This window comes from Streptomyces sp. NPDC048370 (assembly GCF_043200825.1).
Taxonomy (GTDB): Bacteria; Actinomycetota; Actinomycetes; order Streptomycetales; family Streptomycetaceae; genus Streptomyces.
The window spans coordinates 57,672-169,145 of sequence record NZ_JBICYI010000007.1; the positions used below are offsets into that span (position 1 = coordinate 57,672).

Sequence of the window (111,474 nt, forward strand, 5' to 3'; positions counted from 1 at the left end):
GCAACGGCGCCCAGCGTCTCGTACTCGATGACGGTCCGGCTGGAGGTTCCCGCCAGCGGAACCGCGGTCTCCCAGCTCACCACGGCGGTGGAGTCCCACGGCGGTTCCGTCACCGGCCTCGACGTGACCGCCTCCGGCCACGAGAAGCTCCGGATCGACGTCACCATCGCCGCGACCTCGACCGCGCACGCCGACGAGATCGTCGCGCAGCTGCGCACCATCGAGGGCGTCACCCTCGGCAAGGTCTCGGACCGTACGTTCCTGATGCACCTCGGCGGCAAGATCGAGATGGCGTCCAAGCACCCCATCCGCAACCGTGACGACCTCTCCATGATCTACACCCCGGGCGTGGCCCGCGTGTGCATGGCGATCGCCGAGAACCCCGAGGACGCCCGTCGCCTCACCATCAAGCGCAACTCCGTCGCAGTCGTGACGGACGGCTCCGCCGTCCTCGGCCTCGGCAACATCGGCCCCAAGGCCGCCCTGCCCGTCATGGAGGGCAAGGCGGCCCTCTTCAAGCGCTTCGCCGGCATCGACGCCTGGCCGATCTGCCTGGACACCCAGGACACCGACGCCATCGTCGAGATCGTCAAGGCGATCGCCCCCGGCTTCGCGGGCATCAACCTGGAGGACATCTCCGCCCCCCGCTGCTTCGAGATCGAGGCCCGGCTGCGCGAGGCCCTCGACATCCCGGTCTTCCACGACGACCAGCACGGCACCGCGATCGTCGTCCTCGCCGCCCTCACCAACGCGCTGCGCGTCGTCGGCAAGAGTGTCGGAGACGTACGGGTCGTCATGTCCGGCGCGGGCGCCGCCGGTACGGCCATCCTGAAGCTGCTCATCGCCGCGGGCGTCAAGCACGCCGTCGTCGCCGACATCCACGGCGTCGTCCACGCCGGCCGCGAGGACCTCGTCGAGGCCGCCCCCGGCACCCCGCTGCGCTGGATCGCCGACAACACCAACCCCGAGGGCGTCACCGGCACCCTCAAGGAGGCCGTGGTCGGCGCGGACGTCTTCATCGGCGTCTCGGCCCCGAACCTGCTCGGCGCGGACGACGTCGCCGCCATGGCGGACGACGCGATCGTGTTCGCGCTCGCGAATCCGGACCCCGAGGTCGACCCTGCGATCGCCCGTCAGACGGCCGCCGTCGTCGCCACGGGACGCTCGGACTTCCCCAACCAGATCAACAACGTGCTGGTCTTCCCGGGTGTCTTCCGCGGCCTCCTCGACGCGCAGTCCCGCACGGTCAACACGGAGATGATGCTCGCGGCCGCCGCCGCGCTCGCCGACGTCGTCACCGAGGGCGAGCTGAACCCGAACTACATCATCCCCTCGGTCTTCAACGACAAGGTCGCCCCCGCGGTGGCGGGCGCCGTGCGCACGGCGGCGAAGGCCGCGGGCGCGGGTGCCGACAACGGGACGAACGGGCTCTGACGGAGCCCCGTCCGGAGGGCTCCGAGGGACCCGTCCGGAGGGCTCCGAGGGAGCCCTCCAGGGGCCGCGTGGGGCGGCGGTGGGGCCGACCGGCCCCATGTCCGCCCCGCACACGGCGCGTCGCGGGTCGCCTCGCCCCAAACCCGCCTTTAGGGTGGCCCTTCGGCTCCAAAGAGTTTCCGCGGAGTCGACGGAACGTCACCATGCCAGTGGCCGTGGCGCTTTTCGTGTGACCCCAGAGGGTGCCGGATTGGCGTTCCCGCCGCTGGTGGGGGCAGGATGCCTATTCGGGCGCGAGGGTCTGTCAGCAGACCCGGGTCCGGGGACTGTCCGAGGGCCCTGGCAGCATCGGCATCGATCTCACGCCTCACAGGCAAGAAGAACACGGGAGTAACAACATGAACCGCAGTGAGCTGGTGGCCGCCCTGGCCGACCGCGCCGAGGTGACCCGCAAGGACGCCGACGCCGTGCTGGCCGCTCTCGCCGAGACCGTCGGCGAGGTCGTCGCCAAGGGCGACGAGAAGGTCACCATCCCCGGCTTCCTGACCTTCGAGCGCACCCACCGTGCCGCTCGCACCGCTCGTAACCCGCAGACCGGCGACCCGATCAACATCCCGGCCGGCTACAGCGTGAAGGTCTCCGCGGGCTCGAAGCTCAAGGAAGCCGCCAAGGGCAAGTAAGGCGCCGAGGGCCTGGAAGCGGGCCTGAAGCGACGGAAGGGCGGCCACCCTGTCAGGGGGTGGCCGCCCTTCCGTTTGCCCGTGTGCGGGCGCGCTGCGTCTGTTTCACGACGAAACCCCCGGGCCCCGGTGAGGGGGCGCCGGGGGTTTCGGCGAAATCGGGGTGTGTGCTGCGCCGGGTCAGACGAGCGCGCTGCCCGGGAGCTCGACCTTCGCGCCCAGCTCGACGAGCTTCTCCATGAAGTTCTCGTAGCCGCGGTTGATCAGGTCGATGCCGTGGACCCGGGACGTGCCCTGGGCCGCGAGTGCCGCGATCAGGTACGAGAAGCCGCCGCGCAGGTCCGGGATGACCAGATCGGCGCCCTGGAGCTTCGTCGGGCCCGACACGACCGCCGAGTGCAGGAAGTTGCGCTGGCCGAAGCGGCAGTCCGAGCCGCCCAGGCACTCGCGGTACAGCTGGATGTGCGCACCCATCTGGTTCAGCGCGGAGGTGAAGCCGAGCCGCGACTCGTACACCGTCTCGTGGACGATGGAGAGGCCCGCGGCCTGCGTCAGCGCCACCACCAGCGGCTGCTGCCAGTCGGTCTGGAAACCGGGGTGCACGTCCGTCTCCAGGTGGATCGCGTTGAGCGAGCCGCCCGGGTGCCAGAAGCGGATGCCCTCGTCGTCGATCTCGAAGGCGCCACCCACCTTCCGGTACGTGTTGAGGAAGGTCATCATCGACCGCTGCTGCGCGCCGCGGACGTAGATGTTGCCCTCGGTCGCCAGCGCCGCGGACGCCCAGGAGGCCGCCTCCAGACGGTCCGGGAGCGCGCGGTGGTTGTAACCGTCGAGACGGTCCACACCGGTGATCCGGATCGTCCGGTCCGTGTCCATGGAGATGATCGCGCCCATTTTCTGCAGGACGCAGATCAGGTCCTCGATCTCCGGCTCCACGGCCGCGTTGGAAAGCTCGGTGACGCCCTCCGCCAGGACGGCCGTCAGCAGCACCTGCTCGGTCGAGCCGACCGAGGGGTACGGCAGCCGGATCTTGGTGCCGCGCAGCCGCTGCGGGGCCTCCAGGTACTGGCCGTCGGCCCGCTTCTCGATGGTCGCGCCGAACTGGCGCAGCACGTCGAAGTGGAAGTCGATCGGCCGGCCGCCGATGTCGCAGCCGCCCAGGCCCGGGATGAAGGCGTGGCCGAGGCGGTGCAGCAGCGGACCGCAGAAGAGGATCGGGATGCGCGACGAACCGGCGTGGGCATCGATGTCGGCCACGTTGGCGGACTCGACGTGCGTCGGGTCGAGGACCAGCTCGCCCGGCTCCTCGCCGGGGCGGACGGTCACTCCGTGCAGCTGGAGGAGTCCGCGGACCACGCGGACGTCACGGATGTCGGGCACATTGCGCAGCCGGCTCGGCCCGCTACCGAGCAGGGCGGCGACCATCGCCTTGGGCACGAGGTTCTTCGCGCCGCGGACGCGGATCTCGCCCTCAAGCGGGGTTCCGCCGTGGACAAGCAGTACATCGTCTGTGCCGGTCATGAATCTCGCGTTCCGGAGAGGTCGGGCAGGGGGCCAGGGAAAAGGGTAAGGCTCGCAGACCCCCCGCCCGGAAGCCCGAGGGGGCCCCACAGATGTAATGAATTCGGCACAACACCCTCTGTTCATGTGATCTTGCGGAGCGTTACCGTCCGTTTGTGTCCGTACGAGACCTCCGCGGCCGCTCTGAACTGCGCGGCTCGCCGGTCTGTCCACACTCCTTCCTTCGGCCCCCGCGAACCCGGAAGATGCGGGATCATGTGTCGCATGACCGAGGTGTCCTCGCTCACAGGACGGCTGCTCGTCGCCACCCCCGCACTGGCCGACCCCAACTTCGACCGCGCGGTGGTGCTCCTCCTCGACCACGACGACGAGGGCTCCCTCGGCGTGGTCCTGAACCGGCCGACCCCCGTCACGGTCGGCGACATCCTCGCCCCGTGGGCCGAGCTCGCGGGCGAACCGGGTGTGGTCTTCCAGGGCGGCCCCGTCTCCCTCGACGCGGCGCTCGGCGTGGCGGTGATCCCCGGCGACGAGGGCCCGCTCGGCTGGCGCCGGGTCTTCGGCGCGATCGGCCTGGTCGACCTGGAGACCCCGCCGGAGCTCCTCGGACCGGCCCTCGGCTCCCTCCGTATCTTCGCCGGCTACGCGGGCTGGGGCCCGGGCCAACTGGAGACGGAACTGGGCGACGGAGCCTGGTACGTGGTCGAGTCCGAACCCGGCGACGTCTCCTCCCCCCGCCCGGAATCCCTCTGGCGCGAGGTCCTGCGCCGCCAACGCAGCGACCTCGCGATGGTGGCGACGTACCCGGACGACCCTTCGCTCAACTGACCCGTCCGGTCTTCAGTACCCTTGGTGCCTATGAGCACTCTCGAGCCCGAGCGCGGGGCAGGTACGGGAACCCTCGTCGAGCCGACGCCGCAGGTGTCCCACGGTGACGGCGACCACGAGCGCTACGCCCACTACGTCCAGAAGGACAAGATCATGGCGAGCGCCCTCGACGGCACTCCCGTGGTGGCGCTGTGCGGCAAGGTCTGGGTTCCGGGGCGCGACCCCAAGAAGTACCCGGTCTGCCCCATGTGCAAGGAGATCTACGAATCCATGGGCGCCGGTGGCGGCGACAAGGACAAGGGCAAGGGCGGCAAGGACAAGAAGTAGGACGGTCCTGGGAGGCGGTCCTCCGCGGTCCTCCGGGACGGGTCTCGCTGTCGGGGCGGCCCCCGGTGCGCGCACTTCGGTGCGTGTGCCGGGGGCCGTTCGCGTGTCCGGGGGTCAGGGGCGGTGCGTTGCACGGGGTGCGTCGGCCGGTCACAGAGTGGTTGAGACCACTTGTCCGGGAGTTGGTCCGCCCCTAACCTCACGCGTGTTGTGCAGCACGAAACGCCCGTTGCGTATGTTGCAACACCTTCGGAGGGGATCCGTCATGAAGCTTCCTGCCCTCCCCCAAGCTCTCGGCTTCGCTCGAGCAGGGGGGACCCCCATCGCCGCCACCGTCACCGCCCTCGTCCTCGCCGGCCTCACCGCCACCGCCTGCGCCCCGCAGACCTCCGACGGCAAGGCCGCGACCGACGAGAAGAGCGGCACCCTGCGCGTCTGGCTCTTCCAGGAGGTCGACAACGCGCCCAAGAAGAAGGTCGTCGACGGCGCCATAGCCGCCTTCGAGAAGCGGAACCAGGGCGCGAAGGTGGAGGTCGAGTACATCCCCGTCGAGACCCGCGCCCAGCGCGTCAAGGCCGCCTTCAACGACCCGAAGTCCGCGCCCGACCTCATCGAGTACGGCAACACCGACACCGCCGGCTACGTGAAGGACGGCGGACTCGCCGACATCAGCGCCGAGTTCGGCGCCTGGGACGAGGCCAAGGACACCGACGCCACCGCCAAGGCCTCCGTCACCGTCGAAGGCAAGATCTACGGCGCGCCCCTCTTCGTCGGCGTCCGCGCGCTCTACTACCGCACCGACGTCTTCAAGGACCTCGGCCTCTCCGCCCCCAAGACCCAGGCCGAGCTGATCGCGACCGCGAAGAAGGTCCACAAGGCCAAGCCCGAGCTGTACGGCCTCGCCGTCGGCGGCGCCTACACCTACGGCGCCATGCCGTTCATCTGGGCCAACGGCGGCGAACTCGCCACCCAGAACGGCACGTCGTACACCTCCGCCATCAACAGCGAGGCCGCCCGCACGGGCATCACCGCCTACACCTCCCTCTTCGGCGACGACAACTGCCCGGCCGCCAAGTGCGCCCAGATGGGCGGCAACGCCACCGTCACCGCCTTCGCCTCCGGCAAGGCCGCCATGGCCATCGGCGGCGACTTCAGCCACGCCGCCGTCGAAGCCGGCGCCGTCAAGGGCAAGTACGCCGTCGTCCCGCTGCCCGGCCTGACCCCCGGCTCCATCGCCCCCGCCTTCGCGGGCGGCAACAACGTCGGCCTGTTGAAGAGCAGTTCGCACCGCACCCTCGCCGTCGACCTGATGAAGTCCCTCACCGGCAAGGAGACGCAAGGCAAGCTCTTCGACGCGATGGGCTTCCTGCCGACCTACACCGATGTCCGGGCGCGGGCGGCGCAGAAGGAGCCCTTCGTGAAGCCCTTCATCGACACGCTCGCCGCCGGCGCCAAGTTCGTCCCCGCGTCCCCCGGCTGGGGCCAGATCGACGCCTCGCTGGTCCTGCCGACGATGTTCCAGGAGATCGTCAGCGGCCGTAAGGACGTGAAGGCGGCCTCCGACGACGCCGCGAAGAAGATGGACGCGGCGTTCGCGGCCGCGGGCTGACCGGCATGACCCTGACCACCGCCACGAAGAACCGGGGGCCGGCGCCCGCCGTCCCCCGGCCCCGCCGCCCCCGGCGCCCCCGAGGTCCCCGGGGCCGCGCGGGCTGGACGCCCTGGCTCTATCTGCTCCCCGCCCTCGTCGTCCTCGGCGGGCTCCTCGTCTACCCCATCTACCAACTCGGGCTCATCTCCTTCCTGGAGTACACCCAGGCCCAGGTCAGCGGCGGCGAGCCCACCTCCTTCCAGGGCTTCGGCAACTACGCCACCCTCTTCGCCGACCCGCAGTTCTGGCAGGTCCTCCTCGCCACCGTCCTCTTCGCCGCCGCCTGCGTCGTCACCACCCTCGCCGTGGGCTGCGCGCTCGCGGTGCTCCTGACCCGCGTACGGGCCGTGCCCCGCCTCGCGCTCATGCTGGCCGCGCTCGGCGCCTGGGCCACCCCCGCCGTCACAGGCTCCACGGTCTGGGTCTTCCTCTTCGACCCCGACTTCGGCCCCGTCAACCGGCTGCTCGGGCTCGGCGACTTCTCCTGGACGTACGGGCGCTACAGCGCCTTCGCCCTGGTCCTCTTCGAGGTCGTCTGGTGCTCGTTCCCGTTCGTGATGGTCACCGTCTACGCGGGCATCAAGGCCATCCCCGGCGAGGTCCTGGAGGCCGCCGCCCTCGACGGCGCCTCGCAGTGGCGGATCTGGCGCTCGGTCACGGCACCGATGCTCCGGCCGATCCTGGTCGTCGTCACGATCCAGTCGATCATCTGGGACTTCAAGGTCTTCACCCAGATCTACGTGATGACCAACGGCGGTGGCATCGCCGGGCAGAACCTCGTCCTCAACGTGTACGCGTACCAGAAGGCCTTCGCCTCCTCCCAGTACAGCCTGGGCTCGGCGATCGGCGTCGTCATGCTGCTGATCCTGCTCGCGGTGACGCTGGTGTACCTCCGTCTGCTGCGTCGCCAGGGAGAAGAACTGTGAGCACCCTTCGCATCCGGCGGCCCGGGCGCCTCGCCGCCGAGGCCACCGCCCTCCTCGTCGCCGCCGCGGTCGCCTTCCCGCTGTACTGGATGGTCCTCTCGGCCTTCAAACCGGCCGGCGAGATCCAGTCGACCGAGCCGCGGCCGTGGACCCTCTCGCCGTCCCTCGACTCCTTCCGGCGCGTCTTCGAACAGCAGGACTTCGGGCGGTACTTCCTCAACTCGCTGATCGTCGCCTGCACGGTGGTCCTCGCCTCCGCGCTCATCGCCTTCCTCGCGGCGACGGCGGTCACCCGCTTCCGTTTCCGCTTCCGGACGACGCTCCTGATCATGTTCCTCGTCGCCCAGATGGTGCCGATCGAGGCGCTGACCATCCCGCTGTTCTTCCTGATGCGGGACGTCGGCCAGCTCAACACGCTGGGCTCGCTGATCCTGCCGCACATCGCCTTCTCGCTGCCGTTCGCGATCTGGATGCTGCGCGGCTTCGTCAAGGCGGTGCCGGAGGCGCTGGAAGAGCAGGCCGCGATCGACGGCGCGAGCCGCACCCGCTTCCTGTGGCAGATCCTCTTCCCGCTGGTCTTCCCCGGGCTCGTGGCGACCAGCGTCTTCTCGTTCATCTCGACCTGGAACGACTTCCTGTTCGCGAAGTCGTTCCTCATCAGCGACACCTCGCAGTCCACCCTCCCGATGGCGCTGCTCGTCTTCTTCAAGCCGGACGAGAACGACTGGGGAGGCATCATGGCCGGATCGACCGTGATGACGATCCCGGTGCTCGTCTTCTTCGTACTCGTACAGCGCCGTCTGGTCTCCGGGCTGGGCGGGGCGGTGAAGGACTGACGTCATGACCGACAAGGACCTCATTCCCGCGCCCTCGAACGTCGAGAGCCCCGACTCGGGCGATTTCCTTCTGAGTTTCCGTACGGCCCTCGTCGCCGGGCCCGGCACCGAGTCCACCGAGCGCTGGCTGCGCGCCACCCTCGGCGCCGCGTTCGGCCTGTCGCTGCCGCCCGCGCCGCAGGGCGCGGGCAACAGCCTGTCCCTGCGCGTCGACGACACCCTCGGACCGGAGGCGTACCGGCTCACCGTGCGCGCGGACAGCGCGGACAGCGGGGGCAGCGGGGGCAGCGGGGACAGCGGGGTCGAGATCGTGGGCGGCGATCCGGCCGGTGTCTTCTGGGGCGCGCAGACGCTACGTCAGCTCCTCGGCCCCGACGCCTTCCGCAAGGCCCCCCGCCCCGGCGCCGTCGCGGCCGTGACCGCCCAGGTCGTCACCGACGCCCCCCGCTTCCGGTGGCGCGGGCTCATGCTCGACGTGTCGCGGCACTTCATGCCGAAGGACGACGTCCTGCGGCAGCTCGACCTCATCGCCGCGCACAAGCTCAACGTCTTCCACTTCCACCTCACCGACGACCAGGGCTGGCGCGTCGAGATCAGGCGCCACCCGCGCCTCACCGAGGTCGGCGCCTGGCGGGCCCGTACGAAGTGGGGGCACCGGGCCTCGCCGCTCTGGAACGAGACGCCGCACGGCGGGTTCTACACCCAGGACGACATCCGCGAGATCGTCGCGTACGCCGCCGAGCGGCACATCACCGTCGTCCCCGAGATCGACATCCCGGGCCACTCGCAGGCCGCCATCGCCGCCTACCCGGAGCTCGGCAACACCGACGTCGTCGACACGAGCGCCCTCACCGTCTGGGACACCTGGGGCGTCAACCCGAACGTCCTCGCCCCCACCGACACCACCCTCCGCTTCTACGAGGGCGTCTTCGAGGAGATCCTCGACCTCTTCCCGTCCACCTTCGTCCACGTCGGCGGCGACGAGTGCCCCAAGGACCAGTGGAAGCAGTCCCCGACGGCCCAGGCCCGCATCAAGGAGCTGGGCCTCGCCGACGAGCACGAGCTCCAGGCCTGGTTCATCCGCCACTTCGACCGCTGGCTCGCCGACCGGGGCCGCCGCCTCATCGGCTGGGACGAGATCCTGGAGGGCGGCCTCGCGCCCGGTGCCGCCGTCTCCTCCTGGCGGGGGTACGCGGGCGGGATCACCGCCGCGGAGGCGGGCCATGACGTCGTCATGTGCCCCGAGCAGCAGGTGTACCTGGACCACCGTCAGGCGCCGGGCGAGGACGAGCCGATGCCCATCGGCTTCGTCAGGACCCTGGAGGACGTCTACCGCTTCGAGCCCGTCCCGCCCGGCCTGAGCCCCGAGGCCGCCGCCCATGTCCTGGGCACCCAGGCCAACGTGTGGACCGAGGTCATGGAGAACCGCTCCCGCGTCGACTACCAGGTCTTCCCGCGCCTCGCCGCCTTCGCCGAGGTCGCCTGGTCCGCCCTCCCCGAGCCGGGGGAGCGGGACTTCGCCGCGTTCGAGCGCCGGATGGCCGCCCACTACCGGCGCCTGGACGCCCTCGGCGTCGACTACCGGCCGCCCGCCGGACCGCACCCGTGGCAGCGGCGTCCGGGAGTCCTTGGCAGGCCCATCGAGGGGGCGCCCCCGAACGTGTGAGGCACCTCGCGTCCCCACGTCACCCAAGAGCGGCAAAACGGAAGTTACCGTCTCCGGGTGGGGCTTCCTGGACGGAACCGTCCTTCGCGGACCCTCGCGTCGGACGGCTCGGAAGATGTGCCAGAGTTGCCACGTCCGGCCTGTGAGCACGTACGGTACGGCCACACAGGCGCGAAAGCCGGGGACGAGTCGGGGACCGCCGGGGACACCGGGAAGGGGCAGCGGGTTGACCACGCACGCACCACAGACGGCGCAGTCCGTGACGCTGCCGGCCTCGCTCGACGAGGCCGTGGCGGCGCTCACCGCCATGCCCGCCGCCGTACCGGTCGCGGGCGGCACGGACCTGATGGCCGCCGTCAACAAGGGCCAGCTCAGGCCGGCCGGACTCGTCGGCCTCGGCCGGATCAACGAGATCCGCGGCTGGCAGTACCAGGACGGCCACGCCCTCCTCGGCGCCGGTCTCACCCACGCCCGGATGGGCCGCCCCGACTTCGCGGCCCTCATCCCCGCCCTCGCGGCCGCCGCGCGCGCCGCGGGGCCGCCCCAGATCCGTAACGCGGGCACCCTCGGGGGCAACGTCGTCACCGCGGCGCCCACGGGCGACTCGCTGCCCGTCCTGGCGGCCCTGGAGGCCGACCTCGTCGTCATGGGCCCGCTCGGCACCCGCGAGATCCCCGTCTCCCATCTCCTGGCGGGCCGCGACCTGCTGGCCCCCGGCGAGCTGGTCGCGTTCGTCCGCGTACCCCTCCTGCACGCTCCGCAGGTCTTCCTCAAGGCCACGGGACGCACGGGCCCGGCCCGCGCAGCCGCCTCCGTCGCGGTCGTCCTCGACCCGGCGCGGCGGGGAGTGCGCTGCGCCGTCGGCGCGATCGCCCCGATGCCGCTGCGGCCCCTGGAGGCCGAGCACTGGATCGCCTCGCTGGTGGACTGGGACGGCGACCGGGGGCTCGCCCCCGAGGCGCTGACGGCCTTCGGCGAGTACGTGGCGGCGGCCTGCATCCCGGACCCGCCGGGCGAGGAGCAGCTGCCACCGGCCGTACTGCACCTGCGGCGCACGGTCGCCGCGCTGGCTCGACGGGCACTGGGGAGGGCGCTGTCGTGAGCAACGAACCGAACGCGAACGCGAGCGGGGGCGGCTGGGAGCCGATCCCGCTGAGCGAGGGGTACGACGGCGACGCCACGGCCTTCGTCCACCTGCCGCCGGAGTTCATGCTCGACGGCGTCCCGCTGGAGGCGCCGGGCCACGGTTACGTACCGCCGATGATCGTGCCGCTGACGCCGCTCACCCCGGCCGCCGGTACGGACCCGGCGGCGACGGGCCAGTGGGTCGTGCAGACGCCGACGGCCGCGGAGCAGTCGGCCGAGCACCCGGTGGAACAGTCGGCGGAGCACGACCCGCACGCGACGGGCGAGTGGACCTTCGCGGACGCCGTCGAGCCCGACCCGCACGCGACCGGTCAGTGGAACTTCGCAGGGACGACGGAGTCGGCCGACCCCGCGGCGACCGGGCAGTGGACGATCCCGGTGGTCACGGAGGGCGCCGACGCGTCCGACGACTCGGGCGAGTACACGACCTCGATGCTGGCGCAGTACGCGAGCAGCGCCCCTGCGACCCTGCCGGGCGGCGCGCCGGCGCCCTGGGCGGTCCAGGAACCGACGGCGGAGGCGGTCCAGGAGCAGGAGCCGGACCACGGGCCTGAGCAGGGGCCGGTGGCCGAGGCGGCGGAGTCCGGTGAGCCGGTCTCGTCGGTCCCGCAGGCGCCGTCCGCGCTTGACGCGCTCTCGGCCTCGCCGGAGTACGCCACGCCGGAGGCCGAGGCTCCCGAGGAGGCCCCCGAGGCCCAGGCCCCTGAGGCTCAGGCCCCCGAGGAGGCCCTCGACGCTCCCGCCTCCACGGGCAGCAGCGCGGACAGTGACGAGCATCCGCACATCTCGTACCTCCTGCGTGTGAACGGCGCCGACCGTCCCGTGACGGACTCCTGGATCGGTGAGTCGCTGCTCTACGTCCTGCGGGAGCGGCTCGGTCTGGCCGGCGCCAAGGACGGCTGCTCGCAGGGCGAGTGCGGCGCGTGCAACGTCCAGGTCGACGGCCGGCTCGTCGCCTCCTGCCTGGTGCCGGCTGCGACGGCGGCCGGCAGTGAGGTGCGTACGGTCGAGGGCCTGGCCACCGACGGCGAACCGTCGGACGTGCAGCGGGCCCTGGCCCGGTGCGGGGCCGTCCAGTGCGGCTACTGCGTACCGGGCATGGCCATGACCGTCCACGACCTGCTCGAAGGCAACCACGCTCCGACCGAGCTGGAGACCCGGCAGGCGCTCTGCGGCAACCTCTGCCGGTGCTCGGGCTACCGGGGCGTGCTCGACGCCGTGCGCGAGGTCGTCGCCGAGCGCGAGGCGCAGACGGCCGCGTCGGCCGACGAGGCGCGCATCCCGCACCAGATTCCGCACCCGCACGACGGAGGCATGGCGTGAGCAGCGACGCGACCACCGCCACCACCACCCCCACGGCGCTCGACACCCTGGAACCGGAGCCCGCGGCCCACGGCCTCGGCACCTCCCTCCCGTCGGCCGACGCGCGGGCGAAGGCCGAGGGCACCTTCCCGTACGCCTCCGACCTCTGGGCCGAGGGCCTGCTGTGGGCGGCGATCCTGCGCTCGCCGCACCCGCACGCCCGGATCGTGTCGATCGACACGAGCGCGGCGGCGGACATGCCGGGCGTACGGGCCGTGGTGACCCACGCCGACGTGCCGGGGGAGGCGACGTACGGCAGGACGGTCGCCGACCGGCCGGTCTTCGCCTCCGACCTGGTCCGCCACCACGGTGAGGCGATCGCGGCCGTGGCCGCGGACCACCCGGACACGGCGCGGCTCGCGGCGGCGGCGATCGCGGTCGAGTACGAGCTCCTGGACCCGGTCACGGACCCCGAGAAGGCGTTCGCGGCCGAGGCGTTGCACCCCGACGGCAACCTGATCCGCCACATCCCGCTGCGGTTCGGGGACGCGGAGGCGACGGGCGAGGTCGTGGTCGAGGGCCTGTACCGGATCGGCCGCCAGGACCCGGCCCCCATCGGCGCGGAGGCCGGCCTCGCCGTGCCGCGCCCCGACGGCGGGGTCGAGATCTACACGGCCTCCACCGACCCGCACACCGACCGGGACCTGGCGGCGGCCTGCTTCGGCCTGTCGCCCGACCAGGTCAAGGTCGTCGTGACGGGAGTTCCGGGGGCGACGGGCGACCGTGAGGACCCGGGCTTCCAGATTCCCCTGGGCCTCCTCGCCCTCCGCACGGGCTGCCCGGTCAAGCTCACCGCGACGCGCGAGGAGTCCTTCCTCGGCCACGCCCACCGCCACCCGACGCTGCTGCGCTACCGCCACCACGCGGACGCGGAGGGCCGGTTGGTGAAGGTGGAGGCGCAGATCCTGCTGGACGCGGGCGCGTACGCGGACGCCTCGTCGGAGTCGCTGGCGGCGGCGGTGTCCTTCGCCTGCGGCCCGTACGTCGTGCCGCACGCCTTCATCGAGGGCTGGGCGGTCCGTACGAACAACCCGCCGTCCGGCCATGTGCGAGGCGAGGGCGCGATGCAGGTGTGCGCGGCGTACGAGGCGCAGATGGACAAGCTGGCGGCGAAGCTGGGCGTGGACCCGGTGGACGTACGGCTGCGCAACGTCCTGGCGACGGGGGACATCCTCCCGACGGGCCAGACCGTGACCTGCCCGGCCCCGGTGGCCGAACTCCTGTCCGCGGTCCGCGACTTCCCCCTTCCGTCCCTCCCGATGGACACCCCGGAGGAGGACTGGCTGCTCCCCGGCGGACCGGAGGGCGCGGGCGAACCGGGCGCGGTGCGCCGGGGCGTGGGCTACGCGGTCGGCATGGTCCACATGCTCGGCGCGGAGGGCGCGGACGAGGTCTCGACGGCGACGGTGAAGGTCCAGGACGGCGTGGCGACGGTCATCTGCGCGGCCGTCGACACGGGTTCGGGCTTCGCGACGCTCGCGCGGCAGATCGTCCAGGAGACGCTGGGCCTCGAAGAGGTCCACGTCGCCTCGGTGGACACGGACCAGCCGCCGGCGGGCCCGGCGACGCACGGCCGCCACACGTGGGTCTCGGGCGGGGCGGTGGAACGCGCGGCGAAAATGGTCCGCACGCAGCTGCTCCAGCCCTTGGCCCACAAGTTCGGCATGTCGACGGAGCTGCTCCAGATCACGGACGGCAAGATCACGTCGTACGACGGCGTCCTGTCGACCACGGTCACGGAGGCGATGGACGGCAAGGAGCTCTGGGCCACGGCCCAGTGCCGCCCCCACCCGACGGAGCCCCTGGACGAATCGGGCCAGGGCGACGCGTTCGTGGGCCTCGCCTTCTGCGCGATCCGCGCGGTGGTGGACGTCGACATCGAGCTCGGCTCGGTACGGGTGGTCGAGATGGCGGTGGCCCAGGACGTGGGCCGCATCCTCAACCCGGCCCAGCTGACGGCCCGTATCGAAGCCGGCGTGACCCAGGGCGTCGGCGCGGCCCTCACGGAGAACCTCCGCACGACCCGCGGCCTCCTCCGCCACCCGGACCTGACGGGCTACGCCCTCCCGACGTCCCTGGACGCCCCGGACATCCGCCTCGTGAAACTCGTCGAGGAACGCGACGTGGTGGCCCCCTTCGGCGCGAAGGCCGCGAGCGCGGTCCCGGTCGTCACCTCCCCGGCAGCCGTGGCCGCAGCGGTCCGCGCGGCCACGGGCCGCCCGATCAACCGCCTCCCGATTCGACCGCAGGCGGCGGTGGGGGCACCGACGGCGTGACGGTGTTGACGGCGTGACGGTGCTGATGCCGTGACGCCGTGACGCCGTGACGGGCGTGGCGCTGCGACGCCGTAACGGGTGTGACGCCGTGACGGCGCGACCTGGATTGGCGACCGGAGTGCCGGCGAGATCTGGCGGCCCCCGACCTGGCCGACGCCGCCGCGCGCAGGGTGGCCGGCCAGTTGGGCTGCCAGGACCCCCGGCTCACGGAGAGCACGCCGTCGAGGAGTGGAAGGTCCTGAAGCGGCGGGGTGTGCGGGGCCGCTCCGAAGAGCGGGCGCGGATGCGGTCGTGAAGATCGCTTGGAGACCGTGGCGGGAATTGAACCCGCGTAACTCGCTTTGCAGGCGAGCCCCTCAACCACTCGGGCACACGGTCGTGTTGGTGATGAGTACGACCGTAGGTGGGGTCGTCGGGGGGCTCAAGGGTTTCCGGGGGCGTGCAACACGACTGCCATGTCGCGTTCACGGTCGTACGTCCAAGGGACCAGGACGGACCCGACCTCGGACAGGGGTCATCCGGCGGTATGCCTCTTACCCTGGGAGCATGAGCGCCCTCGAACCCCGCGACGCAGACGTCGCGCCCGCCACCGCCGTCCCCTCCCCGGGCGGCGGCTCCGTGCTCGACCGGGAGCACCGGGCGCTCAGCATTGGGATCGTCTCCGTCGTCCTGCTCATCGCCTTCGAGGCGACCGCCGTCGGGACCGCCATGCCCGTCGCGGCGCGCGAGCTGAACGGCATCCCGTTGTACGCCTTCGCCTTCTCCGCGTACTTCACCACCAGCCTCTTCGCCATGGTCCTGTCCGGGCAATGGTCCGACCGCGGCGGGCCCCTCGCCCCGCTCACCGCCGGCATCACCTCCTTCGCCGCCGGGCTGCTGCTCTCCGGGACCGCCGGCACCATGTGGCTCTTCATCCTCGGGAGGGCCGTGCAGGGGCTCGGCGGAGGGCTGGTGATCGTCGCCTTGTACGTCGTGGTGAGCCGGGCGTACGCCGAGCACCTCCGGCCCGCGATCATGGCCGCCTTCGCCGCGAGCTGGGTCGTCCCCTCCATAGTCGGGCCCCTCGCCTCGGGGACGATCACCGAGCACCTGGGCTGGCGGTGGGTCTTCGTGGGGATCCCCGTGCTCGTGGTCCTCCCCCTCGCCCTCGCCCTTCCGGCCATACGTCGTACCGCCTCCGGGCCCGCCGACCCCGCCGCGCCCCTCCCGCCGTACGACCGGCGGCGCATCCGGCTCGCGCTCGGCATCTCGGCCGGCGCCGGGCTCCTCCAGTACGCCGGTCAGGAGCTGCGCTGGCTCTCGCTGCTTCCGGCCGTGGCGGGCGTGGCGCTGCTCGTGCCCGCCGTGCTCGGGCTGCTGCCGCGCGGCACCTACCGGGCCGCCCGCGGCCTGCCGTCCGTCGTCCTGTTGCGGGGCATCGCGGCGGGTTCGTTCATCGCCGCCGAGTCCTTCGTACCGCTCATGCTCGTCACCCAGCGCGGGCTGAGCCCCACGCTCGCCGGCCTCTCGCTCGCGGCCGGCGGCGGGACATGGGCGCTCGGCTCCTGGCTCCAGTCCCGGCCGTGGACGGAGCCGTACCGGGAGCGGCTCGTCGTCTTCGGGATGCTGCTCGTCGCGGCCGCGATCGCCGGCGCGCCGAGCGTCCTGATCGAGGCCGTCCCGGCGTGGATCGTCGCCGTCGCGTGGGCCTTCGGGTGCCTGGGCATGGGCCTGGTGATCTCCTCGACGAGCGTCCTGCTCCTGAAGCTCTCGGCGCCGGACGAGGCGGGCGCGAACTCGGCGGCCCTGCAGATCTCCGACGGCCTGTCGAACGTGCTGCTCCTCGCGGCGGGCGGCGCGGCGTTCGCCGCCCTCGGCGGGGGCGCGGTCGGACACGCCGCCACGACCGCGTCCGCCTCCGGCTCCCACCCCGCCGCCTTCGCCGCCGTCTTCCTGCCGATGGCGGGGGTGGCGCTGGTGGGGGCGTGGGTCGCCACGCGGCTGCGGGCTGGGCCTCGGGCCACCTGACCGAAGCCTCGCCGCGGCGGAGAGGGGAGCCATCGGGGGCGCACGAGGTGCCGTGGCGGGCTGCGCGAGGCGACGCGAGGGGCTGCGCGAGGCTGCGCGTGGGCTGCGCCCGACGACTGCGGGGGCTGCGCGGAGCGACGCGCCGGGCCGCGCGAGGCGACGCGTCGGCCGCACGCGGCGACGTGACCTGAGTCGCACCCGCGTCGCCCGCGGGGCGTTCGTACGAGGTTCCGGGCGGGCCGCCGGTAAGGTGGCCCGGTTGTCATATCTGGACGAGCGTCGAACCGGAGACCGTGACTACCACCGCCACCTCCTCCCATCACCTCTCTCCCGCCTTCCCCGGTCGGGCCCCCTGGGGCACCGCCAACAAGCTGCGAGCCTGGCAGCAGGGCGCCATGGAGAAGTACATCCAGGAGCAGCCCCGCGACTTCCTCGCGGTCGCGACGCCCGGCGCCGGAAAGACCACCTTCGCGCTGACCCTCGCGTCCTGGCTGCTGCACCACCACGTCGTGCAGCAGGTCACCGTCGTCGCCCCCACCGAGCACCTGAAGAAGCAGTGGGCGGCGGCCGCCGCGCGGATAGGGATCAAGCTCGACCCCGACTACAGCGCCGGGCCGCTCAGCAAGGAGTACCACGGCGTCGCGATCACCTACGCCGGTGTCGGCGTGCGGCCCATGCTCCACCGCAACCGCTGCGAGCAGCGCAAGACCCTCGTCATCCTCGACGAGATCCACCACGCCGGTGACTCCAAGTCCTGGGGCGAGGCCTGCCTGGAGGCCTTCGACCCGGCGACCCGGCGCCTCGCCCTGACCGGTACGCCCTTCAGGTCCGACACCAACCCCATCCCCTTCGTCACGTACGAGGAGGGGAACGACGGCATCCGGCGGTCCTCCGCCGACTACACCTACGGCTACGGCAACGCCCTGGGTGACGGGGTCGTCCGGCCCGTCATTTTTCTTTCCTACAGCGGCAACATGCGGTGGCGCACCAAGGCCGGCGACGAGATCGCCGCCCGCCTCGGCGAGCCCATGACCAAGGACGCCATCTCCCAGGCCTGGCGCACCGCCCTCGACCCGCGCGGCGATTGGATGCCGAACGTCCTGCGCGCCGCCGACCAGCGCCTCACCGAGGTCCGTAAGGGCATCCCCGACGCCGGCGGGCTCGTCATCGCCTCCGACCAGGACTCCGCCCGCGCCTACGCCAAGCTGATCCGCGAGATCACCGGCACCAAGGCCACGGTCGTCCTCTCCGACGAGGCCGCCGCCTCCAAGCGGATCGACGAGTTCAGCGAGAACAACGAACGCTGGATGGTCGCCGTCCGCATGGTGTCCGAGGGCGTCGACGTTCCTCGTCTCGCCGTCGGTGTCTATGCCACGACCATCTCGACACCGCTCTTCTTCGCCCAGGCCGTCGGACGTTTCGTACGTTCGCGCAGGCGCGGCGAGACCGCCTCCGTGTTCCTTCCCACCATCCCCAACCTCCTCGGCTTCGCCAACGAGATGGAGGTCGAGCGCGACCACGTCCTCGACAAGCCGAAGAAGGACGGCGAGGAGGACCCGTACGCCGAGTCCGAGAAGGAGATGGCGGAGGCCGAGAAGCAGCAGGACGAGGACACCGGCGAACAGGACACGCTGCCCTTCGAGGCGCTGGAGTCCGACGCCGTCTTCGACCGCGTGCTCTACGACGGCGCCGAGTTCGGCATGCAGGCCCACCCGGGCAGCGAGGAGGAGCAGGACTACCTCGGCATCCCCGGGCTCCTCGAACCCGACCAGGTCCAGCTCCTCCTCCAGAAGCGCCAGGCCCGCCAGATCGCCCACAGCCGCAAGAAGCCGGACACGGAGGCGGACCTGCTGGAGCTTCCTGCCGAGCGGCGGCCCGTCGTTTCGCACAAGGAGCTGCTGGAGCTGAGGAAGCAGCTCAACACCATGGTCGGCGCGTACGTCCACCAGAGCGGCAAGCCCCACGGCGTCATCCACACCGAGCTCCGCCGGGTCTGCGGCGGGCCTCCGAGCGCCGAGGCCACGGCCGGGCAGCTCCGCGAGCGGATCAAGAAGGTGCAGGAGTGGGCGACGCGGATGCGGTGAGCCGTACGTAGACGGACGGGAGCCGGGGACGGGGGCCGAGCGTCGGCGTCGCCGTCGCGTACGCGTAGCCCGTCCCGTGCTCGTACCCGTACCTCCGTACCAGTCCCTCCTGGCCCCGCCCTTGTGCCAACCCAGCCCCCTCCCACTGGCCTGATTCGTACGGACGACAAAGCCGATCTTGTCCGTAGAACCGCCCCGACCGGCCGACTTACGCCCTGAACCGTCCTTATCGGTGCGCATGCGCCCGGATTCTGGACGAGGTCTTCCGCTGAGCGGAGTGGCTCGCTACTGTCCCCGCAAATGCAATCGCCCCGTGGCAGCGCCGCCGCGGAGCGCAGCCGGTGCGCATGGCCTGCCGGCGGCCTCTGACGTGCGTCGCCGCGGGACCGGCGCCGCAGCTCTCGTTTGAAGGTCCGCCGTCACTCACTCCGAAGGAGAGGGCGTCGTGACCGCGGAAACCTCCCAGACGCTCGACCGGGGCCTCAGGGTCCTCAAGCTGCTCGCCGACACCGACCACGGCCTGACCGTCACCGAGTTGTCCAACCGACTCGGGGTCAACAGGACCGTCGTCTACCGTCTGCTCGCCACACTCGAACAGCACGCGCTCGTCCGACGGGACCTCGGCGGTCGCGCCCGGGTCGGCCTCGGCGTGCTGCGGCTGGGCCGTCAGGTCCATCCGCTCGTACGCGAGGCAGCGCTGCCCGCGCTGCGTTCGCTGGCCGAGGACATAGGCGCCACCGCCCATCTGACCCTCGTCGACGGGGCGGAGGCGCTGGCGGTCGCCGTCGTCGAGCCGACCTGGACGGACTACCACGTGGCCTACCGGGCCGGCTTCCGTCACCCGCTCGACCGGGGCGCGGCGGGCCGCGCCATCCTCGCGGCCCGGCAGGGCAGTCTCATCGAGCCCGGGTTCACGCTGACCCACGGCGAGCTCGAGGCGGGCGCGAGCGGTGCGGCGGCGCCGCTGGTCGGCATCACCGGCATCGAGGGCAGCGTGGGCGTCGTCATGCTCGCGGACGCGGTACCGGAGCGGGTCGGCCCGAGGGTCGTCGACGCGGCACGGGAAGTCGCCGACGCGTTGCGCTGACCCGACGGCGCCTTTGCGGGGCTGCCGCGGACCGGCGAGCGTCAGCCGCCGTCGCCCACCAGCAGTGCTCCCAGCGCCGTCCGTCGGTGTTCCACCGCCCGGCCCGCCCGCGCCGTCGTGATCAGGCCCGCCCCGCGCAGGGCCGACGCGTGGGCCGAGGCCGTCGCGTTGCTGACGCCCAGGCGGCGGGCCAGGGTCGTCGTCGTGTGGGCGTCGGTGAGGGCGCGGAGGAGCTCAAGGCGGGTGCGGCCGAGGACCGTCGCCAGGGACTCGTCCGTGCCGGGCGCCACGTCCGGTGTGAGCGGGAGGCCGGGCCCGGCCGCGTACGTCACCACCACCGGTCGGTCCGGCAGGTCCTGGACCAGCGGCCGGCCCGTCCAGTGGAAGGTCGGCAGCAGGACGAGGCCGCGGCCGGCGAGCGTGATCTCCCGCGTACCCGCAGTACCCGCCGCACCCGGCGTCGCCCACTCCCAGGCGCCCTCGCGCAGCCGTGTGCCGGGGACCAGGAGCGGCAGGGCCGTGCCGACGCCGTGTTCGGCGACCGTCAGGGCGTACCGCGTGAACTCCGCCCGGTGCAGGTCCTGCACCAGCGGCCACACCGGTGCCACGACCGTCTCGAAGGCCGCCCGCTGGGCGCGGCGCAGCACCCGCCGGGCGCCCGTCCCGCCCGCGTGGAGCTCGCGGATCCACTGTGGGGACGGGCGGGCCCCGTAGACCCGCTCCAGCTCGGAGCGCACCAGCTCCGGCCGTGCCGCCTCCACCAGGTCGAGGCCCTCCGTCAGCGTCTCGCCGAGGACGTCGAGGAACAGCGGGGGGTCGCCCGCAGGGACGAGATCCGCGAGGGGCGTCACGGCGTCCGGCAGGGACCGCGTCACCCGCCGCCGCCAGCGGCCGAAGAGCAGCTCGTCGCCGCCGCCGAACATCATCATGAAGGCCGCGTTCAGCTCCGGCACCGGGGACGGCCGGGCGGCGAACCGCACCCGGGCGAAGTCCTCCGCCGCGAAACGGATCCGGATCACCGCACAAGCCTTTCGGTCGGGGCCTCAACCTTCGCCCGACGCGACCCGCCGACGCCAGCCTCTTCCCATGACATCCCACACCGCCTCTGCCGGAACCGCCTCGACCCGCACCGCATCTGCCGGCTCCGCATCGACCGCCGCCACCCCGTCCCCCCACCCGACCCGACGGACCGTCACCCGCGCCGGTCTCTTCGCCGCCGCCTTGGCCCTCACCCCGACCACCGCCCGGGCCGCGGCCGCCGCCACCCCGCGTGACCTCGTCCTCCGGCTGCCCGCGCCCACCGGCCCGTACCGGATCGGTGCCACCACCCTCCACCTGGTCGACCCCTCCCGCAACGACCCCTGGGAGCCGGCGATCGGGGTACGGGAGGTCATGGTCACCGTCCTCCACCCCGCCCGTACCGTCCGCGGCTATCCGCGCGCGCCGCAGCTGACCCCGGGCGAGGCCGGGCTCTTCACCTTCCTCGCGCCCGCCGTCCACGGACTGCCCGCGGCCGGTGTGGACTGGGCGGCCACCCTCACGCACACCCACCCGGGCGCCCCCGTCGCCCCCGGACCCTGGCCCGTACTGCTCTACAGCCCCGGCGGCGGCGAGGCCCGCACCATGGGCACCCTGCTCGCCGAGGAGCTGGCCAGCCACGGCTGGGTCGTCGTCACCGTCGATCACCCGGGGGACGCGAGCCAGGTGGAGTTCCCCGGTGCGCGGCCGGGGCGCGACACGGTGCGCCGGACGGTCTTCGTCGGGCCGCCCGACGCCGAGCAGTTCCGCACCATGATCGACACCCGGCTCGCCGACATCCGCTTCGTCCTCGACCGGCTCGAAGCCCTGGAAGAGCCCCTCGGGCGCGCCCTCGACCTCGGGCGGGTCGGGATCTACGGGCACTCCGCCGGCGGCACCGCCGCCGCGCAGACCCTGTACGACGACCGACGGATCGCCGCCGCCGTGAACCTGGAGGGCCATCTGGACCAGGTGGACGGGACGCTCTTCCCCGTGGCCCGGTACGGCGTCGACCGGCCGCTGCTCCTGCTCGGCACCGACGGCTTCCGTGACGCCCGGCTCGACCGCTCCTGGGGTGCGATGCTCGCCCACCCCGGAGGCCGGACCCGCCGGCGGCAGCTCGACCACGCGGACCACTTGGTGTTCACCGACTACGCCGCCCTGGTCCCGCAGCTCCAGGCGGCCGGGCTCACGACCGCCGCCGACCGGGTCCGGCTCGTCGGCGCGATCGAGCCGGAGGCGGCCGTGCGCGCGGTGCGCCGCCAGGTGCGGTCGTTCTTCGGCCGCCCCGGTCACTTCAGTCACCCCGGCCACCCCGGCCGCCCCGGTCAACAGGGTCACCCTGGTCGCCCCAGTCACCCCGGTCGCTTCGGTCCCCGTCTGCCGGTCGTGGGCGACCAGTAGATTGGGGGCGTGCTCACCAGTCTCACGCGCAACCGTGCGCTCGCGCTCTGCGCCCTGCCCGTCGCCGCGCTCTTCGCCGTCGTCGGGCTCGCGCCGTTGCCGTTCGCCATCGCCTCGCCCGGTACGACCGCCGATGTGCTGGGTGCCGTCGACGGGCGTCCGGTGATCACGATCAGCGGGGCGCCCGTCCAGAAGACGGAGGGCAAGCTCCTGATGACCACCATCGTGGCCACCGGGCCGAGCGTGGACAACGACTTCGGGGACATCGCCGACGCCTGGTTCCGTACCGACCAGGCCGTGCTGCCGCGCGACTCCGTCTACCCTCCCGGCAAGTCCGACGCCGAGGTCCAGAAGCACAACCTCGGGCAGATGAAGGAGTCGCAGGACGCCGCCACCCTGGCCGCCCTCGGCTATCTGAAGCTCGACCCGAAGGACGTGAAGGTGACGCTCCACCTCGCCGACATCGGCGGGCCCAGCGCCGGCTTCATGTTCTCCCTCGGGATCGTCGACAAGCTCGACGGCGACGCCCCGGGTGCGGATGGTGGCATCACCGGCGGGCGGACCATCGCCGGTACGGGCACCATCGAGCCGGACGGTACGGTCGGCGCCGTCGGCGGGGTCTCCCTGAAGACCCAGGCCGCCGCGCGCGACGGGGCGAGCGTCTTCCTCGTACCGGAGGCCGAGTGCTCCGACGCGCGGGCCGAGCTGCCGAAGGGGTTGCGGCTGATCCCGGTCACCACGCTCAGCGGCGCGGTGGACTCGCTCCGGGCGCTGGAGCAGGGACAGGACGCGAAGGTTCCGAGCTGCTGACCGGCTCGGCCCGGGCGGAGGCCTCCATCGTGCGCCAGGACGGGAAGACCATCGGGGCGAGCGTGGCCAGGAAGTAGACCCCGCCGAACGCGAGCAGCGCCGCCGTCAGGCCCGTCCCTTCGACCAACTGCCCGGCGGCGAGGCCGCCCAGCGGGGTGGCCAGCAGGACACCGGCCGTGGACACCCCGGCGACCCGGGTGCGCAGCTCGTCGGGGACGACCTCGTACTTCACCGTGGTCAGGATCGGGTTGAGCACCCCCGCCCCGAACCCGCCCGCCGCCATGACGACGAGCAGCGGCGCCGTGGTGTCGGTGAGGGCGGCCATGACGTACGGCGGCGCGCCGCAGAGCAGGAAGCCACCGGCGAGGACCGCCCGGCGCGGGAAGCGGTGCCCCACCGCCCCGTACGCGAGTGCCCCGAGCAGCGCGCAGCCGCCGAAGACGGAGACCAGCAGGCCGAGCGCGGCCGGGCCCCCGAGGTTCTCCCGGGCGTGGACCGGCAGCAGGACCGAACTCCAGCCCTGGCTCAGGCCGTTGGTGACCATCACCAGCAGGATGATGCCGAGGATCAGGCGGGAGCGGAGGACGAAGGTGTAGCCCTCGCGGAGTTCGGCGCGGTAGGCGGAGAGGGAGAACGGGGCCGGGTCCCGGCTGGGCGCGGCGGCGGGCAGGCCCCGCAGGCCGACGAGGACCAGCAGGGCGGAGAGCCCGAAAGTGCCGGCGTCCAGGAGCAGGACGGTGTCCGCGCCGAGGACCGCGACGAGGACGCCGGCGAGGGCGGCGCCGGTCATCCTGGCCCCCCGGGACACCGCGTCGAAGAGGCTCGCGGCCCGGGCGAGCGGCGTCCCGGCGAGGCGGGCGAGGTCGGGGATCAGGACGGAGCGCGCGGTCTCCCCGGGCGCGTGGAAGAGGCCGGTCACCGCCATCAGCGCGCACAGCATCCAGAACTCCAGCAGGCCGGCGCGGTGCAGGAGCGGGATCGCGGCCAGCGCGAGCGCGCAGACGAGGTCGGAGGCGACGCTGATCCGCCGGCGCCCGATCCGGTCGATGACCGGGCCGCCGACGATCGCGGAGACGACGACGGGCGCGGCCGCGCAGAACGCGACCAGGCCCGCCTTGCCGGGGCTGCCCGTGGTGTCGAGCGCGAACCACGGGACCCCGATGAGGGTGAGCGAATTGCCGGTGACGGAGATGGCGTTGGCGGCCAGAACGGTGGCCAGCGGCGCGCGGTCCGGGGATACGTGCTCGCCCGGTGCGCGGTCCGGCGGTATGCCCTCCTTCGGCCCGCTCACGCGGCGAGGGTGACCGGGCGGGCGGTGGTGGGCTTGCCGGGGACGGCGAGTCGCAGGCCCAACTCGACCAGGGCCCAGCCGAGTTGGGTACGGACCGGGGTGCGGGGGGCGGGGTGCGTCTCGGTGTCGGCGGCGGCGCGGTGGAGTTCGGCGGCCCGGAGGTCGTGGAGCAGGAGGTGGACGTCGGCGTGCATGGCGTGGTGATCCCTTCCGGCTGTCGTGCGTGCGCGTGGTCGCGGTCGGTGTCAGTCCTCGGATTGCGGGAACGCGTGCAGGTGGACGCGTACGCGACGGGCGTCCGGCTCCTGCGAGGTGGCGGAGTCCCGGTAGCTCTCGATGAGTTCGTGGAGCTTCTCGTTGAGCTCGCGCAGCCCCGAGGGCGGCAGCCGCAGCGTGAAGTCGCTCATGTCGGAGGCGCCGAGCCAGCTCTCGTCCCAGTCGTGCCGGGTGCCGAGGTAGGTGTTCAGCTCCTGGGTGTGGATGGTCGCGATCTCGTGCAGATAGACCGCCACGGCGCCCTGTACCTCGGGGTCCCGGTTCCGGTACAGCGACTCGTCGAACGTCGTGCCCTGCTGGGCCGACTTCCACCACCGCTCCCTGCCCTTGCCCCGGGTCGGGTCGTCCTCGACGAAGCCGTGGGCGGCCAGCTGGCGCAGGTGGTAGCTGGTCGCGCCGCTGGACTCGCCAAGCCGCTCGGCCAGTTGGGAGGCGGTGGCGGGCCCGTGACGGCGCAGGGAGCGCAGCAGCTGGATGCGCAGGGGGTGGGCGAGCCCCCGCAGCGAGCGCGGGTCGAGCGAACGACTCACAGGCTTCTCGGGCTGGGGCTCGGGCTGGGGTCCTGCGTGGGGCTGCGGCTGGTGCTCGGGCTCGGGCATGGCCTCAGCGTAGGCATGCAAAGAAGTGGTTGCAAGGATTTTTTGCAACCACTTCTTTGGAACTCGCTCGCGGCGACGCGGGTACGCGCTACTCCGCCCCGTCCTCCGCCGCCTGCTCCACCAGCGGGATGATCCGCAACGGCACGGGGTTCTCCATCACGATCGCCGTCGACGCCCGTACGATCCCCTCGAAGCCGACGACCCGGTCGATGACCCGCTGGAGGTCGGCGTTGGAGCGGGCGACAAGGCGGCAGAGCATGTCGCCGTGGCCGGTCGTCGTGTGCAGTTCGAGCACCTCGGGCACGGTCGCCAGGTGCCCCCGTACGTCCGCCCCCTGCCCCTGCTTGATCTCCAGCGTCGCGAACGCCGTCACCGGATACCCCAGCGCCGCCGGGTCCACCTGCGGGCCGAAACCGCGGATCACCCCGTTCGCCTGGAGGCGGTCCAGGCGCGCCTGCACGGTGCCGCGCGCGACCCCGAGCCGGCGCGAGGCCTCCAGGACCCCGATCCTCGGCTCCCGTGCCAGGAGCACGATCAGTCGGCCGTCCAGATGATCGATCGCCACAGCCCTCTCCCCATGGTCATCCTGTACAAGTCTTCCGGCCATACTGGCCCGCTGCTGTACACATTGCCCAGTGGCTCGGCGAACTATTGCGCAGCTTGCCGATCGGCGGGACTCTGCCGCTATGACTGAGACCATCGATCACACCCCTTCCACGGCGCGGCAGGCCGATCCCTTCCCCGTGAAGGGAATGGACGCGGTCGTCTTCGCCGTCGGCAATGCCAAGCAGGCCGCGCACTACTACTCCACGGCCTTCGGCATGAAGCTCGTCGCCTACTCCGGACCGGAGAACGGCAGCCGCGAGACCGCCAGTTACGTCCTGACGAACGGCGCCGCCCGCTTCGTGTTCACCTCCGTCATCAAGGCCTCCACCGACCGGGGCCGCTTCCTCGCCGACCACGTCGCCGAGCACGGTGACGGCGTCGTCGACCTGGCGATCGAGGTGCCCGACGCCCGCGCCGCGTACGCCTACGCCGTCGAGCACGGCGCCACCGGCCTGACCGAGCCGCACGAGGTCAAGGACGAGAACGGCACCGTCGTCCTCGCAGCCATCGCCACGTACGGCAAGACCCGCCACACCCTCGTCGAGCGCTCCGGCTACGACGGCCCGTACCTGCCGGGCTTCGTCGCCGCCGCCCCGATCGTCGAGCCGCCGGCCAAGCGCACCTTCCAGGCCATCGACCACTGCGTCGGCAACGTCGAGCTCGGCAAGATGAACGACTGGGTCGGCTTCTACAACAAGGTCATGGGCTTCACGAACATGAAGGAGTTCGTGGGCGACGACATCGCGACCGAGTACTCGGCCCTGATGTCCAAGGTCGTCGCGGACGGCACCCTGAAGGTGAAGTTCCCGATCAACGAGCCGGCGATCGCGAAGAAGAAGTCGCAGATCGACGAGTACCTCGAGTTCTACGGCGGCGCGGGCGTCCAGCACATCGCCCTGGCCACCAACGACATCGTCGCGACCGTCCGCTCCATGCGCGCGGCGGGCGTCGCGTTCCTCGACACCCCGGACTCCTACTACGACACCCTCGGCGAGTGGGCCGGCGAGACGCGGGTGCCCGTCGAGACCCTGCGCGAGCTGAAGATCCTCGTCGACCGCGACGAGGACGGCTACCTGCTGCAGATCTTCACCAAGCCGGTCCAGGACCGCCCGACCGTCTTCTTCGAGATGATCGAGCGTCACGGCTCCATGGGCTTCGGCAAGGGCAACTTCAAGGCCCTCTTCGAAGCGATCGAGCGCGAGCAGGAGAAGCGCGGCAACCTGTAGTTCGGACGTACGCCGAACGAGGAGGCCCGGGGCGAGCGCCCCGGGCCTCCTCGTTCGGCTATCCGGCCTGGGCGGGTGGAGAGGCCTCCGCCGGGGGCGCCTTCGCAGCCGGCGGTGCCTTCTCCGCTCCCGGTGCCTTCTCCGTCTTCCCCGGCGCCTTCTCCGGACCCGCCGGGCCCGTCGCCGGCGCGCGCTCAGGCCGTAGGTCGATCGGTAGTTCGGCCGGGGGGTCGCCCAGGGTCGTCACCGCCTCGCGGGCCTTCGGGGCCAGCAGGGGCGAGAAGTGCGGGTTGATCCGCAGCGCCTCCGCCAGGTGTCGGCGGGCCGGACCGAAGGCCTCCACGGCACGCTCGATCTCGCCCCGGTGGTACGAGAAGAGCGCGCTGCGCAGCCCCTCGTCCGTCGCCTTCTTCGCGTACTCCAGCGCCTCCTTCGGCTCCCCGGCCCGGAACAGCGCCCACCCCAGCGCGTCCGCCACCTGCACCGACCGGTGCCCGCGCGCCCACTCCGCCTTCAGCCGCCGCACCGCCGCCGCCGGGTCGCCGTGGTCCGCCTCGAAGAGGCCGAGGACGACCTCCGCGCCCACCCACGTCCGCGTCCGCAGCAGCTCGTACTGGCTCTTCGCGTCCCCGTCCAGGCCCAGCGACTCGTAGAGCTCGCCCGCCTCCAGGACGTACTCAGGGCGCGGCAGCCGGGCGAGCGCCGCCCGGTAGCCGACCACCGCCTCCTCCGTGCGGCCGAGCGCCGCGAGCGCCCGCGCCCGCCCGGCCAACGACGGGCCGTGGTCCGGTACGAGACGCAGCGCCGTGCCGTAGTGCGCCTCCGCCTCCGCCGGCTCGCCCCGCTCCCACGCCAGGTCCCCGAGCCGCGCGACCGCCGCCGCCTTGTCCGCGCCGGACTCGGCCTGCGCGACCGCGTCGTCCGCCGCCGCCGAGGCGTCCTCGCGCCAGCCCCGGTTGCGGTACATCTGCGCGGACCGCGCGCTCACCGCCGCCCCCGAGTGCAGCTCCTCCAGGGCGGACAGGGCCTTCTGCGCGGCCTTGTAGTCGCCGAGCCCGTTGTACGCGTCGATCAGCACCGGGTACGCCGACCAGCGCTTCGGGTCCTCCTTGCGGACCGCCTCGCCCCAGGTCCTGGCCGTCCGCCAGTCGCCCCGCGCGTTCGCCAGGGCGCCGAGCCCCAGCTGCGCGTCGAGGTTCCCGCGCGTGGCGGGCCGTATCTCGAGCGAGCGCTTCAGGGCGCGCTCGGCCCGCGGGTAGTAGGTCGCGTCGGCGAGCCGCGCACCCCGCTCCGCGTACGCCGACCCCAGCACGGCCCATGAGGCCTCGTCCGCCGGATGGTCCTTCAGCCACTTCTCGCGGTCACCGATCAGCGCGGCCAGGTCGGGCAGGGAGGCCTGCGCCCCCGCGTTCGCCGCGAGCACCGCCCGGTCCGCGGGGCCCGGCGGCCGCGGCGGCCCCTGGCCGAACAGACCGGGGGCGAGATCGGGGGCGTAGAGCAGTGCCGTCGCCGCGAGCACCGCGCCCACCCCGGCGGCCAGGACCGACCGCGACACGTTCTCCGTCTTCATGCCGCTCACTGTGCGCCCGCGCACGCCCTGTACGAAGAGCACACGAAGGGCCACGACGGCGGGTTCACACCGATGGCCCCGGGTGCCACGCTGGACGCATGGACGATCTTCTGACGAGGCTCCACGCGGACCTGCGTTCGGGCCTTCCCGCCGAGGCGCTGATCACCGACCCGGACGTCACCGCCTCCTACGCGAACGACATGGCGAGCTTCTGCGCGGCCGGCACCCCCGCGGTCGTCGTGCTCCCGCGCACCGTCGAGCAGGTCCAGCACGTCATGCGCACGGCGACCGCGCTGCGTGTCCCGGTCGTCCCGCAGGGCGCGCGCACCGGCCTGTCAGGCGCCGCGAACGCCTCCGACGGCTGCATCGTGCTGTCCCTGGTCAAGATGGACCGGATCCTGGAGATCAACCCGGTCGACCGGATCGCCGTCGTCGAACCGGGCGTCGTCAACGCCGTCCTCTCCCGGGCCGTCGACGAACACGGCCTCTCTTACCCGCCGGACCCCTCCAGCTGGGAGATGTGCACCATCGGCGGCAACATCGGCACCGCGTCCGGCGGTCTGTGCTGCGTGAAGTACGGGGTGACGGCGGAGTACGTCCTCGGTCTGGACGTCGTCCTCGCCGACGGCCGGCTGCTCTCCACCGGCCGGCGCACCGCCAAGGGCGTCGCCGGATATGACCTGACCAGGCTCTTCGTCGGCTCGGAGGGCAGTCTCGGCATCGTCGTCGGGGCGACCCTCGCGCTGCGGCCGCGACCGCCCCAGCAGCTCGCGCTGGCCGCCGAGTTCCCCTCTTCGGCGGCCGCCTGCGAGGCCGTCTGCGCGATCATGGAGCGCGGCCATACGCCGTCCCTGCTGGAGCTGATGGACGGCACCACCATCCGCGCCGTCAACAAGCTGGCGAACATGGGGCTGCCCACCACCACGGAGGCGCTGCTCCTGTGCGCCTTCGACACCCCGGACCCGGCTGCCGATCTGGCCGCCGTCGGGGAGCTGTGCGTGGCGGCCGGGGCCACCCAGGTCGTACCGGCCGAGGACGCCGCCGAGTCCGAACTGCTCCTCCAAGCCCGTCGGTTGTCGCTCACCGCGCTCGAGACGGTCAAGCCCGCGACGATGATCGACGACGTGTGCGTACCGCGCACCAAGCTCGCGGCGATGCTCGACGGCACGGCCGCCATCGCCGCCAAGTACGACCTGACCATCGGCGTCTGCGCGCACGCGGGCGACGGCAACACCCATCCCGTCGTCTGCTTCGACCACGCGGACGAGGACGAGTCGCGGCGGGCGCGGGAGTCCTTCGACGAGATCATGGCGCTCGGCCTGGAGCTGGGCGGCACGATCACCGGCGAGCACGGTGTGGGGACTTTGAAGAAGGAGTGGCTGGCGCGGGAGTTGGGGCCGGTGGGGGTGGAGATGCAGCGGGGCATCAAGCGGACCTTCGACCCGCTCGGGATCCTGAACCCCGGGAAGCTCTTCTGACGGCGAAGCCCCCGAGTGCGTAGGACTTCCCCTCAGGATCAAGCTCAGGCTCGGGCGCATGTTCATACGTCACCGTCCTGCGACTCGTCCGACGGCCACGGGTCGCGCAGCCACAGGTCGTCGGCGACGGAGGTGGTGGCGAGCAGTTCGGCCAGGCCGTCGTCGATGCCGAGCTGCTCGGACTCGGTGCCCGGCGGGACGGCGCGCAGGGTCCGCTCCAGCCAGGCGGACACCTGCGCGGAGGGCGCCTCCAGGAGCGCGTCGCCGTCGGGGGAGGAGAGCGCCATCAGGACGACGTTGCGGCCGTCGACCTTCGTGGGCCAGATCCGGACGTCGCCGTGCCCGCAGGCCCGGAAGACGCCCTCGACGAGCAGTTCGCGGGCGAAGGTCCAGTCGACCGGGTACTCCGAGCCGATGTGGAAGGTGATGTGGACGGCGTACGGGTCGTCCGTACGGTAGGCGAGGCGGGCCGGGACGGGGATGGAACGCTCGGGGGAGAGCACCAGCTTCAGCTCCAGCTCGCGCTCGACGACGGTGTTCTCGGTGTTCTGCATGGCGGTACGTCCTCTCCGGTGTGGGGCCCCTGGCGGGCCCGCACAAGGAGAGAGCGCGGTGGTCGCCGGTCATTACGCGACTTCGGGAAGTTTTCTCAGGAGATTTTTTCGGGAGCTCTTCCGGGCCTTGGTCCGGGGCCGTGGAGGGGGTCGGGGGAGGGCTTCGCGGGGGGGATCGTCGGCCTGAACGTGACGGTGAGTCGCGGGTTCTGTGGGTATGTCGCTCGAAGGCGGGTTTCTCGTGGCCTCTTTCTTCTTGCGGCGCCGTTCTTCGTTACTGTCCTCCTTGGGCCGAGGGCCCTCAGTCGTAGAAGCGTCGTCACGGAACGGAGTCGGGGCAGTGGCTACTCCTCCTGGAGCCGGCGGGGAGGTACCGCAGGCCGGGTACTACCCGGACCCCTCCATTCCCGGATACATCCGGTACTGGAACGGGGGCGCCTGGGTACCCGGGACGAGCCGGCCCTCCCCCAAGGAGGGCGAGATGCCGCCGGCCGCTCCGGCCTCGGCCGCGCCCGCGGGGCCGGCCTTGGCCCCGAACCCGGCGCCCGCGCCCGCGGTGCCCGCCGTGGAGGAGACGGGTCCTGTCTTCTTCGACGAGGAGCCGGACGCCTCCGCCTCCGAGCCCGAGCCCGAGCCCGCTTCGGCGTGGCAGGCGGACGTCTCCCGGCAGACCGGCTTCGGCGGCGACCGCGACCAGAAGGTCTCCTGGGGTTCCCCCGAGCAGTCGGCCGGTCAGGCGCCGGGTCCGTCGGCGGGTCAGGCGGCAGGTCCTTCGGCCGGTCAGGCGGCGGGTCCGTCGCCGAGTCCGGTGCCTGGTGCGCGGGACCCCCGCGTGTCCGCCGACCCCGGGCCGCAGGCGCGGCTGGGCGGGATGCCGGTGACCCCGGCGTCGCAGTCCGCCGACCCGACGGGCGGCGCCCTCCCCGGCGTACGCCGACCGAACGCCCCCGTCCCCGAGGGCACGATGACCATCCGCGCGCAGGGCCCGTCGTCCGCTCCGCCGCAGGCTTCGCAGACCCCGTACGCCCCGCAGACCACCCCGGCCCCGCAGGCCGTCACGCCCGCGCAGGGCCCCCAGGGTGTCCCCGGGGCTCACGGTGCTCAGAGCCCCCACGGCGCGCAGGGGCCCTTCGCCCCGCAGCCAGGGGCCGCCGGGGCGCCCGCAGCGCAGGCGGCTCCGGTCTCGCACGTGCCCGTGCAGGCGCCCGCGCCCGTCACCCCCAGCCCCCTAACCCCCGCGCCCGTCGCCGCAGCCCCCGCCACGCCCGTCGCCCCCGTCGCCGCCGGCCCCGGGGGTGGGGCCGCTTCGTGGCCGCAGCAGGTGCAGCAGCTCGCGCAGCCCGCCACCACGTCCGGCGAGGGCGAGCAGCCCGTCCTGCCCTGGAAGCCGCCCGTCGAGGACCCGTTCCTGCGGGCCGCCCGGGCCCAGGCCGCCGCGCGGCCCGCCGGGCTCGGGAAGCGCCTCGTCGCCCGGATCATCGACACCCTCGTCCTCGGCGCGCTGGCGGGCGCGGCGGCGTTCCCCTTCGTCACGACCGCGCTCGACCACATCGACGCCAAGATCGAGGCGGCCAAGCAGACCGGCACCACCGTCCAGGTCTGGCTCCTGGACGGCACCACCTCCGTCAACTTCGGCATCGCGCTCGGCGCCCTGCTCGTCCTCGGCGTCCTGTACGAGGCGCTGCCCACCGCCAAGTGGGGCCGTACGCTCGGCAAGAAGCTCTGCGGTCTCCAGGTGCGGGACATCGAGGCGCACGAGCCGCCGACGTTCGGCGGGGCCCTGCGCCGCTGGCTCGTCTACAGCGTCCTCGGGCTTCTGGTGATCGGCGTCCTCAACGTCCTCTGGTGCCTCTTCGACCGCCCGTGGCGGCAGTGCTGGCACGACAAGGCGGCCCACACCTTCGTGTCCGGCTAGCCGGGCCCCCTGACGAGGGGCCGGCCGCACAGGACCCCGCGGAGGGTCCCGTACGGCGGTCCCTCGTCCCGTACGGCGGTCCCTCGAACGGGGGGCGATTCCTTGCGGGCGCCCGCCGCGCGGGATGCACTGCCCCCATGAGCAACGACCAGCCGACGCCCGGCCAGCCGCCCGAGGACGACCCGTTCCTCAAGAAGCCGCAGGAGCCCACGCCGCCGTCGGCGGGCTCTCCGTACGGGAGCGAGCCGCCTCCCCCCGAAGGACCGCCCCCGGGCGGCCCGCCCCCCGGTGGTCCGCCGCCGGGATCGCCGCCCGGTTCGCCGTACGACAACGCTCCGCCGCCGCCCCCGCCGTACGGCCAGCCCTACGGCGGCGGAGGCGGCTACGGCGGGGCGGACCCGCTCGCAGGGATGCCCCCGCTCGCCGACTCCGGCAAGCGCATCCTCGCGAGGATCGTCGACTGGCTGCTCATCGCCGTCCCGCTCGCGATCATCGGGATCCCGTTCGACGTCTACGACCGGGCGACCGACAACGACGACTTCGGCGACGCCATCAGCGCGACCAGCACCGGCAGCGGTCTCGTCTTCCAGCTGATCACCATCGTCGCGTACGTCGCCTACGACACCCTGATGACGGCGAAGCAGGGCCAGACGCTCGGCAAGAAGTGGATGAAGCTGCGGGTCGCGATGCTCAACGACGGCTCCACGCCGCCGATGAACGCCGCGCTGATCCGCGCCGTCGTGCTCTGGCTGCCCGCGCTGATCTGCTGCGCCTGCCTGTGGCCGCTGCTCCTGCTCATCCTGATCCTGGTCGACAAGCCCTACAAGCAGGGTCTGCACGACAAGGCGGCGAAAACCGTGGTGGTGGCCGTGCAGCCGTAGCGGCAGTGGAGCAGCGCGACAGCGCTACGAGTTCGAACCGATCCGGGTATCGGCCCCCGCACCCACGCGGACGGCCGGTACCCGGATCTCGTCCGTCAGGGGGAGGGGCGCTGCGGGCGTCGCGGGCGCGACGGGCGCCGTGGGCGCCGCCGGCGTCCTGCGGCGGGCCGGCATCGTCATCGCGACGAGCGCGCCGAGCAGCAGCCCGGCGGCGCTGATCACGACGATGCCCAGTGCGTTCGTGGTGCGGGACAGCAACAGCAGGGCGACGGTCGAGAAGACGACGGTGGCCGAACCGTAGGCGAGCTGTGCGGCGTTCGGACGCGGCATGACGGGTACCGTCCCTCGATCCCTCGATGCATCGGCTGGTCGCACTACCGAGCGACTCTACGACGGTGGATGCCCGAGCGAAACGGGTAGTAAGCGTGACCTAACCCACGGTGTGGGTGCACGGGGGGCGCATGGAGTCACCGATTCCCCGAATGTCCCCCTCTGGTGCGCCTGGTGACCGTCCGGATAACGGAAATCGACTTCTACATAGTGCAGTTGGTCTGTTCAAGTCAAGGACTGTCTTTTCAGGCGTAACTCCGGTCGAATGTCGTCACTTGTGACGCGCGTACCCGTCTGCGGACAGCCCCACCTCCGGTCCGCGGCCGCGGGCGCCGGGGAGGACAACATCAAGTGACCATCAGACGACGGGCGATCAAGACGTCCGCAGTCGTCGTGGCGCTCGCGGCCACCGCCGCCACCGCCTCGACCTTCACCACCGCCTGGGCCGACAGCCACTCGACCGTGAACCCCGCCGAGGTCCGCCAGGACCCGGCCCCGGGCTCCGGCGTGGACAAGACCGCGGTGGACCACGACCTCGAAGGTCCGTACAGCAAGCAGCAGGAGCAGCAGCGCAAGGCCGCCCTGGAGCAGGTGCTCAGCGGCGAGACCAAGGTCGAGCGCCGCGGGGGCTCCCAGGTCGTCAAGCTCGACAGCAAGAAGTACGTCGAGCTGGGCCGGGAGAAGACCGACAAGATCTTCACGATCCTCGTCGAGTTCGGCGACAAGGTCGACAGCACGACGCTGGTCGACCGCGCCGACGACGACACCACCGAGCCGAAGCCGAAGTTCGGCGGCACGCCCGGTCCGCTGCACAACCGGATAGCCGAGCCGGACCGTTCGACGGACAACTCGACGGCCTGGCAGAAGGACTACAACCAGCAGCACTTCCAGGACCTGTACTTCGGCACCGGCAAGGACAAGAAGGGCCAGCCGAAGCAGTCCCTGAAGACCTACATGGAGAAGACCTCCTCCGGCCGGTACTCGGTCGAGGGCGGCGTCTCGGACTGGGTCAAGGTCGAGTACAACGAGGCCCGTTACGGCTCGAACTACTGCGGCAACAGCAACTGCGCCAACGTCTGGGACGCCGTCCGCGACGGTGTCACCGCGTGGACCGCGGACCAGAAGGCCAAGGGCCGCACCGACGCCCAGATCAAGGCGGACATCGCCCAGTACGACCAGTGGGACCGGTACGACTTCGACGGCGACGGCAACTTCAACGAGGCCGACGGCTACATCGACCACTTCCAGATCGTCCACGCGGGCGAGGACGAGTCGGCGGGCGGCGGCGCCCAGGGCGGCGACGCCCTGTGGGCCCACCGCTGGTACGCGTACGGCACGGACGCGGGCAAGACCGGTCCGGCGAACAACAAGTCCGGCGGCACGCAGGTCGGCAGCACCGGCATCTGGGTCGGCGACTACACGATGCAGCCGGAGAACGGCGGCCTCGGCGTCTTCGCCCACGAGTACGGTCACGACCTCGGTCTGCCGGACCTGTACGACACCTCCGGCAAGCCCGGTGCCGAGAACTCCACCGGCTTCTGGTCCCTGATGTCCTCCGGCTCCTGGCTCGGCCGGGGCAAGGAGTCCATCGGCGACCTGCCCGGCGACATGACCGCCTGGGACAAGCTGCAGCTCGGCTGGCTCAACTACACCAAGGTGAGCAACGAGCAGCGCGGTACGAAGTCCACCCACAAGCTGGGCGTGGCCGAGTACAACACCAAGAACCCGCAGGCGCTTGTCGTCGAGCTGCCGAAGAAGCAGGTCACCACCGATGTCGTCGCGCCCGCCGAGGGTGCCACGCAGTGGTGGAGCGGCATGGGTGACGACCTCAAGAACACCCTGACCCGTTCGGTCGACCTGACCGGCAAGTCGAAGGCCACCCTTGAGCTCAAGGGCTGGTACGACATCGAGCTGGACTACGACTACCTCTACACCGAGGTGTCGACGGACGGTGGCGCCAACTGGACCGCCCTGGACGGCACGGTGGACGGCAAGCCGCTGCCGCGCGACGCGAGCGGCGCCCCGGCGCTGACCGACGTCTCCGGCGCGTACAAGCCGCTCGTCTTCCCGCTGGACGCCTACGCGGGCAAGAAGTTCGACCTCCGCTTCCGCTACCAGACGGACGGCGGCGCCGGCGGCAAGGGCTTCGCGGCCGACGCCATCACGCTGACCGCCGACGGTGCCCCGGTCTTCTCGGACACCGTCGAGGGCGGCGACAACGGCTGGACCGCGAAGGGCTTCTCGCGCATCGGCAAGGGCTTCACGAAGTCGTACGAGCAGTACTACCTCGCGGAGAACCGTCAGTACGTGTCGTACGACGCGACCCTCAAGGTCGGCCCGTACAACTTCGGTTTCGCGGGTGACAAGGCCAGCTGGGTCGAGCACTACCCGTACCAGAACGGCCTGCTGATCTGGCTGTGGGACACCTCGCAGAAGGACAACAACACGGCCGTCCACCCCGGCCAGGGTCTGATCCTTCCGATCGACGCGCACCCGACGCCGCTGAAGAACGCCGACGGCACCCTGATGCGCAACCGCGTCCAGGCGTACGACTCGACGTTCGGCACCTACCGCACCGACGCGATCCGGCTGCACAAGGCGGGCGTGCCGGCGTGGGTGAAGTCGCAGCCCGGCGTCCCGGTCTTCGACGACCGGCGGGGCACGTACTGGTACACCCAGACCGAGCGGGCCGGTGTCCAGGTAACTGACACCAACACCAAGATCGCGGTCGTCAAGGAGCCGAAGAACGGCGAGACGATCACCGTCCAGGTGGGTCCGTCCACGAAGTAATCTGCATCGCTGCAGGTCAAAGCATGATCGGCCGTCGCCCTCTAGCGGGCGGCGGCCGATCGTGTTTAGGTGCGTCTGACCGCGCTTTTGACGTTCCTTATTGACATCAACGCACAGGGGGAGTGGTTTCGGCATGCCCGGTGGAGGTTTCTGCAAGTTGCCAGGCGGCAGTGTGGTCGTCGCGATAGGGCTCCCGAGCCCGGCAGGCGACGGGGCCACGGTCCGCTTCCTGGTCCACGCGGCGAACCGTGCCCGCGCCCTGACCCGGCTGCGGAACCTGGGGCTTCGCGCCGTCTACCTCCGGGGCAACGCGGAACCCCCGACCCCCGACGAGATCACCGCCGTCCTCCACCACCCGGACGGCCTGCTGTGGCGCTCGAGCCCTGGCACGGCCCAGGAGCTGTGGCACCCGATACGGAGCCTGCCCACGGCCTCCTAGGGCCGTCGGGGGCTGTCAGCGGAAGAGCAGCGAGGCGTCGCCCGCGGCGGTGGTGACCGAGCCCGGGCAGAGGAAGCTGCCGGAGGTCTTCGTCGCGGTGAACGCCTGGTTCACGTACTTGCGGGTGGCGCCGTCGCGGTTCCACACGATGTTCGACGCCTTGTAGCGGCAGGAGACGAAGCTCTGCTGCCCCGAGATGTCGATGACGTCGGCCTTGGCGGTGCCGGCCGCGTCGTCGAAGGTGACCGTGGGGTTGTTGTTGAGGGTGGCGGTGATGCCGCCGCCGCAGGCCAGGTTGCCGCCCGGCTTGTTGATCGTGGTGCGGTCGATGGTCAGCGCGGTGGGCGGGTTGGCGCTGGTCCGAGCGTTGGTCCAGGTGCAGGTGTTGCCCGCGACGACGATCACGCCGTCGACCTGCTGGTCGGCGGTGGGACCGAGGGCGGTCGCCGCCGTGGACGCCGCGGCGGTGGCTCCGATGATCAAGGCGGTGACGCACGAGAGTTTCGCCAGGTGCCTCATGTCGCTCCTTCTGGCCAAGTGCTGTGGGGGAGTGCGCGCGCCATGGAAGGTCCCACAGGGATGTTGAAATGTCATGGCCCTGTCAATTCATTGGCCGAATGGCGCGCCCTGTCCGAATGAAGCCCTGCCCGGAGGACCGGACGAAGCCCTGCCCGGAGGACCACCGGACAGGGCTCGTCCGCTTCGGAGGGTGTGTCCGCCTGTCTCCTCTAGACGACGGGCTTGCCCGTGAGTTCCACCCCGGCGCCGCGCAGCTCCTCCAGGGCCCGTTCGGTCGTCTCCTTCGCGACGCCCGCCGTCAGGTCGAGCAGGACCTGCGTACGGAACCCCTCCCGGGCCGCGTCCAGGGCCGTCGCCCGTACGCAGTGGTCCGTCGCGATCCCCACGACGTCGACCTCGTCCACGTCGTGCGCCCGCAGCCACTCGGCGAGGGACATCCCGTTCTCGTCGCGCCCCTCGAAGCCGCTGTACGCCGCCTCGTACGCGCCCTTGTCGAAGACCGCGTCGATCGCCCCGGAGGCGACCGCCGGCGCGAAGTTCGGGTGGAAGCCGACGCCCTCGGTCCCGGCGACGCAGTGCACGGGCCAGGAGGTGACGTAGTTCGGGGAGTCGGAGAAGTGGTCACCCGGGTCGACGTGGTGGTCGCGGGTGGCCACGACGTGCTGGTACGCGGCGCCCGCCGCCTCCCCGACCAGGTCGGTGATGGCGGCGGCGACATCCGCTCCCCCCGTCACCGCGAGGCTGCCGCCCTCGCAGAAGTCGTTCTGAACGTCCACGACGATCAATGCGCGGTGCATGGCGGGTGTCCTTCGGTGGGCCGGCGGCGGGAACGGAGAGAGTTTCGAGCAAGGGACCGGACGGGGGAATGGCATCGAGCCTAGAGACTTCCCCCTCCCTTCGGGAGGGGGCCTCGCAGGGTGTTACAAGGACGGCGCTACGCGTACTCCGTCGGGAGCACCGGCTCGCCCCGCGACAGCTGCATCGCCGACATCGGCAGCCCGGCGCGGGCCGCGATGTGCCGGGCCCTGGCCGCCTCCAGCGGCTCGCGGGCGACCACGTCGCCGCCCTTCACCAGCTCGACCAGGAGCTGCCGGTCGGCGAGCTCGGCCGGGACCGGTCCGGTGCCCACGACCTCGGCCTCCGCGACGCCCTCGGCGTCCGTCCGCCGGGCCGCCCACTTGCGGCCGCCGACCGAGGCCTTGCCGCCGAGCGACTTCTTGGCGACCGCCGTCAGCGGCGCCTTCGGATCGGCCGACTGGGCGCGGGCGACCAGCTTGTAGACCATCGAGCAGGTCGGGTGCCCGCTGCCGGTGACCAGCTGCGTGCCCACCCCGTACGCGTCGACCGGCGCCGCCGCCAGCGAGGCGATGGCGTACTCGTCCAGGTCGGAGGTGACCACGATCTTGGTGTTCGTCGCGCCCAGCTCGTCCAGCTGCGCCCGCACCCGGTGCGCCACGAGCAGCAGGTCCCCGGAGTCGATGCGTACGGCTCCGAGCTCCGTGCCCGCCACCTCGACGGCGGTACGGACGGCCTCGGCCACGTCATAGGTGTCGACGAGCAGCGTCGTACCGCGGCCGAGGGTCTCCACCTGGGCCTGGAACGCGTCCCGCTCGCTGTCGTGCAGCAGGGTGAAGGCGTGCGCGGAGGTGCCGACGGTCGGGATGCCGTAGCGGAAGCCGGCGGCGAGGTCGGAGGTGGCCTCGAAGCCGCCGACGTAGGCCGCGCGGGCGGAGGCGACGGCGGCCAGCTCGTGGGTCCGGCGGGCGCCCATCTCGATGAGCCGCCGACCGCCGGCCGCCCCCGACATCCGGGAGGCGGCCGCCGCGATGGCCGAGTCGTGGTTGAGGATCGACAGGATCACGGTCTCCAGGAGCACGCACTCCGCGAAGGAGCCCTCGACCCGCAGGATCGGGGAGCCGGGGAAGTACACCTCGCCCTCGGGGTAGCCCCAGATGTCACCCGAGAAGCGGTAGGCGGCCAGCCACTGGAGCGTCGGCTCGTCCACGATGGACTGCTCGCGCAGGAAGCCGAGTACGTCCGCGTCGAAGCGGAAGTTCTCGACGGCGTCGAGGACCCGTCCGATGCCCGCCACCACGCCGTAGCGCCGGCCCTCGGGCAGACGACGGGTGAAGACCTCGAAGACGGACCGCCGGTCGGCGGTGCCGCCCCTGAGGGCCGCTTGGAGCATGGTCAGCTCGTACTGGTCGGTGAAGAGCGCGGTCGACGGCACGTCCACCGGGAGCCCAAGGTCCGCAGCGTTCATGTCAGCGATGCTAGCGCAGAAATCGTCAGAGTGACGATTTCTAGGCGCGGGGGCTGACCCGTTTGTGCGACGCCCGTGTCGAGGTGGCAGCATGGGGTGAGTGAGCGTCGCGCCAATTGAGATCGAACGCACGGAATCGGCAGAAGAGACCTTCGCCGTCGTGGAGCCGGACGTGCCGTGGGTGACTCTCGTCCACAACGATCCGGTCAATCTGATGAGCTATGTGACCTACGTCTTCCAGGCGTACTTCGGTTACTCCAAGGACAAGGCGCACAAGCTGATGCTCGACGTGCACAACAAGGGCCGCGCGGTGGTCTCCAGCGGTACGCGCGAGGAGATGGAGCGGGACGTGCAGGCGATGCACGGCTACGGCCTGTGGGCGACCCTCTCCCAGGACCGCGGCTGATGGCGGGCCGCTTCGAGGCCCTGTCCGGCGGCGGCGCCGCCGTCGAGCTCGACGAGGTCGAGGTCTCCATCCTGCGCTCCCTCGCCGTACAGCTCATGGAGCTGATCGGCCCGGGCGACGAGCCCGTCGAGGGCGAGGACCCGCTGGCCGCGCTCTTCGCCGAGGGCCCGAGCGAGGCCCCGAGCGACCCCGCGCTGAAGCGGCTCTTCCCCGACGCGTACGCGGACGAGAGCGAGGAGCTGCGCTCGGCGGCGGCCGACTTCCGCCGCTTCACCGAGAACGACCTGCGCGCCCGCAAGCGGCAGGACGCCCACGCGGTGATCCGCAGCCTCGACGCGCTCACCCCGACCGGCGAGGACGGCGCGGTCCTCAAGCTCACCGCCGACGAGTCCCAGGCCTGGCTCGGTGCGCTCAACGACCTGCGGCTGACGATCGGGACCCGGCTCGAGGTCACCGACGAGGACGAGAGCGGGGAGCTGTACCGGCTGCCCGACTCCGACCCGCGCAAGCCGATGGTGATGGCGTACCTCTGGCTGGGCGCACTTCAGGAGTCACTCGTAGAGACGCTGATGTCCGGCATCTGATGTCCGGCGCGCCCGATACCGATCGGTAGGGCTCTGTTCGCTCAGCGGACACTCAAATCCGGATAACGAATACGTCACCAAAGTGTTCTTACTGGTCCTGTTGAGTGGCTTTTGACCACTTTTTCATGTGACGTGCGCCACAAAGCCCCACCTCGATCACTGTTTCCCCCGTGATAAATCTTCACGACCACTCGGGGACGCCACCCATGTTCCCGGGGGCGCTTGGCCGGCTGACCGCCGGTAGCACTCCAGCCATATCCGGGGGGATCAGCGTGGAGAAAGGCGCATCAACATGACCTCAGTGCAGGTCGACAAGCAGCACGACGGCAATGAGGCCGCGGACTCCGCCGACGGCGAGGGGTACCACCGGGCACTCGGCGCCCGCCAGATCCAGATGATCGCGATCGGCGGCGCCATCGGAACCGGCCTCTTCCTGGGCGCGGGCAAGGGCATCTCCAAGGCGGGACCGAGCCTGATCCTCGCGTACGCCATCGCGGGCCTCGTCATCTTCTTCATCATGCGGGCGCTCGGCGAGCTCCTCATGTACCGGCCCGTGTCCGGCTCCTTCTCGGAGTACGCCCGCGAGTTCATCGGCCCCTTCTGGGGGTTCGTGACCGGCTGGACGTACTGGCTCTTCTGGGTCGTCACCGGCATCACCGAAGTCACCGCGGCCTCCGCGTACATGCAGTACTGGACCAAGAACGCCAGCGGCTGGCTCGATCAGCCGCAATGGGTCTTCGCCCTGATCTTCACGGTCGTCCTGTTCCTCGCGAACCTGATCTCGGTCAAGCTCTTCGGTGAGCTGGAGTTCTGGTTCTCGATGGTCAAGGTCACCGCGATCGTCGGCATGATCCTGATCTGCGCCGGTGTCCTCACCGTCGGCTTCTCCGACGCCGGTGACACCGCGTCGATCAGCCTGCTCTGGTCCGAGGGCGGCTTCTTCCCCAAGGGCATCGGCTCCACCCTCATGACCCTGCAGATGGTCATGTTCGCCTTCCTCGCGGTCGAGCTCGTCGGCGTGACGGCGGGCGAGTCCAAGGACCCGAAGACCGTCCTGCCGAAGGCGATCAACACCGTCCCGTGGCGCATCGCCGTCTTCTACGTCGGCGCGCTGATCATGATCCTGTCGGTCGTCCCGTGGACCCACTTCCAGCCGGGCATCTCCCCGTTCGTCGCGGCCTTCGAGAAGATGGGCCTCGGCATCGGCGCCGCGATCGTGAACTTCGTCGTCCTGACCGCCGCGCTCTCCTCCTGCAACTCGGGCATGTACTCCACCGGCCGCATGCTGCGCGACCTCGCGCTCAACGGCCAGGGCCCGAAGTTCTTCACCAAGCTCACCAAGAACGGCCTGCCGCTGGTCGGCACGTCCTTCTCGGCCGGGCTGATGATGGTCGGCGTCTGGATCAACTACCAGTGGCCGGGCGAGGCGTTCAACTATGTCGTCTCCTTCGCGACGATCTCCGGCATGTGGGCCTGGATCATGATCCTGGTCTGCCAGGTCCGCTTCCGCCTCAAGGCCGACCGGGGCGAGCTGCCCCAGTCCTCCTTCAAGGCCCCCGGCGGCATCTGGCTCAGCCTCTTCTCGCTCGCCTTCATCGGCATGGTCATCGTGATGATGGGCATCGACAAGGACGCGCGGATCTCGCTGTACTGCGCGCCGCTCTGGGGCCTGATCCTGGGTGTCTCGTACCTGATCCTGAAGGCGCGGAACCCGCAGGGCGCGGCCTTCGTCAAGCGCTCGTAACACCTGGCCGTTCGGCCACCTGTCCAGCATTCGGGCCGTCCCGTACCACTCCTCGGTACGGGGCGGCCCGCATGCTTATCCTGTCGGACATGCTGACCATCACCCAGGACCTGTACGACCAGCTCGTGAAGCACGCCCGCGCGGACCACCCCGACGAGGCCTGCGGTGTGGTCGCGGGTCCCGTCGGCAGCGGCCGCCCCGAGCGGTTCATCCCGATGCTGAACGCCGCGCGCTCGCCCACGTTCTACGAGTTCGACTCGGCCGACCTGCTGAAGCTCTACCGCGAGATGGACGACCGGGACGAAGAGCCCGTGATCATCTACCACTCGCACACCGCCACCGAGGCCTACCCCTCGCGCACCGACATCACCTACGCGAACGAGCCCGGCGCCCACTACGTCCTGGTCTCCACCGCCGACACCGACGGCGCGGGCCCCTTCCAGTTCCGCTCCTACACGATCGTCGAGGGTGTGGTGACCGAGGAGGAGGTCAAGGTCGTCGAGGCGTACGACGCCTGAGAGACTGACCCGACACCAGGGCGGCAGGACCCAGGAAGCCGGTGCGAATCCGGCACGGTCCCGCCACTGTGACCAGCGACTTCGGCCGCTGGGAGCCAGGAACTGACCTGCCGCCTCTCACCACCGACTGGGGACGTGGAAATCCCCGGAGGAGGCTCGTCCCATGACCTGGCGCCGCCGTACCCTGCTGCCCGCCGCCGCCCTCGTCCCGCTGCTCGCCGCCTGCGCGGCCCCCGCGGAGAAGAGCGACCCCGCGGCGAAGGCCGCACCGGGATTCCCGTACACCGTCGCCAACTGCGGTGTGAAGACGACCTACCAGGCGCCGCCGAAGCGGGCCGTCACCATGAACCAGCACGTCACCGAGGTCATGCTCGCCCTCGGCCTGGAGAAGTCCCTGGTCGGCACCGCCTACCTCGACGACCGGATCCTGCCCGCGTACAAGAAGGCGTACGACGCGGTGCCGGTGCTCGCGAAGGAGTACCCCTCCAAGGAGGCGCTGCTCGCCGCCAACCCCGACTTCGTCTACGGCGGTTACGCCAGCGCCTTCGACGCCAAGGCGGGCCGCGGCCGCGACGACCTGCAGAAGGCGGGCATCGACAGCCGCCTGAACATGGAGTACTGCCCCTCCGGCGCCTCCTCCCTCGCCGACCTCTACCAGGAGGTCGACGAGGTCGCCAGGACCTTCGGCGTCCCCGAGCGCGGCACCCGCTGGACCGCGGAGGCGAAGAAGACCGTCACGGCGACCGAGCAGCGCCTCAAGGGGGTCGCCCCGCTCTCCGTCTTCGTCTACGACAGCGGCGACAAGACCGCGTTCACGGCGGGCGGCAAGGGCATCGGCAACGAGCTGATCACCCGGGCCGGCGGCCGCAACGTCTTCGCCGACCTGGACAAGACCTTCGGCGACGCGACCTGGGAGCAGGTCGTCGCCCGCAAGCCCGACGTGATCGTCATCTACGACTACGGCTCCATGACCGTCGAGCAGAAGAAGAAGCGCCTCCTGGACGACCCGGCCCTCAAGGACGTCCCGGCGATCAAGAACAAGCGCTTCGCCGTCATGCCCCTCTCGGACGCCGTCCTCGGCGTCCGCGTCCCTGCCGCCGTCGACAAGCTCTCCGCCCAGCTCCACCCGACCCGGTGACGGCCGTGACGCCCCTGGGGGAGGGGGCGGCCGTGAAGGCGGGGCGGGCCCCCGCTCAGGGAGCCGGTCAGAGAGCCCCCGCTCAGGGGCCCGCGCGGTACGTCCTCGTCGTCGCCGGGCTCCTCGCCGCGCTCGGCCTCGCCGTCGTCGCGGGGGTCGCGCTCGGGTCCGTACGGATACCCGTGGGACAGGTCGTCGAGATCCTCACCGGCCGCGCCGCCCCCTCCCCGTTCCGCACGATCGTGCTCGACGTCCGGCTGCCGCGCGTGCTGCTCGGCGCGGTCGTCGGCGCCGGGCTCGCCGTCGTCGGCGCCGTCCTCCAGGCCCTCGTCCGCAACCGGCTCGCCGACCCCTTCCTCCTCGGGATCTCCTCCGGCGCGTCCAGCGGGGCCGTCCTCGTCCTGGTCCTCGGCATCGGCGGCGGGGTCACCAGCACCGTCGCGATGCCCGCCGGGGCCTTCGCCGGCGCGCTGCTCGCCCTCGTCCTCGTCTACAGCCTGGCCCGGAGCGGCTCCACGATGACCGGGGCCCGGCTCGTCCTCGCGGGCGTCGCCGTCTCGTACATCCTGTCGGCGCTGAGCACCCTGTTCCTCGTCCTGTCCCGGCGCCCGGAACACTTCCAGGAGGCGATGTTCTGGTCCCTCGGCGGCCTCGGCAGCGCCCGCTGGGACACCCTCGCCGTACCCGCCGTCGTCGTCGCCCTCGGCACCGGACTCCTCGTCGCCCTCGCCCGCCCCCTCGACCTGCTCCTCGTCGGCGAGGAGGGCGCGACCGTCCTCGGCCTGGACACGGCCCGCTTCCGCGCCGCCGTCTTCGTCCTGGCCTCCCTCGTCACCGCCGTCATGGTCTCCGTCAGCGGAGCCGTCGGCTTCGTCGGCCTGATGGTTCCGCACGCCGCCCGGATGGCCGTCGGCGCCCCGCACCGCCGCCTCCTGCCGGTCGCCGCGCTCGGCGGCGCGCTCGCCCTGATCCTGGCCGACCTCGCCGCCAGGACCGTCGCGGCGCCCCAGGACATCCCCGTCGGCGTCCTCACCGCCCTCATCGGCGGCCCCTTCTTCCTCTGGCTCATGCGCCGCCGCCCGGAAGGAAGCCCGGTATGACCACCCGGCCCCGTGCGACCACCCCGCCCCCGATGTCCACCCGGCCCCCTATGACCACCCGGCCCCGTACGACCGAACTCCGCACCGAAGCCCTCTCGTACGGGACACGGCTGTACGACGCCGACCTCACCGCCCGCCCCGGCGAGACCGTCGGACTCGTCGGCCCCAACGGCAGCGGCAAGACCACCCTCCTGCGCTGCGTCTACGGCACCCTCACCCCCACCTCGGGACGCGTCCTGCTCGACGGCGACGACCTGGCCGCCCTCGGGCCCAAGGCCCGCGCCCGCCGGATCGCGACCGTCCCGCAGGACGGCTCCACCGAGTTCGAGCTGACCGTCCACGAACTGGTCGCCCTCGGCCGCTCCCCGCACAAGCGCTTCTGGGAGGGCGACACGGCCGCCGACCGGGCCCGCGCCGAGGACGCCCTCGCCCGCGTCGGCATCGCCGAGCTCGCCGACCGGCCCTACCCCACCCTCTCCGGCGGCGAACGCCAGCGCGCCCTGGTCGCCCGCGCCCTGGTCCAGGACCCGGCGCTCCTCGTCCTGGACGAGCCCACCAACCACCTCGACATCCGCTACCAGCTCGAAGTGCTGCGCCTCGTCCGCGACTTGGGCACCACCAACCTCCTCGCCCTGCACGACCTCAACCTCGCCGCCGCCTACTGCGACCGGCTGTACGTCCTGGAGCGCGGCCGGGTCGTCGCCGAAGGGCCGCCGGCCGAGGTCCTCACCCCCGGCCTCCTCGCGGCCGTCTACGGGGTGGAAGCCGAGGTCATCCCGCATCCGAGGACCGGAACACCGACCGTCGTCTACGTCCCCGGTCCGCCAGTCGAGCGGGATACGTCCGCCATGTGAGATCACATTCCGGAACCCGGACCGGGAATCGATACGATGACCGCATGGTTTCCCACGACGTGAGCGAAGTGACGACGCCGGGCAGCGCGCTGCTCGTGGCGCGGCTGCACGTCGACCTGTGCCGTCTCGCCAGCGCGATGTGAGCGGGGGCGTCTCCCAGGAGCGCCCCAACAAGCACCAGCCTGCGCGGGGGCCCCAGCCGCGCGCCTTCCACGCCACTCCCGACTCCCGAAAACAGGAGCCCACGCCATGGCCATCGAGGTCCGCATCCCGACCATCCTCCGCACCTACACCGACGGCGAGAAGGCCGTCGCGGGCAGCGGTGCGACGCTCGCCGAGCTCTTCGCCGACCTGGAGACGCGCCACGCCGGGATCGAGGCCCGCATCGTGGACAACGGCCAGCTGCGCCGCTTCGTCAACGTCTACCTCAACGACGAGGACGTCCGCTTCCTCGACGGCATCGACACCAAGCTGACCGACGGCGACAGCGTCACGATCCTGCCGGCCGTGGCCGGCGGCATGGTCTGATCCACATGCGTTACGACTCCCCGCTCGCGGCGGTCGGCAACACGCCCCTGGTCCGCCTGCCCCGGCTCTCCCCGTCGGACGACGTCCGCATCTGGGCCAAGCTGGAGGACCGCAACCCGACCGGCTCGGTCAAGGACCGCCCCGCGCTCCACATGATCGAGCAGGCCGAGAAGGACGGCCGGCTCACCCCCGGCTGCACCATCCTGGAGCCGACCAGCGGCAACACCGGGATCTCGCTGGCGATGGCGGCGAAGCTCAAGGGCTACCGCATCGTCTGCGTCATGCCGGAGAACACCAGCGAGGAGCGCCGCCAGCTGCTCGCCATGTGGGGCGCCGAGATCGTCTCGTCCCCCGCGGCGGGCGGGTCGAACACGGCCGTACGGGTCGCCAAGGAGATCGCGGCGGAGAATCCGTCCTGGGTGATGCTCTACCAGTACGGCAACCCGGACAACGCGGGCGCCCACTACGCCACGACGGGCCCGGAGATCCTGACCGACCTCCCCTCCATCACCCACTTCGTGGCGGGCCTCGGCACCACCGGCACCCTCATGGGCGTCGGCCGCTACCTGCGCGAGCACAAGCCCGACGTCAAGATCGTCGCCGCCGAACCCCGGTACGACGACCTGGTGTACGGGCTGCGGAACCTGGACGAGGGCTTCGTCCCCGAGCTGTACGACGCCTCGGTCCTCACCACCCGCTTCTCGGTCGGCTCGGCCGACGCGGTCACCCGCACCCGGGAACTCCTCCAGCAGGAGGGCATCTTCGCCGGCGTCTCGACGGGCGCGGCGCTGCACGCGGCGATCGGCGTCGGCCAGAAGGCGCTGAAGGCCGGCGAGAGCGCGGACATCGCCTTCGTCGTGGCGGACGGCGGCTGGAAGTACCTGTCGACGGGCCTGTACACGGCGGCGACGACGGAAGAGGCCATCGAAACGGTCCAGGGCCAGCTCTGGGCGTAAGGCCCACACCGCCGGCGCGCAGGCGCTGCCCGTCGAAGGCCCCGCACACCGGTCGGCTCCGCACACCGGTCGGCTCCGCACACCGGTCACGAGAGATGGCGGACCTGGTCCCACACGACCGGGTCCGCCGTTCCCACCTTCCGCCGGAACTCCCACACAGGGACCTCCCGCAGCTCATCGGTCTCCAGGAAGCTCGGCCGCCCCTGCGCGTCGCCCACGGAGCCCGGCGGCAGCGCGATCACACCCGGCCGCTCGTCGTGGTACTTGCTGGTGATCTTGGCGACGAGCGCGGAGTCCCCGCGCAGCGCGAGCACCAGACACGGCCGGTCCTTCGCCCCGGGTCCGTCCTCGTAGGGCACCTCGGCCCACCAGATCTCGCCCGCCCGGGGGAGCCGCGCGGGCGCCTTCCCCGGCGCGCGCGGCCGAACGGGTGGCCGCGCGGGCGGGCGGGTACGGCCCCCGGGCCGTCGCGCCGACCGCTTCCGGCCGTCCGCGAGCGCCACGACCAGCGCGATCACCACGACCGCGACGAGCGCCGGCCACCAGGACGTGTCCATACCCCAAGACGTTACCGGCCGCCCGTACCCCGCGCTCTCCCGCCCCAGGTCCATCCGAACCGGTGACAGAGCCCGTGAGTTCGCCCACAACGGCCCGCCGCGGAGGAGCGACGAGCGGGGTGGCGCCTTACGCTCGACGCATCGCAAGACCTCCCCCGCCGCTCTCCGCCCTCGGAGGTTCACGCTCCATGAAGCTCACCGTCGTCGGCTGCTCCGGGTCGTTCCCGTCCGCGGACTCGGCCTGTTCGAGCTACCTCGTAGAGGCCGACGGCTTCCGGCTGCTCCTCGACATGGGCAACGGAGCCCTGGGCGAGCTGCAGCGCCACATCGGTCTGTACGACCTCGACGCCATCTTCCTCAGCCATCTGCACGCCGACCACTGCATCGACATGTGCGGATACTTCGTCGCGCGCTACTACCGCCACGAGGGCGGTCGCTGCGACGCGATCCCGGTCTTCGCCCCGGAGGGCGCCGAGCAGCGGCTGACCACGGCGTACGCCGACACCCCCTCGGACAAGTCGATGAGCGAGGTCTTCGACTTCCGCACGCTGAAGTCCGGCTCCTTCGAGATCGGCCCGTTCTCCGTCCGTACGGAGAAGGTGTGCCACCCCGTGGAGGCGTACGGCATCAGGATCGAGCACGGCGGCCGTTCGCTGACGTACTCCGGCGACACGGGAGCCTGCGAGGCCCTGCACGAACTCGCGGAGGGCTCGGACCTGTTCCTGTGCGAGGCCTCCTTCACGCACGGCAAGGAGGACATCCCGGCCCTCCACCTCAACGGCCGCGAGGCGGGCGCGGAGGCGTCCCGCTCCTCGGTGGGCCGCCTGGTGCTGACCCACATCCCGCCGTGGACGGACGGCGCCCAGAACCTGGCGGACGCGCGGGCGGTGTACGACGGGCCGTCGGAGCTCGCGTACGCGGGCGCGGTGTACGAGATCTGAGGCGTACGGACGCAGGAAGGCCCCCGGAACCTGGACGGTTCCGGGGGCCTTCTCGTGAGGTCACATCAGTCTCACGTCAGGCTCACGCCTTGGTGAGGTCCTCGAGCTCCTCGTCGGACTCGCGGCCCGGGGTGGGGAGGTTGAACTTGGTGATCGCGAAGCGGAAGACCGCGTAGTAGATCGCGGCGAAGACCAGGCCGATCGGGATGATCAGCCATGGCTTCGTGGCCAGGTTCCAGTTCAGGCCGTAGTCGATGAGGCCTGCGGAGAAGGTGAAGCCCGCGTGGACCCCGAGCGCCCAGGTCACGGCCATGGAGATGGCGGTGAGGATCGCGTGGATCACGTACAGCAGCGGGGCGATGAACATGAAGGTGAACTCGATCGGCTCCGTGATGCCGGTGACGAAGGAGGTCAGCGCGAGCGACAGCATCATGCCCATGACGGCCTTGCGGCGCTCCGGGCGGGCGGAGTGCGCGATGGCGAGCGCGGCGGCCGGGAGGCCGAACATCATGATCGGGAAGAAGCCCGACATGAAGATTCCGGCGCTCGGGTCACCGGCGAAGAAGCGGTTCAGGTCGCCGTGGACGACCTCGCCGGCCGCGTTGGTGAAGTCGCCGATCTGGAACCAGGAGACGGTGTTCACGAACTGGTGCATGCCGACCGGGATCAGCGCGCGGTTGATGAGACCGAAGAGGCCGGCGCCACCGGCGCCGAGGCCGGTCATCCACTCGCCGAAGTTCGAGATGCCGTTGCCGATGGGCTCCCAGACCAGGCCGAAGACGACACCGACGAGGGTGCCGACGAAGGCCATGATGATCGGGACGAGACGGCGGCCGTTGAAGAAGCCGAGCCAGTCGACCAGCTTGGTGCGGTGGTACTTCTGCCACAGGACGGCGGAGATCAGACCCATCAGGATGCCGCCGAGGACACCCGGGTTGTTGTACGTCGCGGCGACGTCGACGCCCTTGTTGGCGGTGGTGTTGACCACGGCCTCGGTGACCGGGAACGCCTTCAGGACGTTCTGGTAGACGAGGAAGCCGACGAGGGCGGCGAGGGCGGTGGAGCCGTCGGCCTTCTTGGCGAAGCCGATGGCCACGCCTATACAGAACAACAGCGGCAGGTTGGCGAAGACTGCGTCACCGGCCGTGGCGAACACGGAGGCGACCTTGTCCCATCCGAGGCCGTCCTTGCCGAAGACGTCGGGCTGGCCGAGACGGAGCAAGATACCCGCGGCCGGCAGCACGGCGATCGGCAGCTGCAGGCTGCGACCGACCTTCTGCAGGCCCTGGAACAGGCCGGATCCGCGCTTCTTCGCGGGAGCGGCGGCCTGGGCGGTGGCCGTACTCATCAACTTCCTCCAGTAAGGCAAGGCGCCGCCAGAGGTCAGTGAAACGGGGGTGACGGCGGCGTCTCGTGGAACGCGGTGGACTGGACCGCGTGGTCTACACCATTGAGTGGTGTAGACCAGTTTTAGCACGTGAGACTTAGATAAGGAACCTGCGAATTTTCCGTGCCCGGACCATCGCTCGGCGTGAACGGCGAAAGGCCCCCGGACCATGAGGTCCGGGGGCCTTTCGCGGCGTCGGGGCTCGGGGCGAAAGCCCCGAAGTGGCTAGGGAGTGTCCGGAATTATGGTCGTCCGCCCGAAGGGCGTCGCGAGCCAGGCCAGACTTTCCGGACGCGACCTAGGCCTTGGTCACGTCGTTGTCCATCTGCTCCGCCACTTCCTCCGGCTCGCGGCCTGGGGTCGGGAGGTTGAACTTGGTGATCGCGAACCGGAAGATCGCGTAGTACACGACCGCGAAGCCGAGGCCGATCGGAATGATCAGCCAGGGTTTCGTCGCCAGGTTCCAGTTGATCACGTAGTCGATCAGGCCCGCCGAGAAGCTGAAGCCGTCCTTCACGCCGAGCGCCCACGTCACGGCCATCGAGACACCCGTGAGGACGGCGTGGATCGCGTACAGGACCGGGGCGATGAAGAGGAACGAGTACTCGATCGGCTCGGTGATACCGGTGACGAACGAGGTCAGGGCGACCGAGAGCATCAGGCCGCCGACCTCCTTGCGGCGGTTCGGCCGTGCGCAGTGGGTGATCGCCAGGGCCGCCGCCGGGAGGGCGAACATCATGATCGGGAAGAAGCCCGTCAGGAACTGGCCGGCCTCCGGGTCCCCCGCGAGGAACATCGGGATGTCGCCGTGGACCGTCGTGCCGTCCGGTCTCTCGTACGTGCCGAACTGGAACCAGATCGGCACGTTCAGGAACTGGTGCAGCCCGATCACGAGCAGCGCGCGGTTGGCGACACCGAAGATGCCCGAACCCCAGGCGCCCAGGCCCACCAGCCAGTCGCTGAAGTTCTCCAGACCGTCGCCGATCGGCGGCCAGACCCACAGACACAGGGACGCGAACGCGATCGCGACGAAGGTCATGATGATCGGCACGAGGCGGCGGCCGTTGAAGAAGCCCAGCCAGTCCACCAGCCTCACCCGGTGGTAGCGCTGCCAGAACCAGGCCGCGAGCAGGCCGATGACGATGCCGCCGAAGACGCCCGGGTTCTGGTACGTGTACCCGCTGAAGGCCTGCTCGGGCGCCAGGCAACCGCCGTTGATGTCCGCCGTGCCCCGCGGGCAGTCCTCCGGGAACTGGCGCAGCACGTTGTAGTAGACGAGGAAGCCGACCGTCGCCGCGAGCGCCGTCGAGCCGTCTGCCTTCTTCGCCAGACCGATCGCCACACCGATGCAGAACAGCAGGGGCAGGCCCAGATTGCCGTCGAGCAGGGCGCCACCGGCACCCGCCATCACCTTGGCCACGTTGTCCCAGCCCAGGCCGTCGGCGCCGAAGACGTCGGGCTGGCCGAGACGGTTGAGGATGCCGGCGGCCGGGAGGACGGCGATGGGGAGCTGGAGACTCCGCCCCATCTTCTGCAGCCCCTGGAAGAGACCGCCCCACATCGATTTCTTCGGCGCGGCGGCTGCGCCGGCTGCGCTGTCCGTACTCATCGGCGTCCTCCCTGACCCGGAACAGCCCGGGCCCGAATCGCGTTGCAGACTGGTGTAGACCAGTTGCGATAGGCTCCCGGAGCCCCCTGGGGGCAGGCTGCCGGTGATCGTCATCATTCGGTAGAACGAGGGCACTCGCTCGCGAAGTTGGGCCAACCGTGCGTTACCGTGACAAAGCGGACCGTCGGTGCGCCGAGACTCACGTTCTTGCAACAGGAACGGACAGGGAGAAAGACATGGCCAGCAAGGCTGAGAAGATCGTCGCCGGCCTCGGCGGCATCGAGAACATCGAAGAGGTCGAGGGCTGCATCACCCGCCTCCGCACCGAGGTCATCGACCCGAGCAAGGTCGACGAGGCCGCGCTCAAGGCCGCCGGCGCGCACGGCGTCGTGAAGATGGGCACCGCGATCCAGGTCGTCATCGGCACCGACGCCGACCCGATCGCCGCCGACATCGAAGACATGATGTGAGCAGCTGACGCACGGTCGACTCTCCGCGCAGTCACCCCGGCAGGGGCCCGGTCCGACAGGGGACCGGGCCCCTTGTCGTACCCCCTCTCGCGTACGACTGTTCGGGGAGGTCGGGGCCCGTCGCGTGCGGCTAGGCTCGTGACATGTCTCGTATCGACGGCCGTACCCCCGAACAGCTCCGCCCCGTCACCATCGAACGCGGATGGAGCAAGCACGCCGAGGGCTCCGTCCTCATCTCCTTCGGCGACACCAAGGTCTTCTGCACCGCCTCCGTCACCGAAGGCGTCCCGCGCTGGCGCAAGGGCAGCGGCGAGGGCTGGGTCACCGGCGAGTACTCGATGCTCCCGCGCGCCACCAACACCCGCGGCGACCGCGAGTCCGTCCGCGGCAAGATCGGCGGCCGCACGCACGAGATCTCCCGCCTCATCGGCCGCTCCCTGCGCGCGGTCATCGACTACAAGGCCCTCGGCGAGAACACCATCGTCCTCGACTGCGACGTCCTCCAGGCCGACGGCGGCACCCGCACCGCCGCCATCACCGGCGCGTACGTCGCCCTCGCCGACGCCGTCGCCTGGGCCCAGGCCAAGAAGCTCGTCAAGGCAGGCCGCAAGCCCCTCACCGGCACCGTCGGCGCCGTCTCCGTCGGCATCGTCGACGGCGTCCCCCTCCTCGACCTCTGCTACGAGGAGGACGTCCGTGCCGACACCGACATGAACGTCGTCTGCACCGGCGACGGCCGCTTCGTCGAGGTCCAGGGCACCGCCGAGGCCGAGCCCTTCGACCGCAAGGAGCTCAACGCCCTCCTCGACCTCGCCTCCGGCGGTTGCGCCGAACTCGCCGAGATCCAGCGCAAGGCGCTCGAAGGAACTCTGTAGGGGTCGGCGGCGTCTACAGGGGTACGGACGTACGGCGAACACCGTACGTCCGTACATCCGTATCCCTTGGGGAGGACCCGTCTTGAAGCGCCGTCTCGCAATCGCCGTGGCCTCGGCAGCCGTACTCGCCAGCACGACGCTCGTCGGCTGCGGAGCACTCGACAAGGCCATGGACTGTGTCGCCACCGCCGACGCGATAGCCACCAGCGTCGACAAGCTCTCGCAGGCCGTCTCCAACGCCTCCAACGACCCGACGCAGCTCAACGAGGCCCTGAACGACATCTCCACGGAGCTCGACAACCTCAAGGACACGACCGACAACGCGGACCTGACCAAGGCCGTGGACGACCTCACCAAGGGCGTCGAGTCCGTGAAGACCGCCGTCAACAACGGCGACACCACCCCGGACATCAAGCCGATCACCGACGCGGCCACCGAGATCGGCAAGGTCTGCACGCCCGGATAATCGAGGCATGACCCGACTGATCCTCGCCACCCGCAACGCCGGAAAGATCACCGAACTCCACGCGATCCTCGCCGACGCAGGTCTCACCCACGACCTCGTCGGCGCGGACGCGTACCCGGAGGTCCCGGACACCAAGGAGACCGGCGTCACCTTCGCCGAGAACGCCCTCCTCAAGGCCCACGCCCTCGCCCGCGCCACGGGCCTGCCGGCCGTCGCCGACGACTCCGGCCTCTGCGTCGACGTCCTGAACGGCGCCCCCGGCATCTTCTCCGCCCGCTGGGCCGGCACCCACGGCGACGACCGCGCCAACCTGAACCTGCTCCTGGCCCAGATCGCCGACATCGACGACGCCCACCGCGGCGCCCACTTCGCCTGCGCGGCGGCCCTGGCCCTCCCGGACGGCACGGAACGCGTGGTCGAGGGCCGCATGCGGGGGATCCTGCGCCACACCCCGATCGGCACGAACGGCTTCGGCTACGACCCGATCCTCCAGCCGGAGGGCCACGACGTGACGTGCGCCCAACTCTCCCCGGAGCAGAAGAACGCGATCAGCCACCGCGGCAAGGCCTTCAGAGCGCTGGTACCGGTGGTACGGGAGCTGGTGGGCTGAGGCGGAGGACAGAAATGGCCTGCGAATCGATCCGTCGATTCGCAGGCCATTTTGGTGCGGCGGAAGGGATTCGAACCCTCAAGCCGTTTCACGGGCCACAGATCCTAAGTCTGCTGCGTCGCCGTTGCGCCACCGCCGCCAACCGCCTGCCATCGTACCGGGCTTGACGGCCACGACGGATGGGGAGGGCGCCGGGAGCGATCACGGCGCGTGTGACCCCCGACGCCTCCGCCCCGGCCGCCTGTTCCTCAGATGCCGAGGTCCTTGATGATCTTGGCGACGTGGCCCGTGGCCTTCACGTTGTACAGGGCGCGTTCGACCTTGCCGTCCTCGTCCACGACGATCGTCGAGCGGATCACGCCCGTCACCGTCTTCCCGTACAGCTTCTTCTCGCCGAACGCGCCGTACGCCTCCAGCGTCTCCTTCGACGGGTCGCCGACCAGCGTGACCTTCAGGTCCTCCTTCTCGCGGAACTTCGCCAGCTTCTCCGGCTTGTCGGGCGACACGCCGATGACGTCGTAGCCCGCGCCGGCCAGCAGGTCCAGGTTGTCCGTGAAGTCGCAGGCCTGCTTCGTGCAGCCGGGGGTGAGCGCCGCCGGGTAGAAGTAGACGATGACCTTGCGGCCCTTGTGGTCCGCGAGCGAGACCTCGTTGCCGTCCGCGTCGGGCAGGGTGAAGGCGGGGGCGGTGTCGCCGGGCTGAAGTCGCTCGCTCATGGCTCTCCTCGGGATGTCTGGGCGTACACGCCCGAGCCTAATGGGGGCCTGAGACAGACCACGGACCGAGAAACTGAGAGACTGTCCGTCAAGGACCGATTACGACTACGGAGGCAGCGCGGTGCCGGACGCCAGGACCCCTGCGCAGATCGAGGCGGACATCGTCCGCCGGCGCGAGCAGCTCGCCGTCACTCTCGACGAGATCGGCATTCGGGTGCACCCGAAGACGATCGTCGGCGACGCGAAGGCGAGGGTCGCCTCCACGGTCGACCACACCGCCGGACGCGCGTTCGCCGCCGTCAACCGGACCGTCTCGGACGTGAAGGCCCGCTTCACGAACGAGGACGGCGCGCCGCGCCTGGAGCGGGTGGTTCCGGTGGCGATCGTCGCCGTCGCCCTCGTCGGGCTGCTCGCGGTGTCCTCGCGCAAGCGCGGGTCCTGACGGGGTGCATGACCACTCCTGCGTACGGACGGCTCGTCCGGCCAGGTAGGTTCGGACCGTGAGCGAGAACACCGACGACAAGCTGCCCATCCGGATGCTCCATGACCGAGTGTTGGTCCGGACCGACTCGCCCGAGGGGGAGCGGCGCTCGGGCGGGGGCATCCTGATCCCCGCGACCGCCGCCGTCGGCCGCCGCCTTGCCTGGGCCGAGGTCGTCGCGGTCGGCCAGAACGTCCGTACGGTCGAGACCGGCGACCGGGTTCTGTACGACCCCGAGGACCGCGCCGAGGTCGAGGTACGGGGCATCGCGTACGTACTGATGCGGGAGCGCGACCTGCACGCGGTGGCCGCGGACCGTTTCGAGGGGTCCAAGGACACCACCGGGCTGTACCTGTAGGTGAACCGCTTCTGAAGGCCTGGTGACCGGTGTCACCAGGCCTTTTATCTGTTTTTTGCTACGCTGAAGACACCCGACGAGACGCGCCGTACCGGGCCCCACGCACGACACGCAAAGACGACGCACCCCTGTTGATCCGTCTCGCGGAGGTGTTCGTCGTCATGGCCTGGGTTCTTCTCGTTGTCGCCGGTCTGCTCGAGGTCGGCTGGTCGATCGGCATGAAGTACACGGACGGTTTCACCCGTCTCTGGCCGAGCGTCTTCACGGGCGCCGGGATCGTCGCCTCCATGCTGCTGCTGTCGCACGCCGCCAAGACCCTGCCGATCGGTACGGCGTACGGCGTGTGGGTCGGCATCGGCGCGGCCGGTGCGGCGGTGCTCGGCATGGTGGTGCTCGGTGAGCCGGCGACCGCCGCCCGGATCTTCTTCGTCTGTCTGCTGCTGGTGGCCGTGGTGGGCCTGAAGGCGACCTCGGGTCACTGACGCGGGCGCGGGGGCGGGGGCGGCAGCATGCCGTCCGGGCTCGGGCCGTCCGGGCTCGGGCCGTCCGGGCCTCGCTGGTCCGGGCTCCGCTGGTCCGGGCCCCGTTCGTCGCCGCCCAGCCTGTCCGGCCCCGGCTGCTCCGGCGCCCGTTGCTCCGGGTCCCGCTGCTGCGGGCCCGGGTGGCGGGGGCGTTCCGGGCCCGCCTGGGCCGTGTCCTCCTGGGGCGTGTCCCCGTCCACGACCCCTTCCTCGCCCTCCGCCGAGCCGAGCCGGTCCGGCGACTGCAGGGGATCGATGGGCTCCAGCCACCCCTCCGCGCCCTCGCCCAGCTGGAGTTCGAAGTCCCGCGGCTCCGTGCCCGCCAGCGCGTCCCGGGTGAACTGGGCCCAGATCTCCGCCGGCGCCCCGCCCCCGTTGATCCGGGGCAGCCCGAGCGCTCCGTACAGCGGTTTCTGCTCGCCCGTCGCCGGGTCCTGGCCCATCATCGTGACGACCGTCGCGAGGTCCGGGGTGTATCCCGCGAACCAGGCGGCCTTGTCGTCCTCGGCCGTCCCCGTCTTGCCCGCCGCCGGGCGCCCGACGGCCAGCGCCGCCGTTCCCGTACCGCTCTCCACGACGCTCCGCAGGACCGCCGTCGTCGTGTCGGCGGCCTCCCTGCTGACCGCCTGCCGGCCGTCGGAGGTCGGCAGGTTGAGGACCTCGCCGTCCTTGGTGACCTCCTCGACGAGGGTGTACGTGCCGTGGCGGCCGTGGTTGGCGAGGGTGGCGTACGCCTCGGCCAGGTCGAGGGCGCTCGCGGTGGCCGGGCCGAGCGCGATGGAGGGGGAGGGGCTGAGGTCGGGGGTGTGGGCGGGCAGGCCGAGGGCGACGGCGGTCTCCTTGACCTTCGCGGGCCCGACGTCCACGGCCATCTGCGCGTACACCGCGTTGACCGAGGAGTCGGTGGCGGTCCGGACGGTGATGTCGCCGTACGAGGCGTCGTCCTCGTTGGCGGGGGCGTAGAGGGCGCCGGTCCAGCCCTGCACGGGACGCTTGTCGGTGCCGTCGTAGTACGTGTTCGGGGTGATCGGCTCGCCCCCCTGCGTGAGGGAGGCGTTCTGCAGGGCGGCGGCGAGGACGAAGGGCTTGAAGGTGGAGCCGACCTGGTAGTCGCGGCGGGTCGCGTTGTTGACGTACTGCTTGGTGTAGTCGATGCCGCCGTACAGGGCGAGGACGCGGCCGCTCGCCGGGTCGATGGACGCGCCGCCGACCCGTACGAAGCGGTCGGTGGGGTTCTGTTCCGGGTCGAGCCGGGACATGACCTGTTCGTCGACGGCGGTGACGAAGGCGTCCTGCTTCTCCTTCTCCAGGGTGGTGGTGATGCGGTAGCCGCCGCCGGCGAGAGTCTTCTCGTCGATGACGCCGTGGGTGGTGAGGTACTCCTCGACGGCCTGGACGAGGTAGCCGCGCTGGCCGGAGAGGCCGGTGGCGGGGCGGGCGGTCTGCGGGGTGGGGAAGGTGGCGGAGGCCCGGTCGGCGGGGGAGAGCCACCGCTCCTTGACCATGCCGTCGAGGACGTAGTTCCAGCGGGCGATGGCCTTGGTCCGGTTCTCGGGGTGGGTCGCCACGTCGTAGGCGCTGGGGGCCTTGAGGAGGGAGGCGAGGTACGCGCCTTCGGCGGTGTCGAGGTCGCCGGCGTCCTTGCCGTAGTAGGCGCGGGCGGCGGCCTGGATCCCGTAGGCGTTGCGGCCGAAGTAACTGGTGTTCAGATAGCCCTCGAAGATCTGGTCCTTGCTCTTCTCGCGGTTGAGCTTGATCGCGATGAAGAACTCCTTCACCTTGCGGGTGACGGTCTGTTCCTGGCCCAGGTAGTAGTTCTTGACGTACTGCTGGGTGAGGGTGGAGCCGGACTGGCGGCCCTTGCCGGTGAGGGTGTTCCAGGCGGCGCGGACCATGGCCTTGGGGTCGACGGCGCGGGCCGAGGAGAAGTCGCGGTCCTCGGCGGCGAGTACGGCGTGCCGGACGGTGAGGGGGACCTGCGCGAGGCGGACGTTCTCGCGGTTGACCTCGCCGTCGCGGGCGATCGCGGTGCCGTCCCGGTAGAGGTACACGTTGGACTGGGCGGTCGCGGCGGAGTTGGCGGGCGGGATCTCGACGAGCAGGTAGCCGGCGAGGAAGCCGCCGACGGCCAGCAGGGCGGCGAGGAGGAACGTGCCGGCGACGGCCCGCAGGAAGCGCACGGGGCGCGAGCGCCGTGGGCGGCGGGGAGGCGGGGGGACGGTGGGGTCCCTGGGCGCCCAGCCGGGCCGGTGGGGACGATCTGGCTGGTCGTCACTCATGTCTGGAGCTCCCGTACCGGATGAAGGAGGCATGACCTCCCCCATAGTGCACGTATCGGGCCAAAACCTACGTAATACGACTCGAAAAGGACTCGCGGTGGCGGAGTGCGGGCCGCTAGGGTCGTGCGCTTTGGCGCCATCGGACGGACGGCGGAACGGCGGAGGGACCTTGCATGGTGCGGCTCTACGCGACGGTGGCCGCGGGTGGGTTCCGGCGCCATGCCACGTACAGGATGGCCACGGCGGCAGGGGTGTTCACCAACACCGTCTTCGGCTTCATCCTGTCGTACACCTATATCGCCCTGTGGGACGAGCGGCCCCAGCTGGGTGGCTACGACATGGCGGACGCGCTCGCCTATGTGTGGATCGGCCAGGGGCTGATCGCGGTGTGCGGGCTGATGGGCGGCGGGTTCGAGGACGAGCTGATCGAGCGGATCCGTACGGGTGACATCGCCGTCGACCTCTACCGGCCGGCGGACCTCCAGGCCTGGTGGTTCTCCGCCACCATGGGCCGGTCCGCGTACCAGTTGCTCGCCCGGGGTGTGGTGCCGATGGCGATCGGGGCGCTCGTCTTCGACTTCCGGCTGCCCTCGGGGCCGGCGACCTGGCTCGCGTTCGTGCTGGCCGTCGCGCTGGGATCGGTCGTCAGCTTCGCGATCTGGTACCTGGTCGCGATGTCCGCCTTCTGGCTGATGGACGGTCAGGGGGTGCTGCAGGTCGCGTGGCTGGGCGGGTTGTTCTTCTCGGGGATGCTGCTGCCGCTGAACGTCTTCCCGGGCGCGCTGGGGGAGGTGGCGCGGGTGCTGCCGTGGGCGTCGATGCTGCAGATCCCGGCGGACGTCTACCTCGAGAAGTACGAGGGGTGGGGGCTCCTGGGCGCGTACGCCTTCCAGCTGGCCTGGGCGGCGGTCCTGCTCACGGCGGGGCGGTTGGCGCAGTCGTTGGCGACGCGGAAGGTGGTGGTGCAGGGTGGGTGACTCGCGGGTGGCCGACTCACGCGTGGGGGAGGCCTGGCGTACGTACGGGATGGTCGCGGGGATGTGGATCCGCTCGACGATGACGTACCGCACGTCGTTCGCGCTGACCCTGATCACCTCCTTCTCGGTCACGTTCTTCGACTTCGTCGTGATCCTGCTGATGTTCGGTCAGGTGCAGGGCCTGGGCGGCTTCTCGTTCGCCGAGGTCGCGTTCCTGTACGGGACGACCAGCACGTCCTTCGGCATCGCGGACCTGACGATGGGCTCGGTGCAGCGGATGGGCAGGCGGGTGCGGGACGGCTCGCTGGACATGTTCCTGATGCGTCCGGCGCCGGTGCTCGCCCAGGTGGCGGCGGACAAGTTCGCGCTGCGGAGGCTCGGGCGGGTGGTGCAGGGCCTGTTCGTCCTCGTCTGGGCGCTGTGCATCGTCGACGTGGAGTGGACGGCGCTGAAGGTGCTGCTCCTGCCGGTCACGGTGGTGAGCGGCGCGGTGATCTTCTCGGCGGTGATGGTGGTGGGCGCGTCCGCGCTGTTCTGGGCGCAGGACGCGGCGGAGGTGACGAACTCGTTCACGTACGGGGGGAACACGCTGCTCCAGTACCCGCCGACGATCTTCGCGCAGGATCTGGTGCGGGGTGTCGTGTACGTCGTACCGCTGGCGTTCGTGAACTGGCTGCCGGCCCTGTACGTGCTGGGGCGGGAGGCGCCGGCGGGGGTGCCGGGGTGGACGGCGTTCGGGTCGCCGCTGGTGGCGGCGGTGTGCTGCGGGCTCGCGGGGTTGGCATGGCGGGCGGGCCTTCGTTCGTACCGGAGCACGGGAAGCTGAGGAGGTCGGAACGGATGACGTCCATGGAATTGGAGCTGGAGCTGGAGGAGGGCCGGGAGAACCGATGACGTTCATCGAGCTGGAGGACGTGGAGAAGGTCTTCTCGGTGCGCCGGAAGGCGGGACTGCTGCGCCGGGAGAAGCGTGAGGTGCGGGCGGTCGACGGGATCAGCTTCGGGGTGGACCGGGGCGAGATGGTCGGCTACATCGGCCCGAACGGCGCGGGGAAGTCGACGACGATCAAGATGCTGACGGGCATCCTCACGCCGAGCGGCGGCCGGCTGCGGGTGGCGGGGATCGACCCGTCGCGGGAGCGGACGCGGCTGGCGCAGCGGATCGGGGTGGTGTTCGGGCAGCGGACGACGCTCTGGTGGGACCTGCCGCTGAAGGACTCGTACCGGCTGATGCACCGGATGTACCGCATCCCGGACGCGCGGTACGCGGAGAACCTGGCGAGGTGCGTCGACCTCCTGGAACTGGGCGACCTGCTGGAGGTCCCGGTCCGACAGCTGTCGCTCGGCCAGCGGATGCGGGGCGACATCGCGGCGGCGCTGCTGCACGATCCGGACGTGCTGTACCTGGACGAGCCGACGATCGGCCTCGACGTGGTGTCGAAGGCGCGGGTGCGGGAGTTCCTGCGCGAGCTGAACACCGAGCGGGGGACGACGGTGCTGCTGACGACGCACGACCTGACCGACATCGAGCAGCTGTGCAGCCGGGTGATGGTGATCGACCACGGCCGGCTGATGTACGACGGGGAGCTGACGGGCCTGCACGAGGCGGGTTCGGACGGGGAGAGCGAGCGTCTGCTGGTGGTGGACCTGGAACGCGAACTGCCGCCGATCGACGTGCCGGGGGCGCGTTTCGTCCGCGCGGAGGGCCCGAGGCAGTGGCTGGCGTTCCCTACCTCTGCCTCGGCGGCGCCGCTGGTGGCGGCGGTGGCGGAGAGGTATCCGCTGGTGGATCTGTCGGTGCGGGAGCCGGACATCGAGGCCGTGATCGCGAAGATGTACGGGGAACGGGAACTTGAGGTGCGTCCGGAAAGTCACTGATGTAGGGAGGTGGGGCGATGAGCGAGAAGACGAGTGAGTCGCGGCGGCCGCCGTTGGTGGCGTTCTCGTACACGGCGGCGGACGCGGAGCGTCACCGTGGGGTGCGCCGGATGAAGACGCTGGCCACGGGATTGCTGGTGCTGGTCGCCGTCATCTACGCGCTGGCGACGTGGGCGGAGCACGCGGGCTGGGGGCCGTGGACCGGCTATGTGGCGGCCGCGGCGGAGGCCGGCATGGTGGGCGCGCTGGCGGACTGGTTCGCGGTGACGGCGCTGTTCCGGCGGCCGCTGGGTCTGCCGATCCCGCACACGGCGATCATCCCGACGAAGAAGGACCAGCTGGGGGCGACCCTGGGGTCCTTCGTCGGCGAGAACTTCCTGTCGGCGGATGTCGTACGGGGGAGGCTGGCGGCGCTCGGTATCGCGGGCCGGCTGGGTGCGTGGCTGTCGGACCCGGACCACGCGGACCGGGTGACGAACGAACTCTCGACGGCCCTTCGGGGCGCCCTGACGGTCCTGAGGGATGCGGACATCCAGGCGGTGGTCGGGGAGGCGATCACGCGGCGGGCGGAGGCGGCGGAGGTCGCGCCGGGGATCGGCAAGACGCTGGAGAAGATCGTCTCGGACGGCGCGCACCACCGGGCGGTCGACTTGATCTGCGCGAGGGCGCACGACTGGCTGGTCTTCCACGGGGACTCGGTGATGGACGCGGTCCAGGGCGGCGCCCCGGGCTGGACGCCGCGCTTCGTGGACCGTCGCATCGGCGAGCGCGTCTACAAGGAACTGCTCCGCTTCGTCACCGAGATGCGGGACATGCCCGCGCACCCGGCGCGCGGCGCGATCGACCGCTTCCTGACGGACTTCGCGGCGGACCTCCAGGGGGACACGGAGACGAGGGCGCGGGTGGAGCGCCTGAAGGGCGAACTGCTCGCGCGTCCGGAGATCCAGGACATCATCGCCTCGGCGTGGGCGTCGGTGCGCGGCATGATCATCGCGGCGGCGGAGGACGACCGCAGCCAGCTCCGCCTGCGCGCGCGGGCGTCCCTGATCTCCCTGGGCGGCCGCCTGGTGACGGACGGCCGCCTGCAGGCGAAGGTCGAGGGCTGGGCGGAGGACGCGGCGGCCTATGTGGTCACGACGTACAGGGACGAGATCACGTCCCTGATCAGCGACACGGTGGCGGGCTGGGACGCGACCCAGACCTCGAAGAAGATCGAGGCGAACATCGGCCGCGACCTCCAGTTCATCCGCATCAACGGCACGGTGGTGGGCGCACTCGCGGGCCTGCTGATCTACACGCTGAGCCGGGCGGCGGGGGGCTAGGACCTCTTGTTGGGGGCGCGCTGGGCGGGGGCACTTGCTGGGCAGGGGCGCGCTGGGCGGGAAGGGGGGTAGGGGGCCCCGCCCGCCCAGCGCTCATGGGGAGTGCACCAGGTAGTACGGAGGGGAGGGCTGTGGCGTTCAGCCGTAATCGCGGTTGATTGCGCTCAGGGCTACGCCCCGAGGGCCCTTGGTACGGGTGATCGCACTTCAGGTGACGCCCCACGAGGCGCCGGCGACGGCCCCGTGGCCCCGTGGGCGTTCAGCCCTTGTTGCGCGTGGCGACCCAAGAGGCGCCGGCCATGGCCCCGGCGACCCCGAACACGGCGGGCCAGGCCCCCACCTTCTTGGCCAGCGGATGCGACCCGGCGAACGCGGCAACGTACGCCGCCGTGAGCCCGGCAGCGGCCTTCCCCCCAACCGCCTGCTGCCACTCCCGCGCGGAGAGCGCCCCGGCAGCCGCGAGCACGACCCCACCCAGGGGCCGCTTCTTGGTCCACCGAGCAACGGCGTAACCACCGACGAGCCCGACGGCGGCTATGGCGGGGGCGGGGATGCGGGGCATGAGGGGGCCTTCCTGTTCGACACGTCGTGTTGGGGAGCCTAGCCTCCGACCTCGCAGCGTCCCCGCCCCGACCCAGGGACTCTCGCCTACGTGAGTGCGGTCCGGGCACTCGGCACCCTGCCGCAGTCCCGAAGGGGGCCTTGGCGCTGAATTCCTCGAACATCGCTGCGAGGCGGTCCAGCGACGACCGCCTTGTGGTCCCGTCGTTGGGGCAAGGCCTGCGGGCAGGACATAGTCCGGTGCGACGGCAAGGGCGAGGAAGTTCCAGATCCGTTCGTCAGGTAGGTGCCTGTGGCCGCTGAAGTGAACTTCGCCATTCTCTCGGGGGCGTTGCCTAAGGACGGTGTCATCGGATCGCCACTTCCTGCGCACGCGAACAGAGCGGATTGCCGACGTGAGGTTCTTGGCTACACCGCCACGAGCGACTCCGCCGGCAGCCTCGGCGGCATCGTGGCGCAGGGCGATCCCACGCGACTCGACGCCACCCTGAGCTCGGCCCTGCACCGCGCGCGTTGGTGTTCCAACGACCCTCTGTACATGGAGTCCGAGGCGAGCGGCGCCGACAGCCTCAACCTGGCTGCCTGCCATGCCTGTGTGCTGCTGCGCGAGACGAGCTGCGAGAACAACAACATCCTTCTCGACCGAGCGACCTTGATCGGTACACCTGACCGATCCGTTCCGGGCTTCTTCGGCGGAACAGGTACGCAGTTCTGACGGAGCCGTTCCACCGGCGGTCGACCGTGTGATTCAACCGACCGCCGGGGGCTTCGACTCTCCATCCTCCGCAGCCGGTCGGCGGGGGCGCCTCACGGGAGCCTTGGACCTCGCATCCGACACCGTGAGAGCCACGGTCGTCGGGCTTTCGTGCTCCCAGAAGCGCAGGACGGTCCACCCTTGGGCTTCGAGATGCTGGGTCGTCTCGCGGTCGCGCGCCATGTTCTTGTCGAGCTTCGTGCGCCACCACTCCGCGTTCGCCTTCGGCTGCGTGGCGTGTTCGGGGCAGCCGTGCCAGAAGCAGCCGTCCAGGAAGACCGCGATCTTGGCGGGGCCGAAGACGATGTCGATCGTGCGGCGGGGCATGCCCGGGACGGGCACGTTCACGCGGTAGCGGAGGCCTGAGGCGTGCAGGAGGCGGCGCACCGCCAGCTCCGGGGCGGTGTCGCGCCGGCCTTGGCGGCTCATGCGGGCGGAGACGGACGGGGAGGACGGCGTGGCTTCGGACACGACAACATTGTGTCCCCGCCGGGCCGGTGTCTACTCCGCCCCGTGGCACTCTCCATAAGTCCGACCCGAGCCGCACCAGCATGTCGCGCCGCGGGCCGGGGGCCAGGCCGTTGCTCGGCCTCTGGCCGCCAGGGTGGTGGTGTATTGGGGGAGGAGGTCTGCGTTGGAGGGGGTGGTGGATTCGGAGGCGGCGAAGGCTTCGTAGGAGGGGACCGTGGCCGGGACGATGCCCAGGTTGGGGGTGCCCGCTGCGGCCAGTTCGCGGAGGGAGGCCTCGATGTCCGTGAGGTGGGCCCTGTACGTGGGGTATTCCGATTCGAGTTCCGGGTACGAGGCCAGGAGCTCGTCCAGCTCCGCTTCCGGCCAGTGGAGGACCGCCACCGGGAAGGGGCGGGAGAGGGCCGTGCGGTAGGAGCCCAGTTCGCTGCGGAGGCGGGCGATCTCCGCCCGGAGTTCCGCCGGGTCCGAGGAGCCCAGCGACCACAGGCGCTTCGGGTCGTGGAGCTCGTCCAGCGGGACCGCCGCCGTGTGGAGCGTGTCCGCCAACGTGTCCCAGCCGTCATGGGGGAGCGCCAGCATCCTGCGGATCCTGTGCCGGGTCACCAGGAGGGACTGGGTGGCGTGGGGGAGGTCCCGTCCCGATCCCTCCGGCGCCAGCTGTCCCGCCGCCTCCGTCGCCACCGTCTCCGCGAGCGTCAGCTCGTCGTGGGCCTCCAGCGTCTCCGCGATGATCTCCCACGGCCCGGCCTCCGAAGGCATCGCCCTGCGGATGCCCTCGATGATCGCCCGCGCCTCCGCCTCGTGACCGTACTCCCACAGGTTCGCCGCCTTCAGCGACCTGATCAGGTACGGGTTCGACGACGGTGCCGACAGGAGCGTGTCGTACAGCGTCGTCGCCCGCACGCGGTCGCCCGCCAGCTCCAGGTGCGCCGCAGCCTGGAGGAACAGGGCTTCCTGATCCTCCGGGTACCGCGCGGCGGTGCGCAGCAGGCGCTCGGCTTCGGTGGCGTGGTCGGCAGGCATGTCGGGGCGCATGTCGACCACCGTACTGCTGTACGGCCCTGGAGAGTTGGCGCCCCAGCACCTATCGTGCCCCGCGTGCGGGACAGGGTGCGGGACAGGGTGCGGGAGAGAGTGCCGGTCGTCGTCCAGACGCGCGGGGTGCGGAGCACGCCCGCCCGCCTGCTGTGGGCCGCCGCCGAGGCCGTCGTCACCTGCGGGGTCGTTCTCCTCCTGCTCGTCGTCCACCAGCTCTGGTGGACCAACCAGCAGGCCCGCGCCCAGGCCGGCGAGCAGGTACGCGTCCTTGAGCGGGAGTGGGATCGGGAGTGGGAGGGATCACCATCCCTCTCTCCCTCCCTGTCCCCGTCCCCTTCCCTAGCTCCATCCCCGTCCCCGTCCTCCTTCCCGTCGCGATCTGTCTCCCCTTCCGCCTCCCCGCCCGGCGCCCGCCCCTCCTCCTCCGCCTACGCCATCATCCGCATCCCCCGCATCGGCCTCACCGCCCCCATCGCCCGCGGCATCGGCAAGCGCTCCGTCCTCGACCGCGGCTACGTCGGTCAGTACCCCGGCACCGCCGGGCCCGGCCAGACCGGGAACTTCGCCCTCGCCGGTCACCGCAACACCCACGGCGAGCCCTTCCGCTACATCAACCGGCTCGCCAAGGGGGACCGGATCCGGGTGCAGACCAGGGACGCCGAGTACGAGTACGTCGTCGATCGCGTCCTCGCCCAGACCTCGCCCCGCGACACCGGCGTGATCCAGCCCGTCCCCCGCTCCCTCGTCAAGCCCTCCTACGGCTACTCCGAGCCCGGTGCGTACCTGACCCTGACCACCTGCACCCCCGAATTCAGCTCCGCCTACCGTCTCGTCGTGTGGGCCAAGCGTGTATAACGGCTCTAGACGACCGGCTACGGGAAGGAAGGAGCGTGTGATGGGGAGTCTGCTGCTGCGCCTCGCCGCCCCCGTCTTCTTCCTCCTCGCCCTCGGCGACCTGCTCCTCTCCGACGGCTCCAGCCTCTCCGCCGCCGTCGCCCTCGCCGCGACCGGTTTCCTCTGCGCCCTCATCGGCGCCCCCGCGCCCGCGCCCGTACCCCCCACCCGGGTACGCACCGCCCTGCGGGACCGCGAGCAACGCACCGCCTTCCTGCCCCAACGCGACCCCGACGCCTCCGGGCGCCGTAGGCCCCGGGCACCCGGCCGCCCCCTCCCGGCGGCCGCGTAGGCATCAGTCGTACTGCGTCAGCAGTACCTTCTCTTCACCCTGCGCGGATTCGTCATGCCGATCCCTTTCTTCATTCCGGCACGACTGACCCCGGAGGGTCCCCATGTCCGTTTTCGCCACCCTGGTCGAGCGCCTCGCCGACCTGCTCCAGCCGCTCTTCGCCACCACCGCGACCGCCGCCGCGATCGTCCTCTTCACCATGGTCGTCCGGCTCGCCGTCCACCCCCTCTCCCGCGCCGCCGCCCGCGGACAGAAGGCCCGCGTCCGGCTCGCCCCGCAACTCGCCGAGCTGCGCGCCAAGCACTCCAAGGACCCCGAGCGCCTCAAGAAGGCGGTCATGGAGCTGCACGCGAAGGAGAAGGTCTCGCCCTTCGCCGGCTGCCTGCCGAGCCTTCTCCAGGCGCCCGCGTTCCTCCTCATGTACCACCTGTTCTCCGGCGACCGCATGGCCGGACACAGCCTCTTCGCCGCCCCGCTCGGCGACCACTACGCCGACGCCCTCGCCGCGGGTGGGGTCTTCGGGCCCGCCGGGGTCGTCTACCTCGTGCTCTTCGCGATCGTCGCCGCCGTGGCCACGTTCAACTACCGGCGTACGAAGCGGCAGCTCGCCGCCCAGCCCCTGAACACCGGCCTTCCGGACACGCCCGGCGCCGACACCATCAACAAGCTCATGCCGCTGCTCTCCTTCGCCACCCTCATCACGGTCGCCGTCGTCCCGCTCGCAGCCGCCCTCTACGTCGTCACCAGCACCACCTGGACCGTCTTCGAGCGGGCCGTACTCTTCCGCGACCAGCCCGCCGCCGCAGTCCTTGCTACTCGCGCGTAAGGGTCCAGTCCGTGAACGGGGTCTTGCAGAGTGGTCGGTTCTCTTGGAGGATCGACCAACCCTCATTGCCTCCGATGGCCGCACTCCATCGGCCGGGGATCACCAGGGCCCACCCCCCGGGGCCCACCTCGACCACAGGGAGAAGACCATGAAGCTGCTGCGAGTCGGTCCGGCGGGTGCCGAGCGTCCCGCCCTGCTCGACCAGGACGGCACGCTCCGCGACCTGTCCGCCCTGGTCGGTGACGTCGACGGCAGCCTGCTGGCCGACGAGTCCGCCCTCGCCCGGATCCGGGCCGCGCTCGGCGCCGGCGTACTGCCCGTGCTCGACGCGACCGGGCTGCGGATCGGCCCGCCCGTCGGCCGGATCGGCAAGGTCGTGTGCATCGGGCTGAACTACCACGGCCACGCCGCCGAGACCGGTGCCGCGACCCCGGCCGAGCCCGTCGTCTTCCTCAAGGCCCCCGACACCGTCGTCGGCCCCGACGACACCGTCCTCGTACCGCGCCGCAGCACCAAGACGGACTGGGAGGTCGAGCTCGCCATCGTCATCGGCCGCACGGCCCGCTACCTGGAGACCGACGAGCAGGCCCTCGCCCACGTCGCCGGTTACGCCGTCGCCCACGACGTCTCCGAGCGCGAGTTCCAGATCGAGCGCGGCGGCACCTGGGACAAGGGCAAGAACTGCGAGACCTTCAACCCGCTCGGCCCGTGGCTGGTCACCGCCGACGAGGTCCCGGACCCGCAGGCGCTCGGCCTCCGGCTCTGGGTCAACGGCGAGCTGAAGCAGGACGGCAACACCTCCGACCAGATCTTCCCGGTCGCGGAGGTCGTCCGGTACGTGAGCCAGTTCATGACCCTGTACCCGGGCGACATCATCAACACCGGCACCCCGGGCGGCGTCGCGATGGGACAGCCCGAGCCGAAGCCGTACCTGCGCGCCGGTGACGTCGTGGAGCTGGAGATCGACGGGCTCGGCCGTCAGCGTCAGCAGCTCAAGGACGCCTGAGCCCCATCCTCATGCGCCCGTCCCCCCTCCTGGGAGGGGGGACGGGGATGCGTGGCGTGCTCGGAGTGCTCGGAGTGCTCGGAGTGCTCGGCGTGCTGTGCGTGCTGTGCGTGCTCAGGCGTCCACCGCGTACGAAGTCAGCAGACGCTCCAGTGCCTCGCCCACCATCGCGTGATCCTCCGCCTGCGGCAGCCCCGACACCGTCACCGAGCCGATCACCCCCGCGCCCTCGACCGCGATCGGGAACGAACCGCCGTGCGCGGCGTACCGGTCGGGGTCCAGGCGGGAGGACTCCTCGAACGTCTTCCCCTTCGCCCGGAAGCGCGCGCCGACCAGGAATGAGCTCTCCCCGTACCGCTCCACGACCCGGCGCTTGCGGTCGATCCAGGCGTCGTTGTCCGCGCTCGAACCCGGCAGCGCGCAGTGGAAGAGCTGCTGCGCCCCGCGCCGGATGTCGATCGCGACCGGCGCGCCGCGCTCGCGCGCCAGCTCGACGAGGAGCGAGCCGAGAGCCCAGGCGTCCTCGTACGTGAAGCGGGGGAGGATCAGGTTCCGTTCCTGCGCCTCCAGTTCGGGGATCTCGTTCACAGCGTCGTCGCTCTCAGTGCTGTCGTTCGCCGCGTCACCGTTCACAGCGCCGTCGTTCGCCGAATCACCGTTCACAGCGTCACCGTTCACAGCGCCGTCGCTCACCGCGTCACCGCTCACAGCGTCACCGTGATTCCCTCGCGGGCCGAGCGGTGGGCCGCCTCGAGCACGTCCAGGGCGGCCGCGGCCTCGTGGGCGGTGACCGGGTTCGTACCCGTGCCGCGGACGGCGGCGGCGACGGCCGCGTAGTACGCCGGGTAGTCGCCCGGCACCGTCTCCACCGGGATGCCGCCGCCGGTCAGCGGGGACTCCCCGGCGCCGAGCCGGCCCCACAGCGACTCAGGCTCCACGCCCCACACCACGCCAGGGCCGGGGAGCAGCCCCTCGCGCAGCTCGGCCTCCTGGGGGTCGAGGCCGTACTTCACGTACCCGGCGCTGGAGCCCAGGACGCGGAAGCGGGGGCCGAGTTGGGCCGTGGTGGCGCTCACGTACAGGTGGGAGCGGACGCCGTTCGCGTGCGTGATCGCGATGAACGTGTCGTCGTCGGCCTCGGCTCCGGGGCGGCGCACGTCGGCCTCGGCGTACACGCGGACGGCCGGGCCGAAGAGCACCAGGGCCTGGTCGACGACGTGGCTGCCGAGGTCGTAGAGCAGTCCGCCGATCTCCTCCGGGGCGCCGGACTCGCGCCAGCCGCCCTTGAGCTGCGGGCGCCAGCGCTCGAAGCGGGACTCGAAGCGCTGGACCTCGCCGAGTGCGCCGTCCGCGAGGAGGCCGCGGAGGGTCAGGAAGTCGTTGTCCCAGCGGCGGTTCTGGAAGACGGAGAGCAGTAGGCCCCGCTCCTCGGCGAGGGCGGCGAGCCCGCGCGCCTCGGCGGCCGTGCCGGCGACCGGCTTGTCCACGACGACCGGGAGGCCGGCGGTCAGGGCGGCGGTGGCGATCGACACGTGCGTCTTGTTGGGGGAGGCGACGACGATCAGATCGAGCTCGTCCGCCCGCGCCCACAGCTCCTCGGGGGTGTCCGCGACCCGTACGTCCGGGTACGCGGCCCGCGCCTGCGCCTGGCGCTCGGGGTTGCCGGTCGTGACCGTGTCGAGGACCAGGCCCTCGGTGGCGGCGATCAGCGGGGCGTGGAAGACGGAGCCCGCGAGGCCGTAGCCGACGAGTCCGACGCGGAGGGGGGCGGTGTCGGTGCCAGTCATGAACCCAGTCATGGTTCCACTTAAGCAACGCTGTTGCCAAAGTGCAAGCGAGGGGGAGAATGGGGTGGTGAAGAGGAGTGTCAGCGGTGTCAGTGGTGTGAGTGGCGTCAGTGGTGTGAGTGGTGTCGGCGGCGTCAGCGGCGTCAGCCGTCCCGGGAGTTCCCGGTCGACGGAGGCGGGAGCCAACCTGCCCGCCCTCCGCAGTCACAACGCGGCTCTCGTCCTCGACCTGCTGCGGACCGCGGGCGAAGCCGGGATCAGCCGCCTGGAGCTTGCCGAACGGACCGGGCTCACCCCGCAGGCGGTCAGCAAGATCACGGCGCGGCTGCGCGCGGAGGGCCTGGCCCGCGAGGCGGGGCACCGCGCCTCGACCGGCGGCAAACCCCGCACCGTCCTGCGCCTCGTCCCCACCGCCGCGTACGCGGTCGGCGTGCACCTCGACCGCGACGAACTGACGGCCGTCCTGGTGGACCTGGCGGGCGTACGGGTCGCGGTACGGCGGACACCCCTGGACCTGGGCGCGGGGGCGGAGGCGGTGTTCGAGGCGGTGGCGCGCGCGGTCGGCGAGGTGGGTGCCGTCGGTGCGGTCGCCGATTCCGGTGCCGTCGGTACGGGCGCTGGGAACGCCGAGAGTCCCGACCCCGCCGTCCTCGGTCTCGGTGTCGCCATGCCCGGGCCGCTCGACCATCGCTCCGGTACGCCGGGGCGCGTCACCGGGTTTCCCGAGTGGGAGGGCGTTCCGCTACGGGAGGAGCTCGCGCGGCGGCTCGGGCTGCCCGTCGCCCTCGACAAGGACACCAACGCCGCCGCCCTCGGCCTCGCCCTCCACGCCACCGCCCCCACCGCCGACTCGTTCGCGTACCTGCACCTCGGTACGGGGCTCGGCTCCGGGCTCGTCCTCGGCGGCGCGCTCCACCGGGGGGTCAGGACCGGGGCGGGGGAGTTCGGGCACCAGACCGTCCTGCTCGACGGGCCGCCCTGCGGCTGCGGCGGGCGCGGCTGCCTCGAGGTCCTCTGCCTGGCCGCCGTCGCGCGCGGTGACGTTCCCGAGGCGGCGCGCGTCCTCGGTACGGGCGCCGTGAATCTCGTACGGCTCCTGGACATCGACCGGGTCGTCCTCGGCGGCCGGGTCGTGGCCGCGGAGCCCGAGGCGTTCGTGGGCGGCGTAGGCGCGGTCCTCGCCGCGGCGGGCCTGGAGACGCCGGTCTCCGGCGCCACGTCTCCCTACGCCGTCGCGGAGGGCGCGGCGCAGCTGATCCTCGCGCCGCTCTTCGGAAAATAGGCTGATCGGGCGGAATGTGCGGGCCGTCCGGGGGTGCGGCCCGGGTCGCTGCCCGGAGCCTGCGTGCCCCTGTGGCAGCGTCGCGGCCGTCCCGTACGCCCGCGAGCAGCAAAGGCACCCGCCCATGCGACTGCGTCACGCCCTCGCCCTCGGTGTCACGGCGGCGACGACCGGAACCGCCGTCCTCGCGCTCGCTGTCGGCCCTTCGTCCGCGGCTCCGGCCGATCCGGCCCCGAACCCGGGCCCCGGCGACAAGGCCAACTCGGCGCCGAACCGCCCCGCGCAGTCGCCGGCCTCCGCGCCCGACCGTGCCGCGCCGAACCGCCCCGCGCCCAACCGCGCCGCCCAGTTGCCCGCCTGCGGCGAGGCGACGGATCCCGACTTCCCGATCGACACCCGGATCCACGGCGGGCCCCCCGCGTACGTCCCCGGCGCCGGTTTCCGTACCTTCGCGGTCGACCTCACCAACACCACCGCCGAGCCCTGCCGCGGCATCCACCCCGTCCTCGCCCTCGCCGACCGTGACCGCGTCCTCCGACCCGCCCAGATCCGGATGGACTTCTACGACTCCGAGGCCCGCCGCTGGCGCCCCGTGACGTTCGAGGAGACCGAGGAGGACGAGAACGTGGGCGTGTTCTCGGACGTCGCCGATCTCGCGGAGCTCTCCGGGCTCTCGGGTCTCTCGCGTGACGCGGCGGGCACGGAGTTCGGCGGTTTCGACGTCGCCGCCGGCCGTACCGTCACCGTCCCCGTCCGGCTCGCCTTCCGCGAGGGCACCGCCGCCAACGAGGTCGTCGCCAACGCGGCGATCGTGCAGCGGCAGGGCGACGACGGGGACTGGGTCGGCGAGTCCGACGACTACCGTCTGGCCATCGTCGCCGAAGGCGCGGAAGAGGACCCGGAGTCCGCCCCGGTGGAGGTCACCCCGCCGCGCGGCGACACCGGCCTCCCGCGCCCGCCCGGCCCCGCCCGGCCCGAACTCGGCCAGACGGGACCCGAACTCGCCCGGACCGGGCCCGAGTCGGCCGTCCTCCTCGCCCCCGCCTCGGGCGCCCTGGTGCTCGCGGGTGCGGGCCTCCTCGTCGCCGCCAGGCGCCGACACCGCCACCGGGGCCGACGCCCGACGCATACCCCCGACGCCCCCATCAGGCCCTGAGCCCCGCACCGCCCGACGTCGTCCGACCCATACCCCCGACGCCCCCATCAGGCCCTGAGCCCCGCACCGCCCGACGTCGTCCGACCCATACGCCCGACGCCCCCATCAGGCCCCGACCCCGCGTCGACCGACGCCCCCCGACCGCCCCTGACCTGCAACCTCCCACCCGCGCAGGCCCAGAGCCCCGCACCGCCGCGCAACTCTCCGTACACCCTCCCGTTCATTCCCATCTGCGAGCATCCCCCAGTGGACTACCCGAACGACCAGGCACCTGGCGCACCCATCCGCTCCGGCATCCCCGAGCACGGCCGCATCCCCAAGTACTACGCGGTGAAGGCGAAAGTCGCCTCGCTGATAGACGAGTTGGGCGAAGGTGGGCTCCTGCCCACCGAGCGGGACCTCGCCGTCCGCTACGAGGTCTCCCGTGAGACCGTCCGGCAGGCCCTGCGCGAGCTGCTCCTCGAAGGGCGGCTGCGCCGCCAGGGGCGCGGGACCGTGGTCGCCGGGCCGAAGCTGGAGCAGCCGCTCTCGCTCGCCAGCTACACCGAAGGCGTACGGCGGCAGGGGCGCCGACCCGGTCGTTCCCTCATCTCGCTCGACCGCTTCCCCTGCCCCGACGCCCTCGCGCCCGAGATCGGCGTCCGGCGGGGCGAGCCTGTCTGGCACATGGAGCGCGTGCTGCTCGCCGACGACGAGCGGGTCGGTCTGGAGAGCACGTACGTGTCCGTGGCCCGAGTCCCGGACCTGGACGGCGACTTCGACCCGGACTCCTCCTTCTACCGCTACCTCCGCGAGCGGCTCGGCATCACCTTCGGCGACGCCGACGAGCGGATCGAGACCGTGCTCGCCACGCCCCGCGAGGCCCTGCTGATCGGTACCCCGCCCGCGCTGCCGATGCTGCTCATCCACCGGATCTCCCGGGACACCTCCGGCAGCCCGCTGGAACGCGTCCGCACGCTCTACCGCGGCGATCGCTTCAGCTTCACCGCCCACCTCGGCCACCAGGGCTGACCGAACCGAACGAACCGAGCCGACCATCGGCGAGGGTCTCGTACGATCACAGAAAGGTAACGGGTCTAGGCCAAGCTTGTCGCCCCGTTCACCGTCCCGTTGCCAACCGGATCGTTCCGGGTCACTCACCCCCAGGACCGTGAACGGCATGAAGGTGATCGTCGTAGGAGCCGGCGTGGTGGGAACCATGCACGCCTGGCACGCAGTGGAACGCGGCCACGAGGTCGTACACATCGAGCGCGAGGCCGAGGCGCGCGGGGCCTCGCTCCGCAACTTCGGCCAGATATGGGTGAGCGGCCGCGCGGGCGGAGAGGAGCTGGACACCGCGCTGCGCGCCCGCGAACTCTGGGAGGGCATCGGCGCCCGCGTCCCCGAGCTCGGCTTCCGGGCCATCGGCTCGCTCACCCCCGTGCGGGGCGACCTGGAGCTGGCCGTCGCCGAGGCCGCCCTCGCCCGCCCCGACGCGGCCGCCCGCGGCTACAAGCTGCTCACCGCCGAGGCGGCGCGCCAGGTCAACCCCGCCCTGCGCGGCGACTTCCAGGCCGCGCTGTTCTGCGAGCGGGACGCGGCCGTCGAGCCGCGCACCGCCCAACTCGCGCTCCGCAAGGCCCTCCTGGCCTCCGGGAAGTACACCTTCCTGCCGAACCGCGAGGTCCGGGACGCCTCAGGCGCCGAGGGCATGCGCAACGCCGCCGTACGCGACGACCGCGGCGAGATCCACACCGGCGACGCCGTCGTCCTCGCCACCGGCGCCGCGCTCAGCGGCCTGGTCCGCGAGATCGCCGGCGACATCCCGGTCCGCAAGGTCCGCCTCCAGATGATGCAGACCGACCCGCTCGGCGAGCCGCTGACGACCTCCGTCGCCGACGCCGACTCCTTCCGCTACTACCCGGCGTACAAGTCCGAGGCCCTGGACGCCCTCAACGCGGGCCAGGCGCAGGACCCGACCGCCGCCGCGCACAAGATGCAGCTCCTGATGGTGCAGCGCCTCGACGGCGGACTGACGATCGGCGACACGCACGAGTACGAGCACCCCTTCGCCTTCGACACCCTCGAAGACCCCTACGAGCACCTCGTCCGCGTCGTCGAGTCCTTCCTCGGCCGCCCGCTGCCGAGGATCCGGCGCCGCTGGGCGGGCGTGTACGCGCAGTGCACCGACACCACCCGGGTCGTGTACCGCCAGAAGGTCCGCGAGGGCGTGTGGCTGGTGACCGGACCCGGCGGACGCGGCATGACCTGCTCGCCCGCCATCGCCGAGACGACCGCTGACGAACTGGGCTGGTGATCCCCATGACCGAAATCCACAAGCACAACCTTGTCGTTCTCGACATGGCCGGCACCACCGTCGCCGACGGCGGTCTCGTCGAGCGGGCGTTCGCCGCCGCCGCCGAGCGCCTCGGCGAGGACCCGGCCAGGATGATCGACTACGTCCGCGCCACCATGGGCGAGTCCAAGATCTCCGTCTTCCGCCACCTCTTCGGCGGCGACGAGACCCGCGCCCAGCAGGCCAACGTGGCCTTCGAGGAGGCGTACGGAGAGCTGGTCGCCGGCGGCCTGATCGCGCCGATCCCGGGTGCGGCCGAGGCGATCGACCGGCTGAAGGCGGAAGGCCGTACGGTCGTCCTGACCACCGGCTTCGCCCGGGTCACCCAGGACGCCATCCTCGACGCGCTCGGCTGGCGCGACCTGGTCGAGCTGACCCTCTGCCCGGCGGACGCGGGCGGCCGGGGGCGTCCGTACCCGGACATGGTCCTCGGCGCCTTCCTCCGTACGGGAGTCGTCGACGACGTCCGGCAGATCGCGGTCGCGGGCGACACCTCGTACGACATGCTCAGCGGGGTCCGCTCGGGCGCCGGGATCGTCACGGGCGTGCTCACGGGGGCGCACGACGAGGCCGCGCTCAAGGAGCACGGCGCCACGCACGTCCTCGCGTCGGTCGCGGATCTGCCGGCAGCCATAGCGCGGGCGGAGGCGGACCGGTGACGTCCACCGACGCCGCGACCCCGAAGCCGGTCGCCGTGACGGGCACCCGCAGCGGCGCCGGCAGCGGCATCCGCAGCGGCATCCGCTTCGACTCCGTCTCCGTCGCGTACGGCGGCAACACCGTCCTCGACTCCCTCGACCTGACCGTCGAGCCCGGCGAGGTCATGGCCCTCCTCGGGCCCTCCGGCTCCGGCAAGACCACCGCCCTGCGCGCCGTCGCCGGGTTCGTGCAGCCGGTCTCCGGACGGGTGTTCATCGGCGACCGCGACGTCACCGCCCTCCCGCCGCACAAGCGGGGGATCGGGATGGTCGTCCAGCAGTACGCCCTCTTCCCGCACATGCGGGTCGAGGACAACGTGGCCTTCGGCCTGAAGGCGCAGAAGGCGCCGAAGGCCGAGATCCCCGGTCGGGTCGCCGAGGCCCTGGAGATGGCCGGGATGGCCGCCTACGCCAAGCGCTACCCGCGCGAGCTCTCCGGCGGACAGCAGCAGCGCGTCGCCATCGCCCGCGCGCTCGCCATCCGGCCGAACGTCCTGCTCCTCGACGAGCCGCTCTCCGCGCTCGACGCACAGCTGCGCTCCGGGATGCTCGCCGAACTGGCGCGGCTGCACCGCGAGTTGCCGGACGTCTCCATCCTGTACGTCACCCACGACCAGGTCGAGGCGCTGACCCTCGCGGACCGGATCGCGGTCATGGACAAGGCCCGGCTCCAGGACTGCGGTACGCCGCAGGACCTGTACCGCCGCCCTCGTACGGAGTTCACGGCGTCCTTCGTCGGCAACGCGAACCTGCTGCCGGTGACGGTCGGAGTGGGCGGGGTCGCCTTCGGCGGCGCCGAACTGAAGGTCGCCACGGACGGCGTCGTCCCGGGGGCCGCCGCCACCCTGTGCGTACGGCCCCACCTCATCGGCCTGGGGGAGGGCCCGAACGCCCTGCGCGGTCGTATCGCGGAGGTGCAGTGGCGGGGGTCGACGCATCGGCTGTACGTCGACGTCGAGGGCCATCGGGTCAAGGCGGACGTACGTGAGCTGCGGGAGACGCCGGCGCTCGGTGACGAGGTGGTCCTGCACTTCGCGCCCGAGGACGGGGTGCTGCTGGGGGCCGGGGTGTCCGATGGGTGACCCCGAGGGGCGGGTCATGACCGCTGAGCGCCGTCGTGGCGAGGGACCCGAGGCGGACGCGCCCGCAAAGGCGCCGTCCGTCGTGCCCACCCTCCCCCAAGCTCTCGGCTTCGCTCGAGCAGGGGGGACCCCCATCGCCCCTGCGGAACGTATGCCCACAACGGTCTTGTGGGCCCTGCCCCCCGTCGCCGTCCTCGCGCTCGTCTTCCTCTACCCCCTCGCGCTCGTCGTCCAGGAGTCCCTCGCCCCCGGTGCCTACGCCGACGTCTTCGGGTCCGAGGCCTTCCGGGAGGCGCTCGTCACCACCGTGTGGCTGGCCGTCGGGTCCACCGTCGGGTGTCTGGTCCTCGGGTTCGTGCTCGCGCTGATCATCGCGTTCGTACCGTTCCCCGGCGGGAAGGCGGTCTCGAAGTTCATCGACGTCTTCCTCTCCTTCCCGTCCTTCCTGATCACCCTCGCCCTGCTCTTCCTCTACGGCACGGTCGGCATCGGCAACGGCCTGTGGACGGACCTCACGGGCGCCGAGACCGGGCCCTTCCAGTTCCTGACCACGCCCTGGGGCGTCCTCCTCGCCGAGATCACGTACTTCACGCCCTTCGTGATGCGCCCCCTGCTCGCCGCGTTCTCGCAGATGGAGACCGCGCAGCTGGAGGTCGCCTCCTCCCTCGGGGCGAAGCCGCTGCGCATCGTCCGGCGGGTGATCCTGCCCGAGGCGCTGCCCGCGCTCGCCGCCGGCGGCAGCCTCGTCCTGGTCATGTGCCTCAACGAGTTCGGGATCGTCCTCTTCACCGGCGCCAAGGGCGTCACGACCCTCCCGATGCTCGTCTACGGCAAGGCCATCCTCGAATCCGACTACGCCGCCGCCTGTGTCGTCGCCGTCGTCAACGTCGCGATCTCCGTGGGCCTCTACGGCCTCTACCGGGTGGTGAGCCGCCGTGTTGGTGCATAGCCGTACGGGCAGGTGGACGACCTGGGCCGTCTTCGCGGTCCTCTTCGTCCCGCTCTTCGCCCTCCCGCTCCTGGTGATCCTCGCCGCCTCGTTCTCCACCAACTGGTCCGGGGCCTTCCCCTCCGGGCCGACCGCGGAGCACTACACGGCCGCCGTGCGCGGCGAGTCGCTGCAGGCGCTGACCACCAGCCTGGTCACCGCCGTCACCGCGAGCCTGCTCGCGCTGACCATCGGCACCTGGGCGGCCCTGGTGGCCAACTCCCTCCGGAAGAACGGCCGTCGGTTCCTCGACGCGCTGTTCATGCTGCCGGTCGCCGTGCCCTCGGTCGTCGTCGGCCTCGCCGTCCTGGTCGCCTTCTCGCAGCCGCCGGTGCTGCTGAACGGAACGCGCTGGATCGTGATCCTCGCGCACACCATTCTTGTCACGGCGTTTGCCTATCAGTCGGTTTCGGCGGCCATCCTCCGTCTCGACCCGATGTACGAGCAGGCGGCGGCGAGCCTCGGCGCCCGTCCCGCGTACGTCCTGCTCCGGGTGAAGCTGCCGCTCCTGCTGCCGTCCCTGAACGCGGCCGCCGGGCTCTGCTTCGCCCTGTCCATGGGCGAGTTGAGCGCCACGATGATGCTCTACCCGCCGGACTGGCTGCCGCTCCCGGTGCTGATCTTCACCGCCACCGACCGTGGCTCCCTCTTCACCGGCTCGGCGCTCGCCGTGGTCCTGATGGCCACGACCCTGGTCGTCCTGCTCGCCGTCTCCCGTATCCGTACCAAGGCGTCCTACCGATAGGCGCCTGCCGCAAGCACCCACCGCTGAGCGCCACCACCGCCAAGTCCCCCAGGAGAGAACGACGTTATGCGTACCTCGTCCAAGCTCGTCAAGCCGGTCGCCGCCGTCACCGGCAGTCTCGCCCTCGTCGCCACCCTCACCGCCTGCGGCGGCTCCTCCGCCGCCTCCGACGAGAAGGTCGTCACCGTGTACAGCGCGGACGGCCTCAAGGGGGAGAAGGGCGACGGCTGGTACGACAAGGTCTTCGCCGACTTCGAGAAGGAGACCGGCATCAAGGTCAAGTACGTCGAAGGCGGTTCCGGCGAGATGGTGCAGCGCGCCGTCCGCGAGAAGAACAACACGCAGGCCGACGTCATCGTGACCCTGCCGCCCTTCATCCAGCAGGCCGACTCCAAGGGGCTGCTCCAGGCGTACACCCCGAAGGGCGCCGAGCAGGTCGACGGCGCGAACAAGGCCGCCGACGGCAAGTGGACCTCGGTCGTCAACAACTACTTCGGCTTCATCTACAACAAGCAGCAGCTGAAGGAGGCCCCCACGACCTGGGAGGAGCTCCTCGACGGCAAGTTCAAGAACAAGCTGCAGTACTCCACCCCCGGTGTCGCGGGTGACGGCACGGCCGTCGTCATCAAGGCGATGAACGACTTCGGCGGCCAGGAGCCGGCGATGGAGTACCTGAAGAAGCTGCAGGCCAACAACGTCGGCCCGTCCTCCTCTACCTCCAAGCTCGCCCCCAAGGTCGACAAGGGCGAGATCCTCGTCGCCAACGGCGACGTCCAGATGAACTTCGCGCAGTCCAAGTCCATGCCGAACCTCGGCATCTGGTTCCCGGCCAGGGAGGGCGGCAAGCCCACCACCTTCGCCCTGCCGTACGCCGCCGGTCTGGTGAACAAGGCCCCGCACACCGAGAACGGCAAGAAGCTGCTCGACTTCATGCTCGGCGAGCAGGCCCAACGCGAGGTCAGCGCGGTCGGCGGCGGCTTCCCGGCCCGGAAGGACGTCAAGGCGACCGACGCCAACGCCATCGAGCTGGCGAAGCTGATCGAGGGCGTCGAGGTCTTCGAGCCGGACTGGGCCGACATCGACAAGAACCTGACCACGTACGTCGACGCGTGGAAGACGGCCACGGGAAGCTAACCACTCGCTTCCAAGAGTTCACCGCACGGCCCTGGCGACCCGCGAATGATCGCGGAAAGATAACGGGTACGGACCAACGCCCCCGAGGAATCGGGGGCGTTGGTGTGTCCTCGCCCCCTTCTACGGAGGATCTGAAGATGCCGATCACCGGCATGTCCACCGGCCCGTCCCGCCGCACCGTCCTCGCCGCCGCGGGCTCCACCGCGGCCGTCGCCGCCACGGGCCTGTCCACCGCGCCCGCCGCCCACGCGGCCACCACCGCGGCCCCCACGCTCCCGAACGGCACCAGCAAGGACAAGGTGCTCGTCGTCGGCATGGACGGACTGCGCCACGACCGGATCGACGCCGCCAACGCGCCGACCCTGAAGTCCCTGATCGCGAACGGCACGTACGGTCTGTCGCTGCTCTACGCCAACCCGATGGCCGCCACCTCCTCAGGACCCGGCTGGTCCACGATCTCCACCGGCGTGTGGCCCGACAAGCACGGCGTGAAGGACAACTCCTTCACCGGCAAGAACTACGCCAAGTACCCCGGCTTCCTGGCCCGCCTGAACCAAATCCGCCCCGACCTCTCGCTCTTCGCGGCCGTCGACTGGCCCGAGCTCGACACGCACGGCACGGTCACCCCCGGCGCCGACGCCAAGCTGGTCTACAACAACAACTACGCCGTCAACGACAAGATCATCACGGACGCCACCGAGGACATCCTCCGGAACCAGAACCCGGACGTCCTCTTCGTCTACTTCGGCGAGACCGACGAGATGGGCCACTCCTACGGCGCCGCCAGCCAGAAGTACCTCGACGCCATCGCCGTCCAGGACGGCTACCTCGGCCGCCTCCTCGCCGCGATCAAGGCCCGCCCCTCCTACGCCACCGAGCGCTGGACGGTCGTCGTCACCACCGACCACGGCCACACCGACGGCGGCGGCCACGGCGGCTCCGCCATCGAGGAGCGCCGTACGTTCGTCCTCGCCCAGGGCCCCGGCATCGCCGCCGGCGCCCGCCCCATCGACACCCGGCTCGTCGATGTCGCCGCGACCGTCTTCCACCAGCTCGGCATCGCCCCCGACCCCGCCTGGGGCCTGGACGGCAAGCCGATCCAGCAGCGCTCCACCGACCCCTTCGACGCGCTCCACTCCTCCCTCGGCGGGCGCGTCGACGAGACCGGCATCCCGGCCGGCGTCCTCGGCTTCACCCGCACCGCGCCCAGCGGCTGGTCCGTCATCAACAACGCCATGGGCACCGGCGGCGTGACCGAGTGGCGCGGCTGGGCCTTCGCCACCGACGAGTTCTGGTCCCGTACCCAGCGAGACCAGTCCCGCGAGCTCAACGTCCGCGCCCGGGGCGTCTTCGCCGTCGCCGACTCCGACGAGTGGGCCGACAAGTCCTTCTCCGGTACGTACGACTCGACCCTGGTCACCCCCGCGTACAGCGTCTCCGGCAAGACGCGGGCGACCCTGGACTTCACCACCTTCTACCGCCAGGAGGGCAGCCAGACCGCCCAGGTCCAGGCGGTCTTCAACGGCGGCACGCCGACCGTCGTCAAGAGCTACACCTCCGACGTGATCTCCCAGCCCCAGTCCCTCACCGTGAACGTCCCGTCCGGCGCGTCCACCGTGAGCTTCCGCTTCCGCTACACGGGCTCCAACAACTGGTACTGGGTGATCGACGGGGTCAAGGTCACCGCATCCTGATTAGGCTGGGGGCGTCGCCACAGCGCTGTCGCGGCGCCCCCAGCACACCGCACGATTTCTGTACGGCAGGAGTCCCCGCACATGGCAGAGCGCAAGCCGATCGAATCCTGGCTCACCGACATGGACGGCGTCCTCATCCACGAGGGCGTTCCGATCCCCGGCGCCGACGCGTTCATCAAGAAGCTGCGGGAAACCGAGAAGCCCTTCCTGGTGCTCACCAACAACTCCATCTACACCGCCCGCGACCTGCACGCCCGCCTCGCGCGCATGGGCCTCCAGGTGCCGGTGGAGAACATCTGGACCTCGGCGCTCGCGACCGCCAAGTTCCTCGACGACCAGCGCCCCGGCGGCACCGCCTACGTCATCGGCGAGGCCGGCCTGACCACCGCGCTGCACGACATCGGCTACGTCCTCACCGATCACGACCCCGACTACGTGGTCCTCGGCGAGACCCGGACGTACTCCTTCGAGGCCATGACCAAGGCCGTCCGGCTCATCAACGCCGGCGCCCGCTTCATCTGCACCAACCCCGACGAGACCGGCCCCTCCCTTGAGGGCCCGCTGCCGGCCACCGGCTCCGTCGCCGCGCTCATCACGAAGGCCACCGGCAAGGACCCGTACTTCGCGGGCAAGCCGAACCCGCTGATGATGCGCACCGGCCTGAACGCCATCGGCGCCCACTCCGAGACCAGCGCCATGATCGGCGACCGGATGGACACCGACATCCTGGCCGGCCTCGAGGCGGGCATGCAGACCTTCCTCGTGCTCACCGGACTCACGAGCCAGGCCGAGATCGACCGCTTCCCGTACCGCCCCTCCAAGATCGTCGACTCGATCGCCGACCTCGTGGACCGGGTGTAGTAGGGGAGCGCCGGGTGCAGGGGAGCACCGGGCGGGGCCCTGATCGGGGTCCTGCCCAGGGCCCCCTCGGCACCCTGGCCGGACGGCCGACCGGACGGCCGACCGGACCGCCCGACCGGACCGCCCGACCGGACCCCTGCGGATGCGGGCGCGGGCGAACCGGGTGACCCTGCCAGTATCAGGAGGTCACGATGCGTTCAGGTCCCATTGCTCTCCGTGCCGCAGGTGCGGCCGTCATTCTGGTGCTGGCACCCACGGCCGGTACCGCCTTCGCCGGGGGCGACGTCAAGGTCACCGTCACCCCGTCCACCGCCCGGCCCGGCGCGGACGTCGACGTCCGGGTGCAGGGCTGCAAGGGCACGACCGGCGCCGCCAAGTCCCAGGCGTTCGTCGCCGACGCCGAGCTCACCGGCCGTGACGGGGGCGACTACCCCCTCTTCGGCGACACCACGATCAAGTCGGGCCTCGAACGCGGCACCTACAAGGTCAGCGTGACCTGCGACGGCCGCGAGCACCGTGACGTCGGCGTGGTCCACGTCGAGAAGCACAAGCCCGAGCCCACGCACGACCCCACCCACAAGCCGACCCACCAGCCGACCCACCACCCCAGCCCGTTCGCCCCGGTCAGGGCCGGTGGCGGCGGCGCGGCCCTGGCGGTCCCGGCGGCACCCGTGGCACCGGGTGTCGCCCAGACCACCAGCGAGAACGGCCTCGGCACCCCGTACACCCTGGTCGGCCTGGGGATGGCCGCGATCGCCGCGGTGGCCGTCGCCTTCCGCAGCGCCCGCCGCCGCCGGGCCGGCGACTGAGGTGTCCGCCGGGTCCGGGGACGGATCCGGGACCGGGACCGGATCCGGGACCGGGACCGGATCTGCCGGGTCCGGATCCGCCGCGGCCAGGTCCGGCAACGGGCGGATGGTGACCGGCGCGGCCTGGGCGGTCCTGGTCCTGGGGCTCTGGCTCTGGGGCCGGGAGATCACCGAAGGGCCCGGCGGGTCCTCGGCCCCCACCACCGGCGACATCGCGGCGGTCGGCCGCCCCCTCGGCGCCCCCCTGCCCCCGGCGCACCGGCCCATGGCGCCCGCCGAGCCGCGCCGGGTCGAGATCCCCTCGCTCGGGATCACCGCGCCGGTCGTCGGGCGCGGCCTCGACCCGTCGGGCGCGGTCGACCCGCCGCCTTTCGAGATGCCCCATTCGGTCGGCTGGTTCCGTACCGGCACGCAGCCGGGCGCCGAGGGCGCGGCCCTCTTCGTCGGCCATGTCGACACCGAGACCCGGCCCGCCGTCTTCTACGGCCTGAGCGCCGCCCGCCCCGGCGCCACGGTGAGGGTGACCCGTACGGACGGATCGGTCGCCGAATTCACGATCGACGACGTCCGCGTCTTCCCCAGGGACCGCTTCGACGCGCGGAAGGTCTACGGACAGCACCAGGCCGACCGGGCCGAGCTGCGCCTGATCACCTGCGGCGGAACCTTCGACCGCACCTCCGGGACGTACACGGCGAACGTGGTCGTCTCCGCCTACCTGACGGGCACGGGCACGGCTACAGGTATGGCCACGGGTGCAGGTACGGGCGCGGGCAAGGCGTGATCGCCGCCTGCCCTGCTGGACATCGTCGCTGATCACCGGGCCCGGCCGGCCGATCGCGGACCGCAGATGACGGACCGTGCACCCGCGACCGACGGCCGGGCCGGCCTCGACCGCGGGCGCACGGGCTGCGGGAGGAGCCCGGTACCGGCGCGGGAGGTTCGGTTCCGCAACTCTAGAGCGGGCGTCCGGCCCTGGCCCAGAGTGCCGCTCGGCCCCGCGGAGATCGACTGGTTCCGTACGGGAGTTCAGCTCCGGAGAACCCGACCGGCCAGCGGCGATGAGCAGTTGAGGCGAGAACGCCACCGACGGGCGGGATGGCCGGAACGTGACCGAGGCGCTACGGAGCGGAGTCGAGATCGATGCCCCGCCTCCGCCTCGTACGGCTCGTACGGAAACGGTCGAAGCCCCCTCACCAATGGTGAGGGGGCTTCGACTCTGCGTGCGCCGCCAGGGACTCGAACCCCGGACCCGCTGATTAAGAGTCAGCTGCTCTAACCAACTGAGCTAGCGGCGCCTGCTGACCTGGATAACTCTACCCGACGCCCAGGGGTGCTCCTGACCAATACCGGGCCCTTCCGGCCTGTCGGATGGTCGTATCAGGCCTTCGATCCGTCAAAATGCGATTTGTCCAGACAGTTGAGACACTGGCGCCCGTGCACCACCGCCAAAAGATCTTGACGAGTGTGGAGGGGAATCGCATGAGTGTGCCGGTATTCGAGGAGTTCGAGCCCGCGGCCGACTGCGGCTGCGCGGGCTGCGCCCAGCAGCGGCGCGATCTTGCCCTGGGCCTGCCCGTCCGGGCGGGCGGCCACCCGGCCGCGCACGGAGCGCGCCGCGCGCTGGTCCTGGTCACGGCGGCGGGAGTGGTGCTCGGCGGTGGCGGCGGGGGCGCGAGCGCGTTCGCCCTGCCGGCGGACGCGGCGGCCGGGCCGGTCGCCCCGGCCGACCTGGCGACGGGCCCGGCGGCCGGCCTCACGACGGACCTCACGACCGACCCGGCGACGGGCCTCGCGACCGACCCGGCGACGGGGCTCGCGACCGACCTGACGACCGACCTCGACTCCGCCGGCCCGGGTGACGACACCCCTCAGGGCGGTACGGGCCCCTTGCACGGAGCGCCCGGACCGGGCGCCCAGCCGGCGCCCGGCGCGACCCCGACGAACAGTCAGATCGCCACCCAGTCCCTGCGGAAGACCACCCGGGCCGAGATCATCAACCGCGCCAAGCGGTGGGTGAGCGCCCAGGTCCCGTACTCGATGGAGCGGTACTGGTCCGACGGCTACCGCCAGGACTGCTCGGGCTACATCTCGATGGCGTGGAACCTGCGGGGCAACGAGTGGACCGGCAGCCTGGACCGCTTCGGCGAGAAGATCGCCCTCAGCGAGCTCCAGGCCGGCGACATCCTGCTCTTCCACAACCCGGCCAGCCCGACCAAGGGCTCCCACGTCACGATCTTCGGCGGCTGGACGGACTACACCCACACCTCGTACATCGCGTACGAGCAGACCAAGCCGCGGACCCGCCGGCAGGCGACGCCGCTGTCCTACTGGACCAACTCCGACCGCTACGTGGCCTACCGCTACAAGGGCGTCGTGAGCGGCGGCAGCGGGGGAGGCGCGTCCACGGCGGCGACGCCGTACCCCGGCTCGGCGATGTTCGGACCCGGCGCGAACAACGCGTACGTCACCCAGCTCGGGCGGCTGCTCGTGCAGCGCGGCGGCAAGAAGTTCTACGGCCAGGGGCCCGGTCCGCGTTGGGGCGAGGCGGACCGGCGGGCGACGGAGGCGTTCCAGCGCGCGCAGGGCTGGAAGGGCAAGGAGGCGGACGGGATGCCCGGGCCGCAGACCTGGAGCCTGCTGGTGTCGGGCAAGGGGCGGAGCATCGGCGGTTCGAGTGGTTCGGGGGGCCCGAGCGCGAATGCGCCGGGCTTTCCCGGGCGTGGCTACTTCCGTCCGGGCCAATCCAACGCATATGTGGAGAAGCTGGGCAAACAGCTGGTGAAGCGGGGCTTCGGCAAGCACTACCTGTCGGGTCCCGGTCCGCGCTGGAGCGAGGCGGACCGTCGCAATGTCGAGGCGTTCCAGCGGGCACAGGGATGGCGCGGCGGTGCGGCCGACGGCTACCCGGGCCCGGAGACCTGGCGGCGCTTGTTCCGATGACCCCGAGAGCATGAGGTGGACTCCATGACCGCAACGACCCCCAACCCGGACTCGGGAGCGGCGGCCAGCCGCGACGCGGCCCGGACGGCCCGCCGTCTGACGACGGAGCCGCGCGCCCCGAGACCGACGGGCCACCCGCCGGAGCCCGGCGCGGAGCGGTCCGACGGGGCGTGGGTCGACCAGATGCGGGCCGCCGCGGCCACCGCGCCGGCCCCGTCACCTGCGGGACAACCAGCACCGGAACCGGAACCGGCACCGGCACCTGAACCGGGGCCGGAGTCGTTGGCTCCCGCTCCGGCTCCGGTCGTGCCCGAAGCCGTCGATGCCGTGGGCGAGGCGCCGGGCGCGCCGAGTGCTCCGGCCACGACGGCCCACGGGGAGCCGAAGCCCGACCTCGCCGCCGCCGGAGGCGGTGTGGTGACGGAACATCACCACCCGGTGGCGCCGCCGGCGGAGGGGAGCGGTCCCGCCGGTGAGGCCGTCCTGCCGAGCCCCCTCTTCGTCGGCCCCCCGGCCCCCGCCACCCCCGTCGCCCCCGCCACCTCGGAGTCCGAGGCGAAGGAGACCGGGTCCCGTACCACCGCGTACGAGGAGGAGGTCGCCGCCCGCGCCGCGGCGCTCCGCGCCTCGCTCGGCCTCGGCGCCACGACGACGAAGCCCGAGGGCCCGGCGGCAGAACCCCGTACCGCCGACGCCACCGACGCAACCGCCCCCGCAGCCAAGGTCCCTCCGGCCGACGGACCTGGACAGGCCACCGACCTGCGCACGATCGTGCGAGGAGAGGTCGGTGTCGTCGCCGTGCCCGTCGTCGCGGAGGCGCACGTGGTCGCGCGGCCCGTCGTGCGGCGGAAGAACGTGATCGGCACCGAGACGACCGGGTCGATCCCCGTGCACCTGCTCTTCCGCGACGAGCCCGACCCCGACGCCGCCACCACCACCGGCACCGGAAGCGACGCAGACCTGGACGACGACGGCGGCCCCGCCACCATCGCCATGGCCGCGCCCACCCCGCCCGCGCCCAAGACCGGTACCAGGACCGGCACCAAGACCAAGGCCAGGACCCCCAAGAATCCCAAGACCCCCAAGGCCGCCATCCCCGCCCCCACCCGCCCCAAGGCCTCCCGCCCCGCGCCCACCGCCGACCCCAAGCTCGTCGAGCGGGCCGGGCCCGTGCTGCCCGGGTGGATCGGGGTCGTCGCCGGGGTGCTCGCGCTCGCCGGCTGCGCCGCCGTCGTCTGGTGGGCGGGGGCCGTGCCCGAGCAGCTCGCGCGGATGCTCCGGCTGCCCCCGCGCCCGTACCAGGGCATCCACCTCGGCCAGTGGGCCCTGCTCGCCCTCGGCGTCCTGGCCACCCTCTTCACCCTCGGCGGCCTCGGCCGCGGCCGCGTCGGCTACGCCTGGGTCCTCACCCTCTTCGGCGACTACCGCGGCACCGTCCGCCGTACCGGTCTCGTCTGGGTCAGCCCCCTCCTCCTGCGCCGCCGGGTCGACGTCCGTCTCCGCCACTGGCGCAGCGAGCCGCTCCCCTCGGTCGACGCCAAGGGCACCGCGCTCAACGTCGTCGTCCTCGTCGTCTGGCGCATCCGGGACACCGTCCGCGCCGCGCTCGGCGTCGAGGGCCACGAGGAGTACCTGCGCGAGCAGGTCGAGGCGGCGATGGCCCGGGTCCTCTCCCAGCTCCCGGCCGACGCCTTCCACGAGGACGCCCCGACCCTGCGCGACGCGGAGGCCGTCGGCGAGGCACTCACCCGGATGCTCTCCGCCGAGTGCGCCCCGGTCGGCATCGACGTGTTCTCGGCGCAGCCGACCCGGATCGAGTACGCCCCCGAGATCGCGGCGGCGATGCAGCGCCGCCGGATCGCCGCGATCGACGCCAAGCACCGCGACAGCGTGTTGACCTCCGTCGTGGACGCCGTGGACGACGTGGTCCACCGGCTGACCACGCGTGGTCTCGTCGAGCTGGACGACTACGAGCGCAAGGCGCTGGTCAAGGACCTGACGGTGGCGTTCTACACCGGCAGGACCGGTCCGGTGGAAGGCGCGTGACTGGTATGGACATGTTCAAGTTCCGTCAATACCTTGGTACTTGGTCTAGACCGGAATAGGTTCTACCGCACAACCAACCGCACCACCATCCCCATCAGCACCACCATCCCCATCAGCACCACCATCCGCACGCGTGCAGCACGGCTCGGAACTCCCCCACGTTCATCAGGAGCGACAGCATGCGCAAAAAGATAGGCGTGGCGGCGGTGGCGCTCGGCGTCGCCGGCGCCTCCCTCTTCGCCACCAGCAGCGCCAGCAGTCATGGCTACACCGACTCCCCGATCAGTCGTCAGAAGCTCTGCGCCAACGGCACCGTGACCAACTGCGGCAGCATCCAGTGGGAGCCGCAGTCGGTCGAGGGCCTCAAGGGCTTCCCGGGCGCCGGACCCGCCGACGGCACGATCTGTGCCGGCGGGAACTCCCGGTTCTCCCAGCTCGACGACGCGCGGGGCGGCGCCTGGCCCACCACCAAGCTCACCTCGGGCCAGAGCCACACCTTCCGCTGGCAGTTCACCGCCCGGCACAGCACCACCGACTTCAAGTACTACATCACCAAGAACGGCTGGAACGGCACCCAGAAGCTCACCAGGGCCGCACTCGACCCGCAGCCGTTCCTCACCGTCCCGTACAACAACGCGCAGCCGCCGGCCACGCTCTCGCACGCCGGGACCATCCCGTCGGGCAAGACCGGACGCCATCTGATCCTGGCGGTCTGGACGATCGCGGACACCGGGAACGCGTTCTACGCCTGCTCGGATGTTCAGTTCTGACGTATCGTCAGTTACCGTCCGGCGTATGACCGAACCCACCGTGGCGGAGCTCGTGCGACGGCAGTGGGGCGACCACAGGGTCGGACTGAGGGCGCGGGACACGGTCCTCAGCCATCACCAGGTCGCCGCCGGGGCCGCCGCACGGGCGGCGCTCCTCGTCGATCTGCTGCCCCGGGGTGCCGAGCCGCACCTCGGGGTACTCCTCGACAACACACCGGAATTCCCGCTCTGGCTCAGCGCGGCGGCCCTCGCGGGGGCCGCCGTCGCCGGCATCAACCCCACCCGGCGCGGCGCCGAACTGGCCCGCGACATCGTCCACACCGACTGCCGTGTCCTGGTCACCCAGCGCGCGTACCTTCCCCTGCTCGACGGGCTTCCCCTGCCGGGCGTACGCGTCCTCGTGACCGACACCGACCCCTACCGGGAGCTGCTCGGCCCCTTCGAGGGCGCGAAACCGGGCGAGGCCGTCGTCCGCCCCGTGCGGCGCGACAGCCGGATGCTGCTCTACTTCACCTCCGGCTCGACCGGCGCGCCCAAGGCGGCGATCTGCACCCAGGGCCGGCTCGCGGCCGCCGGACGCTCGCTCGTCGCCCAGTTCGGGGTGGGACCCGAGGACGTCCACTACATCTGCATGCCGATGTTCCACGGCAACGCGGTCATCGCCGACTGGGCCCCGGCGCTCGCCGCCGGCGCGGGCGTGGCGCTGCGGGACCGCTTCTCGGCCTCCGGTTTCCTGCCGGACGTACGGGAGTTCGGCGCGACCTACTTCACGTACGTCGGCCGGGCCGTCCAGTACCTGCTGGCCACCCCGCCGCACCCGGACGACCGCGCGCACCCGCTGCGTCTCGGCTTCGGTACGGAGGCGGGGGCGGTGGACGCCGCCCGCTTCGAGGCCCGCTTCGGGGCCCGGCTCGTCGAGGGCTACGGCTCCTCGGAGGGCGGCGCGGCGATCCAGCGGACCCCGGACACCCCGACCGGCGCGATCGGCCGGGCGGCGCCGGGGGACGACCTGGCGGTGGTGGACCCGGCGACCGGCGATGAGTGCGCGCCCGCCGTCCTCTCGCCCCAGGGCCGGCTCCTCAACGCCTCCGCCGCGATCGGCGAACTCGTCAACCGGGGCCGGAACCCCTTCGAGGGCTACTGGCGCAACCCCGAGGCGGAGGCCGCCCGGCTGCGCGGCGGCTGGTACTGGACCGGCGACCTCTTCTACCGGGACGCCGACGGCTTCCTCTGGTTCGCGGGCCGGGGCGACGACCGGCTGCGCGTCGACAGCGAGAACCTCGCGGCGGCCGTCATCGAACAGATCCTCTCCCGCTGGGAGCGGGCGGCGGGCGTCGCCGTCTACGCGATACCCGACCCGGTCGCGGGCGACCAGGTGATGACGGCGATCGCGCTGCGCGAGGGCGCCGCGTTCGACCCGGACGCGTTCGCGGAGTTCCTCGCCGCCCAGCCGGACCTGGGCACCAAGATGCCGCCGAGGTTCGTACGGATCGTCCCGAGCCTTCCGCTGACCGCCACCAACAAGATCCACCGCGTGGGCCTGCGCCGGGAGTCCTTCCTCTGTACGGACCCGGTCTGGTGGCGCCCGGCGCCGGGCGCCGCGTACGAGCCGCTGACCTCGCAGGCGCTCACCGAACTCCGGTCCGCGTACGCCACCCACGACCGCTCGCCCCGGGGCCCGGGCGCCACGGGGTAGAGCCCGGGCCCCCGGGGCGCGGGGTAGGGCCTGCCCTACCTCCGTACACCCACCAGACCGATGGCCCCGCCCGCCGGCCGCCGCCTACCGTGAACCCCATGACGCCCCGAACCCCCTGGCAGGCCCTCACCCGGGCCCGGTTTCCGCGGACCGCCTGGCCCTGGCGGTCCGCCGGGTATCTGGCGACCGGGGTGGTGACCGGCGTACCGGCGCTGCTCGTCCTGCTGCTGCTCGTCGTCTTCTCCCTCGTGCTCGTCGGGCTGCCCCTGCTCCTCCTCGCCGGGGTCGCCCTCGGCGGCCTGGAACGCCGCCGGCTCCGGCTCGTCGACCTCGACCCGGCCGCCGATCCGCACCGGGTCCCCGACGCTCCGGGGCTCGCGTCCTGGCTCCGGGTCCGGGTCCGGGAGCAGGCCACCTGGCGGGAGCTCGCGTACGCCGTGCTGCACGCCACCGTCCTGTGGCCGCTCGACCTGATCGTCCTCGCCGTCGCCCTCGGTCTGCCCGCCGCCCTGATGAGCACCCCCGTCCAGCTCGCCTTCGACGGCCAGGAGGTCAAGGTCGTCAAGGCGTACCTGGTCACCTCCTATCCGCAGGCCTTCGCCGCCGCCCTCCTCGGGGCGGTGCTCCTGGTCGCCCTGCTCCACCCGCTCGCCGCGCTCGCCGGGGCCCGCGCCGCCCTCAGCCGCGCCCTGCTCGCGCCCCGCGAGGCGGAGCTGCGCGAGCGGATCGGCGAGGTCACCGCCTCCAGGGCCCGGCTCGTCGACGCCTTCGAGGCCGAGCGGCGGCGGATCGAACGCGATCTCCACGACGGCGCCCAGCAGCGCCTGGTCGCCCTCACCATGACCCTGGGGATCGCCCGGCTCGACGCCCCGCCAGGACCGCTCGCCGACCGGCTCGCCCAGGCCCATGACGAGGCCGGCCGGGTCCTGACCGAGCTGCGCGAACTCATCCACGGCATCCACCCGCAGGTCCTCGCCGACTACGGTCTCGGCGCGGCCCTCACCGACGCCGTCGACCGCTCCGCCGTCCCCGTCACCACCGACATCGACCTGCCCCGGCTGCCCACCGCCGTGGAGAGCGCCGGGTACTTCGCCGTCTGCGAGGCGCTGGCCAACATCGGCAGGCACAGCGGCGCGACCCGCGCGACCGTCACCGCCCGGTACGGAACGTCGCTGACCCTCACGGTCGAGGACGACGGGCGCGGCGGCGCGGACCCGGCCCGGGGGACCGGTCTCACCGGACTCGCCGACCGGCTCGCCGTCCTCGATGGCACACTGACGATCATGAGCCCGCCGGGCGGGCCGACCGTCCTACGAGTGGAGATCCCGTGTCGACCGCTGCCCGAGACCGAGACCGGGCCCTCCGGGTCGTCCTCGCCGAGGACAGCGTCCTCCTCCGCGAGGGCCTGATCGGTCTCCTCGCCCGTTTCGGCCACCAGGTGGTCGCCGCCGTCGGCGACGCGGAAGGGCTGCGCGCGGCCGTCACCGAGCACGCACCGGACATCGTCGTCACCGACGTCCGGATGCCGCCCGGCTTCCAGGACGAGGGGCTCCGCGCCGCCGTCGCCCTGCGCGCCGAGCGCCCGGGCCTGCCGGTCCTCGTCCTGAGCCAGTACGTGCAGCGGAGCTACGCCGCCGATCTCCTCGACGCGGGCGACGGCACCGGCGTCGGCTACCTCCTCAAGGACCGGGTCGGCCAGGTCGAGGAGTTCCTCGACGCCCTCGTCCGGGTCGCCGACGGCGGCACGGTCGTGGACCCCGAGGTCGTACGGCAGCTGCTGCGCCGCCGCCGCGATCCGCTGGAGGCGCTGACCCCGCGCGAGCGCGAGGTCCTCGGCCTGGTCGCCGAGGGGCACTCCAACGGCGAGATCGCCCGGCGGCTCGTCGTCACGGAGGCGGCCGTGGGCAAGCACATCGGCAACATCCTCGGGAAGCTGGACCTGCCGCCGGCGGAGGAGACCCACCGCAGGGTCCTGGCGGTACTGACCTACCTCCGAGCCTGAACACGAAGAAGCCCCCCGCTTCCGCGAGGGGCTTCTTCCGTCTGTGCGCCGCCAGGGACTCGAACCCCGGACCCGCTGATTAAGAGTCAGCTGCTCTAACCAACTGAGCTAGCGGCGCCTGCTGACAGAGAAAATACTACCTGGTCCTCGGGGGTGGTTCTGACCGCCACTCCCGAGGACTCGGTCACACCTCTCCGATCGGCGCCGACCTGCTCAGATCGCCAGGGAGAGCACCACCGGAGCCGCTCTGCGGTTCAGCGTGTCGGCCGCCGAGCGCAGCCGGTGGGCGTGCTCGATCGGCAGCGAGAGCGCCAGGCAGCCCACGGCCGCGCCGGCCGTCAGGGGCACCGCCGCGCAGACCGTGCCCACCGCGTACTCCTGGAGGTCGAGCACCGGGACCGTCGGCGGCTGGCTGTCCAGCTTGGAGAAGAGCACCTTCTCGTTGGTGATCGTCCGGGAGGTGAGGCGGGCGATCTTGTGGCGCGAGAGGTGGTCCCTGCGGCCGTTCTGGTCCAGCTGGGTCAGCAGGCACTTGCCGACCGCGCTCGCGTGCGCGGCCGAGCGGAAGTCCACCCACTCGTTGACCGCGGGCGTGCGGGGGCCGGCGGCGAACTGGGTGATCTTCACCTCGCCGTCGATGTAGCGGCTGATGTACACCGCCGCCCCGACGGAGTCGCGCAGCTCCGTGAGCGTCTCCTGGAGCTTGCCCTCCAGGGCCTCGCGACGGGTCAGCCCGGATCCGAGCAGGATCAGGGAGTCGCCGATGACATAGGCGCCGTCGGCGACCTGCTCGACGTAACCCTCGCGACGGAGCATCAGCAGCAGGGACGACAGATGGGCGACGGGCAGACCGGTCTCACGAGCGATCTGGACGTCCGTCACCCCGCCACCGTGCCGTGAGACCGTCTCAAGGACGCGCAGGGCGTATTGCACCGAGTGGAACGGCGCAGTGGGCTCGGGCTTCAGCGCCACGGTTTCCCCCTACCAGGTTGTGACCGCAAGCTTCCGTACCACGATAGCCGTCAAGCTCCCTTTTCGGGGCGGCTGTTGGCGAGATTGATGCGGCGCCCCAGCGCCGTACGCTGGGGCGCACCACCCTGGCATATGCCATAGTCAAAGAACCTTACGAGAGCCTGAGGTCAGAGCACCGCGCCGAGAAACTCGCGGGTACGCGCGTGCTCCGGAGCCGAGAAGATTTTTTCCGGAGAACCGGACTCGATCACCCGTCCCGCGTCGAACATCAGGACCTCGTCCGAGATGTCCCGGGCGAAGTTCATCTCGTGCGTCACACAGATCATGGTGATGTCGGTCGTCGACGCGATCTCCCGGAGCAGATCGAGGACGCCGGCCACCAGCTCCGGGTCGAGCGCGGAGGTCACCTCGTCAAGGAGAAGCACCTTCGGCTCCATCGCGAGCGCCCGCGCGATCGCGACCCGCTGCTGCTGCCCACCGGACAACTGTGCGGGCCTGGCCTCGCACTTGTCGGCGAGCCCGACCATGTCGAGCAGCTCGCGCCCGCGCGCCTCGGCCTCCTCCCGGCTCTTCCCCAGGCTCCGTACCGGCGCCTCCGTGATGTTGCGCAGGACGGACATGTGGGGGAAGAGGTTGAAGTGCTGGAAGACCATCCCGATCTTCCTGCGGACCTCCCGCCGGTGCTTCTCGTCGGCCGGGTGGAGCTTTCCGCCGTTGACCCGGATGATCCCCGCGTCGGGCTTCTCCAAGGTCATCAGCAGCCGCAGGATCGTCGTCTTGCCGGAACCGGAGGGTCCGATCAGGGTGACGTGCTTGCCCGGACGGACCGTGAAGCTGAGGTCGTCGAGGACCGTCTGGTCCCCGAACCGCTTGGTGACGTTCTCGAATCGGATGAGGTGTTCAGTGGGCAAGGCGGCGCTCCAGAGTGCGGACGAGCAGGGAAGCGGGATACGCGATCAGGACAAAGGCCACCCCGACCACCGTGAGCGGCTCGGTGTACTGGAAGGTGGCGGCGGACTCCAGACGGGTCTGCTGCAGGAGCTCGAGCACCCCGATTCCGGCCAGGATCGGCGTGTCCTTCAGCATCGCGATGACGTAGTTGCCGAGCGCGGGCGTGATCCGGCGCAGGGCCTGCGGCAGGATCACCGTCAGCCAGGTCCGGTGGCGCGGCAGGCTGAGCGCCTTCGCCGCCTCCCACTGCCCGGCCGGTACGGCGTCGATGCCGGCCCGGTAGACCTGCGCGGTGTACGTCGAGTAGTGCAGCCCGATCGCGAGCGTGCCCGTGGTCAGGGCGGAGAACTGCACCCCCCACTCCGGCAGTACGAAGAAGAGGAAGAAGAGCTGCACGAGCAGCGGGGTCGTGCGGACGAACTCGGTCACGGCCTGCACCGGCCAGCGCACCAGCCTGCTGTCGGCCCGGAAGCCGAGCGCCCAGACAAGACCGAGCGAGAACGAGATCAGCGAGCCGAGCACGAGGACCTGCAGGGTGACGAGCACCCCGTCCCAGAAGCGCGGCAGGAAGTCCACCACAGCGGACCAGTCCCAGTTCACTTGGCCACCACCCCCAGGTTCGCCTTGGTGCGCCTCTCCAGCGCCTTCATCGAGCGGGTGATCACCAGCGCGATCACGAAGTACACGACCAGGGTCACGGTGTAGATCCCGCCGCTCTCCTGGGTCGCGAGCCGCACCAGGTACGCGGCGAAGGAGACGTCGCCGACGCCCAGCAGCGAGACCAGGGCGGTGCCCTTGAGCAGCTCGACCAGCAGGTTGCAGAAGGACGGGATCATCTCGGGCACGGCCTGCGGGAGCAGCACGAGCCGCAGCCGCTGCCAGGGCGTGAAGCTGAGCGCGACTCCCGCCTCGCGCTGCGCCTTCGGTACGGCGTTCAGGGCGCCGCGCACGATCTCGGCGCCGTACGCCCCGTAGGAGAGGCCGAGCGCGAGGATCGCCGCCCACATCGGGACGAGCTGCCAGCCGACCAGCGGCGGCAGGACGAAGAACAGCCAGAACATCAGGATCAGCGCGGACGTGCCGCGGAAGACCTCGGTGTAGAGCCCGGCCAGGAAACGGACGGCGCGGGAGCGGTGCGTACGGGCGGTGCCGACGGTGAAGGCGACCACGGCGGCGAGCGCGGTGGAGGCGACGAGGAGCTGGAGCGTGATCCAGATGCCGGGCAGGACCCAGTTCTGCCAGAGTCCGGCGGTCATCGGCACAGCTCCTCGGCGGTCAGCGTGGTCATCTCGGCCTCGGTGAAGCCGAAGCGCCGCAGGATCCGGAAGAGTTCGCCGCTCTTCTTCATGCGGTGCAGCTCGGTGTTGAAGGCGTCCCGCAGGGCGGTGTCGGTGGGGCGGAAGGCGAAGCCGCCGCCGTCGACCTTCCGTTTGCCGTCGACGACGGCGGCGAAGGGCGCGGTGGCCTCGGCCTTGGCGGACTTACGGACCACCGAGCGGACGGTCAGGGCGGTGCCGGCGAAGACGTCGACACGGCCGGACTCCACCGCGTTCAGGCCGGCGACCTGGTCCTGGAGGACCACGATGTCCTTCTCCGGGTAACCGGCGGCCACCGCGTACGCGATCTCGGCGTATCCGCTGCCGGTCGCGAAGCGCGCCTTGGTGCGCACCACGTCCTCGTACGAGCGGAGGTTCTTCGGATTGCCCTTGCGGACGAGGAAGGAGTCGAGCATCTGGTACTCGGGGTCGGCGAAGAGGACCTGCGCGCAGCGCTCCTTGTTGATGTACATGCCGGCCGACACCACGTCGAACTGCTGGGAGCCGAGCCCGGGGATGAGCGATGCGAAGTCGGTGGCGACGGGCTGGACGTCCGTGACGCCGAGCCGGCCGAAGATCACCCGGGCCAGCTCGGGGGCCTCGCCGGTGAAGGCGCCCTGCTCGTCGACATAGCCGTACGGCACCTCGCCCGCGATGCCGAGGCGGACGGTGCCCTGGGATCTGAGCCGGCCGAGGGTGTCGCCGGAGGCGACCCGGGCGCACCCGGCCGCCGCGGTCGTGGCGGCGGCAGCTGTCCCCCACAGCACCGTCCGCCGTCGTATCTGGTTCATTGATCGAGGCATGGGCGCGCGGCTACCCGAAGCCGAACAGCTCATTCCTGCGGACCTGCATGTTCGCGTCGGAATAACCGGAGACAGCCTCCTGTTCTGGTTCCTCGTACGTACGTCTTTGGGCAGAAGGGTCGGCACACGGTGAGCGACGCGATTCGGGGCACGGCACACGGGGAATCGCCCGTACCGCTGTCCGTACTGGACCTGGTGACCGTCGGCAGCGGCCGGACCGCGAGCCAGGCGCTGGCCACCAGCGTCGAGATCAGCAAGCTCGCCGAGCGGCGCGGCTACCACCGCCACTGGGTCGCCGAGCACCATTCGATGCCCGGCGTCGCCTCCTCTTCGCCGGCCGTGATCCTGGCCCACCTCGCCGCCCACACCGAGCGCATCCGGCTCGGCTCCGGTGGCGTCATGCTGCCCAACCACGCCCCGCTGGTGATCGCCGAGCAGTTCGGCACGCTGGAGGCCTTCGCCCCCGGCCGCGTCGACCTCGGCCTCGGTCGCGCGCCCGGCACGGACGGCGCCACGGCCGCCGCGCTGCGCAGGACCCGGACCCTGAACGAGGGCGCGGACGACTTCCCGCAGCAACTGGCCGAGCTGACCCGCTTCCTGGACGACGACTTCCCGGACGGGCACCCGTACGGCAGGATCCACGCCGTGCCGGGACCGGTGCAGGGCCCCAAGGGCCGGCCGCCGATCTGGCTGCTCGGCTCCTCCGGCTTCAGCGCACGCCTCGCCGGCACGCTCGGGCTGCCCTTCGCCTTCGCCCACCACTTCTCCGCCCAGAACACGATCCCCGCGCTCGACCTCTACCGGGACTCCTTCCGCCCCTCCGAGGTCCTCGACGTGCCGTACGCGCTCATCGGCGTCGCCGCGCTGGCGAACGAGGACGCCAAGGAGGCCCGCCGCCAGGTCCTCACGGGCGCGCTGTCGATGCTGCGGCTGCGCACCGGCCGGCCGGGTCTGATCCCGACGCCCGAGGAGGCGGAGGCGTACCCCTTCAGCCCGACGGAGCGGGAGTTCGTGGAGAGCTGGCTCGCGAACATCGTCCACGGAACGCCGGACGAGGTGCGGACCGGCCTGGACGACCTGCGCAAGCGCACGGGGGCCGACGAGCTGATGATCACGGCCAACGCGCACGGCGGCGATGCCCGGCTGCGTAGCTACGAGTTGATCGCCGACGCGTACGGGATGCCGGACGGAGGCGTTCCGGCAGAGTAAAACCTGGGTGTCCGAGGCCGGTTGGTTCAGACCGGAACGGCCGGCTCCGCCACCCCTAAGTGAACCTTAAACCGCTCGTCACCTGTGGTGGCGGGCGGTTCGTTTTTGTGCTGCACCGCTCTGACAAGGGTTTTCTTCCGTCAACTGGTCTAGTCCTCAATCTGGTTCAGACCATTGACGCGCTGTTCGCGCACGGGCTATCTATTCTCCAACCCGCCGTACCGCGTACCCCTCGTATCCCCCTCGGAGGCCGCACGTGCACCCCCGTAAGCCCTTGATAGCCGCGCTCGTGAGCACGGCCCTCGCTGCAGGCGCGCTCGCCGCGACCGTCGGAATCGGCTCCGCCTCGGCGGCCGGCACCGCCACCACCGCCACGGCGGCCGCCGACGGCAACGTCCGCATCGCGTACTACGACCAGTGGAGCGTGTACGGGAACGCCTTCTACCCCAAGCACCTCGACACCCGGGGCATCGCGGGCAAGCTGGACATCATCAACTACTCGTTCGGCAACATCCACCCCACCGAACTCACCTGTTTCGAGGCCAACAAGGCCGCGGGTGACGACAACAACCCCAACGCGGGTGACGGTGCGGGCGACTCCTACGCCGACTACCAGAAGTCCTTCAGCGCGGCCGACAGCGTGGACGGCGTCGCCGACACCTGGAACCAGCCGATCGTGGGCGTCTTCAACCAGTTCAAGGAACTGAAGGCGAAGTACCCCCACCTGAAGATCAACATCTCGCTCGGTGGCTGGACCTACTCCAAGTTCTTCCACGACGCGGCGAAGACCGACGCCAGCCGCAAGAAGCTGGTCTCCTCCTGCGTCGACCAGTACCTCAAGGGCAACCTGCCGGTCGAGGGCGGATTCGGCGGCCCCGGCACCGCCGCCGGCATCTTCGACGGCATCGACATCGACTGGGAGTACCCCGGCTCCGCCAACGGCCACCTCGGCAACCACTACGGCCCCGAGGACAAGCAGAACTTCACCCTGCTCCTCGCCGAGTTCCGCAAGCAGCTCGACGCGTACGGTACGGCCAACGGCGGCAAGAAGTACCTGCTGACCGCGGCCCTCCCGGCCGGCCAGGACAAGATCAAGTACATCGAGACGGACAAGATCGGCGCGTACCTCGACTACGCGAACATCATGACGTACGACATGCACGGCGCCTGGGACGGCGACGGGCCGACGTACCACCAGTCCCCGCTGTACTCCGGCTCGAACGACCCGACCGACCCCATCGCGCCGGGCACCGAGAAGTACTCGATCGACAACGCGATCGACTCCTGGATCGACGGCAAGCCGGCCTACGGCATCGCCGGCGGCTTCCCCGCCAACAAGCTGACCCTGGGCTACGAGTTCTACTACCGCGGCTGGAAGGGCGTCCCGGCGGGCTCGGCCAACGGCCTCGCGGGAACGGCTACCGGCGGCTCCAACGCCCGTCCGCTCAGCCAGCAGGCCGGCATCGCCCACTACAAGGAGCTCGGCGGCATCGTCGACAACGCGGCGACCACCTTCTGGGACGACCAGGCCAAGTCCTCGTACTTCTACAAGGACGGCGAGTTCTTCACCGGCCTGAACCAGAAGTCGATCCAGGCCCGCGTCGACTACGGCAAGCAGCGTGGTCTGGCCGGGGCGATGATGTACTCGCTCCTCGGCCTGGACAACAACATCACCCTGCTGAACCAGATCAGCGACGCCCTCGGCGGCACCACCGTCCCGCCGACCACGCCGCCCACCACCCCGCCCACGACGCCTCCGACGACCCCGCCCACGACCCCGCCGACCACCCCGCCCACGGGCTGCGGCTCGGTCCCGGCGTACGTGGCCGGCACGGTCTACAACGGCGGCACCGTCGTCTCCCACAACGGCCGCAAGTGGCTCGCCCAGTGGTGGACGCAGAACGAGACGCCGGGCACGACCGGCGAGTGGGGCGTCTGGAAGGACCAGGGCGCCTGCTAGCACCCCCGCTGAACCCCTCATGAACCACTGCCCCCGCCCGGAATGTCCCTCCGGCCGGGGGCAGTTCCATGCCCTCGTCCTGCCTCAGGGGCACACCGGCAGTCACACCGGAAGAGGCGAGGCCCCGATCAACTCCGCGATACGGTCCGGGGCCACCGCCCGCGAGTACAGCCAGCCCTGCCCGGTGTCGCAGCCGATCCGCCGCAGCCGCGTCGCCTGCCCCGAGGTCTCCACGCACTCGGCGGTGACCGTCAGACCGAGCCGGTGCGCCAGCTGCACCAGCGCCTCCACGATCAACTCGTCCGCCGGATTGGCGTGCGCCTCGTCCTGGAAGCCGCGGACGAAGGATCCGTCGAGCTTGAGGACCGAGACCGGGAGCCTGCTCAGATAGGCCAGGTTCGAATAGCCGGTGCCGAAGTCGTCGATGGCGATCCGCACCCCCATGTCGCTGAGCGCCTGCAGCGCCTGGAGCGGGCGGCCCGCCGAGCCCATCACCGCGGACTCGGTCAGCTCCAACTGGAGCAGATGCGGGGCGAGACCGGTCTCCGCGAGGATGCCCGCCACGTCCGCCACCAGGTCGGAGTCCCAGACCTGCCGTACGGCCACGTTGACGCTCACGAAGAGCGGCCGCTCGCGCGGATGGTCCTTCTGCCACTGCCTCGCCTGCCGGCACGCGGTGCGCAGCACCCACCGCCCCAGCTCGACGATCGAACCGTCCTCCTCGGCGATCCCGACGAACCGATTCGGCGGGAGCGTGCCGAACTGCGGGTGGTTCCAGCGCACCAGCGCCTCCACCCCATGGACCGCCCCGTCCGCGAGCCCGACCAGCGGCTGGTACTCGAGCCCGAACTCCCCGCGCTCCACGGCCGGTCGGAGGGTGGAGGAGAGTGCCTGCCGGGTCATCCGGTGCGCGTTGCGCTCGGGGTCGAAGAGGGTCCAGCGGGCCTTGCCGTCGGCTTTCGCCCAGTAGAGCGTGGTGTCGGCGGCCTGCATCAGACCCGTCGCGGTCGTCCCGCGCGCGCCCCGTTCCACGACCCCGATCGAGGCGGAGACGGAGAGCCGCTGCCCGGCGAGGTCGAAGGGGCGCTGCAGCGCGCAGAGGACGGACTGCGCGAGATCCGCGAGCTGTTCGGTGCCGGTGGAGTCCTCGACGAGGATCGCGAACTCGTCGCCGCCGAGCCGCGCGACCAGGTGCCCGCCGCTCCTGGTGTACCCGTCGTTGTCCGCACACTCCGTCAGACGGGCGGCGACGGCGGCGAGGAGACGGTCCCCGACGCGGTGGCCGAGGGTGTCGTTGACCGCCTTGAAGCCGTCGAGATCGAGGTAGCAGAGACCGATCCGCCCTGTTCCGCCATGCCCGTACGACTCATAGGACCCATGTGATTGGTGTGACTGATGGGGTGATCGGAAATCCTCGGCCTCCTCGTCCTGGGCGGCGGCGGTCTCCAGGGCGACGGAGAGGCGCTCGAAGAAGAGGGTCCGGTTGGGCAGTCGGGTCACCGGGTCGTGCATCTGGAGGTGGCGCAGCCGGGCCTGGAGCTCGCGCCGGTCGCTGATGTCCGCGATGGAGAGGAGGACGCGGCGGCTGTCGGGTACGGGGGAGACGGTGACCTCGGCCCAGAGCGAGCGCCCGTCGGGGTGCTTGAGCCGCCGCGTGCAGCGGAAGCGGGAGCGGCGGCCGCGCAGCACCTCGCGGTACGCGTGCCAGGTGCGGCCGTCGGAGGCGAGGTCGACGAGGTCGGAGGCGGCCTGCTCGCGGAGCGCGGCGGCCCCGGTGCCGAGGAGGGCGCCGAGGGCGTCGTTGGCGGAGACGACGAGGCCGTCCTGGTCGACGACGGCCATGGCGAGCTGCGCGGCGCGGAAGGCGGCGCGGTAGTCACGGAGCTCGGAGTCGGAGGGGCAGCCGGGTGCGGCGGGGCCGGGTTCGAGGCGGCCCGGTTCGAGGCGGCCTGCGTCGAGTCGGCCCGGTTCGAGGCGGCCTGCGTCGAGGCGGCCGGGTTCGGGGCGGCCCGGTTCGAGTCGGCCTGCGTCGAGGCGGCCCGGTTCGAGGCGGCCCGGGTCGGGATGGCCGTCCGAGTGGCTTTGGTGACGCTCCGTGATCGGGAGCGCGGGCTCTCGTGCGGGCGAGAGCCGGGTGTGGGCCGGTCCTTCGGGGGTTCCGCTCACCGCTCGCTCCCGTAGTGCAGTCGGGCCGTACAGACGTGGTCGGGGTGGGTCGGCCAAGGAAAGTCTGCCGATCATAGAGGCTGCCCCGGGGGCCGTTCCAGCTTCTTGGGCGCCCTGCGGCCCGGTGGACGCCAAGAGCCGCCCCCCGATGCGACCCGGCCGATCGTTTCTGCGCGGGTCTGACGCGGGACGGCGGCGGCCTGACCGATTGTGACGTTCCGTGAGCCGTTGAGGGCGCGTGTCGCGTCGACCCCGTGTTGCGCGCTCACCCGACTGGGGCAGCGGAAAAGTGCGAAACACCGCAAACCATCACAAGGTGGTTGAGGTGTCCCGCATTCCGCAGCCGGAGGTCCACGTGAGGGGTCAGCAGCCACCCGGGGGAGTGGAACGCGCACGGCTTCGTGCCTCCGCCGCGGCCTTCACCTCCCTCGTGGCGCTCGCCGCGACCGGGCTCGTGGCGGGCCCCGCCGTGGGCGCGCCGACGGCCGGTCCGTGCGCCCTGCCCCGTACCGCCGCACACCACTCGCTCGGCCTCGACACCTGGAACGGCGCGTACCCGAAGCCCGCCCGCTCCCTCGACGCGGTCATGATCTTCCTGTCGTTCCCCGACTCCGAACCGCTGACCACGCCCGAGGAGCTGGCCGCCGACCACTTCCCCGGCACGAGCGACTTCTTCCGGCGCGCCTCGTACGGCCGCTTCGCGCTGCGCGCCGACACCAGGCCGGTGTGGACCACGATGCCGAAGGCGTCGACGGCGTACGCGATACGGCGTGACTGGGACGCGTCGAAGCGGACGGCGTACCTGCGCGACGCGCTGGCGGCGGCGGACGGCGATGTCGACTTCGCGCGGTACGACATCGTCTACCTGGTCGCCGACCCCGACGCGCCGGGGGTGGACTCCGACGCCACCAAGGTGGTGAACCTGGAGCAGCCGCTCACGGTGGACGGCAAGGACATCAAGCGGGTCGTCACCGTCTTCGAGCGGCACCCGCCGGACCGCAACGTCCTCGCGCACGAGACCGGGCACGTCTTCGACCTGCCGGACCTCTACCACCGGCCCATGGACGGAAAGGGCGACTGGGACACCCATGTGGGGGACTGGGACGTCATGGGCAGCCAGTTCGGTCTCGCGCCGGAGCCCTTCGGCTGGCACAAGTGGAAGCTGGGCTGGCTGGACCGGCGCCAGGTGACCTGTGTCCAGGGGCCGGGCAGCCGCCTGTTCAGCCTGGAGCCGCTGGCGGCGTCGCCGGTGGCCGGCGGCTCGGTCGGCAACCGGCTCGCCGTCGTCCGTACGGGCGTGGGCACGGCGCTCGCGATCGAGGCGCGGGGCGCCACCGGCAACGACCAGTACACCTGCAAGGAGGGTGTGCTGATCTACCGCGTACGGAACGAGGCGGCGTCAGGGGACGGCCCGATCGAGGTCGTGGACACCCATCCGCGGAGCGAGGCCTGCTGGGACCGGTCGGTGTACCCGCCGCTGGCGGACGCGCCGCTGGGGGTGGGCGAGACGTTCACGGTGCCGGGGGAGGGGACGCGGGTGGAGGTCGCGGACCGGACACGGGCGGGGGCGTGGACGGTGAAGGTGACGGTGCCGCCCGCGTCGTCGTGAGGGATGCGGCGTCATGAAGGACGCGCGGCAACGAGAAAGCCCCCCGCTTCCGCGAGGGGCTTTCTCCGTCTGTGCGCCGCCAGGGACTCGAACCCCGGACCCGCTGATTAAGAGTCAGCTGCTCTAACCAACTGAGCTAGCGGCGCCTGCTGACGTCGTAGACCTTAGCATCCTGATCGGCGCCAGGAAAAATCGATATCCGCACGTCGGCGGCGGAGGCCGCGCGGACCGCCCGGACACAGGCCCAGAGCATGATCTCGGGCCCGGGCAGCCAGGGGTGTCGGGTGTCGGGGGCGACGACCCAGCGGGGGGCGGTGGGCCGGCCGGGGGTGAGCGGGGGGATCGTCACGGCGTCCCCGAGGCCGTGGCAGAGCGGCGGCGGGACGGCGTCGCCCCACTCCTCCCAGTGCAGCAGGGCCGGTAACCGCTGGGCGGTGCCGGGCGCGGCGAAGAGCAGCATCCGGCCCCGGTGGACGGCGACGGGCCCGGAGCCGGGGCCCTCCGCCCAGAGCCGGTCGAGCATCCGGCGCCCGAAGATCGTGTCCACGTTCACGACGTCGAAGACCGTCCCGCAGGGGAGTACGGCGGGGGCGGCGGGCCTGGCGTCCCAGAGCGCGAGCGTGGAGTGCGGGAACGAGGCGGCGGAGGCGAGCCAGTCGGCGCCGGCGGCGGTGACGTGGGCGGAGTGATGGCGCCCGTCGTCGGGGTCCCGCAGGAACCGGAAGATGTCGTGCCGCTCGCTCCGCCGCTCGTCGGTGTCGCTCTGGGCCGGGCTCAGGGGGATCTCGTCTCGTAGCCATCCGCTCATGAGGAAAGATCTACCGGCAGTGACCGAGTTGTTTCCCAGAGTTGCGGGAAACCCGGACAGGGCGGGTGCGGGGGGAGTATCTTTCGCCCCGGCATATGCCAGACGGTCGTTCGCCGCCCGAGCGCCGCGATCTGTGAGTGACCCGTCAGTCGTCCGTCTGGGTGCCTGCCGAACGCAGCAGGTCGTGACCGAAGTCGATCATGCGGCGGGCGTAGTCCTCGGTCCACTCCGCGCGCTCGGCGACATCCGCCGCCGTCAGGCGGTCGAAGCGGCGCGGGTCGGCCAGCTGGGCCGCCGCCATCGCCTGGAACTCGATCGCCCGGTCCGTCGCCGCGCGGAACGCGAGCGTCAGCTCGGTCGCGCGCGCCAGCAGCTCGCGCGGGTCGTCGATCGACTCCAGGTCGAAGAAATGCTCCGGATCCGAGGTCGCCTCGGCGGGCTCGAAGATCAGCGGTGCGGGCCGGAGCCGCCGTTGCTGGTTCCGCTCCGCGGATTCCGCCATGGTCCTTCTCCTCCTCGCACACACACGGCCCGGACTCCCGGGCCGACTTCCATTGTCCCGCGCCGCGCAAGAGGGCGGGGCGCGGACCGCACCCCGACGCGCCCCCACCCCCCGAAGCCCCTGGTCTCAGGGCTGCCAGGGCACGCGGTGTTCGGAGAGGTGGGAGAGGACCGCGTGGTTCGCTTCCCAGCCGTCCGGGAATTTGACCGTGACGCCGAGTTGGACCGGTTCCGTCGAGGGGTGGTCGTCCAGGAGGTCGGCGACGCCCGCTCGGCAGACGACGATGCAGGCGTGGCGGTGGCGGGAGGCCAGGACGCAGAGGCGGCCCGTCTCCAGGTGGAAGGCCGTGGCGTCCGGGCGGCCGGACAGGGGGTGGAGGACGACCGTCACGTCGTACTCGCGGCCCTGGAGGCGGTTCGCCGTGTCCACGGTCACGCCCGTGACGCCCAGCTCCGCGAGCGCCGCGCGGACCGCCGCCGCCTGGTCGCGGTGGGCCGTGCCGACGGCGACCCGGTCGGGGGTCAGCGGTACCGGGTCGGGGCCCCGCTCGCTCACCGCCGCGCCGCCCCGGTCCAGGAGGCGGCGGACCACGAGCGCCACCGCCCCGACCGCCTCGGGGTCCGTGCGCGGGGTGTGCCGGGCCGGGAGCTCAAGGAGGCCCCAGCCCGACTCGGCGGCCTCGTCCAGGACCCGGTCGGGGCCCGAGCCGTCCGACGGCACCCCGAACGTCAGGCGCCGGTCACCGTGGTCCGTACCGCTGCGGAACCGCGTGTACGGATAGAACGCGTCGGACACCAGCGGCGCCGCCGACGCCGGCAGCCGCCAGGACACCGGCAGCCGGTGCTGCGGCAGCTCCGGGTTGTGCGCGAGCAGGGTCGAGACCGCGCTCGCCGACGGGTCGTACGACAGGCCCGCCCACTGCTCCGCGCCGACCACCGAGAACGGGTCCAACTGCCCCGGGTCGCCCACGAACAGCGCCCGCTCGAAGAGCCCCGCCACCGCGAGCAGCGCGTCCGAGCGCATCTGGTACGCCTCGTCCACGATCGCGTGCGCCCACGGCTCGACGTTCTTCACGTGCGCCCACTTCGCCGCCGTCGAGATCGTCACGGGAAGGCCTGCCAGGTCGCCCGCCTTCGACGACTTCCGTACGTTCTCCAGGTCGTCGAGCGCCTTGTCGTACGGATCGCTGTCGTTCGAGTGCAGTCGCCCCACCGGCAGGTCCGGCTGCTTCTCCGCGAGCCGCAGGACCAGGTCGTCCACCTGGGCGTTCGTCTGGGCCACCACCATCAACGGGCGCCCCGCGTCCGCGAGTTCCAGTGCGGCGCGGACCACGAGCGTCGACTTGCCCGCGCCCGGCGGGGAGTCCACGACCACGCCACGGGCGTTCCCGTGCAGGGTGTCGGCCAGGATGCCGGCGGTGGCCTTCGCGGCCTCCGCCGAAGGGTCGAAGACATCGGGAGTCACGGGGCTCACAGCAGGTCCTCAGGCGTCACGGCGTCGGGCAGTTCGGCGGCGTCGGAGCGCGGCGGGCCGCCGTGCGTCCAGGGCGTCTCCTCCGGGTCGGGCAGCTTCGCGCCCACCCGCTGGTCGTGCTCGAAGAGCGTCCAGGAGATCCGCTCGCCCTTCTCAGGGACCGACCCCTCGGCCGGCTCCTTCGACCGGCCCATCCGGTCGGTGATCCGCAGCACGAGCGAGCCGTCCTCCTCGTACCGTACGAACTCGGCCGTCTGCGGCTTGCCTTCGAGCGAGCGGTACGTCTTGACCCCCGCGCCCAGGTGCGGACGGTCGTCCGTGCGGACCGTGAGGAGCGGGCGCGGCGAGGGGCGCTTCGACTCCGACCAGGCCATCGTCACCTCCACCACCTCCGCGACGAACGCCTCGCCCGCGAGCCGCCGCCCGGCGAGCACCAGCGGATCGTCCAGGGCCTCCTGCGCCTCCAGCTGGCCCTGCGCCGCCTCCCGCGTGGCGAGCTTCTGCGCCGCCGCCACCGCGTCGTCGCGGCGGGGCTGCGGCGGCTCACCTGCGACCACGCGGTCGCGGTGGCCGGTGAACGACCAGCGGTCGCGGGTCCACCGGTCCGCCACCCGCGCGCCCTCCGGCAGCTCCCGCAGCAGGTCGAGCGCGCGCCAGACCGCGTCCCAGGTCGGCTTCAGCTGGGAGACGATCAGCCGGCGGATCTCCCGCTCGGCGCGGTGCAGTTCGGCCAGGCGTTCGTCTGCCGTCTCGCCGTCCTCGGCCGAGGCCAGTGCCTGCCGGGCCCGGTCGAAGCGCTCGATCGCGGGCGCGAGCAGCCGGTTGTCGAAGGCCGGGTCGGTCGCGGGACCGGCGGGCGGGCAGAGCAGCTGCCCCCAACGGTCCCGGCCCAGCTCGGCGCGCAGGGCCGCCTCGGCCCCGGACTCACCCTCACCGGCGTCGATCCAGGCCAGGAGCGCGCCGAGATGCTGGTCCTCCAGGGAGGACTGGCCCGTCGCCCAGTGCCGGTTCAGCAGGTCCGTCGCCGAGAGCAGCAGCGACGAGCCCGGTACGCGGGCCCGCTCGCCGAGGTGCGTCAGCCAGCGGCCGAGCAGCGGTACGCGCGGCGGCGCCGGGAACGGCGTCTCCGGGTCCTGCTCCGCCGTCCGCCGGAACCGCATCGAACGCCCCAGGAGCCGTACGTACTCGATGCCCGCCCGGCCCGGCACGATCAACTGCGGTGCGTCCGCGCAGAGTTCGACCTCGACCTTGACCTTCTTCCCGGTCTCCGGGTCCGTCTCGTTGCGCTCGGCCGCCTCGACGACATCGGTGAACGCGTCGATGTACGGCAGGACTTCCTCGGCCAGGTCCGCCAGGAACGCGAACCGCAGGTCCCGGTCGCGCGGCTGCGCCACGACGAGCAGCCGGGGCTCCTCGCGGTCCGTCCCGACGAGCGCGCCGAGCGGCGCACCCGCCTCTCCGGCCGTCGTCAGCGGTACGAGGACGAGCGGCCGCTCCGACACATGCCGGTGCCGGACCGTGGCCAGCGGCTGGGCGCGCCCGGACTCGACGGCCTCGAGGCGGGCGAGGGTGGAGATCAACGACATGGGGAGCCTCCTCGTGCGGTACCGTCCGCCCGGCTCGCGCTCAGCACGCGCATTCGACAACCGCCCTCGGGGTCCGCGCCGGCACCGTCGCCAGCGCCTCGTCACGCAGCGCCCGCGCCCTGCGCAGGGCCTCGACCGTCGGGTCGTCCGCGTCGCCCTCCTCGCCGCGGGCCGCCGCCAGGACCGCGCCGACGGTCGTCAGGGCGCCCAACTCCCCCCGTACCGAACGGCCCAGGGTCTCCACCGCGCCCGCGTCCCGGGCCCGGCCGCGGCAGTGGAAGGCCAGCTCGCAGGCGGCCAGGCACTCCGGCGCGTACGCGTGCGGGACGGACTCCACCGCCGTCGTCAGCTCCTCCGCCGAGCAGCTCTCCACGTCGAACGTGACGCCCTCCGGCAGCGCGGCCGCGATGTCCTCGACGCGGGTGAGCCGGGTCAGCTGACGGCGGGTCACCGACAGCTGCTTGCGCACGTCGACGACGGAGGCGGTCGGCAGGTTGGAGAAGTCCTTCGGGCAGACGAGGAGCACGTGGTGAGCCACCTCGGCGCCTTCGGTCAGCGCCGCGACCCGCTCCAGGGCGAGGACGTACACCGCCGACTGGCGGGCCGCGGCGCCGACCTTGGACGCGTCCGCCGAACCGTCGATCATGGGGAAGGACTTGATCTCCACGACCGTCCACCGGCCGTCGGGGTGCACCACGACCGCGTCGGGCTCCAGGTAGGCGGGGGAGCCCGCCACCTCAAGGGCCAGCATCGGGTGGTCGAGCAGCGCCCACGCTCCGGCGGCGGTCGCCTCGCGCAGCGCCAGGGCCGTGCGGGCGGCGCGGCCCTCGGGCCCGGCAGCCGCGAGGTCCGGGAGCCGGACCTCGCCGGGCTCCTCGATGCCGAGCAGCCGCAGCAGCTCGCGCCCGCCGTCCGCCTTGACCTTCGCCTCGAAGGCGTTGCCCCGCATGAACGCGAACTGCGACTGCCCGAACGCGGCCGGTGAACCGAGCTTCGCCGCGAGCGCGGTCTTGTCCACCCCCGCGCCGTCGAGCAGCGCGCGCCGCCGGCAGCCGGGGTTGGCGGCCAGCGCCGCCAGGGCCCGCGCGTCCAGCGGATGCGGCACCACGGTCGGCCCGCGCAGCTCGGCGAGCCGCCCCCACACTCGCGGCTGCCGTGTCGTCTGCGGAGGGAGGGGCGCTCCGCCGTCGAGGGATTCGCTCACCCGCGGAAGTCTCCCATCCGCCACTGACATCCGACCGCGGTTCCCCCGACCCGCTGGTCAGGGGGCGCCCGCCCGTCGCCGGGAATTCAGGTGGGAGATGATGGAGGTACACCCGTGACATAGCCCCGTCGACCACCCAGGAGCCTTCATGGCACCCCGCATCCTGCTCGCCCGGCACGGCCAGACCGAATGGTCGCTGCTCGGCCGCCACACCGGCAGGACGGACATCCCGCTTCTCGAAGAGGGCCGACGCGGCGCGAAGCTGCTCGGCGAGCGGCTGCACCGGGGGGTGTGGAACGGCCTGCCGAACGTGGAGGTCCGTACGAGTCCGCTGGTACGCGCCCGGGAGACCTGCGACCTCGCGGGCTTCGGCGAGCGGGCCCAGGACTGGGACGCGTTGATGGAGTGGGACTACGGGGCGTACGAAGGTCTCACCCCGGCGCAGATCCAGGAGCGTCAGCCCGGCTGGCTGCTGTGGGACGACGCCGTGCCGGAGGGGGAGTCCCTGGCGCAGGTCTCGGCGCGGGCCGACGAGGTCGTGGAGTGGGCGCGGTCGGAGGACCGGGACGTCCTGGTCTTCGCGCACGGGCACATCCTGCGTACGCTCGGCGCGCGCTGGCTGGGTGAGGACATCTCCTTCGGCGCCCGGATCCGCCTCGACCCCACGAGCCTGTCGATCCTCGGCTGGGCCTACGGCAAGCCGGCCGTGGAGCGCTGGAACGACACGGGCCACATGGAGTAGCCGCGCCGCCCGGGTCCGCCCGTCCGGTGGACCGGCGCCCTCAGCGGATCGTCGCAAGGACCTGGCTGGTCTCCGTCAGGATGCGGCGGATGCGGGAGGACTGGACGTCGCCCAGGGAGTCCACCACGCGCCGGGCCTCCGCCGACGCCTCGTCCCTGCGGCCCGCGTGGGCCAGGTTGCTCGCCAGCTGGGCGCGGTAGAGGGCGAGGTTACGGGCGAAGTGGGGGTTCTGGAGGACCGCCGCGCGGTGGGCGTGGCGGGCCGCCCGGCCCCAGTCGCCGAGCGCCGACCAGCAGTGCGCCTCCAGCGCCTCCAGCTCCGGCTCCCCGAAGAACGACATCCACTCCGGGTCCCCGTCGCTCTGCCCCTTGGCGAAGTGGCCGTGGGCGCGGCCGAGGGCCTGCTCGCAGGCGGACCGGTCGCCGAGTCCGGCCCAGGCCCCCGCCTCCCGCAGGGAGAGCAGGGAGAGCAGCCGGGCGGAGGCCAGCGGCTGTGCCGCCCGCAGCCCGGCCTGCGCGGCCCGGACCGCCTCCCGGTACCGTCCCGCGTCCCTGGCCAGGAACGACGTGTTGCAGAACGCGTGGGCCTCCAGGGCGGGATCGCCCGCCACGCGCGCGGTGGCCAGGGCCTCCGCGTAGTGCGAGCGGGCGTCGTCGAAGCGGCCCGAGTCGTGGGCCAGCCAGCCCACGGAGATCGCGAGCTCGCCCGCGCCCGCGTGCAGCCGGTCCTCGGTGGAGCGGCGGGCCGTCGTACCCGCGTCGAGCAGGGCGTACGCCGCGCGCAGCGGCTGGGCGGCGGCCTTGTACAGGCCCTCGGCGCCGTGCCGGTCGTCGAGCAGCCGGATCTGCCGTACGGCGTCCTCGACGGCGCGGACCTCGGCCTCGCCGATCCTGTGGGCCCCGCGAGGGGCGGGGATCGCGACGGCCGTGCCGCCGAGTCCCAGCGAGACGGCCGCCACGGTGGCGGTTCCGCTCGTCATGAATGCGCGACGCAGCACGTCGCTCTCCTCATCGTTCCGGGTGGTGATGGCGGGTGCGGGCGGTGCCCCGGCCGGGACGGCCGGCCGTCTGCCGCGTACCGCCTCCCGAGCCGAGAAGCCCAGGTCCGCCAGGGAGAGGCCGGGGAACATGTGCAGGAACACCCGCTCGTACGCGTAGTTGGGACAGCGGATCTCACCCGCCTCCACGCGCCCGATGTAGCGGGCGTCGCACGCGACCTGCTCGCCGATCTCCCGCG

The 111,474-nt window shown here is 71.7% G+C and carries 105 protein-coding genes, 5 tRNA genes, 1 pseudogene and 2 riboswitches (2 of these 113 running past the window's edge); of the genes and pseudogenes, 72 read left to right on the forward strand and 39 right to left on the reverse strand.

What is annotated here, in order from left to right:
- Nucleotides 1-1,434, forward strand: the 3' portion of a protein-coding gene (locus ACGFYP_RS17280) for an NAD-dependent malic enzyme (RefSeq protein ID WP_393493612.1). Its footprint begins 3 nt before the window's first position; only the last 1,434 of its 1,437 coding nucleotides appear in the window; its start codon lies beyond the left edge, outside the window; the stop codon is at nucleotides 1,432-1,434.
- Between the two features lie 398 nt (nucleotides 1,435-1,832).
- Entirely contained in the window at nucleotides 1,833-2,114 is a 282-nt protein-coding gene (locus tag ACGFYP_RS17285; RefSeq protein WP_017237029.1) for an HU family DNA-binding protein, read from the forward strand.
- A gap of 180 nt (nucleotides 2,115-2,294) precedes the next feature.
- Here the strand turns inward: ACGFYP_RS17285 and murA are convergent, their stop codons facing one another.
- Nucleotides 2,295-3,635 carry a UDP-N-acetylglucosamine 1-carboxyvinyltransferase gene (murA, locus tag ACGFYP_RS17290; protein WP_361962553.1) on the reverse strand — a complete coding sequence of 447 codons (1,341 nt, stop codon included), beginning with the start codon at nucleotides 3,633-3,635 and terminating at the stop codon, nucleotides 2,295-2,297.
- 264 nt (nucleotides 3,636-3,899) lie between these two features.
- On the opposite strand from murA, the gene ACGFYP_RS17295 reads away from it, so the two are divergent.
- The 9 genes from ACGFYP_RS17295 to ACGFYP_RS17335 all read left to right on the forward strand — a co-directional run bounded on the left by ACGFYP_RS17295 (nucleotide 3,900) and on the right by ACGFYP_RS17335 (nucleotide 14,650).
- Nucleotides 3,900-4,460, forward strand: coding sequence for a YqgE/AlgH family protein (locus ACGFYP_RS17295; protein WP_393493616.1), 561 nt, complete (start codon nucleotides 3,900-3,902; stop codon nucleotides 4,458-4,460).
- Between the two features lie 30 nt (nucleotides 4,461-4,490).
- Nucleotides 4,491-4,787, forward strand: a complete 297-nt coding sequence (locus tag ACGFYP_RS17300; RefSeq protein WP_361962557.1) for a DUF3039 domain-containing protein — start codon at nucleotides 4,491-4,493, stop codon at nucleotides 4,785-4,787.
- A 265-nt stretch (nucleotides 4,788-5,052) separates the two neighbouring features.
- Nucleotides 5,053-6,396 (forward strand): extracellular solute-binding protein, encoded by a 1,344-nt coding sequence (locus tag ACGFYP_RS17305; protein ID WP_393493620.1) that lies wholly within the window; start codon nucleotides 5,053-5,055, stop codon nucleotides 6,394-6,396.
- A 5-nt stretch (nucleotides 6,397-6,401) separates the two neighbouring features.
- A complete protein-coding gene (locus ACGFYP_RS17310) occupies nucleotides 6,402-7,364 on the forward strand; it encodes a carbohydrate ABC transporter permease (protein WP_393493622.1) in 963 nt (320 codons plus the stop codon).
- On the forward strand, nucleotides 7,361-8,200 hold the full coding sequence (locus tag ACGFYP_RS17315; protein WP_393493626.1) for a carbohydrate ABC transporter permease: 840 nt from the start codon (nucleotides 7,361-7,363) through the stop codon (nucleotides 8,198-8,200). Before ACGFYP_RS17310 ends, ACGFYP_RS17315 begins: the two co-directional genes overlap by 4 nt.
- A 4-nt stretch (nucleotides 8,201-8,204) precedes the next feature.
- On the forward strand, nucleotides 8,205-9,866 hold the full coding sequence (locus tag ACGFYP_RS17320; protein WP_393493628.1) for a beta-N-acetylhexosaminidase: 1,662 nt from the start codon (nucleotides 8,205-8,207) through the stop codon (nucleotides 9,864-9,866).
- A gap of 226 nt (nucleotides 9,867-10,092) precedes the next feature.
- Complete coding sequence (locus ACGFYP_RS17325) at nucleotides 10,093-10,968, forward strand: FAD binding domain-containing protein (protein WP_393493631.1); 876 nt, start codon at nucleotides 10,093-10,095, stop codon at nucleotides 10,966-10,968.
- Complete coding sequence (locus ACGFYP_RS17330) at nucleotides 10,965-12,335, forward strand: 2Fe-2S iron-sulfur cluster-binding protein (RefSeq protein WP_393493634.1); 1,371 nt, start codon at nucleotides 10,965-10,967, stop codon at nucleotides 12,333-12,335. The genes ACGFYP_RS17325 and ACGFYP_RS17330 overlap by 4 nt, the downstream gene beginning before the upstream one ends.
- Complete coding sequence (locus ACGFYP_RS17335; protein ID WP_393493637.1) at nucleotides 12,332-14,650, forward strand: xanthine dehydrogenase family protein molybdopterin-binding subunit; 2,319 nt, start codon at nucleotides 12,332-12,334, stop codon at nucleotides 14,648-14,650. The genes ACGFYP_RS17330 and ACGFYP_RS17335 overlap by 4 nt, the downstream gene beginning before the upstream one ends.
- A 303-nt stretch (nucleotides 14,651-14,953) precedes the next feature.
- On the opposite strand, the gene ACGFYP_RS17340 is transcribed toward ACGFYP_RS17335, so the two are convergent.
- Nucleotides 14,954-15,028 (reverse strand) — tRNA-Cys (locus tag ACGFYP_RS17340).
- A gap of 168 nt (nucleotides 15,029-15,196) precedes the next feature.
- On the opposite strand from ACGFYP_RS17340, the gene ACGFYP_RS17345 reads away from it, so the two are divergent.
- From ACGFYP_RS17345 to ACGFYP_RS17355, 3 genes are all read left to right on the forward strand, one after another.
- Nucleotides 15,197-16,657 (forward strand): MFS transporter, encoded by a 1,461-nt coding sequence (locus tag ACGFYP_RS17345; RefSeq protein WP_393493640.1) that lies wholly within the window; start codon nucleotides 15,197-15,199, stop codon nucleotides 16,655-16,657.
- A gap of 293 nt (nucleotides 16,658-16,950) precedes the next feature.
- Entirely contained in the window at nucleotides 16,951-18,741 is a 1,791-nt protein-coding gene (locus tag ACGFYP_RS17350) for a DEAD/DEAH box helicase (protein WP_361962581.1), read from the forward strand.
- 445 nt (nucleotides 18,742-19,186) lie between these two features.
- A complete protein-coding gene (locus ACGFYP_RS17355) occupies nucleotides 19,187-19,828 on the forward strand; it encodes an IclR family transcriptional regulator (protein WP_260229619.1) in 642 nt (213 codons plus the stop codon).
- 41 nt (nucleotides 19,829-19,869) lie between these two features.
- Here the strand turns inward: ACGFYP_RS17355 and ACGFYP_RS17360 are convergent, their stop codons facing one another.
- Nucleotides 19,870-20,847, reverse strand: coding sequence for an ArsR/SmtB family transcription factor (locus tag ACGFYP_RS17360; RefSeq protein ID WP_393493646.1), 978 nt, complete (start codon nucleotides 20,845-20,847; stop codon nucleotides 19,870-19,872).
- Between the two features lie 67 nt (nucleotides 20,848-20,914).
- Between ACGFYP_RS17360 and ACGFYP_RS17365 the strand changes: the two genes are divergently transcribed.
- Complete coding sequence (locus tag ACGFYP_RS17365; RefSeq protein WP_393493649.1) at nucleotides 20,915-22,249, forward strand: alpha/beta hydrolase family protein; 1,335 nt, start codon at nucleotides 20,915-20,917, stop codon at nucleotides 22,247-22,249.
- A gap of 9 nt (nucleotides 22,250-22,258) precedes the next feature.
- Nucleotides 22,259-23,059 (forward strand): S16 family serine protease, encoded by an 801-nt coding sequence (locus ACGFYP_RS17370; protein WP_361962588.1) that lies wholly within the window; start codon nucleotides 22,259-22,261, stop codon nucleotides 23,057-23,059.
- On the opposite strand, the gene ACGFYP_RS17375 is transcribed toward ACGFYP_RS17370, so the two are convergent.
- The 4 genes from ACGFYP_RS17375 to ACGFYP_RS17390 all read right to left on the reverse strand — a co-directional run bounded on the left by ACGFYP_RS17375 (nucleotide 22,992) and on the right by ACGFYP_RS17390 (nucleotide 25,790).
- Nucleotides 22,992-24,350, reverse strand: coding sequence for an MFS transporter (locus ACGFYP_RS17375; protein ID WP_393493653.1), 1,359 nt, complete (start codon nucleotides 24,348-24,350; stop codon nucleotides 22,992-22,994). The genes ACGFYP_RS17370 and ACGFYP_RS17375 overlap by 68 nt on opposite strands.
- Entirely contained in the window at nucleotides 24,347-24,544 is a 198-nt protein-coding gene (locus ACGFYP_RS17380) for a hypothetical protein (RefSeq protein WP_393493655.1), read from the reverse strand. Before ACGFYP_RS17380 ends, ACGFYP_RS17375 begins: the two co-directional genes overlap by 4 nt.
- Before the next feature lie 51 nt (nucleotides 24,545-24,595).
- Complete coding sequence (locus tag ACGFYP_RS17385; protein ID WP_393493657.1) at nucleotides 24,596-25,225, reverse strand: ArsR/SmtB family transcription factor; 630 nt, start codon at nucleotides 25,223-25,225, stop codon at nucleotides 24,596-24,598.
- An 88-nt stretch (nucleotides 25,226-25,313) separates the two neighbouring features.
- Nucleotides 25,314-25,790, reverse strand: coding sequence for an Lrp/AsnC family transcriptional regulator (locus ACGFYP_RS17390; RefSeq protein ID WP_361962594.1), 477 nt, complete (start codon nucleotides 25,788-25,790; stop codon nucleotides 25,314-25,316).
- Nucleotides 25,791-25,911: 121 nt separating this feature from the next.
- Here ACGFYP_RS17390 and hppD point away from each other — a divergent pair, with 121 nt between their 5' ends.
- Nucleotides 25,912-27,057 (forward strand): 4-hydroxyphenylpyruvate dioxygenase, encoded by a 1,146-nt coding sequence (hppD, locus tag ACGFYP_RS17395; RefSeq protein WP_393493661.1) that lies wholly within the window; start codon nucleotides 25,912-25,914, stop codon nucleotides 27,055-27,057.
- 58 nt (nucleotides 27,058-27,115) lie between these two features.
- Here hppD and ACGFYP_RS17400 read toward each other — a convergent pair whose 3' ends face one another.
- The gene (locus tag ACGFYP_RS17400; RefSeq protein ID WP_393493664.1) at nucleotides 27,116-28,627 is read right to left on the reverse strand and encodes a tetratricopeptide repeat protein; all 1,512 of its coding nucleotides are present in this window, start codon (nucleotides 28,625-28,627) and stop codon (nucleotides 27,116-27,118) included.
- Between the two features lie 98 nt (nucleotides 28,628-28,725).
- On the opposite strand from ACGFYP_RS17400, the gene ACGFYP_RS17405 reads away from it, so the two are divergent.
- Nucleotides 28,726-30,105 (forward strand): FAD-binding oxidoreductase, encoded by a 1,380-nt coding sequence (locus tag ACGFYP_RS17405; RefSeq protein ID WP_393493667.1) that lies wholly within the window; start codon nucleotides 28,726-28,728, stop codon nucleotides 30,103-30,105.
- 62 nt (nucleotides 30,106-30,167) lie between these two features.
- Here the strand turns inward: ACGFYP_RS17405 and ACGFYP_RS17410 are convergent, their stop codons facing one another.
- Nucleotides 30,168-30,659 (reverse strand): SsgA family sporulation/cell division regulator, encoded by a 492-nt coding sequence (locus tag ACGFYP_RS17410; RefSeq protein ID WP_393493670.1) that lies wholly within the window; start codon nucleotides 30,657-30,659, stop codon nucleotides 30,168-30,170.
- A 340-nt stretch (nucleotides 30,660-30,999) separates the two neighbouring features.
- Here ACGFYP_RS17410 and ACGFYP_RS17415 point away from each other — a divergent pair, with 340 nt between their 5' ends.
- Together ACGFYP_RS17415 and ACGFYP_RS17420 are read left to right on the forward strand one after the other, a co-directional pair.
- On the forward strand, nucleotides 31,000-32,574 hold the full coding sequence (locus tag ACGFYP_RS17415) for an RDD family protein (RefSeq protein ID WP_393493673.1): 1,575 nt from the start codon (nucleotides 31,000-31,002) through the stop codon (nucleotides 32,572-32,574).
- A 137-nt stretch (nucleotides 32,575-32,711) separates the two neighbouring features.
- Nucleotides 32,712-33,455 carry an RDD family protein gene (locus ACGFYP_RS17420; protein WP_393493676.1) on the forward strand — a complete coding sequence of 248 codons (744 nt, stop codon included), beginning with the start codon at nucleotides 32,712-32,714 and terminating at the stop codon, nucleotides 33,453-33,455.
- A 24-nt stretch (nucleotides 33,456-33,479) separates the two neighbouring features.
- Here the strand turns inward: ACGFYP_RS17420 and ACGFYP_RS17425 are convergent, their stop codons facing one another.
- Nucleotides 33,480-33,785 carry a hypothetical protein gene (locus ACGFYP_RS17425; RefSeq protein ID WP_393493679.1) on the reverse strand — a complete coding sequence of 102 codons (306 nt, stop codon included), beginning with the start codon at nucleotides 33,783-33,785 and terminating at the stop codon, nucleotides 33,480-33,482.
- Nucleotides 33,786-34,136: 351 nt separating this feature from the next.
- Between ACGFYP_RS17425 and ACGFYP_RS17430 the strand changes: the two genes are divergently transcribed.
- Together ACGFYP_RS17430 and ACGFYP_RS17435 are read left to right on the forward strand one after the other, a co-directional pair.
- Nucleotides 34,137-36,575 (forward strand): immune inhibitor A domain-containing protein, encoded by a 2,439-nt coding sequence (locus ACGFYP_RS17430; RefSeq protein ID WP_393493682.1) that lies wholly within the window; start codon nucleotides 34,137-34,139, stop codon nucleotides 36,573-36,575.
- A gap of 133 nt (nucleotides 36,576-36,708) precedes the next feature.
- A complete protein-coding gene (locus ACGFYP_RS17435) occupies nucleotides 36,709-37,014 on the forward strand; it encodes a hypothetical protein (protein ID WP_361962613.1) in 306 nt (101 codons plus the stop codon).
- Between the two features lie 15 nt (nucleotides 37,015-37,029).
- Here the strand turns inward: ACGFYP_RS17435 and ACGFYP_RS17440 are convergent, their stop codons facing one another.
- The 3 genes from ACGFYP_RS17440 to ACGFYP_RS17450 form a co-directional block, all read right to left on the reverse strand.
- Nucleotides 37,030-37,533 carry a hypothetical protein gene (locus ACGFYP_RS17440; RefSeq protein ID WP_361962615.1) on the reverse strand — a complete coding sequence of 168 codons (504 nt, stop codon included), beginning with the start codon at nucleotides 37,531-37,533 and terminating at the stop codon, nucleotides 37,030-37,032.
- Nucleotides 37,534-37,742: 209 nt separating this feature from the next.
- Nucleotides 37,743-38,330: an isochorismatase family protein gene (locus tag ACGFYP_RS17445; protein WP_393493687.1), complete on the reverse strand. Its 588-nt coding sequence runs from the start codon at nucleotides 38,328-38,330 to the stop codon at nucleotides 37,743-37,745.
- A gap of 137 nt (nucleotides 38,331-38,467) precedes the next feature.
- Nucleotides 38,468-39,796, reverse strand: coding sequence for a nicotinate phosphoribosyltransferase (locus ACGFYP_RS17450; protein ID WP_393493690.1), 1,329 nt, complete (start codon nucleotides 39,794-39,796; stop codon nucleotides 38,468-38,470).
- A gap of 100 nt (nucleotides 39,797-39,896) precedes the next feature.
- On the opposite strand from ACGFYP_RS17450, the gene clpS reads away from it, so the two are divergent.
- The 10 genes from clpS (at nucleotide 39,897) to ACGFYP_RS17500 (ending at nucleotide 47,624) form a co-directional block, all read left to right on the forward strand.
- Complete coding sequence (gene clpS, locus ACGFYP_RS17455; RefSeq protein WP_361962621.1) at nucleotides 39,897-40,202, forward strand: ATP-dependent Clp protease adapter ClpS; 306 nt, start codon at nucleotides 39,897-39,899, stop codon at nucleotides 40,200-40,202.
- On the forward strand, nucleotides 40,202-40,786 hold the full coding sequence (locus ACGFYP_RS17460; protein ID WP_393493693.1) for a DUF2017 domain-containing protein: 585 nt from the start codon (nucleotides 40,202-40,204) through the stop codon (nucleotides 40,784-40,786). Before clpS ends, ACGFYP_RS17460 begins: the two co-directional genes overlap by 1 nt.
- 292 nt (nucleotides 40,787-41,078) lie before the next feature.
- Complete coding sequence (locus tag ACGFYP_RS17465; protein WP_361962625.1) at nucleotides 41,079-42,530, forward strand: amino acid permease; 1,452 nt, start codon at nucleotides 41,079-41,081, stop codon at nucleotides 42,528-42,530.
- Between the two features lie 89 nt (nucleotides 42,531-42,619).
- Complete coding sequence (locus tag ACGFYP_RS17470) at nucleotides 42,620-43,048, forward strand: M67 family metallopeptidase (RefSeq protein WP_361962627.1); 429 nt, start codon at nucleotides 42,620-42,622, stop codon at nucleotides 43,046-43,048.
- Between the two features lie 31 nt (nucleotides 43,049-43,079).
- Nucleotides 43,080-43,153, forward strand: a riboswitch (cobalamin riboswitch).
- A 58-nt stretch (nucleotides 43,154-43,211) separates the two neighbouring features.
- The gene (locus ACGFYP_RS17475; RefSeq protein ID WP_393493697.1) at nucleotides 43,212-44,186 is read left to right on the forward strand and encodes an ABC transporter substrate-binding protein; all 975 of its coding nucleotides are present in this window, start codon (nucleotides 43,212-43,214) and stop codon (nucleotides 44,184-44,186) included.
- Between the two features lie 14 nt (nucleotides 44,187-44,200).
- Complete coding sequence (locus ACGFYP_RS17480) at nucleotides 44,201-45,286, forward strand: FecCD family ABC transporter permease (protein ID WP_393494320.1); 1,086 nt, start codon at nucleotides 44,201-44,203, stop codon at nucleotides 45,284-45,286.
- Between the two features lie 50 nt (nucleotides 45,287-45,336).
- On the forward strand, nucleotides 45,337-46,140 hold the full coding sequence (locus tag ACGFYP_RS17485; protein WP_393494323.1) for an ABC transporter ATP-binding protein: 804 nt from the start codon (nucleotides 45,337-45,339) through the stop codon (nucleotides 46,138-46,140).
- 44 nt (nucleotides 46,141-46,184) lie between these two features.
- The gene (locus ACGFYP_RS17490) at nucleotides 46,185-46,283 is read left to right on the forward strand and encodes a putative leader peptide (RefSeq protein ID WP_361962636.1); all 99 of its coding nucleotides are present in this window, start codon (nucleotides 46,185-46,187) and stop codon (nucleotides 46,281-46,283) included.
- 106 nt (nucleotides 46,284-46,389) lie between these two features.
- Nucleotides 46,390-46,668 (forward strand): MoaD/ThiS family protein, encoded by a 279-nt coding sequence (locus ACGFYP_RS17495; protein ID WP_361962638.1) that lies wholly within the window; start codon nucleotides 46,390-46,392, stop codon nucleotides 46,666-46,668.
- 5 nt (nucleotides 46,669-46,673) lie between these two features.
- Nucleotides 46,674-47,624 carry a cysteine synthase gene (locus tag ACGFYP_RS17500; protein WP_361962640.1) on the forward strand — a complete coding sequence of 317 codons (951 nt, stop codon included), beginning with the start codon at nucleotides 46,674-46,676 and terminating at the stop codon, nucleotides 47,622-47,624.
- Nucleotides 47,625-47,710: 86 nt separating this feature from the next.
- Here ACGFYP_RS17500 and ACGFYP_RS17505 read toward each other — a convergent pair whose 3' ends face one another.
- Nucleotides 47,711-48,181 carry a type II toxin-antitoxin system PemK/MazF family toxin gene (locus ACGFYP_RS17505; RefSeq protein ID WP_393493703.1) on the reverse strand — a complete coding sequence of 157 codons (471 nt, stop codon included), beginning with the start codon at nucleotides 48,179-48,181 and terminating at the stop codon, nucleotides 47,711-47,713.
- Between the two features lie 188 nt (nucleotides 48,182-48,369).
- On the opposite strand from ACGFYP_RS17505, the gene ACGFYP_RS17510 reads away from it, so the two are divergent.
- Nucleotides 48,370-49,122: an MBL fold metallo-hydrolase gene (locus tag ACGFYP_RS17510; RefSeq protein ID WP_361962644.1), complete on the forward strand. Its 753-nt coding sequence runs from the start codon at nucleotides 48,370-48,372 to the stop codon at nucleotides 49,120-49,122.
- Between the two features lie 82 nt (nucleotides 49,123-49,204).
- Here the strand turns inward: ACGFYP_RS17510 and ACGFYP_RS17515 are convergent, their stop codons facing one another.
- Together ACGFYP_RS17515 and ACGFYP_RS17520 are read right to left on the reverse strand one after the other, a co-directional pair.
- The gene (locus tag ACGFYP_RS17515; protein WP_393493708.1) at nucleotides 49,205-50,470 is read right to left on the reverse strand and encodes a PTS transporter subunit EIIC; all 1,266 of its coding nucleotides are present in this window, start codon (nucleotides 50,468-50,470) and stop codon (nucleotides 49,205-49,207) included.
- 337 nt (nucleotides 50,471-50,807) lie between these two features.
- Nucleotides 50,808-52,118, reverse strand: a complete 1,311-nt coding sequence (locus ACGFYP_RS17520; RefSeq protein WP_361962648.1) for a PTS transporter subunit EIIC — start codon at nucleotides 52,116-52,118, stop codon at nucleotides 50,808-50,810.
- A gap of 236 nt (nucleotides 52,119-52,354) precedes the next feature.
- Between ACGFYP_RS17520 and ACGFYP_RS17525 the strand changes: the two genes are divergently transcribed.
- The 4 genes from ACGFYP_RS17525 to rdgB all read left to right on the forward strand — a co-directional run bounded on the left by ACGFYP_RS17525 (nucleotide 52,355) and on the right by rdgB (nucleotide 54,539).
- A complete protein-coding gene (locus ACGFYP_RS17525; protein WP_018517946.1) occupies nucleotides 52,355-52,588 on the forward strand; it encodes a glucose PTS transporter subunit EIIB in 234 nt (77 codons plus the stop codon).
- 143 nt (nucleotides 52,589-52,731) lie between these two features.
- Nucleotides 52,732-53,463, forward strand: coding sequence for a ribonuclease PH (gene rph / locus ACGFYP_RS17530; RefSeq protein ID WP_148003993.1), 732 nt, complete (start codon nucleotides 52,732-52,734; stop codon nucleotides 53,461-53,463).
- Nucleotides 53,464-53,545: 82 nt separating this feature from the next.
- Nucleotides 53,546-53,929 carry a hypothetical protein gene (locus ACGFYP_RS17535; RefSeq protein ID WP_393493714.1) on the forward strand — a complete coding sequence of 128 codons (384 nt, stop codon included), beginning with the start codon at nucleotides 53,546-53,548 and terminating at the stop codon, nucleotides 53,927-53,929.
- A 7-nt stretch (nucleotides 53,930-53,936) separates the two neighbouring features.
- Nucleotides 53,937-54,539 carry an RdgB/HAM1 family non-canonical purine NTP pyrophosphatase gene (gene rdgB, locus ACGFYP_RS17540; protein ID WP_393493717.1) on the forward strand — a complete coding sequence of 201 codons (603 nt, stop codon included), beginning with the start codon at nucleotides 53,937-53,939 and terminating at the stop codon, nucleotides 54,537-54,539.
- A gap of 52 nt (nucleotides 54,540-54,591) precedes the next feature.
- Here the strand turns inward: rdgB and ACGFYP_RS17545 are convergent.
- A tRNA-Leu gene (locus tag ACGFYP_RS17545) sits at nucleotides 54,592-54,678 on the reverse strand.
- A gap of 109 nt (nucleotides 54,679-54,787) precedes the next feature.
- Entirely contained in the window at nucleotides 54,788-55,255 is a 468-nt protein-coding gene (gene bcp / locus ACGFYP_RS17550; protein WP_361962660.1) for a thioredoxin-dependent thiol peroxidase, read from the reverse strand.
- 121 nt (nucleotides 55,256-55,376) lie between these two features.
- On the opposite strand from bcp, the gene ACGFYP_RS17555 reads away from it, so the two are divergent.
- From ACGFYP_RS17555 to ACGFYP_RS17565, 3 genes are all read left to right on the forward strand, one after another.
- Nucleotides 55,377-55,697: a DUF3618 domain-containing protein gene (locus ACGFYP_RS17555; protein WP_393493720.1), complete on the forward strand. Its 321-nt coding sequence runs from the start codon at nucleotides 55,377-55,379 to the stop codon at nucleotides 55,695-55,697.
- Between the two features lie 58 nt (nucleotides 55,698-55,755).
- A complete protein-coding gene (locus ACGFYP_RS17560; RefSeq protein ID WP_393493723.1) occupies nucleotides 55,756-56,094 on the forward strand; it encodes a GroES family chaperonin in 339 nt (112 codons plus the stop codon).
- A gap of 48 nt (nucleotides 56,095-56,142) precedes the next feature.
- A riboswitch (guanidine-III (ykkC-III) riboswitch) is annotated at nucleotides 56,143-56,221 on the forward strand.
- Between the two features lie 34 nt (nucleotides 56,222-56,255).
- Nucleotides 56,256-56,576, forward strand: coding sequence for a multidrug efflux SMR transporter (locus ACGFYP_RS17565; RefSeq protein WP_028811654.1), 321 nt, complete (start codon nucleotides 56,256-56,258; stop codon nucleotides 56,574-56,576).
- Here the strand turns inward: ACGFYP_RS17565 and ACGFYP_RS17570 are convergent.
- Entirely contained in the window at nucleotides 56,570-58,927 is a 2,358-nt protein-coding gene (locus tag ACGFYP_RS17570) for a transglycosylase domain-containing protein (protein ID WP_393493727.1), read from the reverse strand. The two genes, ACGFYP_RS17565 and ACGFYP_RS17570, sit on opposite strands and share 7 nt — an antisense overlap.
- A 143-nt stretch (nucleotides 58,928-59,070) precedes the next feature.
- On the opposite strand from ACGFYP_RS17570, the gene ACGFYP_RS17575 reads away from it, so the two are divergent.
- The 4 genes from ACGFYP_RS17575 (at nucleotide 59,071) to ACGFYP_RS17590 (ending at nucleotide 63,070) form a co-directional block, all read left to right on the forward strand.
- Nucleotides 59,071-59,871: an ABC transporter permease gene (locus ACGFYP_RS17575; protein ID WP_393494326.1), complete on the forward strand. Its 801-nt coding sequence runs from the start codon at nucleotides 59,071-59,073 to the stop codon at nucleotides 59,869-59,871.
- Nucleotides 59,872-59,920: 49 nt separating this feature from the next.
- Nucleotides 59,921-60,697 (forward strand): ABC transporter permease, encoded by a 777-nt coding sequence (locus tag ACGFYP_RS17580; RefSeq protein WP_393494329.1) that lies wholly within the window; start codon nucleotides 59,921-59,923, stop codon nucleotides 60,695-60,697.
- A gap of 64 nt (nucleotides 60,698-60,761) precedes the next feature.
- Nucleotides 60,762-61,748, forward strand: a complete 987-nt coding sequence (locus ACGFYP_RS17585; protein WP_393493730.1) for an ATP-binding cassette domain-containing protein — start codon at nucleotides 60,762-60,764, stop codon at nucleotides 61,746-61,748.
- A gap of 17 nt (nucleotides 61,749-61,765) precedes the next feature.
- A complete protein-coding gene (locus tag ACGFYP_RS17590; protein WP_393493733.1) occupies nucleotides 61,766-63,070 on the forward strand; it encodes a DUF445 domain-containing protein in 1,305 nt (434 codons plus the stop codon).
- A 259-nt stretch (nucleotides 63,071-63,329) separates the two neighbouring features.
- On the opposite strand, the gene ACGFYP_RS17595 is transcribed toward ACGFYP_RS17590, so the two are convergent.
- Complete coding sequence (locus ACGFYP_RS17595; protein ID WP_393493736.1) at nucleotides 63,330-63,632, reverse strand: hypothetical protein; 303 nt, start codon at nucleotides 63,630-63,632, stop codon at nucleotides 63,330-63,332.
- 399 nt (nucleotides 63,633-64,031) lie between these two features.
- On the opposite strand from ACGFYP_RS17595, the pseudogene ACGFYP_RS17600 reads away from it, so the two are divergent.
- A pseudogene (locus ACGFYP_RS17600) lies at nucleotides 64,032-64,346 on the forward strand (hypothetical protein); the annotation flags it as partial.
- Between the two features lie 33 nt (nucleotides 64,347-64,379).
- Here the strand turns inward: ACGFYP_RS17600 and ACGFYP_RS17605 are convergent.
- Both ACGFYP_RS17605 and ACGFYP_RS17610 read right to left on the reverse strand, forming a co-directional pair.
- Nucleotides 64,380-64,814 (reverse strand): very short patch repair endonuclease, encoded by a 435-nt coding sequence (locus ACGFYP_RS17605; protein WP_393494332.1) that lies wholly within the window; start codon nucleotides 64,812-64,814, stop codon nucleotides 64,380-64,382.
- A 72-nt stretch (nucleotides 64,815-64,886) separates the two neighbouring features.
- Complete coding sequence (locus tag ACGFYP_RS17610) at nucleotides 64,887-65,891, reverse strand: SEC-C domain-containing protein (protein WP_393493739.1); 1,005 nt, start codon at nucleotides 65,889-65,891, stop codon at nucleotides 64,887-64,889.
- A 63-nt stretch (nucleotides 65,892-65,954) separates the two neighbouring features.
- Here ACGFYP_RS17610 and ACGFYP_RS17615 point away from each other — a divergent pair, with 63 nt between their 5' ends.
- The 4 genes from ACGFYP_RS17615 to ACGFYP_RS17630 all read left to right on the forward strand — a co-directional run bounded on the left by ACGFYP_RS17615 (nucleotide 65,955) and on the right by ACGFYP_RS17630 (nucleotide 68,912).
- Nucleotides 65,955-66,749: a class E sortase gene (locus ACGFYP_RS17615; protein WP_393493742.1), complete on the forward strand. Its 795-nt coding sequence runs from the start codon at nucleotides 65,955-65,957 to the stop codon at nucleotides 66,747-66,749.
- A 40-nt stretch (nucleotides 66,750-66,789) separates the two neighbouring features.
- A complete protein-coding gene (locus ACGFYP_RS17620) occupies nucleotides 66,790-67,080 on the forward strand; it encodes a DUF6412 domain-containing protein (RefSeq protein ID WP_361962696.1) in 291 nt (96 codons plus the stop codon).
- A 103-nt stretch (nucleotides 67,081-67,183) separates the two neighbouring features.
- Nucleotides 67,184-67,906, forward strand: a complete 723-nt coding sequence (locus ACGFYP_RS17625) for a YidC/Oxa1 family membrane protein insertase (RefSeq protein ID WP_393493746.1) — start codon at nucleotides 67,184-67,186, stop codon at nucleotides 67,904-67,906.
- A 148-nt stretch (nucleotides 67,907-68,054) separates the two neighbouring features.
- A complete protein-coding gene (locus ACGFYP_RS17630) occupies nucleotides 68,055-68,912 on the forward strand; it encodes a fumarylacetoacetate hydrolase family protein (RefSeq protein ID WP_393493748.1) in 858 nt (285 codons plus the stop codon).
- Between the two features lie 114 nt (nucleotides 68,913-69,026).
- Here ACGFYP_RS17630 and ACGFYP_RS17635 read toward each other — a convergent pair whose 3' ends face one another.
- Both ACGFYP_RS17635 and ACGFYP_RS17640 read right to left on the reverse strand, forming a co-directional pair.
- Nucleotides 69,027-69,500: a heme-degrading domain-containing protein gene (locus tag ACGFYP_RS17635; protein ID WP_393493751.1), complete on the reverse strand. Its 474-nt coding sequence runs from the start codon at nucleotides 69,498-69,500 to the stop codon at nucleotides 69,027-69,029.
- Between the two features lie 116 nt (nucleotides 69,501-69,616).
- Nucleotides 69,617-70,699, reverse strand: a complete 1,083-nt coding sequence (locus ACGFYP_RS17640) for a Gfo/Idh/MocA family oxidoreductase (protein ID WP_393493753.1) — start codon at nucleotides 70,697-70,699, stop codon at nucleotides 69,617-69,619.
- A 10-nt stretch (nucleotides 70,700-70,709) separates the two neighbouring features.
- On the opposite strand from ACGFYP_RS17640, the gene ACGFYP_RS17645 reads away from it, so the two are divergent.
- From ACGFYP_RS17645 to ACGFYP_RS17705, 13 genes are all read left to right on the forward strand, one after another.
- A complete protein-coding gene (locus ACGFYP_RS17645) occupies nucleotides 70,710-71,981 on the forward strand; it encodes an ROK family protein (RefSeq protein ID WP_393493756.1) in 1,272 nt (423 codons plus the stop codon).
- Between the two features lie 124 nt (nucleotides 71,982-72,105).
- The gene (locus tag ACGFYP_RS17650; RefSeq protein WP_393493759.1) at nucleotides 72,106-73,137 is read left to right on the forward strand and encodes an LPXTG cell wall anchor domain-containing protein; all 1,032 of its coding nucleotides are present in this window, start codon (nucleotides 72,106-72,108) and stop codon (nucleotides 73,135-73,137) included.
- Nucleotides 73,138-73,383: 246 nt separating this feature from the next.
- Nucleotides 73,384-74,148 carry a GntR family transcriptional regulator gene (locus ACGFYP_RS17655; protein WP_393493762.1) on the forward strand — a complete coding sequence of 255 codons (765 nt, stop codon included), beginning with the start codon at nucleotides 73,384-73,386 and terminating at the stop codon, nucleotides 74,146-74,148.
- Nucleotides 74,149-74,296: 148 nt separating this feature from the next.
- Complete coding sequence (locus ACGFYP_RS17660; protein WP_393493765.1) at nucleotides 74,297-75,433, forward strand: TIGR03364 family FAD-dependent oxidoreductase; 1,137 nt, start codon at nucleotides 74,297-74,299, stop codon at nucleotides 75,431-75,433.
- A 5-nt stretch (nucleotides 75,434-75,438) separates the two neighbouring features.
- Complete coding sequence (locus ACGFYP_RS17665) at nucleotides 75,439-76,131, forward strand: phosphonatase-like hydrolase (RefSeq protein ID WP_393493768.1); 693 nt, start codon at nucleotides 75,439-75,441, stop codon at nucleotides 76,129-76,131.
- Nucleotides 76,132-76,199: 68 nt separating this feature from the next.
- The gene (locus ACGFYP_RS17670) at nucleotides 76,200-77,252 is read left to right on the forward strand and encodes an ABC transporter ATP-binding protein (RefSeq protein ID WP_393494335.1); all 1,053 of its coding nucleotides are present in this window, start codon (nucleotides 76,200-76,202) and stop codon (nucleotides 77,250-77,252) included.
- Between the two features lie 151 nt (nucleotides 77,253-77,403).
- Nucleotides 77,404-78,201, forward strand: a complete 798-nt coding sequence (locus ACGFYP_RS17675) for a 2-aminoethylphosphonate ABC transporter permease subunit (RefSeq protein WP_393493771.1) — start codon at nucleotides 77,404-77,406, stop codon at nucleotides 78,199-78,201.
- Nucleotides 78,188-78,985 (forward strand): ABC transporter permease, encoded by a 798-nt coding sequence (locus ACGFYP_RS17680; protein WP_393493774.1) that lies wholly within the window; start codon nucleotides 78,188-78,190, stop codon nucleotides 78,983-78,985. Before ACGFYP_RS17675 ends, ACGFYP_RS17680 begins: the two co-directional genes overlap by 14 nt.
- Before the next feature lie 66 nt (nucleotides 78,986-79,051).
- Nucleotides 79,052-80,119, forward strand: a complete 1,068-nt coding sequence (locus tag ACGFYP_RS17685; RefSeq protein ID WP_393493777.1) for a 2-aminoethylphosphonate ABC transporter substrate-binding protein — start codon at nucleotides 79,052-79,054, stop codon at nucleotides 80,117-80,119.
- A gap of 152 nt (nucleotides 80,120-80,271) precedes the next feature.
- Nucleotides 80,272-81,813, forward strand: a complete 1,542-nt coding sequence (locus tag ACGFYP_RS17690) for an alkaline phosphatase family protein (protein WP_393494338.1) — start codon at nucleotides 80,272-80,274, stop codon at nucleotides 81,811-81,813.
- 81 nt (nucleotides 81,814-81,894) lie between these two features.
- Complete coding sequence (locus tag ACGFYP_RS17695; RefSeq protein WP_361962718.1) at nucleotides 81,895-82,674, forward strand: HAD-IIA family hydrolase; 780 nt, start codon at nucleotides 81,895-81,897, stop codon at nucleotides 82,672-82,674.
- 191 nt (nucleotides 82,675-82,865) lie between these two features.
- Entirely contained in the window at nucleotides 82,866-83,483 is a 618-nt protein-coding gene (locus ACGFYP_RS17700) for a hypothetical protein (protein ID WP_361962720.1), read from the forward strand.
- 106 nt (nucleotides 83,484-83,589) lie between these two features.
- Nucleotides 83,590-84,264 (forward strand): class F sortase, encoded by a 675-nt coding sequence (locus tag ACGFYP_RS17705; protein WP_393493782.1) that lies wholly within the window; start codon nucleotides 83,590-83,592, stop codon nucleotides 84,262-84,264.
- A 440-nt stretch (nucleotides 84,265-84,704) separates the two neighbouring features.
- Here ACGFYP_RS17705 and ACGFYP_RS17710 read toward each other — a convergent pair.
- Nucleotides 84,705-84,778 (reverse strand) — tRNA-Lys (locus ACGFYP_RS17710).
- A 184-nt stretch (nucleotides 84,779-84,962) separates the two neighbouring features.
- Between ACGFYP_RS17710 and ACGFYP_RS17715 the strand changes: the two genes are divergently transcribed.
- The 6 genes from ACGFYP_RS17715 to ACGFYP_RS17740 all read left to right on the forward strand — a co-directional run bounded on the left by ACGFYP_RS17715 (nucleotide 84,963) and on the right by ACGFYP_RS17740 (nucleotide 92,937).
- A complete protein-coding gene (locus ACGFYP_RS17715) occupies nucleotides 84,963-86,423 on the forward strand; it encodes a peptidoglycan-binding protein (RefSeq protein ID WP_393493785.1) in 1,461 nt (486 codons plus the stop codon).
- Nucleotides 86,424-86,447: 24 nt separating this feature from the next.
- A complete protein-coding gene (locus ACGFYP_RS17720) occupies nucleotides 86,448-88,469 on the forward strand; it encodes an SPFH domain-containing protein (protein WP_393493788.1) in 2,022 nt (673 codons plus the stop codon).
- Nucleotides 88,470-88,648: 179 nt separating this feature from the next.
- On the forward strand, nucleotides 88,649-89,239 hold the full coding sequence (locus ACGFYP_RS17725; RefSeq protein WP_361962728.1) for a lytic polysaccharide monooxygenase auxiliary activity family 9 protein: 591 nt from the start codon (nucleotides 88,649-88,651) through the stop codon (nucleotides 89,237-89,239).
- 25 nt (nucleotides 89,240-89,264) lie between these two features.
- The gene (locus ACGFYP_RS17730) at nucleotides 89,265-90,935 is read left to right on the forward strand and encodes an AMP-binding protein (protein WP_393493792.1); all 1,671 of its coding nucleotides are present in this window, start codon (nucleotides 89,265-89,267) and stop codon (nucleotides 90,933-90,935) included.
- Nucleotides 90,936-91,033: 98 nt separating this feature from the next.
- Nucleotides 91,034-92,344, forward strand: coding sequence for a sensor domain-containing protein (locus ACGFYP_RS17735; RefSeq protein WP_393493795.1), 1,311 nt, complete (start codon nucleotides 91,034-91,036; stop codon nucleotides 92,342-92,344).
- Nucleotides 92,263-92,937 (forward strand): response regulator, encoded by a 675-nt coding sequence (locus ACGFYP_RS17740; RefSeq protein ID WP_393493802.1) that lies wholly within the window; start codon nucleotides 92,263-92,265, stop codon nucleotides 92,935-92,937. The genes ACGFYP_RS17735 and ACGFYP_RS17740 overlap by 82 nt, the downstream gene beginning before the upstream one ends.
- Before the next feature lie 44 nt (nucleotides 92,938-92,981).
- On the opposite strand, the gene ACGFYP_RS17745 is transcribed toward ACGFYP_RS17740, so the two are convergent.
- From ACGFYP_RS17745 to ehuB, 6 genes are all read right to left on the reverse strand, one after another.
- Nucleotides 92,982-93,055 (reverse strand) — tRNA-Lys (locus tag ACGFYP_RS17745).
- A gap of 95 nt (nucleotides 93,056-93,150) precedes the next feature.
- Nucleotides 93,151-93,909 carry an IclR family transcriptional regulator C-terminal domain-containing protein gene (locus ACGFYP_RS17750; RefSeq protein ID WP_361967976.1) on the reverse strand — a complete coding sequence of 253 codons (759 nt, stop codon included), beginning with the start codon at nucleotides 93,907-93,909 and terminating at the stop codon, nucleotides 93,151-93,153.
- 167 nt (nucleotides 93,910-94,076) lie between these two features.
- The gene (gene ehuA / locus ACGFYP_RS17755) at nucleotides 94,077-94,820 is read right to left on the reverse strand and encodes an ectoine/hydroxyectoine ABC transporter ATP-binding protein EhuA (RefSeq protein WP_393493806.1); all 744 of its coding nucleotides are present in this window, start codon (nucleotides 94,818-94,820) and stop codon (nucleotides 94,077-94,079) included.
- Nucleotides 94,810-95,460, reverse strand: coding sequence for an ectoine/hydroxyectoine ABC transporter permease subunit EhuD (ehuD, locus tag ACGFYP_RS17760; protein ID WP_361967980.1), 651 nt, complete (start codon nucleotides 95,458-95,460; stop codon nucleotides 94,810-94,812). Before ehuD ends, ehuA begins: the two co-directional genes overlap by 11 nt.
- Complete coding sequence (gene ehuC / locus ACGFYP_RS17765; protein ID WP_393493810.1) at nucleotides 95,457-96,116, reverse strand: ectoine/hydroxyectoine ABC transporter permease subunit EhuC; 660 nt, start codon at nucleotides 96,114-96,116, stop codon at nucleotides 95,457-95,459. Before ehuC ends, ehuD begins: the two co-directional genes overlap by 4 nt.
- Nucleotides 96,113-96,967: an ectoine/hydroxyectoine ABC transporter substrate-binding protein EhuB gene (gene ehuB / locus ACGFYP_RS17770; protein ID WP_393493813.1), complete on the reverse strand. Its 855-nt coding sequence runs from the start codon at nucleotides 96,965-96,967 to the stop codon at nucleotides 96,113-96,115. The genes ehuC and ehuB overlap by 4 nt, the downstream gene beginning before the upstream one ends.
- 141 nt (nucleotides 96,968-97,108) lie before the next feature.
- On the opposite strand from ehuB, the gene ACGFYP_RS17775 reads away from it, so the two are divergent.
- Both ACGFYP_RS17775 and ACGFYP_RS17780 read left to right on the forward strand, forming a co-directional pair.
- Nucleotides 97,109-98,188, forward strand: a complete 1,080-nt coding sequence (locus ACGFYP_RS17775; RefSeq protein WP_393493816.1) for an LLM class flavin-dependent oxidoreductase — start codon at nucleotides 97,109-97,111, stop codon at nucleotides 98,186-98,188.
- Between the two features lie 256 nt (nucleotides 98,189-98,444).
- The gene (locus ACGFYP_RS17780; RefSeq protein ID WP_393493819.1) at nucleotides 98,445-100,148 is read left to right on the forward strand and encodes a glycosyl hydrolase family 18 protein; all 1,704 of its coding nucleotides are present in this window, start codon (nucleotides 98,445-98,447) and stop codon (nucleotides 100,146-100,148) included.
- 102 nt (nucleotides 100,149-100,250) lie between these two features.
- Here ACGFYP_RS17780 and ACGFYP_RS17785 read toward each other — a convergent pair whose 3' ends face one another.
- Entirely contained in the window at nucleotides 100,251-102,314 is a 2,064-nt protein-coding gene (locus ACGFYP_RS17785; RefSeq protein WP_393493822.1) for a putative bifunctional diguanylate cyclase/phosphodiesterase, read from the reverse strand.
- A gap of 325 nt (nucleotides 102,315-102,639) precedes the next feature.
- Between ACGFYP_RS17785 and ACGFYP_RS17790 the strand changes: the two genes are divergently transcribed.
- Complete coding sequence (locus ACGFYP_RS17790) at nucleotides 102,640-103,923, forward strand: M6 family metalloprotease domain-containing protein (protein ID WP_393493825.1); 1,284 nt, start codon at nucleotides 102,640-102,642, stop codon at nucleotides 103,921-103,923.
- 72 nt (nucleotides 103,924-103,995) lie between these two features.
- Here ACGFYP_RS17790 and ACGFYP_RS17795 read toward each other — a convergent pair.
- The 6 genes from ACGFYP_RS17795 to ACGFYP_RS17820 form a co-directional block, all read right to left on the reverse strand.
- Nucleotides 103,996-104,069: transfer RNA gene (locus ACGFYP_RS17795), tRNA-Lys, on the reverse strand.
- A complete protein-coding gene (locus ACGFYP_RS17800) occupies nucleotides 104,060-104,731 on the reverse strand; it encodes a bifunctional DNA primase/polymerase (protein ID WP_393493828.1) in 672 nt (223 codons plus the stop codon). Before ACGFYP_RS17800 ends, ACGFYP_RS17795 begins: the two co-directional genes overlap by 10 nt.
- A 145-nt stretch (nucleotides 104,732-104,876) precedes the next feature.
- Entirely contained in the window at nucleotides 104,877-105,233 is a 357-nt protein-coding gene (locus tag ACGFYP_RS17805; RefSeq protein ID WP_361967992.1) for a hypothetical protein, read from the reverse strand.
- A gap of 126 nt (nucleotides 105,234-105,359) precedes the next feature.
- Nucleotides 105,360-106,697, reverse strand: coding sequence for an AAA family ATPase (locus ACGFYP_RS17810; RefSeq protein ID WP_393494341.1), 1,338 nt, complete (start codon nucleotides 106,695-106,697; stop codon nucleotides 105,360-105,362).
- 5 nt (nucleotides 106,698-106,702) lie between these two features.
- Nucleotides 106,703-108,292, reverse strand: coding sequence for a hypothetical protein (locus ACGFYP_RS17815; protein WP_393493831.1), 1,590 nt, complete (start codon nucleotides 108,290-108,292; stop codon nucleotides 106,703-106,705).
- Between the two features lie 40 nt (nucleotides 108,293-108,332).
- Nucleotides 108,333-109,496, reverse strand: a complete 1,164-nt coding sequence (locus ACGFYP_RS17820) for a hypothetical protein (RefSeq protein ID WP_393493833.1) — start codon at nucleotides 109,494-109,496, stop codon at nucleotides 108,333-108,335.
- A gap of 148 nt (nucleotides 109,497-109,644) precedes the next feature.
- On the opposite strand from ACGFYP_RS17820, the gene ACGFYP_RS17825 reads away from it, so the two are divergent.
- Nucleotides 109,645-110,238 carry a histidine phosphatase family protein gene (locus ACGFYP_RS17825; protein WP_393493836.1) on the forward strand — a complete coding sequence of 198 codons (594 nt, stop codon included), beginning with the start codon at nucleotides 109,645-109,647 and terminating at the stop codon, nucleotides 110,236-110,238.
- Between the two features lie 40 nt (nucleotides 110,239-110,278).
- On the opposite strand, the gene ACGFYP_RS17830 is transcribed toward ACGFYP_RS17825, so the two are convergent.
- On the reverse strand, nucleotides 110,279-111,474 hold the 3' portion of the coding sequence (locus ACGFYP_RS17830) for a tetratricopeptide repeat protein (protein ID WP_393493839.1). The gene runs 94 nt beyond the window's last position; 1,196 of the gene's 1,290 nt are visible here — the last part of the coding sequence; the start codon falls outside the window, past its right edge; the stop codon is at nucleotides 110,279-110,281.

Bases quoted from the DNA above. Each gene is read 5' to 3' on its own strand.
- ACGFYP_RS17285 (WP_017237029.1), top strand. From the start codon at position 1,833: ATGAACCGCAGTGAGCTGGTGGCCGCCCTGGCCGACCGCGCCGAGGTG.
- murA (WP_361962553.1), bottom strand. From the start codon at position 3,635: ATGACCGGCACAGACGATGTACTGCTTGTCCACGGCGGAACCCCGCTT.
- ACGFYP_RS17295 (WP_393493616.1), top strand. From the start codon at position 3,900: ATGACCGAGGTGTCCTCGCTCACAGGACGGCTGCTCGTCGCCACCCCC.
- ACGFYP_RS17300 (WP_361962557.1), top strand. From the start codon at position 4,491: ATGAGCACTCTCGAGCCCGAGCGCGGGGCAGGTACGGGAACCCTCGTC.
- ACGFYP_RS17305 (WP_393493620.1), top strand. From the start codon at position 5,053: ATGAAGCTTCCTGCCCTCCCCCAAGCTCTCGGCTTCGCTCGAGCAGGG.
- ACGFYP_RS17310 (WP_393493622.1), top strand. From the start codon at position 6,402: ATGACCCTGACCACCGCCACGAAGAACCGGGGGCCGGCGCCCGCCGTC.
- ACGFYP_RS17320 (WP_393493628.1), top strand. From the start codon at position 8,205: ATGACCGACAAGGACCTCATTCCCGCGCCCTCGAACGTCGAGAGCCCC.
- ACGFYP_RS17345 (WP_393493640.1), top strand. From the start codon at position 15,197: ATGAGCGCCCTCGAACCCCGCGACGCAGACGTCGCGCCCGCCACCGCC.
- ACGFYP_RS17365 (WP_393493649.1), top strand. From the start codon at position 20,915: ATGACATCCCACACCGCCTCTGCCGGAACCGCCTCGACCCGCACCGCA.
- ACGFYP_RS17380 (WP_393493655.1), bottom strand. From the start codon at position 24,544: ATGCACGCCGACGTCCACCTCCTGCTCCACGACCTCCGGGCCGCCGAA.
- ACGFYP_RS17385 (WP_393493657.1), bottom strand. From the start codon at position 25,225: ATGCCCGAGCCCGAGCACCAGCCGCAGCCCCACGCAGGACCCCAGCCC.
- hppD (WP_393493661.1), top strand. From the start codon at position 25,912: ATGACTGAGACCATCGATCACACCCCTTCCACGGCGCGGCAGGCCGAT.
- ACGFYP_RS17400 (WP_393493664.1), bottom strand. From the start codon at position 28,627: ATGAAGACGGAGAACGTGTCGCGGTCGGTCCTGGCCGCCGGGGTGGGC.
- ACGFYP_RS17405 (WP_393493667.1), top strand. From the start codon at position 28,726: ATGGACGATCTTCTGACGAGGCTCCACGCGGACCTGCGTTCGGGCCTT.
- ACGFYP_RS17410 (WP_393493670.1), bottom strand. From the start codon at position 30,659: ATGCAGAACACCGAGAACACCGTCGTCGAGCGCGAGCTGGAGCTGAAG.
- ACGFYP_RS17420 (WP_393493676.1), top strand. From the start codon at position 32,712: ATGAGCAACGACCAGCCGACGCCCGGCCAGCCGCCCGAGGACGACCCG.
- ACGFYP_RS17425 (WP_393493679.1), bottom strand. From the start codon at position 33,785: ATGCCGCGTCCGAACGCCGCACAGCTCGCCTACGGTTCGGCCACCGTC.
- ACGFYP_RS17435 (WP_361962613.1), top strand. From the start codon at position 36,709: ATGCCCGGTGGAGGTTTCTGCAAGTTGCCAGGCGGCAGTGTGGTCGTC.
- ACGFYP_RS17440 (WP_361962615.1), bottom strand. From the start codon at position 37,533: ATGAGGCACCTGGCGAAACTCTCGTGCGTCACCGCCTTGATCATCGGA.
- ACGFYP_RS17445 (WP_393493687.1), bottom strand. From the start codon at position 38,330: ATGCACCGCGCATTGATCGTCGTGGACGTTCAGAACGACTTCTGCGAG.
- ACGFYP_RS17450 (WP_393493690.1), bottom strand. From the start codon at position 39,796: ATGAACGCTGCGGACCTTGGGCTCCCGGTGGACGTGCCGTCGACCGCG.
- ACGFYP_RS17460 (WP_393493693.1), top strand. From the start codon at position 40,202: ATGGCGGGCCGCTTCGAGGCCCTGTCCGGCGGCGGCGCCGCCGTCGAG.
- ACGFYP_RS17465 (WP_361962625.1), top strand. From the start codon at position 41,079: ATGACCTCAGTGCAGGTCGACAAGCAGCACGACGGCAATGAGGCCGCG.
- ACGFYP_RS17470 (WP_361962627.1), top strand. From the start codon at position 42,620: ATGCTGACCATCACCCAGGACCTGTACGACCAGCTCGTGAAGCACGCC.
- ACGFYP_RS17475 (WP_393493697.1), top strand. From the start codon at position 43,212: ATGACCTGGCGCCGCCGTACCCTGCTGCCCGCCGCCGCCCTCGTCCCG.
- ACGFYP_RS17485 (WP_393494323.1), top strand. From the start codon at position 45,337: ATGACCACCCGGCCCCGTACGACCGAACTCCGCACCGAAGCCCTCTCG.
- ACGFYP_RS17490 (WP_361962636.1), top strand. From the start codon at position 46,185: ATGGTTTCCCACGACGTGAGCGAAGTGACGACGCCGGGCAGCGCGCTG.
- ACGFYP_RS17495 (WP_361962638.1), top strand. From the start codon at position 46,390: ATGGCCATCGAGGTCCGCATCCCGACCATCCTCCGCACCTACACCGAC.
- ACGFYP_RS17500 (WP_361962640.1), top strand. From the start codon at position 46,674: ATGCGTTACGACTCCCCGCTCGCGGCGGTCGGCAACACGCCCCTGGTC.
- ACGFYP_RS17505 (WP_393493703.1), bottom strand. From the start codon at position 48,181: ATGGACACGTCCTGGTGGCCGGCGCTCGTCGCGGTCGTGGTGATCGCG.
- ACGFYP_RS17510 (WP_361962644.1), top strand. From the start codon at position 48,370: ATGAAGCTCACCGTCGTCGGCTGCTCCGGGTCGTTCCCGTCCGCGGAC.
- ACGFYP_RS17515 (WP_393493708.1), bottom strand. From the start codon at position 50,470: ATGAGTACGGCCACCGCCCAGGCCGCCGCTCCCGCGAAGAAGCGCGGA.
- ACGFYP_RS17520 (WP_361962648.1), bottom strand. From the start codon at position 52,118: ATGAGTACGGACAGCGCAGCCGGCGCAGCCGCCGCGCCGAAGAAATCG.
- ACGFYP_RS17525 (WP_018517946.1), top strand. From the start codon at position 52,355: ATGGCCAGCAAGGCTGAGAAGATCGTCGCCGGCCTCGGCGGCATCGAG.
- rph (WP_148003993.1), top strand. From the start codon at position 52,732: ATGTCTCGTATCGACGGCCGTACCCCCGAACAGCTCCGCCCCGTCACC.
- rdgB (WP_393493717.1), top strand. From the start codon at position 53,937: ATGACCCGACTGATCCTCGCCACCCGCAACGCCGGAAAGATCACCGAA.
- bcp (WP_361962660.1), bottom strand. From the start codon at position 55,255: ATGAGCGAGCGACTTCAGCCCGGCGACACCGCCCCCGCCTTCACCCTG.
- ACGFYP_RS17565 (WP_028811654.1), top strand. From the start codon at position 56,256: ATGGCCTGGGTTCTTCTCGTTGTCGCCGGTCTGCTCGAGGTCGGCTGG.
- ACGFYP_RS17570 (WP_393493727.1), bottom strand. From the start codon at position 58,927: ATGCCTCCTTCATCCGGTACGGGAGCTCCAGACATGAGTGACGACCAG.
- ACGFYP_RS17580 (WP_393494329.1), top strand. From the start codon at position 59,921: ATGGTCGCGGGGATGTGGATCCGCTCGACGATGACGTACCGCACGTCG.
- ACGFYP_RS17585 (WP_393493730.1), top strand. From the start codon at position 60,762: ATGACGTTCATCGAGCTGGAGGACGTGGAGAAGGTCTTCTCGGTGCGC.
- ACGFYP_RS17590 (WP_393493733.1), top strand. From the start codon at position 61,766: ATGAGCGAGAAGACGAGTGAGTCGCGGCGGCCGCCGTTGGTGGCGTTC.
- ACGFYP_RS17595 (WP_393493736.1), bottom strand. From the start codon at position 63,632: ATGCCCCGCATCCCCGCCCCCGCCATAGCCGCCGTCGGGCTCGTCGGT.
- ACGFYP_RS17605 (WP_393494332.1), bottom strand. From the start codon at position 64,814: ATGAGCCGCCAAGGCCGGCGCGACACCGCCCCGGAGCTGGCGGTGCGC.
- ACGFYP_RS17610 (WP_393493739.1), bottom strand. From the start codon at position 65,891: ATGCGCCCCGACATGCCTGCCGACCACGCCACCGAAGCCGAGCGCCTG.
- ACGFYP_RS17620 (WP_361962696.1), top strand. From the start codon at position 66,790: ATGGGGAGTCTGCTGCTGCGCCTCGCCGCCCCCGTCTTCTTCCTCCTC.
- ACGFYP_RS17625 (WP_393493746.1), top strand. From the start codon at position 67,184: ATGTCCGTTTTCGCCACCCTGGTCGAGCGCCTCGCCGACCTGCTCCAG.
- ACGFYP_RS17630 (WP_393493748.1), top strand. From the start codon at position 68,055: ATGAAGCTGCTGCGAGTCGGTCCGGCGGGTGCCGAGCGTCCCGCCCTG.
- ACGFYP_RS17640 (WP_393493753.1), bottom strand. From the start codon at position 70,699: ATGACTGGCACCGACACCGCCCCCCTCCGCGTCGGACTCGTCGGCTAC.
- ACGFYP_RS17645 (WP_393493756.1), top strand. From the start codon at position 70,710: ATGGTTCCACTTAAGCAACGCTGTTGCCAAAGTGCAAGCGAGGGGGAG.
- ACGFYP_RS17650 (WP_393493759.1), top strand. From the start codon at position 72,106: ATGCGACTGCGTCACGCCCTCGCCCTCGGTGTCACGGCGGCGACGACC.
- ACGFYP_RS17660 (WP_393493765.1), top strand. From the start codon at position 74,297: ATGAAGGTGATCGTCGTAGGAGCCGGCGTGGTGGGAACCATGCACGCC.
- ACGFYP_RS17665 (WP_393493768.1), top strand. From the start codon at position 75,439: ATGACCGAAATCCACAAGCACAACCTTGTCGTTCTCGACATGGCCGGC.
- ACGFYP_RS17675 (WP_393493771.1), top strand. From the start codon at position 77,404: ATGCCCACAACGGTCTTGTGGGCCCTGCCCCCCGTCGCCGTCCTCGCG.
- ACGFYP_RS17685 (WP_393493777.1), top strand. From the start codon at position 79,052: ATGCGTACCTCGTCCAAGCTCGTCAAGCCGGTCGCCGCCGTCACCGGC.
- ACGFYP_RS17690 (WP_393494338.1), top strand. From the start codon at position 80,272: ATGTCCACCGGCCCGTCCCGCCGCACCGTCCTCGCCGCCGCGGGCTCC.
- ACGFYP_RS17695 (WP_361962718.1), top strand. From the start codon at position 81,895: ATGGCAGAGCGCAAGCCGATCGAATCCTGGCTCACCGACATGGACGGC.
- ACGFYP_RS17700 (WP_361962720.1), top strand. From the start codon at position 82,866: ATGCGTTCAGGTCCCATTGCTCTCCGTGCCGCAGGTGCGGCCGTCATT.
- ACGFYP_RS17705 (WP_393493782.1), top strand. From the start codon at position 83,590: ATGGTGACCGGCGCGGCCTGGGCGGTCCTGGTCCTGGGGCTCTGGCTC.
- ACGFYP_RS17715 (WP_393493785.1), top strand. From the start codon at position 84,963: ATGAGTGTGCCGGTATTCGAGGAGTTCGAGCCCGCGGCCGACTGCGGC.
- ACGFYP_RS17720 (WP_393493788.1), top strand. From the start codon at position 86,448: ATGACCGCAACGACCCCCAACCCGGACTCGGGAGCGGCGGCCAGCCGC.
- ACGFYP_RS17725 (WP_361962728.1), top strand. From the start codon at position 88,649: ATGCGCAAAAAGATAGGCGTGGCGGCGGTGGCGCTCGGCGTCGCCGGC.
- ACGFYP_RS17730 (WP_393493792.1), top strand. From the start codon at position 89,265: ATGACCGAACCCACCGTGGCGGAGCTCGTGCGACGGCAGTGGGGCGAC.
- ACGFYP_RS17735 (WP_393493795.1), top strand. From the start codon at position 91,034: ATGACGCCCCGAACCCCCTGGCAGGCCCTCACCCGGGCCCGGTTTCCG.
- ehuC (WP_393493810.1), bottom strand. From the start codon at position 96,116: ATGACCGCCGGACTCTGGCAGAACTGGGTCCTGCCCGGCATCTGGATC.
- ehuB (WP_393493813.1), bottom strand. From the start codon at position 96,967: ATGAACCAGATACGACGGCGGACGGTGCTGTGGGGGACAGCTGCCGCC.
- ACGFYP_RS17800 (WP_393493828.1), bottom strand. From the start codon at position 104,731: ATGAGCGGATGGCTACGAGACGAGATCCCCCTGAGCCCGGCCCAGAGC.
- ACGFYP_RS17805 (WP_361967992.1), bottom strand. From the start codon at position 105,233: ATGGCGGAATCCGCGGAGCGGAACCAGCAACGGCGGCTCCGGCCCGCA.
- ACGFYP_RS17815 (WP_393493831.1), bottom strand. From the start codon at position 108,292: ATGTCGTTGATCTCCACCCTCGCCCGCCTCGAGGCCGTCGAGTCCGGG.
- ACGFYP_RS17825 (WP_393493836.1), top strand. From the start codon at position 109,645: ATGGCACCCCGCATCCTGCTCGCCCGGCACGGCCAGACCGAATGGTCG.